The 102,550-nt window shown below is 75.2% G+C and carries 90 protein-coding genes and 3 riboswitches; of the genes, 40 read left to right on the top strand and 50 right to left on the bottom strand.

The genetic code is table 11. The annotated features are described in order from the left end of the window. Positions 1-93: 93 nt before the first annotated feature. Positions 94-1,173 (bottom strand): RNA ligase (ATP), encoded by a 1,080-nt coding sequence (locus tag ABZ249_RS26740; RefSeq protein ID WP_355268259.1) that lies wholly within the window; start codon positions 1,171-1,173, stop codon positions 94-96. A 193-nt stretch (positions 1,174-1,366) separates the two neighbouring features. Next, positions 1,367-1,579: riboswitch (cobalamin riboswitch) on the top strand. Between the two features lie 56 nt (positions 1,580-1,635). Here ABZ249_RS26740 and ABZ249_RS26735 point away from each other — a divergent pair. The 7 genes from ABZ249_RS26735 to ABZ249_RS26705 are packed head-to-tail and all read left to right on the top strand — an operon-like array spanning position 1,636 to position 11,232. After that, positions 1,636-2,673, top strand: a complete 1,038-nt coding sequence (locus tag ABZ249_RS26735) for an ABC transporter substrate-binding protein (protein WP_355268256.1) — start codon at positions 1,636-1,638, stop codon at positions 2,671-2,673. Beyond that, positions 2,670-3,686: an iron chelate uptake ABC transporter family permease subunit gene (locus ABZ249_RS26730; RefSeq protein WP_355268254.1), complete on the top strand. Its 1,017-nt coding sequence runs from the start codon at positions 2,670-2,672 to the stop codon at positions 3,684-3,686. The genes ABZ249_RS26735 and ABZ249_RS26730 overlap by 4 nt, the downstream gene beginning before the upstream one ends. Before the next feature lie 17 nt (positions 3,687-3,703). After that, positions 3,704-4,648 carry an ABC transporter ATP-binding protein gene (locus tag ABZ249_RS26725; protein ID WP_355268265.1) on the top strand — a complete coding sequence of 315 codons (945 nt, stop codon included), beginning with the start codon at positions 3,704-3,706 and terminating at the stop codon, positions 4,646-4,648. Further along, positions 4,645-8,235 (top strand): cobaltochelatase subunit CobN, encoded by a 3,591-nt coding sequence (gene cobN, locus ABZ249_RS26720; protein WP_355268251.1) that lies wholly within the window; start codon positions 4,645-4,647, stop codon positions 8,233-8,235. The genes ABZ249_RS26725 and cobN overlap by 4 nt, the downstream gene beginning before the upstream one ends. Continuing rightward, on the top strand, positions 8,232-8,954 hold the full coding sequence (gene cobF, locus ABZ249_RS26715) for a precorrin-6A synthase (deacetylating) (RefSeq protein WP_220560763.1): 723 nt from the start codon (positions 8,232-8,234) through the stop codon (positions 8,952-8,954). Before cobN ends, cobF begins: the two co-directional genes overlap by 4 nt. Beyond that, positions 8,951-10,516 carry a cobyric acid synthase gene (locus ABZ249_RS26710; protein WP_355268248.1) on the top strand — a complete coding sequence of 522 codons (1,566 nt, stop codon included), beginning with the start codon at positions 8,951-8,953 and terminating at the stop codon, positions 10,514-10,516. The genes cobF and ABZ249_RS26710 overlap by 4 nt, the downstream gene beginning before the upstream one ends. Then, positions 10,513-11,232, top strand: coding sequence for a cobalt-precorrin-6A reductase (locus ABZ249_RS26705; protein WP_355268245.1), 720 nt, complete (start codon positions 10,513-10,515; stop codon positions 11,230-11,232). Before ABZ249_RS26710 ends, ABZ249_RS26705 begins: the two co-directional genes overlap by 4 nt. A 61-nt stretch (positions 11,233-11,293) precedes the next feature. Here the strand turns inward: ABZ249_RS26705 and ABZ249_RS26700 are convergent, their stop codons facing one another. Genes ABZ249_RS26700 through ABZ249_RS26690 form a run of 3 tightly spaced genes read right to left on the bottom strand, consistent with a single transcriptional unit; the run spans position 11,294 to position 16,580 of the window. Beyond that, on the bottom strand, positions 11,294-13,843 hold the full coding sequence (locus tag ABZ249_RS26700) for a cobyrinate a,c-diamide synthase (protein ID WP_355268242.1): 2,550 nt from the start codon (positions 13,841-13,843) through the stop codon (positions 11,294-11,296). Next, on the bottom strand, positions 13,837-14,451 hold the full coding sequence (cobO, locus tag ABZ249_RS26695; RefSeq protein ID WP_355268239.1) for a cob(I)yrinic acid a,c-diamide adenosyltransferase: 615 nt from the start codon (positions 14,449-14,451) through the stop codon (positions 13,837-13,839). The genes ABZ249_RS26700 and cobO overlap by 7 nt, the downstream gene beginning before the upstream one ends. Further along, positions 14,451-16,580 carry a VWA domain-containing protein gene (locus ABZ249_RS26690; protein WP_355268236.1) on the bottom strand — a complete coding sequence of 710 codons (2,130 nt, stop codon included), beginning with the start codon at positions 16,578-16,580 and terminating at the stop codon, positions 14,451-14,453. Before ABZ249_RS26690 ends, cobO begins: the two co-directional genes overlap by 1 nt. 25 nt (positions 16,581-16,605) lie before the next feature. Beyond that, positions 16,606-16,744, bottom strand: a riboswitch (cobalamin riboswitch). A 52-nt stretch (positions 16,745-16,796) separates the two neighbouring features. Here ABZ249_RS26690 and cbiE point away from each other — a divergent pair. Beyond that, the gene (cbiE, locus tag ABZ249_RS26685) at positions 16,797-18,029 is read left to right on the top strand and encodes a precorrin-6y C5,15-methyltransferase (decarboxylating) subunit CbiE (RefSeq protein ID WP_355268233.1); all 1,233 of its coding nucleotides are present in this window, start codon (positions 16,797-16,799) and stop codon (positions 18,027-18,029) included. A 47-nt stretch (positions 18,030-18,076) separates the two neighbouring features. Here cbiE and cobM read toward each other — a convergent pair whose 3' ends face one another. From cobM to ABZ249_RS26665, 4 genes are read right to left on the bottom strand one after another with little or no spacing between them, the layout of a single operon-like run. Beyond that, the gene (gene cobM / locus ABZ249_RS26680) at positions 18,077-18,844 is read right to left on the bottom strand and encodes a precorrin-4 C(11)-methyltransferase (protein WP_355268230.1); all 768 of its coding nucleotides are present in this window, start codon (positions 18,842-18,844) and stop codon (positions 18,077-18,079) included. Next, the gene (locus tag ABZ249_RS26675; RefSeq protein WP_355268227.1) at positions 18,829-20,370 is read right to left on the bottom strand and encodes a precorrin-2 C(20)-methyltransferase; all 1,542 of its coding nucleotides are present in this window, start codon (positions 20,368-20,370) and stop codon (positions 18,829-18,831) included. Before ABZ249_RS26675 ends, cobM begins: the two co-directional genes overlap by 16 nt. Next, positions 20,367-21,032 carry a precorrin-8X methylmutase gene (locus ABZ249_RS26670; protein WP_355268224.1) on the bottom strand — a complete coding sequence of 222 codons (666 nt, stop codon included), beginning with the start codon at positions 21,030-21,032 and terminating at the stop codon, positions 20,367-20,369. Before ABZ249_RS26670 ends, ABZ249_RS26675 begins: the two co-directional genes overlap by 4 nt. Then, positions 21,029-21,904: a nitrite reductase gene (locus ABZ249_RS26665; RefSeq protein ID WP_355268221.1), complete on the bottom strand. Its 876-nt coding sequence runs from the start codon at positions 21,902-21,904 to the stop codon at positions 21,029-21,031. The genes ABZ249_RS26670 and ABZ249_RS26665 overlap by 4 nt, the downstream gene beginning before the upstream one ends. A 52-nt stretch (positions 21,905-21,956) precedes the next feature. Then, positions 21,957-22,165, bottom strand: a riboswitch (cobalamin riboswitch). Positions 22,166-22,303: 138 nt separating this feature from the next. On the opposite strand from ABZ249_RS26665, the gene ABZ249_RS26660 reads away from it, so the two are divergent. Continuing rightward, positions 22,304-23,140 (top strand): hypothetical protein, encoded by an 837-nt coding sequence (locus ABZ249_RS26660; protein WP_355268218.1) that lies wholly within the window; start codon positions 22,304-22,306, stop codon positions 23,138-23,140. 271 nt (positions 23,141-23,411) lie between these two features. After that, positions 23,412-24,371, top strand: coding sequence for an oxidoreductase (locus tag ABZ249_RS26655; protein WP_355268215.1), 960 nt, complete (start codon positions 23,412-23,414; stop codon positions 24,369-24,371). Here ABZ249_RS26655 and ABZ249_RS26650 read toward each other — a convergent pair. Both ABZ249_RS26650 and ABZ249_RS26645 read right to left on the bottom strand, forming a co-directional pair. Further along, positions 24,368-25,447: a hypothetical protein gene (locus ABZ249_RS26650; RefSeq protein ID WP_355268212.1), complete on the bottom strand. Its 1,080-nt coding sequence runs from the start codon at positions 25,445-25,447 to the stop codon at positions 24,368-24,370. The genes ABZ249_RS26655 and ABZ249_RS26650 overlap by 4 nt on opposite strands. A gap of 138 nt (positions 25,448-25,585) precedes the next feature. After that, complete coding sequence (locus ABZ249_RS26645; RefSeq protein WP_355268209.1) at positions 25,586-26,365, bottom strand: PepSY domain-containing protein; 780 nt, start codon at positions 26,363-26,365, stop codon at positions 25,586-25,588. Between the two features lie 123 nt (positions 26,366-26,488). Here ABZ249_RS26645 and ABZ249_RS26640 point away from each other — a divergent pair, with 123 nt between their 5' ends. Genes ABZ249_RS26640 through ABZ249_RS26630 form a run of 3 tightly spaced genes read left to right on the top strand, consistent with a single transcriptional unit; the run spans position 26,489 to position 28,997 of the window. Beyond that, complete coding sequence (locus ABZ249_RS26640; RefSeq protein ID WP_220560750.1) at positions 26,489-27,154, top strand: response regulator transcription factor; 666 nt, start codon at positions 26,489-26,491, stop codon at positions 27,152-27,154. Next, positions 27,151-28,524 carry a HAMP domain-containing sensor histidine kinase gene (locus ABZ249_RS26635; protein WP_355268206.1) on the top strand — a complete coding sequence of 458 codons (1,374 nt, stop codon included), beginning with the start codon at positions 27,151-27,153 and terminating at the stop codon, positions 28,522-28,524. Before ABZ249_RS26640 ends, ABZ249_RS26635 begins: the two co-directional genes overlap by 4 nt. A 47-nt stretch (positions 28,525-28,571) precedes the next feature. After that, positions 28,572-28,997, top strand: a complete 426-nt coding sequence (locus ABZ249_RS26630) for a GNAT family N-acetyltransferase (RefSeq protein ID WP_355268203.1) — start codon at positions 28,572-28,574, stop codon at positions 28,995-28,997. A gap of 21 nt (positions 28,998-29,018) precedes the next feature. On the opposite strand, the gene ABZ249_RS26625 is transcribed toward ABZ249_RS26630, so the two are convergent. The 5 genes from ABZ249_RS26625 to ABZ249_RS26605 all read right to left on the bottom strand — a co-directional run bounded on the left by ABZ249_RS26625 (position 29,019) and on the right by ABZ249_RS26605 (position 34,366). Beyond that, a complete protein-coding gene (locus tag ABZ249_RS26625) occupies positions 29,019-30,257 on the bottom strand; it encodes a DUF6596 domain-containing protein (protein WP_355268200.1) in 1,239 nt (412 codons plus the stop codon). Then, positions 30,248-30,655, bottom strand: a complete 408-nt coding sequence (locus ABZ249_RS26620) for a YciI family protein (protein ID WP_355268197.1) — start codon at positions 30,653-30,655, stop codon at positions 30,248-30,250. Before ABZ249_RS26620 ends, ABZ249_RS26625 begins: the two co-directional genes overlap by 10 nt. Before the next feature lie 133 nt (positions 30,656-30,788). Continuing rightward, positions 30,789-32,282: an aminopeptidase P family protein gene (locus tag ABZ249_RS26615; RefSeq protein WP_355268195.1), complete on the bottom strand. Its 1,494-nt coding sequence runs from the start codon at positions 32,280-32,282 to the stop codon at positions 30,789-30,791. Between the two features lie 220 nt (positions 32,283-32,502). Then, positions 32,503-33,030 carry a GNAT family N-acetyltransferase gene (locus ABZ249_RS26610; protein WP_355268192.1) on the bottom strand — a complete coding sequence of 176 codons (528 nt, stop codon included), beginning with the start codon at positions 33,028-33,030 and terminating at the stop codon, positions 32,503-32,505. A gap of 112 nt (positions 33,031-33,142) precedes the next feature. Beyond that, positions 33,143-34,366: an oxygenase MpaB family protein gene (locus tag ABZ249_RS26605; protein WP_355268189.1), complete on the bottom strand. Its 1,224-nt coding sequence runs from the start codon at positions 34,364-34,366 to the stop codon at positions 33,143-33,145. 61 nt (positions 34,367-34,427) lie between these two features. Here ABZ249_RS26605 and ABZ249_RS26600 point away from each other — a divergent pair, with 61 nt between their 5' ends. Further along, positions 34,428-35,114 (top strand): TetR/AcrR family transcriptional regulator, encoded by a 687-nt coding sequence (locus ABZ249_RS26600; RefSeq protein ID WP_355268186.1) that lies wholly within the window; start codon positions 34,428-34,430, stop codon positions 35,112-35,114. 13 nt (positions 35,115-35,127) lie between these two features. Here ABZ249_RS26600 and ABZ249_RS26595 read toward each other — a convergent pair whose 3' ends face one another. Further along, positions 35,128-36,066 (bottom strand): oxygenase MpaB family protein, encoded by a 939-nt coding sequence (locus ABZ249_RS26595; RefSeq protein WP_355268183.1) that lies wholly within the window; start codon positions 36,064-36,066, stop codon positions 35,128-35,130. A 246-nt stretch (positions 36,067-36,312) separates the two neighbouring features. Between ABZ249_RS26595 and ABZ249_RS26590 the strand changes: the two genes are divergently transcribed. Next, entirely contained in the window at positions 36,313-37,023 is a 711-nt protein-coding gene (locus ABZ249_RS26590; protein WP_355268180.1) for a nuclear transport factor 2 family protein, read from the top strand. Between the two features lie 151 nt (positions 37,024-37,174). On the opposite strand, the gene ABZ249_RS26585 is transcribed toward ABZ249_RS26590, so the two are convergent. Together ABZ249_RS26585 and ABZ249_RS26580 are read right to left on the bottom strand one after the other, a co-directional pair. Then, complete coding sequence (locus ABZ249_RS26585) at positions 37,175-37,855, bottom strand: response regulator transcription factor (RefSeq protein WP_255646521.1); 681 nt, start codon at positions 37,853-37,855, stop codon at positions 37,175-37,177. Then, entirely contained in the window at positions 37,825-39,216 is a 1,392-nt protein-coding gene (locus tag ABZ249_RS26580) for a sensor domain-containing protein (protein WP_355268177.1), read from the bottom strand. The genes ABZ249_RS26585 and ABZ249_RS26580 overlap by 31 nt, the downstream gene beginning before the upstream one ends. A gap of 157 nt (positions 39,217-39,373) precedes the next feature. On the opposite strand from ABZ249_RS26580, the gene purB reads away from it, so the two are divergent. Beyond that, positions 39,374-40,804, top strand: a complete 1,431-nt coding sequence (gene purB, locus ABZ249_RS26575) for an adenylosuccinate lyase (RefSeq protein WP_355268174.1) — start codon at positions 39,374-39,376, stop codon at positions 40,802-40,804. 145 nt (positions 40,805-40,949) lie between these two features. Beyond that, a complete protein-coding gene (locus tag ABZ249_RS26570; protein ID WP_355268171.1) occupies positions 40,950-41,126 on the top strand; it encodes a hypothetical protein in 177 nt (58 codons plus the stop codon). Between the two features lie 147 nt (positions 41,127-41,273). On the opposite strand, the gene ABZ249_RS26565 is transcribed toward ABZ249_RS26570, so the two are convergent. Further along, entirely contained in the window at positions 41,274-42,239 is a 966-nt protein-coding gene (locus ABZ249_RS26565; protein WP_355268168.1) for a threonine/serine dehydratase, read from the bottom strand. A 68-nt stretch (positions 42,240-42,307) separates the two neighbouring features. On the opposite strand from ABZ249_RS26565, the gene ABZ249_RS26560 reads away from it, so the two are divergent. Continuing rightward, a complete protein-coding gene (locus tag ABZ249_RS26560) occupies positions 42,308-42,904 on the top strand; it encodes a flavin reductase family protein (RefSeq protein ID WP_355268165.1) in 597 nt (198 codons plus the stop codon). 69 nt (positions 42,905-42,973) lie between these two features. Here ABZ249_RS26560 and ABZ249_RS26555 read toward each other — a convergent pair whose 3' ends face one another. The 3 genes from ABZ249_RS26555 to ABZ249_RS26545 all read right to left on the bottom strand — a co-directional run bounded on the left by ABZ249_RS26555 (position 42,974) and on the right by ABZ249_RS26545 (position 46,630). Next, positions 42,974-44,344, bottom strand: coding sequence for a cellulase family glycosylhydrolase (locus ABZ249_RS26555; protein ID WP_355268162.1), 1,371 nt, complete (start codon positions 44,342-44,344; stop codon positions 42,974-42,976). Between the two features lie 339 nt (positions 44,345-44,683). Continuing rightward, complete coding sequence (locus ABZ249_RS26550; protein ID WP_355268159.1) at positions 44,684-45,352, bottom strand: maleylpyruvate isomerase family mycothiol-dependent enzyme; 669 nt, start codon at positions 45,350-45,352, stop codon at positions 44,684-44,686. Positions 45,353-45,457: 105 nt separating this feature from the next. Beyond that, the gene (locus ABZ249_RS26545) at positions 45,458-46,630 is read right to left on the bottom strand and encodes an MFS transporter (protein ID WP_355268156.1); all 1,173 of its coding nucleotides are present in this window, start codon (positions 46,628-46,630) and stop codon (positions 45,458-45,460) included. 74 nt (positions 46,631-46,704) lie between these two features. Here ABZ249_RS26545 and ABZ249_RS26540 point away from each other — a divergent pair, with 74 nt between their 5' ends. Then, entirely contained in the window at positions 46,705-47,289 is a 585-nt protein-coding gene (locus ABZ249_RS26540) for a TetR/AcrR family transcriptional regulator (RefSeq protein ID WP_355268153.1), read from the top strand. 139 nt (positions 47,290-47,428) lie between these two features. Here the strand turns inward: ABZ249_RS26540 and ABZ249_RS26535 are convergent, their stop codons facing one another. Together ABZ249_RS26535 and ABZ249_RS26530 are read right to left on the bottom strand one after the other, a co-directional pair. Further along, positions 47,429-48,049: an FMN reductase gene (locus ABZ249_RS26535; protein WP_355268150.1), complete on the bottom strand. Its 621-nt coding sequence runs from the start codon at positions 48,047-48,049 to the stop codon at positions 47,429-47,431. After that, the gene (locus ABZ249_RS26530; RefSeq protein WP_355268147.1) at positions 48,046-49,158 is read right to left on the bottom strand and encodes an LLM class flavin-dependent oxidoreductase; all 1,113 of its coding nucleotides are present in this window, start codon (positions 49,156-49,158) and stop codon (positions 48,046-48,048) included. Before ABZ249_RS26530 ends, ABZ249_RS26535 begins: the two co-directional genes overlap by 4 nt. Before the next feature lie 276 nt (positions 49,159-49,434). Between ABZ249_RS26530 and ABZ249_RS26525 the strand changes: the two genes are divergently transcribed. Continuing rightward, a complete protein-coding gene (locus ABZ249_RS26525) occupies positions 49,435-49,623 on the top strand; it encodes a hypothetical protein (RefSeq protein ID WP_355268144.1) in 189 nt (62 codons plus the stop codon). Positions 49,624-49,758: 135 nt separating this feature from the next. Here ABZ249_RS26525 and ABZ249_RS26520 read toward each other — a convergent pair whose 3' ends face one another. Both ABZ249_RS26520 and ABZ249_RS26515 read right to left on the bottom strand, forming a co-directional pair. Further along, positions 49,759-50,475 (bottom strand): ABC transporter permease, encoded by a 717-nt coding sequence (locus ABZ249_RS26520; RefSeq protein WP_355268141.1) that lies wholly within the window; start codon positions 50,473-50,475, stop codon positions 49,759-49,761. A 56-nt stretch (positions 50,476-50,531) separates the two neighbouring features. After that, positions 50,532-51,422, bottom strand: a complete 891-nt coding sequence (locus ABZ249_RS26515; RefSeq protein ID WP_355268138.1) for an ABC transporter ATP-binding protein — start codon at positions 51,420-51,422, stop codon at positions 50,532-50,534. 299 nt (positions 51,423-51,721) lie between these two features. Between ABZ249_RS26515 and ABZ249_RS26510 the strand changes: the two genes are divergently transcribed. Further along, positions 51,722-53,032, top strand: coding sequence for a DUF4303 domain-containing protein (locus ABZ249_RS26510; RefSeq protein ID WP_355268135.1), 1,311 nt, complete (start codon positions 51,722-51,724; stop codon positions 53,030-53,032). On the opposite strand, the gene ABZ249_RS26505 is transcribed toward ABZ249_RS26510, so the two are convergent. The 3 genes from ABZ249_RS26505 to lhgO form a co-directional block, all read right to left on the bottom strand. Further along, the gene (locus ABZ249_RS26505) at positions 53,029-53,421 is read right to left on the bottom strand and encodes an ADP-ribosylation/crystallin J1 (RefSeq protein ID WP_355268262.1); all 393 of its coding nucleotides are present in this window, start codon (positions 53,419-53,421) and stop codon (positions 53,029-53,031) included. The two genes, ABZ249_RS26510 and ABZ249_RS26505, sit on opposite strands and share 4 nt — an antisense overlap. Before the next feature lie 456 nt (positions 53,422-53,877). Then, positions 53,878-56,142, bottom strand: coding sequence for a serine/threonine-protein kinase (locus ABZ249_RS26500; protein WP_355268132.1), 2,265 nt, complete (start codon positions 56,140-56,142; stop codon positions 53,878-53,880). Between the two features lie 85 nt (positions 56,143-56,227). After that, positions 56,228-57,433: an L-2-hydroxyglutarate oxidase gene (lhgO, locus tag ABZ249_RS26495; RefSeq protein ID WP_355268129.1), complete on the bottom strand. Its 1,206-nt coding sequence runs from the start codon at positions 57,431-57,433 to the stop codon at positions 56,228-56,230. A gap of 682 nt (positions 57,434-58,115) precedes the next feature. Between lhgO and ABZ249_RS26490 the strand changes: the two genes are divergently transcribed. Beyond that, positions 58,116-59,774: a catalase gene (locus ABZ249_RS26490; protein ID WP_355268126.1), complete on the top strand. Its 1,659-nt coding sequence runs from the start codon at positions 58,116-58,118 to the stop codon at positions 59,772-59,774. A gap of 184 nt (positions 59,775-59,958) precedes the next feature. Here ABZ249_RS26490 and ABZ249_RS26485 read toward each other — a convergent pair whose 3' ends face one another. The 11 genes from ABZ249_RS26485 to ABZ249_RS26435 form a co-directional block, all read right to left on the bottom strand. Then, positions 59,959-62,094, bottom strand: coding sequence for a LamG domain-containing protein (locus ABZ249_RS26485; RefSeq protein ID WP_355268123.1), 2,136 nt, complete (start codon positions 62,092-62,094; stop codon positions 59,959-59,961). Positions 62,095-62,282: 188 nt separating this feature from the next. Beyond that, positions 62,283-62,660 carry a hydroxyphenylacetyl-CoA thioesterase PaaI gene (paaI, locus tag ABZ249_RS26480; protein WP_220565721.1) on the bottom strand — a complete coding sequence of 126 codons (378 nt, stop codon included), beginning with the start codon at positions 62,658-62,660 and terminating at the stop codon, positions 62,283-62,285. A gap of 38 nt (positions 62,661-62,698) precedes the next feature. After that, positions 62,699-63,799, bottom strand: coding sequence for a 1,2-phenylacetyl-CoA epoxidase subunit PaaE (gene paaE / locus ABZ249_RS26475; protein ID WP_220560722.1), 1,101 nt, complete (start codon positions 63,797-63,799; stop codon positions 62,699-62,701). 2 nt (positions 63,800-63,801) lie between these two features. After that, positions 63,802-64,320: a 1,2-phenylacetyl-CoA epoxidase subunit PaaD gene (gene paaD, locus ABZ249_RS26470; protein WP_255646520.1), complete on the bottom strand. Its 519-nt coding sequence runs from the start codon at positions 64,318-64,320 to the stop codon at positions 63,802-63,804. Further along, positions 64,317-65,195, bottom strand: a complete 879-nt coding sequence (gene paaC / locus ABZ249_RS26465) for a 1,2-phenylacetyl-CoA epoxidase subunit PaaC (protein WP_220560720.1) — start codon at positions 65,193-65,195, stop codon at positions 64,317-64,319. Before paaC ends, paaD begins: the two co-directional genes overlap by 4 nt. A 40-nt stretch (positions 65,196-65,235) precedes the next feature. After that, entirely contained in the window at positions 65,236-65,553 is a 318-nt protein-coding gene (gene paaB, locus ABZ249_RS26460) for a 1,2-phenylacetyl-CoA epoxidase subunit PaaB (protein WP_220560719.1), read from the bottom strand. After that, entirely contained in the window at positions 65,550-66,542 is a 993-nt protein-coding gene (gene paaA / locus ABZ249_RS26455; RefSeq protein WP_355268117.1) for a 1,2-phenylacetyl-CoA epoxidase subunit PaaA, read from the bottom strand. The genes paaB and paaA overlap by 4 nt, the downstream gene beginning before the upstream one ends. Positions 66,543-67,020: 478 nt before the next feature. Next, positions 67,021-67,809, bottom strand: coding sequence for an enoyl-CoA hydratase-related protein (locus tag ABZ249_RS26450; RefSeq protein WP_355268114.1), 789 nt, complete (start codon positions 67,807-67,809; stop codon positions 67,021-67,023). 4 nt (positions 67,810-67,813) lie between these two features. Continuing rightward, positions 67,814-68,704, bottom strand: a complete 891-nt coding sequence (locus ABZ249_RS26445; RefSeq protein WP_355268111.1) for a 3-hydroxyacyl-CoA dehydrogenase family protein — start codon at positions 68,702-68,704, stop codon at positions 67,814-67,816. Continuing rightward, complete coding sequence (locus ABZ249_RS26440; RefSeq protein WP_355268108.1) at positions 68,701-69,456, bottom strand: enoyl-CoA hydratase/isomerase family protein; 756 nt, start codon at positions 69,454-69,456, stop codon at positions 68,701-68,703. Before ABZ249_RS26440 ends, ABZ249_RS26445 begins: the two co-directional genes overlap by 4 nt. Before the next feature lie 11 nt (positions 69,457-69,467). Further along, positions 69,468-70,703: a thiolase family protein gene (locus ABZ249_RS26435; RefSeq protein ID WP_355268105.1), complete on the bottom strand. Its 1,236-nt coding sequence runs from the start codon at positions 70,701-70,703 to the stop codon at positions 69,468-69,470. 248 nt (positions 70,704-70,951) lie between these two features. Between ABZ249_RS26435 and paaK the strand changes: the two genes are divergently transcribed. The 5 genes from paaK to ABZ249_RS26410 all read left to right on the top strand — a co-directional run bounded on the left by paaK (position 70,952) and on the right by ABZ249_RS26410 (position 75,648). After that, positions 70,952-72,313 (top strand): phenylacetate--CoA ligase PaaK, encoded by a 1,362-nt coding sequence (gene paaK, locus ABZ249_RS26430; RefSeq protein ID WP_220560714.1) that lies wholly within the window; start codon positions 70,952-70,954, stop codon positions 72,311-72,313. A 332-nt stretch (positions 72,314-72,645) separates the two neighbouring features. Further along, positions 72,646-73,119, top strand: a complete 474-nt coding sequence (locus ABZ249_RS26425; protein ID WP_355268101.1) for an Rrf2 family transcriptional regulator — start codon at positions 72,646-72,648, stop codon at positions 73,117-73,119. A 97-nt stretch (positions 73,120-73,216) separates the two neighbouring features. Continuing rightward, positions 73,217-74,470 (top strand): MFS transporter, encoded by a 1,254-nt coding sequence (locus tag ABZ249_RS26420; RefSeq protein ID WP_355268098.1) that lies wholly within the window; start codon positions 73,217-73,219, stop codon positions 74,468-74,470. A gap of 27 nt (positions 74,471-74,497) precedes the next feature. Beyond that, positions 74,498-74,896, top strand: coding sequence for a RidA family protein (locus ABZ249_RS26415; RefSeq protein ID WP_355268095.1), 399 nt, complete (start codon positions 74,498-74,500; stop codon positions 74,894-74,896). A 398-nt stretch (positions 74,897-75,294) separates the two neighbouring features. Then, on the top strand, positions 75,295-75,648 hold the full coding sequence (locus tag ABZ249_RS26410) for a hypothetical protein (RefSeq protein WP_355268092.1): 354 nt from the start codon (positions 75,295-75,297) through the stop codon (positions 75,646-75,648). Positions 75,649-75,715: 67 nt separating this feature from the next. Here the strand turns inward: ABZ249_RS26410 and ABZ249_RS26405 are convergent, their stop codons facing one another. From ABZ249_RS26405 to ABZ249_RS26395, 3 genes are all read right to left on the bottom strand, one after another. Next, positions 75,716-76,207: a hypothetical protein gene (locus ABZ249_RS26405; RefSeq protein ID WP_355268089.1), complete on the bottom strand. Its 492-nt coding sequence runs from the start codon at positions 76,205-76,207 to the stop codon at positions 75,716-75,718. 108 nt (positions 76,208-76,315) lie between these two features. Further along, a complete protein-coding gene (locus ABZ249_RS26400; RefSeq protein WP_355268086.1) occupies positions 76,316-76,438 on the bottom strand; it encodes a hypothetical protein in 123 nt (40 codons plus the stop codon). Positions 76,439-76,579: 141 nt separating this feature from the next. Continuing rightward, on the bottom strand, positions 76,580-77,014 hold the full coding sequence (locus tag ABZ249_RS26395) for a hypothetical protein (protein WP_355268083.1): 435 nt from the start codon (positions 77,012-77,014) through the stop codon (positions 76,580-76,582). 845 nt (positions 77,015-77,859) lie between these two features. Between ABZ249_RS26395 and ABZ249_RS26390 the strand changes: the two genes are divergently transcribed. Continuing rightward, complete coding sequence (locus tag ABZ249_RS26390; protein ID WP_355268080.1) at positions 77,860-79,071, top strand: hypothetical protein; 1,212 nt, start codon at positions 77,860-77,862, stop codon at positions 79,069-79,071. An 11-nt stretch (positions 79,072-79,082) separates the two neighbouring features. Here ABZ249_RS26390 and ABZ249_RS26385 read toward each other — a convergent pair whose 3' ends face one another. After that, a complete protein-coding gene (locus ABZ249_RS26385; protein WP_355268077.1) occupies positions 79,083-79,484 on the bottom strand; it encodes a hypothetical protein in 402 nt (133 codons plus the stop codon). Positions 79,485-79,488: 4 nt separating this feature from the next. Further along, entirely contained in the window at positions 79,489-80,769 is a 1,281-nt protein-coding gene (gene ilvA, locus ABZ249_RS26380; protein WP_355268074.1) for a threonine ammonia-lyase IlvA, read from the bottom strand. 302 nt (positions 80,770-81,071) lie between these two features. Between ilvA and ABZ249_RS26375 the strand changes: the two genes are divergently transcribed. The 4 genes from ABZ249_RS26375 (at position 81,072) to ABZ249_RS26360 (ending at position 85,277) form a co-directional block, all read left to right on the top strand. Beyond that, positions 81,072-82,532, top strand: a complete 1,461-nt coding sequence (locus ABZ249_RS26375) for an alanine/glycine:cation symporter family protein (protein WP_355268071.1) — start codon at positions 81,072-81,074, stop codon at positions 82,530-82,532. Positions 82,533-82,698: 166 nt separating this feature from the next. Continuing rightward, positions 82,699-83,433 (top strand): hypothetical protein, encoded by a 735-nt coding sequence (locus tag ABZ249_RS26370; protein ID WP_355268068.1) that lies wholly within the window; start codon positions 82,699-82,701, stop codon positions 83,431-83,433. A gap of 27 nt (positions 83,434-83,460) precedes the next feature. Beyond that, entirely contained in the window at positions 83,461-84,591 is a 1,131-nt protein-coding gene (locus ABZ249_RS26365; RefSeq protein WP_355268065.1) for a sensor histidine kinase, read from the top strand. Next, positions 84,588-85,277 (top strand): response regulator transcription factor, encoded by a 690-nt coding sequence (locus tag ABZ249_RS26360; protein ID WP_355268062.1) that lies wholly within the window; start codon positions 84,588-84,590, stop codon positions 85,275-85,277. The genes ABZ249_RS26365 and ABZ249_RS26360 overlap by 4 nt, the downstream gene beginning before the upstream one ends. Positions 85,278-85,336: 59 nt before the next feature. Here ABZ249_RS26360 and ABZ249_RS26355 read toward each other — a convergent pair whose 3' ends face one another. Beyond that, positions 85,337-86,605, bottom strand: coding sequence for a metallophosphoesterase family protein (locus ABZ249_RS26355; RefSeq protein WP_355268059.1), 1,269 nt, complete (start codon positions 86,603-86,605; stop codon positions 85,337-85,339). A gap of 271 nt (positions 86,606-86,876) precedes the next feature. Then, the gene (locus ABZ249_RS26350; protein WP_355268056.1) at positions 86,877-87,830 is read right to left on the bottom strand and encodes a WYL domain-containing protein; all 954 of its coding nucleotides are present in this window, start codon (positions 87,828-87,830) and stop codon (positions 86,877-86,879) included. Positions 87,831-87,892: 62 nt separating this feature from the next. On the opposite strand from ABZ249_RS26350, the gene ABZ249_RS26345 reads away from it, so the two are divergent. Then, positions 87,893-90,127 carry an ATP-binding cassette domain-containing protein gene (locus ABZ249_RS26345; RefSeq protein ID WP_355268053.1) on the top strand — a complete coding sequence of 745 codons (2,235 nt, stop codon included), beginning with the start codon at positions 87,893-87,895 and terminating at the stop codon, positions 90,125-90,127. On the opposite strand, the gene ABZ249_RS26340 is transcribed toward ABZ249_RS26345, so the two are convergent. Continuing rightward, positions 90,113-91,519 (bottom strand): serine hydrolase domain-containing protein, encoded by a 1,407-nt coding sequence (locus ABZ249_RS26340; protein ID WP_355268050.1) that lies wholly within the window; start codon positions 91,517-91,519, stop codon positions 90,113-90,115. The two genes, ABZ249_RS26345 and ABZ249_RS26340, sit on opposite strands and share 15 nt — an antisense overlap. 238 nt (positions 91,520-91,757) lie before the next feature. On the opposite strand from ABZ249_RS26340, the gene ABZ249_RS26335 reads away from it, so the two are divergent. The 4 genes from ABZ249_RS26335 to ABZ249_RS26320 are packed head-to-tail and all read left to right on the top strand — an operon-like array spanning position 91,758 to position 95,309. Next, positions 91,758-93,005 carry a class I SAM-dependent methyltransferase gene (locus tag ABZ249_RS26335; RefSeq protein WP_355268047.1) on the top strand — a complete coding sequence of 416 codons (1,248 nt, stop codon included), beginning with the start codon at positions 91,758-91,760 and terminating at the stop codon, positions 93,003-93,005. Positions 93,006-93,032: 27 nt separating this feature from the next. Continuing rightward, on the top strand, positions 93,033-93,776 hold the full coding sequence (locus ABZ249_RS26330) for a methyltransferase domain-containing protein (RefSeq protein ID WP_355268044.1): 744 nt from the start codon (positions 93,033-93,035) through the stop codon (positions 93,774-93,776). Between the two features lie 2 nt (positions 93,777-93,778). Then, positions 93,779-94,399 carry a dTDP-4-dehydrorhamnose 3,5-epimerase family protein gene (locus ABZ249_RS26325; protein WP_220560682.1) on the top strand — a complete coding sequence of 207 codons (621 nt, stop codon included), beginning with the start codon at positions 93,779-93,781 and terminating at the stop codon, positions 94,397-94,399. Next, positions 94,389-95,309, top strand: a complete 921-nt coding sequence (locus ABZ249_RS26320; RefSeq protein ID WP_355268041.1) for an NAD(P)-dependent oxidoreductase — start codon at positions 94,389-94,391, stop codon at positions 95,307-95,309. Before ABZ249_RS26325 ends, ABZ249_RS26320 begins: the two co-directional genes overlap by 11 nt. A gap of 15 nt (positions 95,310-95,324) precedes the next feature. On the opposite strand, the gene ABZ249_RS26315 is transcribed toward ABZ249_RS26320, so the two are convergent. After that, a complete protein-coding gene (locus ABZ249_RS26315; RefSeq protein ID WP_355268038.1) occupies positions 95,325-96,434 on the bottom strand; it encodes a DegT/DnrJ/EryC1/StrS family aminotransferase in 1,110 nt (369 codons plus the stop codon). 235 nt (positions 96,435-96,669) lie between these two features. Here ABZ249_RS26315 and rfbB point away from each other — a divergent pair, with 235 nt between their 5' ends. The 3 genes from rfbB (at position 96,670) to ABZ249_RS26300 (ending at position 101,326) form a co-directional block, all read left to right on the top strand. After that, positions 96,670-97,647, top strand: coding sequence for a dTDP-glucose 4,6-dehydratase (rfbB, locus tag ABZ249_RS26310; protein ID WP_355268035.1), 978 nt, complete (start codon positions 96,670-96,672; stop codon positions 97,645-97,647). 201 nt (positions 97,648-97,848) lie between these two features. Then, positions 97,849-98,412, top strand: a complete 564-nt coding sequence (locus ABZ249_RS26305; protein ID WP_355268032.1) for an NAD(P)H-dependent oxidoreductase — start codon at positions 97,849-97,851, stop codon at positions 98,410-98,412. Between the two features lie 613 nt (positions 98,413-99,025). After that, the gene (locus tag ABZ249_RS26300; protein WP_355268029.1) at positions 99,026-101,326 is read left to right on the top strand and encodes a LuxR C-terminal-related transcriptional regulator; all 2,301 of its coding nucleotides are present in this window, start codon (positions 99,026-99,028) and stop codon (positions 101,324-101,326) included. Between the two features lie 118 nt (positions 101,327-101,444). Here the strand turns inward: ABZ249_RS26300 and ABZ249_RS26295 are convergent, their stop codons facing one another. Beyond that, positions 101,445-102,404 (bottom strand): UbiA family prenyltransferase, encoded by a 960-nt coding sequence (locus ABZ249_RS26295; RefSeq protein ID WP_355268026.1) that lies wholly within the window; start codon positions 102,402-102,404, stop codon positions 101,445-101,447. Between the last annotated feature and the right edge of the window lie 146 nt (positions 102,405-102,550).

Raw genomic sequence — 102,550 nt, 5'->3', positions numbered from 1 at the left:
TTGGCGCGCGCCGCCCCCCCCCCCCCGCGGGGGGGGGGGCGGGGCCGGGGGGGGGGGGGGCCGGGGGGGGGGGCCCCCCCGGCGGCACGGCGGTCACTCGTACTCGGTGCCGCCCTTGCGCGTGAGGTAGGCGTCGGAGACGAACTTGGCGATCGCGCGGCCCGCGAGGACCGGCGAGTAGCGCTCGCGGGCGGGCCGGACCACCACGCCCTCGCGCATGTGGGCGGCGCGGCCGCTCCAGGTCTCGTCGCCCTGGGCCGCCTCGAACAGCGCGGCCTCGTCGTAGGGGCCGTTGTAGAGCTCGGGCACCGCGGGCAGGCCGACCTCGGCGAGCAGGCCCGGCAGGTCGGCGGCGTCGACCCAGGACACGGTGCCGTCGACGTCCAGGCGCACGTCGAAGACCGCGTACCCCGGCCGCTCGCTGCGCCCGTGCTCGCCGTAGCCCAGGTCCTGCACGCCGGCGCCGAACACCTCGCCGAACACGCCCACCCGGGCCGCGCCGAACTTCTCGGCGATCCGGCGGGCCGCATCGGGCACCCCGTGGGTCCTCACCGAGCGCCAGTACAGGTTGTCCTCGGCGAAGGCCAGCGCGAAGTTGCGCGACCCGTGCCCCTTGGAGGAGACGAACTCCTCGCCCGTCTCCGCGACCAGCGTGAACAGGCAGGCGGTGCCGTGGATCTTCTCCGTGGCCACCACCGGCTCGCCGGGGGTGAAGACGTCCGGGTAGCGCTTGGCGTTCTCCACCTCGATCCAGCGCAGCAGGTCCGGGGCGGCGACGACCTCCCCGCTCATGTGCACCGGGATCTCGGGCACCCACTTGGTGACGCCGAGCTCCGCGGCGAAGTCCGCGCCCTCCTCGTGGGCCGCCGCCAGGTCCCGGTCGGCCAGCGCCCGCGGGCTGCAGACGATGCCCTGGGAGATCTCGCCGCGCAGCCGGATCGCCTTGACCCGGTTGCGCCGGGAGCCCGCGAGCTTGCCGGTCAGGCCGAGCTCGTCGATGAGGCCGTCGGGCAGCAGGGCGTTCTCGGGGATGTAGACGGCCCAGTCACCGGTGCGGTAGGCGCCCTTGGCCACGACCGCGCGGAACAGGCCGACCTGGGCCAGTTCGAGCGCGTCGGCGTTGGGGTGGGGGTGGACGGTGAGCCTCTCCGCGGTGACCCGGAGGGTGGACATGGGGGTTCCTTTCCTGGTGAGGGGGCGCAGGGTCGTGCCGGGGCAGGGCAGGGGCCCGGGGGCGCGGGCGGCGGCGCCGGATCCCCGGCGTCCCGGCGCCGGGCTCCCGGGGTCCCGCCACTATGGCCGAGGCGCCGTCCGGGCGACAACGCCTTTTCCCGCCGGGACCGGCCGCGTACGCCCGGGGCGGCGTTGGTATCCTGCCCGGGCCAGTCGTACCACTCCGGTGGTCAGGGAATCCGGTGCGAATCCGGAACTGACGCGCAGCGGTGAGGGGGACGGGCGGGGTACTGCGCCACTGGGGCGGGACCGTGCGGGCCGGGAACGGCGGTGCGGACCGGCCTGGGAAGGCACTCCGTCCGGGTGAGCCCGAGTCCGAAGACCTGCTGGCCCCGCGCGCCGACACCGCGCGGGCGACCCATGCCAGGCTCCGCGTCCGAGCCCCGACATGCAAGGCATCCCATGCACCGCCGTACGCCCCTCGCGGGCCCCCTGCTGCTCGTCCCCGTCCTACTGCTCACCGCCTGCTCCCCCGGCCCGGGGGACGGGCGGGCCGAGGCCGGCTCCGCCCCGGCCGACGGGGCGTCCCTCGACAACTGCGGGCACGAGGTGCCCCTCGGCGCTCCCCCCGAGCGGGTGGTCTCCCTCAACCAGGGCACCACCGAGATCCTGTACTCCCTGGGGCTCCAGGACCGCGTGGTCGGCACCGCCACCTGGACCGACCCGATCATGGAGGGCCTGGAGGAGGCCGACGAGGGCGTCCCGCGCCTGGCGGAGAACAACCCCTCGTTCGAGCGCGTCCTGGAGGCCGAGCCCGACTTCGTCACGGCGTCCTTCGAGTCCACCCTGGGCACCGGCGGCGTCGCCACCCGGGAGCAGTTCGAGGAGCTGGGCGTGGGCACCTACGTCTCCCCCTCGGACTGCGCCGCGGGCAAGGACAACGACAGCGGCGGCGACGGGTCGCGCAGCGAACCGCTGACCCTGGACGTCGTCTACGGGGAGATCGGCGACCTGGCCCGGGTCTTCGGGGTCCCCGAGCGCGGCGAGGAGCTCGTCGCCGGCCTGGAGGGCCGGGTGGAGGCCGCCACCGCGGACCTGGACGCCTCCGGGGTGTCCCTCATGTACTGGTTCGCGAACTCCGAGTCCCCCTACCTGGCCGGGTGCTGCGGGGCCCCGGGCGCCATCACCCGGGCGGTCGGCGCGGAGAACGCCTTCGACGACACCCACGACGAGTGGCCCCAGATCAACTGGGAGACCGTCGCCGACCGCGACCCGGACGTCATCGTGCTGGGCGACCTGACCCGCGAGTCGCAGACCGCCGAGACCGCCGCCGCCAAGATCGACTTCCTGGAGGGGCACCCCGCCACGCGGAACCTCACCGCGGTGCGCGAGGAGCGCTACATCCTGCTGAGCGGCCAGGCCATGAACCCGTCGATCCGCACCGTCGAGGGTGTGGAGCAGGTCGCCGCCGGACTGCGGGAACTCGGGCTCGCGCAGTGAGGGGCGCGCGCCTCGCGCTGCTCGTCCCGCTGGGCCTGTCGGCGGTGGCCGTGTCGGTCGCCGCGGCGGTGACCGTCGGCCCGGCCGACATCACCGTGGCCGAGGTCGGGCGCTCCGTGCTCGCCCGGCTCGGCCACGGACAGAGCCCCCTGTCGGTGCTGCGCGACGGCATCGTGTGGAACCTGCGCATGCCCCGCGCCCTGCTGGCCGCGGTGTGCGGGGCCGGGCTGGCGCTGTGCGGGGCGGTCATGCAGTCGCTGCTGCGCAACCCCCTGGCGGACCCCTTCGTGCTGGGGGTGTCCTCCGGCGCCTCCACGGGGGCCGTGCTCGTGATCGTCCTGGGCTGGGGAGCCGGAGCGGTGTCGCTGTCGGCGGGGGCCTTCGCCGGGGCGGTGCTGTCCTTCGGGACGGTGGTGCTGCTGTCCCACACCCTCGGCGGCGGCATGGACCGCGTCGTCCTGTCCGGGGTCGCGGCGATGCAGCTCTTCTCGGCCCTGACCTCGTTCGTGGTGCTGACCTCGGCGGACGCCGAGACCACGCGCGGGGTGCTGTTCTGGCTGCTGGGCTCGCTCTCCGGCGCGGGGTGGTCCGACGTGGCCCTGTGCTCGCTGGTGCTGGCCGCCGTGCTGGCGGTCTGCCTGGCCAACACCGGCACCCTGGACGCCTTCGCCTTCGGGGAGGAGGCCGCCGCGCACCTGGGCGTGCGGGTGGCCCGGGCCCGCCTGGTGCTGCTGACCGTCACTGCGCTGCTCACGGCCGCGCTGGTCAGCGCCGCCGGGGCGATCGGGTTCGTGGGGCTGGTCCTCCCGCACGTCACCCGGATGCTCACCGGGGCCGGCCACGCCCGGCTGCTGCCGGTGGCCGCGCTGACCGGCGCCGTCTTCCTGGTGTGGGTGGACACGGCGGCGCGCACGCTGCTGGACCCGCGGGAGATCCCGGTGGGCGTGGTGACCTCGCTCATCGGCGTGCCGGCGTTCGTCGCCGTGCTGTACCGGACGAGGAGGGCGCTGTGACCGATCGCGGGACCACCCTGGCGGGAGCGCCCCCGCAGGCCGCGCCCCCGGAACGGGAGCGCGGGCTGCGGGCCGAGCGGGTGAGCCGCCCGGCGGGAGGGCGCCTGGTCGTGGACGGGGTCAGCCTGGCCCCGCGCCCCGGCGAGACGGTCGGGCTGCTGGGGCCGAACGGCTCGGGCAAGTCCACCCTGCTGCGGCTGCTGTCCGGTGTCCTGGCGCCCTCCTCCGGGGTCGTCGTCCTGGACGGCCGCCCGCTCGCCCGGACGCCCCGCAGGGCGGCGGCGCGGCGGGTGGCGGTCGTGGAGCAGCACGCGGAGGCGCGGACCGAGCTGACGGTCCGCGACGTGGTGGCGCTGGGGCGCATCCCCCACCGGCGCGCCTGGACGCCCGCGTCGGCCGCCGACGCCGCGGCGGTGGCGGCCGCGCTGGAGGCCACCGGGCTCGCCGGCCTGGCCGACCGGTCCTGGCAGACGCTGTCGGGCGGCGAGCGCCAGCGCGCCCAGATCGCCCGCGCCCTGGCCCAGGAGCCCGGGGAGCTGCTGCTGGACGAGCCGACCAACCACCTCGACATCCAGTACCAGCTGGACCTGATGGAGCTGGTCGTCGGCCTTCCGGTGACCACCGTGATCGCCATGCACGACCTGAACCTGGCCGCGATGTACTGCGACCGGCTGCTCGTGCTGCGCGGCGGCCGGGCGGTCGCCGGGGGGACGCCCGGCGAGGTGCTCACCCCCGCCCTCATCGGGGAGGTGTACGGGGTGCGCGCCGAGGTCGACGAGGGGCCCGGCCACCCGGTGGTCCGGTTCCTGCGCCGGACCCCGGCCCCTCCCCGGTCCCCGGACCGCCCCCTATCCCCGGGCGGCCCCCGGGACGCCGCCCCGCCCGAACGCCCTCCTTCCGCGAACACCGACGGTCCCGACGAACCACAGCCCACGACCCCCTGGGGAGGTATCCGGCCATGACGGTACGGATCGCACTGCTGTCCACCTCTGACACCGACCTGCTCTCCGCGCGGGGGAGCGGCGCCGCCTACACGTGGGCGAACCCGTCCCGCGCCTCCGACGACGAGCTCGCCGCGGCCGTGGAGGGCGCCGGCCTGGTCGTGGTGCGGCTGCTGGGCTCACCGCACGACCTGTGGCCGGGGCTGGCCGCCGTCCGGGAGCGGGGCGTCCCGCTGGTCGTGCTCGGCGGCGAGCAGCAGCCCAGCGCGGAGCTGATGGAGCACTCCACCGTGCCGATCGGGGCGGCCACCGACGCGCACCGCTACCTCGCCCAGGGCGGGCCCGCCAACCTGGCCCGGCTGCACGCCTTCCTGTCGGACACCGTCCTGCTGACCGGCGAGGGGTTCGAGCCTCCCCTGGAGATCCCGGCGTGGGGCTTCGCCGAGCGCGACCTCCCTGCCGGCCCCGGCCTGCCCCGGATCGGCATCCTGTACTACCGGGCCCACGAGGCGGGCGGCAACACGGCGTTCGCGCACGACCTGGCCGACGCGGTGGACGCCACCGGCCGGGCGGTGGGCGTGCCGGTGTTCGCCGGGTCGCTGCGCTCGGCGCCCGACGACCTGTACGAGGCGCTGGGCGCGTTCGACGCGCTGGTGGTGACCGTCCTGGCCGCGGGCGGCAGCACCCCCGCCACGGCGGGCGCGGGCGGGGACGACGAGGCCTGGGACGTGGAGCGCATGGCCGCCCTGGACGTCCCGGTCCTCCAGGGGCTGTGCCTGACGAGCCCGCGCGCCGCCTGGGAGGCGTCCGACGACGGCGTCACACCGCTGGACTCGGCGAGCCAGATCGCCATCCCCGAGTTCGACGGCCGCATCATCACCGTGCCGTTCTCCTTCAAGGAGATCGACCGGGACGGCCTGCCCCGCTACGTCGCCGACCCCGAGCGCTGCGCCCGCCTGGCCGGGATCGCGGTGGCGCACGCGCGGCTGCGGCACGTGCCGCCCGCCGAGAAGCGGATCGCGGTGGTGCTGTCGGCCTACCCCACCAAGCACGCCCGGATCGGCAACGCGGTCGGCCTGGACACGCCCCGGTCCCTGGTGCGCCTGCTGCGGCGGCTGCGCGAGGAGGGCTACGACCTCGGCGCTCCCGGGGACCTGCCCGGCCTGGACCTGCCCGACGAGGCGCGGGCGGGCGACGCGCTCGTCCACGCCCTGATCGCCGCGGGCGGCCAGGACGAGGAGTGGCTGACCTCCGGCCAGCTCACCGACGCCCACGTGCGCATCACCGCCCGGGAGTACGCCGAGTGGACCCGGGACCTGCCCGCGGAGCTGCGGGAGGCGGTGGCCGGGGCCTGGGGGCCCGCCCCGGGGAACCTCTACGTCAACGACGACGGCGAGATCGTGCTCGCCGCCCTGCGCGCGGGCAACGTCGTCGTCCTGGTACAGCCGCCGCGCGGGTTCGGCGAGAACCCCATCGCGATCTACCACGACCCGGAACTGCCGCCCAGCCACCACTACCTGGCCGCCTACCGGTGGCTGGAGCACGGGTTCGGCGCCCACGCGGTCGTCCACCTGGGCAAGCACGGCTCGCTGGAGTGGCTGCCGGGCAAGAACGCCGCCCTGTCGGCGGCCTGCGCCACCGACGCCGCCCTGGGCGACCTGCCGCTGGTCTACCCGTTCCTGGTCAACGACCCGGGCGAGGGGGCCCAGGCCAAGCGGCGCGCCCACGCCACGGTCGTGGACCACCTGATCCCGCCGATGGCGCGCGCGGAGACCTACGGCGACATCGCCCGCCTGGAGCAGCTGCTGGACGAGCACGCCAACATCGCCGCCATGGACCCGGCGAAGCTGCCCGCGGTCCGCGGCGAGATCTGGGCGCTGATGCGGGCCGCGGAGATGCACCGCGACCTGGGCCTGGCCGAGCGCCCCGGCGACGAGGAGTTCGACGACTTCCTGCTGCACGTCGACGGCTGGCTGTGCGAGATCAAGGACACCCGGATCCGCGACGGCCTCCACGTACTGGGCGCCGCCCCCGAGGGCGCGACACGGGTGGACCTGGTCCTGTCCGTGCTGCGCGCGGCCCAGGTGTGGGGCGGGGTGGGCGGGGCCGTGCCGGGGCTGCGCGCGGCGCTGGGCCTGAAGGAGGGCGCGCCGACCGCCGAGGTCGACGCGGTGGAGGCGGCCGCCCGCGCCCTGGTGGAGCGCATGGAGGCCGCGGGCTGGGACCCGGCCGCGGTGCCGGGCCTGCACGACGACGACCGGGTGCGCGCCGTGCTGGAGTTCGCCGCCGCGCAGGTCGTCCCGCGCCTGGCCCGCACCACCGACGAGATGGACCACGTCCTGCACGCCCTGGCGGGCGGGTTCGTCCCGGCGGGGCCGTCCGGGTCGCCCCTGCGGGGCCTGGTCAACGTCCTGCCGACCGGGCGCAACTTCTACACCGTGGACCCCCGCGCGGTGCCGTCGCGGCTCGCCTGGCAGACCGGCCAGGCCATGGCCGAGTCGCTGCTGCGCCGCCACCTGGAGGAGACGGGGACCTACCCGGAGTCGGTGGGCCTGTCGGTGTGGGGCACCTCGGCGATGCGCACGTCCGGCGACGACGTGGCCGAGGTGCTGGCCCTGCTGGGGGTGCGGCCCGAGTGGGACGAGGCGTCACGCCGGGTCGCGCGGCTGGACGTGGTGCCCGCGGAGGAGCTGGGGCGGCCGCGGATCGACGTCACGGTGCGCATCTCCGGCTTCTTCCGGGACGCCTTCCCGCACGTGGTCGCCATGATGGACGACGCCGTGGCGCTGGTGGCCGGGCTCGACGAGCCGGCCGAGCTCAACTTCGTGCGCGCGCACGCCCTGGCCGACCTGGAGTCGCACGGGAACCTGCGGCGGGCCACCACCCGCATCTTCGGCTCCGCGCCCGGCTCCTACGGGGCGGGCATCCTCCAGGTGGTGGAGTCGGGCAACTGGCGCGACGACCGCGACCTGGCCGAGGTGTACACCGCCTGGGGCGGTTTCGCCTACGGCCGCGGGCTCGACGGGGTCCCGGCCGCCGACGACATGCGCGCCAACTACCGGCGGATCAAGGTGGCGGCCAAGAACGTCGACAGCGCCGAGCACGACATCGCCGACTCCGACGACTACTTCCAGTACCACGGCGGCATGATCGCCACCGTGCGCGCGCTCACCGGGTCCGACCCCCGGGCGTACGTGGGCGACTCCACCTCGCCCGACGCGGTGCGCACCCGCACGCTGTCGGAGGAGACGGCCCGCGTGTTCCGGGCCCGGGTGGTGAACCCCCGCTGGATCGCCGCGATGCGGGGGCACGGCTACAAGGGCGCGTTCGAGCTGGCCGCCACGGTCGACTACCTCTTCGGGTTCGACGCCACGGCCGGGGTCGTCCACGACTGGATGTACGAGCGGCTCGCGGCGGAGTACGTGCTCGACGGGACCACGCAGGAGTTCCTGCGCGCGTCCAACCCGTGGGCGCTGCACGGCATCGTGGAGCGGTTGCACGAGGCGGCGCGGCGCGGCCTGTGGGCGGAGCCGGACCCCGCGACCCTCCAGGCGCTGACCGAGGTGTACCTGGAGGTCGAGGGCGACCTGGAGGAGCGGGCCGAGTGAGGGTGCGGATCCTGGGGATCGGTACGGGTCCCCGCCAGCTCACCGGGGAGGCGGCCGACGCCCTGCGGGGGTGCGACTACGCGGTCGCCGCCCGCAAGGGCGACGACGACGGGCTGCTGGCGCTGCGGCGGGCGGTCTGCGCGGCGTACGGCGTCCCGCTGGTGGAGGTGCCCGACCCCGTGCGGGACCGCGGCTCCGGGGACTACAAGGGGGCCGTGGCCGCCTGGCACGAGGCCCGGGTGCGCGCCTACGAGCGGGTGCTGGGCGAGCGCGGCGGGACGGCGGCGTTCCTGGTCTGGGGGGACCCCTCCCTGTACGACTCGACGCTGCGGATCGTGGAGGCCGTGGCCGCGCGGGGCGCCGTGCCGGTGGAGTACGACGTGCTGCCGGGGATCAGCGCCCCGCAGCTGCTCGCCGCGCGGCACCGGATCGTGCTGCACGGGGTGGGCGACCCGGTCCACGTCACCCCGGCCCGCCGCCTGGGGGAGGCGGTGGCCGCGGGCCACCGCGACATCGTCGTCATGCTGTCCGGGCGGCACGGGTTCGACGGCCTGGCGGACTGGTCCGTGTGGTGGGGTGCCAACCTGGGCACCGAGACCGAGGAACTGGTCGCGGGACGGGTCGGCGACGTGCTGCCCGAGATCGAGGAGGCCCGGCTGCGGGCCCGGGGGAAGGCGGGATGGGTCATGGACACCGCGCTGCTGCGGAGGCCGCGATGAGCACCGGGCCGAAGGCCACCGCTGAGGGCGGAAGTCCGGGGCGGCGCGAAGCGCCCGCGTCGGACGGTGGTGGGCGACGGGCGGGAGGACTTCTCGTCGCCGGGACCACCTCCGACGCGGGCAAGAGCGTGGTCACCACCGGCCTGTGCCGGGCCTTCGCGCGCCGCGGCGTGCGGGTCGCCCCGTACAAGGCGCAGAACATGTCCAACAACTCCATGGTCTGCCGGGGCCCGGACGGGCGGGCGGCAGAGATCGGCCGGGCGCAGTGGGTGCAGGCGCTGGCCGCGCGCGCCGAACCGGAGCCCGCGATGAACCCGGTGCTGCTCAAACCCGGCGGCGACCGGCGCAGCCACGTGGTGCTGATGGGCCATCCGGCGGGCGAGGTGTCCTCCGCGGACTGGGAGGCGGGCCGCCGCCACCTGGCCGAGGCGGCGCACGCCGCCTTCGACGACCTCGCGTCCAGGTACGACGTCGTCGTCGCCGAGGGCGCGGGCAGCCCCGCCGAGATCAACCTCCGGGCGGGCGACTACGTCAACATGGGGCTGGCCCGGCACGCGGACCTGCCCGCGGTGGTCGTGGGCGACATCGACCGGGGCGGGGTGTTCGCCGCCCTGTACGGCACGGTGGCGCTGCTGGAGCGGGCGGACCGCGACCTGGTCGCGGGTTTCGTCGTCAACAAGTTCCGGGGCGACCCCGCGCTCCTCGAACCGGGACTGGCGGACCTGGAGCGGCGCACGGGCCGGCGCGTCTACGGCGTCCTGCCGTGGGATCCCGGGCTGTGGCTGGACTCCGAGGACGCCCTGGACCTGGAGGGCCGACGCGCGGACGGGGACCGGGTGCGGCGGGTGGCGGTGGTGCGCCTGCCCCGCATCAGCAACTTCACCGACGTGGACGCGCTCGGCCTGGAGCCGGACCTGGACGTGGTGTTCGCGTCGGGTCCGCGCGACCTCTCCGACGCCGACCTGGTGGTGCTGCCCGGCACCCGCGCCACCCTGGCCGACCTGGCGTGGCTGCGCTCGCGGGGGCTGGACCGGGCCGTGGTCGAGCACGCCCGCCGGGGGCGGCCGGTGCTGGGGATCTGCGGCGGGTTCCAGATGCTGGGCACCACGGTGGCCGACCCCGACGGGGTGGAGGCGCCCGGAGGGGCGCGGGCGCCGGGGCTGGGCCTGCTGGACGTGCGCACCGACTTCACCGCGGACAAGACCCTGGGGCTGCCGTCCGGGGAGGCGTTCGGTGTGCCCGTGAGCGGCTACGAGATCCACCACGGCACGGTGACGCGCGGGCCGGGGGCCGAGGCGTTCCCGGGCGGGGCGCGCGCGGGGGCGGTGTTCGGCACCCTGTGGCACGGCGCCCTGGAGGGCGACGCGTTCCGGGAGGCGTTCCTGGCCGAGGCGCTCGGGCACGGGGCGTCCGGCGTCCGGTTCGCCCCGGCCCGGGAGCGGCGCCTGGACCTGCTGGCCGACCTGGTGGAGGAGCACCTGGACGTCGACGCCCTGCTGGAGCTGGCGCTCGAGGGCGCCCCGCCGGGACTGCCCGAACCGCACCCCGGGGGTGCGCGGTGAGGCTGCTCCTGCTGGGCGGCACCTCCGAGGCCCGCGAACTGGCCGCGCTCCTGGTGGCGGCCGGGGTGGACGTCACCTCGTCGCTGGCCGGGCGGGTGGCGCGGCCGCGCCTGCCGGAGGGCCGGGTCCGCATCGGCGGCTTCGGCGGGGTGGCCGGGCTGCGGGCGGCGCTCGCGGACTACGACGCGGTCGTGGACGCCACCCACCCCTTCGCCCTGGGCATGTCGGCGAACGCGGCCGCGGCCTGCACGGACCTGCCGCTGCTACGGCTGGAGAGGCCCGGGTGGGAACCGGAGCCGGGCTGGCACCACGCCGCCGACCACGGGGAGGCGGCCCGGACGGCCGCGCGGCTGGGCTCCCGGCCGTTCCTGACCGTGGGGCGCCAGGAGCTGGCGCGGTTCGTCCCGGCCCTGGGCGGGCTCCCGGTCCTGGCCCGGGTGGTGGACGCGCCGGATCAGGCGCCGCCCGCCCCCTGGCGGCTGGTGACCGGGCGGGGGCCGTACACGCTGGACGGCGAGCGCGGCCTCATGGCCGGACACGGGTCGGATGTGCTGGTCACCAAGAACTCGGGCGGGACCTACACCCGGCCCAAGCTGGAGGCCGCGCGCCTGCTGGGCGTCCCGGTCGTGGTGGTGCGGCGCCCGCCGGGGCCCGCGGGTGTGCCCGTGGTGCACGACGTGGCGTCGGCGTTCGCCTGGGTGCGCGGCCTGGGCTGAGCGGCCCCGACCGATTCCGCGCGCACCGGTCGGCGCGGGTCACCGGGCACCGTCCCGGGGCTCACGCCCGCGCGGACAGGGCGGGCGCCGACCGCTCCGCGACCGCCTCCAGAACGGCCAGGAACCTCGCGGTGGCCTCAGGCGGGCGTACGGCCACCCGCACCCAGGAGGCGTCCAGGCCGGGGAAGGTGTCGGCCCGCCGCACCGCGACACCGCCCGCGCGCAGGCGGGTGTGGACGCCCTCCCCGACCCGGACCAGCACGAACGGGGCGCGGGAGGGGACGGGCTCCAGCCCGGCCCGGCGCAGCCCGGCCTCCAGCGTGTCCCGCCACCCGTCCAGGGTGCGGGCGCGCTCGGCCGCCTCGGCCGCCGCCCGCGGGTCCGCCGTGCAGGCGACCATGGCCGCGACGGCGGGCGCGGACACCGACCAGGGCGTCTGCCCGCGGGCCAGCTCCCGGACCACCGCCGGGTCGCCGACGACGTACCCGGCGCGGATGCCGGGGATCGACCAGTGCTTGGTGAGGCTGCGCAGGACCACCACCCCCTCCAGCTCCTCCCCCGCCAGCGACTCCGGCTCGCCGGGGACGGCGTCCATGAACGCCTCGTCCACGGCCAGCAGGCGCCCGGGGCGGCGCAGGGCGCGCAGCACCCGGGCCGGGTGCAGGACCCCGGTGGGGTTGGTGGGGTTGCCCACCACCACGAGGTCGGCGTCCTCGGGGACGGCCTCGGGGCGGAGCGCGAAGCCGTCCCCGGCGGTGCACAGCACCGGGGTGACGCGGTGTCCGGCCTGTTCCAGCGCGGCGTGCGGCTCGGTGAACTGGGGGTGCACGACCACCGGCCGGCGCCAGGGCCGCAGCCGGGCCAGGAGCGTGAACGCCTCCGCGGCGCCGGCGGTGGGCAGGACGGCGTCGGGTCCGCGGCCGTGGTGGTGGGCGATCGCAGCGCGGGCGGGGCGGGGGTCGGGGTAGGCGGCGGCGTCGGCCAGGCTCGCGTGCAGGGCCCGGTCGAGCCAGGCGGGGCGCGGCCCCGCGTACACGTTGACGGCCAGGTCCAGCAGCCCGTCGCCGGTCTCGGCGTCGCCGTGGTGGCGCAGCGGGTCCGCGGGGAGCGCGCCGCCGGAAGGGCCGGGGGCGGCACCCGTGTGCGCACCATCGGGAAGGCCCGGGGTGGCGCCCGTACCCGCGACCGCCGCGGAGGCGGCACTCGTGTGCACCACGCCGCCCCTGTCGGCGGGCGGGCCCGGGGCGGCGGGAGCGGTGGCCGCGGGCGCGCCGGAGGCGGCGGCCTCGGCGAAGCGGGCGGCGAGCCGGGGGTGCCCGGCCCAGTGGACGTGCAGGTAGGACGCGTGCAGGGTGGGCGAGGCGAACCCCTCCGCGGCGCCCTCGATCTCCCAGGCGGGGCCGTCCGCCCCGGTCTCCGGGGTGACGCGGGTGCGGTGGAACTCGTGGCCGGTCACCCTCTCCCCCGCCCGGGCCAGCAGCGTGTCCCCCGGGGAGACCGCCTCCGGGTAGCGCAGTGTCAGGCGGTCGGTCATCCGGGCGTCGGCCCGCACCGCCCCGACCATGGGGCGCCCGTCCAGGGAACGGGCGAGGTAGAGCAGCCCCGCGCACTCGGCGACGGTGGGGACCCCGTCCCGCACCGCTTCGCCGAGTTCGGCGGCCAGGGAGCGGTTGGCGGCCAGGGAGCCCGCGTACACCTCGGGGAAGCCGCCGCCGAGGTAGATCCCGCGGGTCCCGGCGGGCAGCCCGGTGTCGGTGAGCGGGTCGAACGCCCGCACGTCGCACCCGGCCGCGCGCAGCAGCTCCTCCGTCTCCGGGTAGCGGAAGGTGAAGGCGCGCCCCTGGGCCACCGCCACCACCGGTCGGCGCCCGCCCGTGCGGGAGCCGACCGCGTCGGCCGGGTCCCAGGGCCGGGCGTCCAGGGCGGGGGCGGAGCGGGCCAGCTCCAGCACCGCGTCCAGGTCGACGTGGGCGGCGATGTGCTCGCCCAGGCGGGCCACCACCCGCTCCGACTCCGCCCGTTCGGCGGCCGGGACCAGGCCCAGGTGCCGGGAGGGGCGCGCGATCCGCTCGTCGTGGGGGACGGCGCCCAGCACCGGCAGGCGGGTGGAGCGGGTGATCTCCGCGGTGTTGCGCGCCGACCCGGCGCGGTTGAGGATCACGCCCACGACATCGACCGACGGGTCGTAGTCGGCCATGCCCGCCAGCAGGGCGCCCGCGGAGCGGGACATGCGGGACACGTCCACGACCAGGACCACGGGGGTCCGGGTGAGGGCCGCGACGTGCGCCGACGAGGAGAACCCGCCCGTTCCGATCCGCCCGTCGTGCAGCCCCATGACCCCCTCGACGACGGCGGCGTCCGCGCCGCGCGCCCCGTGCAGGAGCAGCGGCGCCACCCGGTCCTCCCCCACCAGGTGGGGGTCGAGGTTGCGGCCGGGGCGGCCGGTGGCCAGGGCGTGGTAGCCGGGGTCGATGTAGTCGGGGCCGACCTTGTGGCCGCTCACGGTGTGCCCGGCGGCGCGCAGCGCGGCCATGAGCCCGGTCGCGACCGTGGTCTTGCCCTGGCCCGTCATGGGGGCGGCGACCATGACCCGGGGCAGGGCCGTCACCATTCGATGCCCCGCTGCCCCTTGCGGCCCGCGTCCATGGGGTGTTTGACCTTGGCCATCTCGGTGACCAGGTCGGCGGCCTCCACCAGCCGGGGGTCGGCGCGCCTGCCGGTGACCACCACGTGCTGGCGCCCGGGGCGGTCGCGCAGGGTCGCCACGACGTCGTCGACGTCGACCCAGCCCCAGTTCAGGGGGTAGGTGAACTCGTCGAGGATGAGCAGGTCGTGGCGCTGGTCGGCGAGCCTGCGCTTGATCTCCGCCCAGCCCTCGGCCGCGTCCGCGGCGTGGTCCTCCGCGCTGCCGGGGCGGCGGCTCCAGGACCAGCCCGAGCCCATCTTGTGCCACTCCACGGGGCCGCCCTCGCCGGTCTCCTCGTGGAGCCGGCCCAGGCGTTCGAGCACGGTCTGCTCGCCGATGCGCCACTTCGCCGACTTCACGAACTGGAACACCCCGATCCGCCAGCCCTGGTTCCAGCCGCGCAGGGCGAGCCCGAACGCCGCGGTCGACTTGCCCTTTCCGTCGCCGGTGTGGACCGCGAGCACCGGCTGGTTGCGGCGCTGGCGCGTGGTGAGCCCGTCGTCGGGGACCACGAGCGGCTTTCCCTGCGGCATCAGGCGGCCCTCTCCCTCACCGCGCCGCCCAGGGCGGCGGCGCTGACCTCGGACACGGGGATGTGGTCGGCGCCCAGCCTTCGGGCGAGGCCGGCGGCCAGCCCCAGCCGCAGCGGACCGGACTCGCCGTCCACGACGACGGTGGTCACGCCCAGCGCGGCGACGTGGTCGGCGGCCGCCAGCGAACGGCCGACGGAGCCCGGGCCGGCGGTGGCCCGGCCGTCGGTCACCAGGACGAGCAGCGGGCGCTGGCGCGGGTCGCGCAGGCGTTCGCGCCGCAGGACCCGGGCGGCCTCCAGCAGGCCCTCGGCGAGGGGGGTGCGGCCTCCGGCGGGCAGCCCGTCCAGGCGGGCGGCGGCGGTGTCCACCGACCGGGTCGGCGGCAGCACCAGTTCGGCGCCCGTCCCCCGGAAGGTCACGAGGCCGACCTTGTCGCGGCGCCGGTAGGCGTCCAGGAGCAGGGACAGGATCGCGGTCTTGACCTCGCCCATGCGCTTGCGCGCCGCCATGGAGCCCGACGCGTCGACGCAGAACAGCACCAGGTTGCTCTCCTGGCCCTCACGCACCGCGACGCGCAGGTCGCGGGGCAGCAGGCCGATCCGGCCGCCGCCGTGCGGGCGGGAGGCCGCGGCCTTGACGGTCTCCACCAGGTGGAGCGAACCGCCCGGGCCCCGGCCCGGCGGCTGCGCCCCGATCCTGCGGCCCCGGGTGCCGACGGCGCGGCTGCGGCGGCCGTCGGCGCCCGCTCCCGCGCCGCGCACCGTGAGCGTGCGGGGGCGGTAGGGGGCGGCGGCCTTCGCGGTGACGGAGGGGGCGGCGCCGGCCGGGGTCCCGGGGGCTGCGTCGTCGGGGCCCGCGGGGGGCTGTGGAGCGGGGGCGTGCTCGGCGCTGCCGATCCCGTCGCCGTCCCCGGAGGGCCCGGCGTCGGGGGGCCCGGCCTCAGGGGACCCGGCCTCAGGGGACCCGGCGTCGGGGCTCCGGCCGTCCCCGGGGGCGTCCGGGGCCTGCGGGGCGTCGGCGTCCCCGGGGCCGCCGTCTTCGGCGGGGCCGTCCGCCCCGTCCGGCCCCGGCGGCCGCGGGGGGTCGGGCGGCGGGTCCCCGTCGCCGAGGACCCGGTCGAGGAGCTCCTCGTCCAGGCCCGGCGCGTCGAAGGGGTTGCGGCGCCGCCGGTGCGGCAGCGCGAGCAGGGCGGCGCGGCGGATGTCGGCCCGGGTGACGAAGGCCCGGCCCTCCCAGGCGGCGTGCGCCAGGGCCGTGCGCGCGGTGACGATGTCGGCGCGCAGGCCGTCGACCTCGAACGCCGCGCACACCTGCGCGATCTTCAGCAGCGCGGCCTCGGAGAGCCGGGCGCCCCGGACGGTGTCCCGGGCCGCGGCGATGCGCTCGGCGAGCGCCTTCTCCGCGGCCCCGTAGCGGTCGGCGAAGGCCGCGGCGTCGGAGTCGTAGGCCATGCGCCTGCGGACCACCTCGACGCGGGCGGCGGGGTCGGCAGGCGCGCGGACCTCGACGGTGAGCCCGAACCGGTCCAGGAGCTGCGGGCGCAGTTCGCCCTCCTCGGGGTTCATCGTGCCGATGAGCAGGAACCGGGCGGGGTGCTCCACGGAGAACCCGTCGCGCTCCACGGTCACCCGGCCGGTCGCGGCGGCGTCGAGGAGGAGGTCGACCAGGTGGTCGTGGAGCAGGTTGACCTCGTCCACGTAGAGGAGGCCCCGGTGGGCGCGGGCCAGCAGCCCTGGCTCGTAGGCGACCCTGCCGTGCGTGAGCGCCTGCTCCAGGTGCAGGGAGCCCAGCACCCGGTCCTCGGTGGCGCCCACGGGCAGCTCGACCAGGCGCACCGGGCGGCTCTCCACGGCCGTTCCGGGCGGGAACGGCCCGTCCGGGGACTCCTGCGCGGGGTCGGCGGGGTCGACGGAGAAGCGGTCGCCCGGGTGGACCTCGACCGGGGGCAGCAGGGGGGCGAGGGCGCGCACCGCCGTGGACTTGGCGGTGCCCTTCTCCCCGCGCACCAGGACGCCCCCGATCTCGGGGGAGACGCTGGCCAGGACCAGGGCCAGGCCCAGGTCGTCCAGCGGTTCGGTGTCGCAGCCGACGATCGCCGAAAAGGGGTAGTGCGATGGCCGCAATGGCATGTGAGGCTCCCGCTCGTTTCGCCATGGGTCTGAACGGGTGCGGGGCCGGTCTTCGGACTTGCCGGGTCCCCCTCCTCGGGGGCTCGGTTCACCGCAGCGGGCCTGTGCCGGAATCTCACCGGCTTCCCAGATTCTCCCCGACCGCCCTTCCCACCGTTTCCGAAGGTGGGGAGGCCGGGGCACCTCGCACCAGGGTTCGACGATAGCGTCCACCCCATGAGCACCGACACCCGCCCCACCCCCGTCCCCCGTGTCACCGTCGTCGGCGTCGGCGCCGACGGCTGGGCGGGGGTGCCCGAACGGTTGCGGAGCCTGGTGCTGGAGGCGGACACGCTGCTGGGCGGGCGCAGGCACCTGGCGATGGTGCCGGACCGGCGGGGGCAGCGCCGGGAGCCCTGGCCCTCCCCCCTGCGGGAGGGGCTGCCCGGGCTGCTCGCCTCCTGCCCCGGCCGGGGCGTGGTGGCCCTGGCCTCCGGCGACCCGCTCGTGTCGGGGGTGGCGGCCACGCTCATCGACCTGCTGGGCGCGGACGCGGTGCGGGTGGAGCCCGCCCTGTCCTCGGTCGCGCTGGCCCGGGCGCGGATGGGCTGGCCCGCGGAGCGGTGTGCGGTGGTGACCCTGGTCGGGCGCGACCCCCGGCTGCTGCTGCGCTGGCTGTCCCCCGGGGCACGGCTGCTGGTGCTCTCCTCGGACGCGGGCACCCCGGCCCTGGCGGCCGCCCTGCTGAGCGGCGCCGGGTACGGGGGCACCCGCATGACCGTGCTCGGGGACCTGGGCTCGGACGCCGAGTCGCGCTTGGAGGGCACCGCGGACGGGTGGCCCGGGGTGGACCCCGCGTCCGTGCCGGCGCTGCACGTCCTCGCCCTGGAGCTCGACGGGCCGCCCGGGTACGGGCTGGCCGCCGGGCTGCCCGACGACGCCTACGAGCACGACGGGCAGCTCACCAAGCGCGACCTGCGCGCCTGCGCCCTCGCCCGGCTGGCGCCCGCCCCGGGGCTGCACCTGTGGGACGTGGGCGCGGGCGCGGGGTCGGTGGGGATCGAGTGGATGCGCGCGCACCCGGAGTGCGCGGCGACGGCGGTGGAGGCCGACGCCGGCCGGGCCGCGCGGATCGGCCGCAACGCGGGGCGGCTCGGCGTGCCGGGGCTGCGGGTGGTCCACGGGCGCGCCCCGGAGGCGCTGGCGGGGCTGCCCGCGCCCGACGCGGTGTTCGTCGGCGGCGGCGCGACCCGGCCCGGTGTGCTCGGGGCGTGCCTGGAGGCGCTGCGGCCGGGCGGCCGCCTGGTGGTGCACGGGGTGACGCTGGAGACCGAGCGGCTGCTGGGCGAGGCCCACCGGGAGCACGGCGGCGAGCTGACCCGGATCGCCGTGGAGACCGCCGCGCCGATCGGCGGGTTCACCGGGTGGACGCCCGCGCGCACGGTCACCCAGTGGTCCTGGCGGGCCTGACCCTGCGGCGCGGCCCCCGCGGCCCCGGCGCCCCCGGGGGGCGCGGCCTATCCGCCGTCCGCCGGCCGGGGCCGGGCGGGGTCGTAGAGGAAGGACTCCCCGCCGCCCCGCGGGTCCAGGGCCCGTCCGACCAGGATGACCGCCGCCTGCCGGAACCCGGCCTCCTCGACCCGGTCGGCGATGTCGGCCACCGTCCCGCGCAGGACCGCCTCGCCCGGCTGGCTGGCCCGGTGGACGACGACCACCGGGCAGTCCGCCCCGTACTCGGGGGCGAGCTCCCCCATGAGCGCCCGCACCCGGGTGATCGCCAGGTGCAGGACCAGGGTGGCCCGGGTGGCGGCGAACGCGGCCAGGGTCTCGGTGTCCGGCATGGCCGTGGACCGCGCCCGGGTCCGGGTGAGGACCACCGACTGCGCGACCAGGGGCACGGTCAGCTCCCTCCCCGCCAGGGCCGCGGCGGCGGCGTAGGCGGGCACGCCCGGGGTGACGTCCCACGGCACCCCGTGCGCGTCGAGCCTGCGGGTCTGCTCGGCGAGCGCGGAGTACAGGGACGGGTCCCCCGAGGTCAGCCGCACGACGTCGGAGCCGGCCCGGTGGGCCCCGACCAGGCGTTCGGTGATGCGGTCCAGGTCCAGGCCCTGGGTGTCCACCAGCTCCGCCCCGGGCGCGCAGTGGGAGAGGACCCCGGGGTCCAGGTACGTCCCGGGGTAGAGCACCACGTCGGCCGCGCCGAGCATGCGCGTGGCGCGCACGGTGAGCAGGTCCGCCGCCCCGGGTCCGGCGCCCACGAAGTGCACGGTCACGGCTTCACCCACCGGGGGGTCCAGACGCGGCCCGACGGGGAGACCCGGGTCCCGGACGCCCCGACGATGAGCAGGCAGCGCATGTCGACCGCCGCGGGGTCGAGCCCGGCCAGGGTGGTCACCTCCAGCGACTCCCCGTCGCGGCCCACGTCCCGGCCCACCACGACCACCGTGTCGGGGTCGCGGTGCTCCAGCAGGACGCGGCGCGCGGTGGCGATCTGCTCGGTGCGCGAGCGCGAGGCGGGGTTGTACAGGGCCAGGGCCAGGTCGGCGTCGGCGACGGCGCGCAGCCGGTGCTCGACGACCTTCCAGGGTTTGAGGCGGTCCGAGAGGCTCATGACGGCGAAGTCGCCGCCGACGGGGGCGCCCGCGCGGGCGGCCACGGCCTGGACCGCGCTCACTCCGGGCACCACCCGGACGGACACGTCCCGGTACCGGGGGTCCTCGGCCGCCTCGAACACGGCGGTGGCCATGCCGAAGATCCCGGCGTCGCCGCCGGAGACCACGGCCACGCGCTCGCCCCGGGCCGCCAGGTCTAGGGCGTGCCGGGCGCGGTCGAGCTCGACGGTGTTGCCCGAGGCGTGGCGGATCAGCCCCGGGCGCTGGGGGACGCGGGCGACGTAGGGCCCGTAGCCGACCACGTGGTCCACCCCGGCCAGCGCCTCCCCGGCCTCGGGGGTGAGCCAGTGGCCGGGCCCGGGCCCCAGGCCGACGACCAGCAGCTCGGCCGCCGGGCGCGCGGGCCGGGGGGCCTCCCCCGGCGCGGCGGCGCTCCCGGGCGCTGTGGCGCCGTCGCGGGACCGGGTGCCGTTGCGGCTGTCGCCGGTGACCAGGACGAGGGAGAAGTAGGGGACCGTGTCGGGGTCGACCTCGGCCGCCGGCAGGCGGCGCCCGCCCTCCATGGAGGCGCGCTCCACGTACACGGCGTGGTCCAGCCGCCCCGCCGCCGCGAGGGCGCGGCGCACGGCGGGGAAGGTCCGGCCGAGCTTCATGACGACGGCCGCGTCGGTGTCGGCGAGGCGGCGGGCGAGTTCCGGTTCGGGCAGGGTGCCGGACAGGACGGTGAGCACGTCCGTCTGGCGGGCCAGGGGCGCGGCCGCGGTGGCGGCGGCCGCGGCGAAGGCCGGGACGCCGGGCACGATCCCGGTCTCGTACCGGTCGGCCAGGCGGTCGTGCATGTACATGTAGGAGCCGTAGAACAGCGGGTCGCCCTCGGAGAGCAGGACGACGTCGCGCCCCGCGTCGAGGTGGGCGGCCAGGCGCGCGGCGGACTCCTCGTAGAAGTCGGCCAGGGCGCCCTCGTAGCCGCCGGGGTGGTCGGCCGCGCCGGTGGTCACCGGGTAGACGAGCCGTTCCTGGACCGCCCCCGCCGGGATCAGGCCGGCGGCGATGCGGCGGGCGTTGGAGTCCTTGCCCGGGCCGCAGTGGTAGGCGACGACGTCGGCGGCCGAGATGAGCCGGGCGGCCTTGAGGGTCATCAGCTCAGGGTCGCCGGGGCCGACGCCCACGCCGTGGAACCTGCCGGTCCTGCCGGTCATTCCTCCTCCTTCGCGAGGGCGTTGAGGGCCGAGGCGGCCATCGCGGAGCCGCCGCGGCGGCCGCGGGCGAGCACGTAGGGGACGTCGATGCCGTGGCGGCCGGCGAACTCCTCCAGGGCCTGCTTGGACTCGGCGGCGCCGACGAAGCCGACCGGGCAGCCGACGATCGCCGCGGGGCGCGGGGCGCCGTCGACGAGCATCTCCAGCAGGTGGAAGAGCGCCGTGGGGGCGTTGCCGAAGGCGACCACGGCGCCCTCCAGCCGGGGCTCCCACAGGGAGACCGCGGCGGCGGAGCGGGTGGTGCCCCAGCGCCGGGCCAGGCCGGGGACCCGCTCGTCGCCCAGCAGGCACAGGACGTCGTTGTCGGCGGGCAGGCGGCCGCGGGTGACGCCGGTGGCGACCATGGTCGCGTCGCACAGGATCGGCGCGCCGGACCGCAGGGCCGCCCGGGCGGCGCCGACCAGGCCGGGGTGGACCACCAGGTCGGCGGCGAGGTCGACCTGCCCGGTGCCGTGGATCATCCGCACCGCGAGGCGCTCGGCGTCGGTGGGCAGGTGGCCCAGGGACGCCTCGGCGCGGATGGTGGCGAAGGAGTCCGTGTAGATCGCGGGCCCGTCGTCGATGTACTCGTAGTGCCGGTTCGGCCGGCGGGGGGCGGTCACCGCCGCGCCCCGGGGACGACGACGCCGCGCCAGGGCGTGACCACGAGGTCGCCGCCCGAGGCGAGGGCGTCGGCGGCCAGGGCGTCCGCGGCGGCCCGGTCCAGGCCCTCCTCCGGGACGGGGACGTAGTGCGCGCCGCCGGGCAGCGGCCCGTACGGCGGTGGCGGGGCGGGCGCGGGCAGGCGCGGGTCGGGGGGATGCGGCGCGCACAGCGCGGAGGGGAGCTCGGCCACGTGCCAGGGCGCGGAGGGGCCCTCGCCGCGCCGCTCCAGGAACAGGTCGGCCAGGCGCACGAGGGCGTCGGCGGCCCCGTCCAGCCGCACCGCCGGCCCGTGGCGGTCGCCGACGCGCAGTTGGGCGGTGGCCCCGTCGAGCGCGGTGAGGCCCAGGTCGCAGGGGCGTTCCACGAGGTCGCCGCGCCCGTCGTCGAGCACGAACAGGAAGCGGCCGGGCAGGGCGGCGCGGTGCGGGGCCGAGCACAGGGCCGCGTCCAGGGCGGCGGCGACGGGACGCAGGTCGGCGCGTCCCCCCGACAGCCCGGTGAGCGGCGAGGCCATCACGTTGCGGACCAGTTCGTGGGAGGGCGAGGGCAGCAGCCCCGTCTCCTCCAGCGCGCCGAGGACCGCCGGATCGAGGCGCCCGTCGCGGCCGGGCAGGGCGCGCACCTGGAGGTTGGCCCGCCCCGTCACGTGGACCCGGCCGGAGCCGAACTCCTCGGCGACGGCGGCCAGGGCGGCCAGGGACCGGGCCGGCAGGCGGCCGCCGACGAGTCGGAGCCGGACCAGCAGGCCGTCCGGGGCCTCCCAGGGCCGGAGTGCGCCGGGGCAGCGGTCGCGCCGGGTGCGGGGCGCGGGGGCGTCCGCGGGGAACATGCACGTCCTTCGGTTCGGGGCCCGTACGCGGGGCCCGCGGGTGACCCGGCGGCCCGTCACCGCCGGTGCCAGCAGGTCTTCGGACTCGGGGTCTTCCGGAGCGGAGCGCCTTCCCGGGGCGGTGCGCCCCAGTGGCCGTCCGGGACGCGGAGGTCCCGGCACATGCCCGCCCGTCACCCTCACCGCTGCGCGTCAGTCCCGGATTCGCACCGGGTTCCCTGCCCCACGAAGTGGAGTACGACTGGCCCGAAGAGCGTACAACGTCCGCTTCCGGCTCCGACCAGCGGTCTCGCCTTCTCGCCGCCACGGTCCGGCCCTCCGGCGCCGACGACGGGCCCGCTGGACCGGTACGGTGCGACCGCCGGGTTCTGCGGGGTGAACGGACGAAGGAGTCGCACGATGGCGGGACCGCACGCACTGGACGCCCTCCTGGCGGCGGCCGGGTCGCTCGGGATCACGGCCTCCGGCACGGAGACCGTCGTGGACCTCGCCGACGCGGGCGCGCGCGAGGAGCTGCGGGCGGTGATGGCGGTGCGCTCGCTGCCGGGGATGGTGTGCGCGTGCGCCGGGGAGGCGCGGCTCGACGTCCGGGGCCCGGACGGCCGGTCCCTGGCGGTGGTGGCGCTGCACCACGGTGTGACCCTGTCCTGGGAGGGGTGGGACGGCGACGCGCTGCTCGCCGACGGCCCCGGGCTCCTGGGCTGGCTCGACCGGCACGGGGTCCCGGAGCCGCTGCGCCTGTTCCGCGAGGCCGAGGCGCGCCGGGCCGCGGCTGCCCGGGAGCGGGACGACTGGGTCGCCGCGGTGCCCGGGGCTCTGCGCGGCCTGACGGAGCGGATGCTCCAGAGCACGGGAGGGTCCGAACTGCGGTCCGAGGCCGCCGGACTGCTGGCCAAGGCGGTCCCGGACCCGGTGGTCCGGGTGCAGGCGGTGCTGGCCTGGTACGCGGCGGGGAGCGGCCGTTACTCCGGGTACCCGGTCTACGAGGACCTGCCGGGAGCGATGCTCGGGGAGGTGCCGATCGGGGAGATCGCCGCCGCCCTGGAGGACCCCCGCGCCGGAGCCCGCCATGAGGCCGGGGCCGTGCGGCACCTGATCGGGTGGAGGTCCCGCAAGCGGATCCGGCGGGACATCGCCGCGCTGCCCGCCCCGCTGCGGGCCCGGCTGCTGGCGGCGGCCCGCACCTCGCCCGACCGGGCCACCCGGGTCCGGGCCGGGGAACGGCTCGGCGGCTGACCGGTTCCGGGCGCGGCCGTGATCGGCCACGGGGCTCCGGGTACGGGACGCCTGTGTACGGCCTCCCCAGGCCGCTCCCCGGCCGACCCCCGCCCCTCAGCCCGCACAGGAGGCGCACGCCCGTCACCGAGGCCGCCGAGCCGCTCCGTCCGCTCGAGGGGGGGCGCCCCCGGCATGCAACGGTACGCACGGAAATACTGCCGGAACGCCCTCGGCCGGGTCCGCGGCGCCGCTTGACCTGGAGCGCACTCCAGGAGGCAGCATCGCGGGCATGGAAACTCCCACTCCCCTGCACAGCGGGTTCGGACACGACTCGACGGCCGACGACGTGCTCGCCGACACCGACCTGGGCGGCCGGTTCGCCGTGGTCACCGGCGGGTACTCGGGCCTGGGCCTGGAGATGACCCGTTCCCTGGTCCGGGCCGGTGCCGAGGTGCTGGTGCCCGCGCGCCGCCCCGACCGGGCACGAGAGGCGCTCGCGGATCTCCCCCGGGTCTCGGTGGCGGCGCTCGACCTGACCGACCAGGCCGACGTCCGCCGCCTGGCCGGGGAGGTGCGCGCGGCCGGGCGGCCCGTCGACCTGGTCATCAACGCGGCGGGGATCATGCGGGGACCGCGCACGGCGGTGGGCCCGGGGTGGGAGGCCCACCTTGCGGTGCACCACCTGGGGCACTTCACGTTGACGGCGCTGCTGGCACCGGCCCTGGCGGAGGGTGCGCGGGTGGTGGGGCTGTCGTCGGCCGGGCACTTCCTGTCGGACATGCGCTGGGAGGACCCGCACTTCGCCCAGCCCGACGCGTACGACCAGTGGACCGCCTACGGCCAGTCCAAGACGGCGGTGTCCCTGGCCGCACTGCACCTGGACGGCCTGTTGGCGCCGCGCGGGGCGCACGCGTTCTCGGTGCACCCGGGCAGCATCCTCACCCCGCTGCAACGGGAGGTACCACTGCGAACCCGGCGCCGACTGGGGTGGGTGGTCGGGGAGGACGACCGGCCCGCCCCCGGGTTCAAGACCCCCGAACAGGGCGCGGCGACGGCGGTGTGGGCGGCGACTTCTCCGCTGCTGGAGGGGCACGGCGGGGCCTACTGCCAGGACTGCGACATCGCCGCGCCCGCGGACTCCGACGACATGCTCAGGGGCGGGGTCAAACCGTGGGTGCTGGACCGCGGGGCCGCGGAGCGGCTGTGGTGGTGGTCCGCTGGCGCCACCGGCGTCGGCGCCGTTCTCTAGGACCCGGGCGTGGGCGGCCGGGCCGTCCGGAGGCGGCGAAAGCCCAGGGCGAGCACCGCGAGCGAGCCGAGGAGGGCGACCGTGTTGTGGGTGTACTTGGCGGCCGCCGCCACGTCGCCGATGGGGCGGGCGAGGAAGGCCGTGAACACGTTGGCGAGCAGGGCGCCGCCCGCTGCGGCGAGCACGTGGCGGGGTCCCCAGCCCGCCCGGGCCGACCAGCGGGCCAGCAGCACGGCGAGGCCGCCCAGGACGGCCAGGTTGACCGCGAACCCCGGCCAGCCGATGAGGAACCAGGACGAGTCCGCGATCCGCCACGGCCCCTCCCCCAGGCCGACCGCCCGCAGCAGGTGCGCGACCGCCCCGGGCAGGCCCAGCGCCGCCAGGACGGTGCCGCCGACCGCCCACGGCGGGGGCGCGGGCCGCGGGTCGGGCCGGTCGGGCCCGCGCCACAGGAAGGCCGCGGCGCCCAGGGCGAGCGCCGCCGCGGCCGCGCCGACGGCCTGCCCGGCGGAGGGCACGAACCCCTCGGTCTCCACGGACCACCGCAGCACGAGCACGGCGGCGGCCGCGAACCCGGCCGCGACCACGGCCAGCCCGAACCACCCCAGCCACGGCCGGGCGGCCGTCCGGGGGGCGAGCGACTCGACGACCGCGATCGGTACGGTGACGCTCCAGACCGCGTGCCCCGCCGTGAAGACGAGCGCCAGGTTGGGGTTCACACCCGGGGCCGGCAGCAGGGAGGAGGAGAACATGTCCTCCCAGTACGGGATGTCGCGGTAGGACGGGTTGAACAGCGACAGGTCCACGAGCCCCGCCTGGACCACGCCGAAGGCGGCGCCCAGCAGCAGGACGGCCGGCCACCCGCGCCCGGTCCTGCGGGCGACCTCGCGGATGAGCACGGCGGCCCCGCCGTACAGGGGCGCGAAGAGGAACAGCCCGCCCAGGAGCTCCCGCGGGTCGCCGGTCGAGTCGTCGTAGCCGTAGAGGTACTCGGCGCAGACCGGGGCGAGCAGGAGCAGTCCCAGGACGGGCGGCAGGCGGAGAAGCGTGCCGGGCGGACGGGCGTTCTCGGTCATGGCATCGAGCCTGGCCGACGGCGCACCGGCCGGTCACTACGGCGGGCCCTACCCCCGGGGTGTCCCCGGGCCCACCCCCGGCCGTCCCGGCGGTGCCGTTCCCGCCGTCCCGTCGGCGGACGGGACGGCGGGGGCGGATCAGTCGTCCTCGCGGACGTCGACGACCTCGCCGGACAGGTCGACGATGACGTCGTACTCGCGGCCGTCGGCGCCGTGCACCTCGACGTCCCAGACCTGGTGGCCGTCCTCGTCGTCGCGGTCCGCGTCCACGGCGCGGGCGCCCTCGCCCACGGCCGCCTCGGCGGCGGCGGACACGGCGTCGCGGTCGGCCTCGCCCTCGGTGCCGGAGTTGTCCCAGGGGGCCGGGCCGCCGTCGGGGTCGCGCAGGTTGAGCCCGTTGACGGTGTAGACGTCGGCGTCCTCGCGCTCGCCGTCGTCGTCCTCCTCGTAGCGGACGCCCAGGGTGACCTCGGTGCCCTCCAGCCCGCGCAGCTCCTCCAGCAGCGGGGCGGCGGTGCCGTCGCCGTCGTAGTCCTCCACGACCGGGTCGGTCAGCAGCCATTCCTCGGGGCCGAAGTCGACGTCCACCCCGGCCACGCTCCAGTCGTCGTGGTCCTCGTCCCGGTCCTGGTCGTCGTCGGCGCGCAGCTCGCCGGTGAGCTGCTCCAGGCCCTCGACGGACCGGGTGGCCGAGGTGCCGCCGTCGCCGTCGGCGGGGGCGGCCGCCGGGGCGCCGCCGGAGGAGAAACCGGTCAGGCTGATCGGCTGGATCTGCTGCTCGGGGTCGTCGAGCAGCAGGTAGCCGCCGACCGCGCCGACGGCCAGCAGCCCGGCCGCGGAGGTGGCGAGGAGGATCGTGGTCCGCTTCTGCATCATGGTGTCCTTACCCGTGGAGGTCCCGTTCACTGACTCCAGCATGGGACGGCGGGATGATGGGGACATGAGTGCAACCTGAAGACCTTCTTCATGTTGCGCTCAGGAACGGCTCAGTGCCCCCTGGGAGGCTGGGCCACGACAGGCGGGGGAAAGGGGCGCGGGGGCGTGGCGATTCTGGTGGTGGAGGACGAGGAGGGCATCGTCTCCTTCGTGCGGCGCGGGCTGGAGAGCGCCGGGCACCGGGTGCTGGTCGCCTCCGACGGCATCGACGGGCTGACGATGGCCCTGTCCCCCGACGTCGAGCTGGTGGTGCTGGACCTGGGCCTGCCGGGCATCCCGGGCGAGGAGGTGCTGCGCCGGCTGCGGAGCCGCCGCCCCTCGGTTCCGGTGATCGTGCTGACCGCCAAGGACGCCGTGAGCGACCGGGTCGCGAACCTGGACGCCGGGGCCGACGACTACATGGTCAAGCCCTTCAGCGTGAGCGAGCTGCTGGCCCGGGTCCGGGCCCGGCTGCGCACCGGTGGCCAGGAGCGCGCGGACGTGCTGGCCGCCGGGGGGATCGTGCTGGACCTGGGGGCGCGCACCGCGTCGGTGGACGGGGCCACCGTCACCCTGTCGGCGCGCGAGTTCGGCCTGCTGGAGGTGCTGGTGCGCCACCCGGGGCAGGTGTTCTCCCAGCCCCAGCTGCTGGACCGGGTGTGGGGCTACGACTTCGACGGGGCGTCGAACGTAGTGGAGGTGTACGTCAGCCAGCTGCGCCGCAAGCTCGGCGCGGAGCGGATCGTGACGGTGCGCGGGGTCGGCTACCGGCTGGACGGCGGTGACCGGTGAACCTCACCGCCCGGGTGGTGCTCCGGGCCCTGCTGGTGATGGCGCTGGTGATCGGCGGGGTGGCCCTGCTCACCTACGAGCTGGTGCGGGTGTCGGGCCGGGCCGACGTGGACCGGCTGCTCCAGGAGGAGGCGGCGCTGGTGGGCGAGGCGCTGGGGAACCGGCTGCCCGAGGCCGCCGGGATCGACGGGGTGGTATCGGGTCCGGAGGCGCAGCGGGCGGCGCGGCAGGCGCTGGCGACGCGGCCGAGCGGGGCCCGGCACGTGACGCTGGTGTCCGCGGGCGGGGTCCGGCTGCAGAGCACCGGGGGGCCGGGACCGGTGGCGACGCTGCTGAGCGGCCCCGGGGCGCCGCCGGTGGAACCGGGCTCCCTGCGCACGGTGGACAGCGGCGTCGGGCCGCTGCGGGTGATGGACACCGCCGTGGTGGACGGGGACGGCGCGCAGGTGGCGGTGGTGACGGTGGCGGCGCCGCTGGAGCCGTCGCGGGACGCGGCCGGCGCGGTGCTGGCGAGCGTCGGCGCGGCGGGCGCGGTGGGCCTGGCCGGGGGCGGGCTGCTGCTGTGGGCGGTGGTGCGGCGCACGCTGCGGCCGGTGCGGGAGGTGTCGGCGGCGGCCAAGGAGGTCTCCCCCGCCGACCTGGCGGCACGGGTGCCCGTTCCCGGCACCCGGGACGAGATCGGCGAGCTGGCCGGGGAGATCAACCGCATGCTGGACCGGATCGAGGGGGCCGAGGCCGACCGGCGGCGCTACCTGTCGGTGATCTCGCACGAGGTGCGCACCCCGCTGGCGGTCGCCGAGGGGCACCTGGAGCTGCTGGGCGGCCCGGAGGCGCAGATCGTGCGCGCCGAGCTGGTGCGGCTGCGCCGGGTGCTGGAGGACCTGATGGCGGTGGCGCGCGGCGGCGACGAGATCGACGCCGCCCGGGAGCCGGTGTTCCTGCCCGACCTGTTCGACGAGGTGCGCTCGCGCGCGCGGGCGCTGCCCGCGCGGGGGGCGGTCACCGTGTCCGAGCCGCCGCCGGAGGTGCTGCTGGGCGACCAGGCCCGGTTGGAGCAGTGCCTGGCCAACCTGATCGGGAACGCGGTGGACCACACCCCGGAGGGGACCCGGGTGGAGGTGTCCGCGCACGGCACCGGCGACGGGGTGGCGCTGGTGGTGGCCGACGACGGCCCGGGCATCGACCCGGACGTGCTGCCGCGGGTGTTCGAGCCGTTCGTGACCACGCGCGCGGGCGGGGGCGGGCGGATCGCCGGGCTGGGCCTGGCCGTGGTGCGCTCGCTGGTGGCGGCCCAGGGCGGCCGGGTGGACCTGGACAGCGGCCCGTCGGGCACGTCCGTGACCATCACCCTGCCGCGCGCCACCGCCTGATCCGTGCCAGACTCCCCCTTTTCGGAGGAAGAACGGGAGGGCGGTCCGTGGCCGGGGTGGAGGTGCGCGCCTGCGCGGCGCCGGAGCTGGCGCGCGACGAGGTGCTGGAGCTGTACGGGTCGGTGGGCTGGAACGCCTACACCCGCGATCCGGAGGGGCTGGTGCGGGCCCTGGCCGGGTCCCACCGGGTGGTGGCGGCCCGCAGGGACGGCCGGCTGGTGGGGCTGGCCCGGTCGGTCTCCGACGGGGCGACCGTCGTGTACCTCCAGGACGTGCTGGTGGCCCCCGGAGAGCAGCGCGGCGGCCTGGGGCGGCGGCTGCTGGAGGAGTTGTTCGCCGGGTACCCCGGCGTCCGGCAGCGGGTGCTGCTCACCGACGACGAGGACCGGCAGCGGGCGTTCTACGAGGCCCTCGGGTTCACGGAGGCGCACGACCACAGCCCGCCGCTGCGGGCGTTCGTGCGGTTCGGCTGAGGGGCGCCCTCACCGGGCGGGTCAGCCCGACCGAGCGCGCTCCTCCTCCAGGCGGGAGCGGGCACCGGGGTCCGTGGTGAGCGAGACCGCCCTGTCGTAGGCGGCGCGGGCCGGGCCGGTGCGGCCCAGGGCCCGCAGCAGGTGGGCGCGCACCGCCCAGGCGGGGGCGAAGCGCGCGGCCCGCGCGCCCCAGGGCGCCGTCTCCTCCTCCAGCAGGGCCAGGCCCGCGGCGGGTCCGTCGGTCTCGGCGGTGACGGCGGCCAGCGCGGTCGCCGACCCCAGGGTGGGGGCCAGCCGGTGCAGGTGCCGGTACAGCTCGCGCAGGTGCTCCCAGGCGACCGTGCCGGTGTCGGCGCGGGCGCAGTGCACCGCCTGGGCGGCGGCCTCCAGCTGGAAGCGGCCGACGGCGCCCAGGCCGTGGGCGGCGCGCAGGTGGGCGCGGCCGCGTTCGATGAGCGCGCGGTCCCAGCGGCCGGTGTCCTGTTCGGCCGGGGGGACCGGGCGGCCCCGTCCGTCCAGGCGGGCGGGGGCGCGGGCCGCCGCCAGGGCGATGAGCGCGGCCAGGCCGTGGGCCTCGGCGCTGTCGGGGACCAGCCGCGCGAGGACCTCGGCCAGGTCCAGGGCCTCGGCGGTCAGGCCGGTGCGGGGTTCGGTGCCGCCGATCTCCCAGTCGACGGCGTGGGCGCCGTAGACCGCCTCAAGGACGTGGTCCAGCCGTTCGGGCAGGGCGTCCCGGTCGGGGATGCGGAAGGGCACGCCCGCCTCCTTGATCCGCTTCTTGGCCCGGGTGAGCCGGGCGGCCAGGGTGGGCGCGGGCAGGGCGAACGCGGGGGCGATGCGGGCGACCGTCAGGCCCAGGACGGTGTTGAGCATGAGCGGGGTGCGCACGGCGGGGTCGACCGCCGGGTGGGCGCACACCAGCATCAGTTCCAGGCGGCGGTCGCCGACGGCGTCCACGTCGGGTGTGGCGTCGGCGGCCGGGGCGTGCCGGTCCGGGTCCAGCGGCACCCCGGTGCGCACGGCGGCCGACCGCCAGTGGTCGCGGAGCCGGTTGCGGGCCACCGTGAACAGCCAGGCGTCGGGGTCGGCGGGAACGCCGTCGCGCGGCCAGGCTGTGAGGGCGCGCTCGTAGGCGTCGGCGAGGGCGTCCTCGGCGGCGGGCAGGTCTCCGGTGGGCGCGGCCAGCAGGGCGAGCAGGCGCCCGTGGGAGGTGCGGGCCGCGCGGGCGGCCCGCACCGCGGGACCGGCGGTCAGGTCCATGCGCCGTCGATGTAGGAGGTGGCGGCGGGTCGGACCTCCAGGACCCCGTACTGGGCGCCCGGGCACTTCTCGGCCCAGGCCAGGGCGGCGTCCAGGTCGGGCACGTCGATGACGAACACCCCGGCCAGTGCCTCCTTGGTGTCGGCGAAGGGGCCGTCCTGGACGCGCAGCCCGCCCTCGCGGCGGGTGAGCGTGGTGGTGACGCGCGGGGTCGCCAGGACCTCGGCGGCGACCAGCACGCCGGCGGCCTCCAGGGCCCGGCCGTAGGCGCCGAAGGCCTCCTGCACGGCCTCGACGGCCCCCTGCGGGATCTCGCCCTCGGCGGGTTCGGCGTTGTGCAGCAGCAGCGCGTAGCGCATGGCGGGTTCCTCTTCCTCGTCGTCGTTCCACGTGACCACCCGGGAGGGCGGTTCGCAAGGGTGACGATCGACGGGCCGGGGATTCGACAGCCGTCCGCGGGAATCGTCGGAAAAAAGATCCGGGCCGCCCGCGCCGGGGGACGGCGCGGGCGGCCCGGGGGCGGACCGGGGGTCAGGAGCGCGGCAGGCGCTCGGCCAGCCAGGCCTCGACCTCGGCGGAGGAGCGCGGCAGCGCGGCCGACAGGACGGCGCGCCCGTCCTCGGTGACCAGGACGTCGTCCTCGATGCGCACGCCGATGCCGCGCAGCTCCTCGGGGACGGTCAGGTCGTCGGCCTGGAAGTACAGGCCGGGCTCGACGGTGAGGACCATGCCGGGCTTCAGGTCGCCGTACAGGTGGACCTCCTGGCGGGAGACCGCGCAGTCGTGCACGTCCAGGCCGAGCATGTGGCCGGTGCCGTGCAGGGTGTAACGGCGCTGGAGCCCCAGCTCCAGGACGCGGTCCACCGGGCCCTCCAGCAGGCCCCACTCGATCAGGCCCTCGGCCAGCACCCGCTGGGCGGCCTGGTGGAAGGCGATGAACGGGGCGCCGGGGGCGACGGCCGCGATGCCGGCCTCCTGGGCGGCGTACACCAGGTCGTACACCTTGCGCTGGGTGTCGGTGAAGGTGCCCGAGACCGGCATGGTGCGGGTGACGTCGGCGGTGTACAGGGTGGTGGTCTCCACACCGGCGTCCAGCAGCAGCAGGTCGCCGTCGCGGACGGGGCCGTCGTTGCGGGTCCAGTGCAGGGTGGTGGCGTTGGCGCCGGAGGCGGCGATGGTGCCGTAGCCGACGTCGTTGCCCTCCACGCGGGCGCGCAGGAAGAACGTGCCCTCGATGAACCGCTCGGAGGTGTCCTTGGCCTGCGGCAGGGTCTTGGCGACGTCCTCGAAGCCGCGGGCGGTGGCGTCGACGGCCAGCTGGAGCTGGGCGATCTCCCACTCGTCCTTGACCAGGCGGTGGTCGGCCAGGGTGACGGCGAGCTCCTCGTCCAGGGAGGCCGACTTGGCGCGGGCCTCCTCGTCGGTGTCGGCGCGCACCCCGTCGATGACGGCGTCGAGCTCGGCGTCGTGGCCGCGGACGATGCGCACGGCGGTGTCGGTGGCGGCCAGGACGCCGGTGAGCGTGGTGACGTCGGCGGTGGGCACGCCGAACAGGTCGGCGGCCTCGGCCAGGCTGTTGCGGCGGCCGGTCCACAGCTCGCCGTAGCCGCCGAGCCAGAACTCGCCGTTCTCGCGGTTGGAGCGCGGCTTGAGGTAGAGGACGGCGTCGTGGCCGCCGTCGGCGCGCGGGGTCAGGACCAGGCAGCCGCCGTCGGAGGTGTCGCCGGTGAGGTAGGCGTAGTCGCTGGCGGCGCGGAAGGGGTACTCGGTGTCGTTGGAGCGGGTGAGCAGCTGTCCGGCGGGGACGACGAGCCGCTCTCCGGGGAAGGCGGCGCTGAGCGCGGCGCGGCGGCGGGCGGTGTGCCCGGCCTGCTCGATGGGCTCCAGGTCGCGGCGCTCGGTGTCGGCCCACCCGGTGGTCATCCACGCGGCGAGCTCGTCGGAGACCGACTGCGCCTGGCCGTTCTTGCGTGGCGTGAACACGAAGGTGCCCATGTCGGCTCCGGGGCGCTGCTGCTCGCTCACGTCGTGACTCTCCTCGTCGTGCGTCGGTGTGGGGCCGCCGCCGCGGGTGGGCGGCCGGACGGCTCGCCGGCGGCGGTCTCGGCGCCCATCGTACGGCGGCGGGCGGCGCCGTGGCCGTCGCGCGGACATAGCGAACCCCATAACGCCCGAGCACACCCCGTTATGCCCCTGTGACCGCGATCGGCGCAGGTGGGGACGGGTGCTCCGGACCCGGCCGGGTTCAGAGCCCGTGCACGAAGGGGATGGCCTTCGGATAGGGCAGGTCGGCGATGGTCGCGGGGTCCGTCCACCGGTAGCCGATGCGCTCGTACAGGGCGACCGCCTCGGGCTGGTTGGGGCCGGTGAACAGGATGACGTCGCGGTAGCCCAGGGCGCGGGCGGCGTCCTCCAGGGCGGTCATGACCCGGCGGCCCAGGCCGCGCCGCCGGTGCCGGGCGGAGGTCCAGATGCGCTTGAACTCGGCGGTGCCGGGGCGCTCGCCGCCGCCCGGGGCGTAGGGGCGCAGCGCTCCCCCGGCGACGACCTCGCCGTCCAGTTCGGCGAGCACGATCCGGCCGTGGGGCGCGGCGAACTCCGAGACCGGGTAGCGGGACAGCTCGCTCGCGGCGCCCTCGGCGCCGTAGCGCTCGGTGTACTCCTCCAGCAGGCCGTCGAGCAGGCCCTGGACCCGGGGGTCGTCGTGGTGGACGGTGAGCATGCGCACGTCCGCGGCCTCGGCCGTTCCCGCCGTCGTCCCGTCCTGTGCCATGGCCCCTCCCCCGTGCGAAAGGGCGCCCGTGGACGCCCGCCGGGAATGCTACCGGCGCCCGGAGCGCCCCGCCACGCGGCGAATGTCACCCCCGGGCGGCGGGGCCTGCGCCTCAGGGGCGCTCCTCTCCGGTGCGGTGCTCGGCGGGGACGGGCCGGTCGGGGTCGCCCCCGCGGGCGTGGGTGGCGGGGCGGGCCGTCCGGGCCAGGTGGGCGCGGGTGGCGGCGACGTTGCGGGCGCGGACCGCGCCGAGCCGCCGGGGGTCGCGGAGCAGGCGCCGCCCGCGCACGCGGTTGAGGGCCGCGGCGGCGTCCAGGACGGCGCCGGCGACGGCCGCGCGGGGCAGGCCGAGCGCGTCGGCGCGGGCGTCTCCGTGGAAGCGGCGCGCGAGGGCGTACAGGGCGGGCAGGCCGACCGCGCCGGGGATCGAGGCGACCTCGTGCAGTGTGGCCGCGGTCGAGCGCAGGGTGGCCTCGGCCAGGGCCGCGGAGTCCGGGCCCGGCGGTCCGGTGACCGCCTGGAGGAGGTCGTCGGCCTCGCGGGCGCTCGCCTGGTCGCGGACGCCGTCGAGGAGGCGGGGGTCGATGCCGAGCAGGTGGGCGACGTGGTGCCAGTACCGGTACTGGTCGGCCCGGTCCGCGGCGGACGAGTGGTAGCCCATGGCGTCCAGGGCGTTGTGGGAGGTGAGGGTGAAGTCCATCCAGGTGCGGACCAGGTCGACCTGGTTGATCGGCACGCCCAGCGCGGCCTCGTCGTACCCGCGGCGGCGGGCCATGGCGCGCATGTGGGCGTGCAGCACCCGCACCTGGAGGGTGGCGGTGTAGCCCGCCTCCCCCGGGCGCAGGGAGCCGGGCAGCAGCGCGGTGAGGTACCAGCGGCCGGTGTCCTCCAACCTGCGGGGGACGGCGTCGAGGAGGCGTCCGCTCAGCTTGAGGACCTCGGCGATGGAGGGGGACTCGTAGGTCCTGACGAGGGAGCCGGCGGTCAGGGCGATGATGCGCGCGGCCTGGGGCGCGTCGAAGGCGGAGAGCGAGGCCCGGTCCAGGAGCGCGTCGTCGGCGCCGTCGGGCGGGGTCTCGGTGTCGGCGAGCAGGGCGGCGACGGCCGGGGGCGGGTCGGCGAGGGAGGCCAGGCCGCGGGTGATGCCCTCCTGGAGGGCGACGCGGACACGGCGGCCGCCCGCGGCGATCTCGTCGGCGACGGCGTCGGCGAGGGGGTCGCCGGTGGTCAGGGCCAGGTGGGCGAGGTCGGCGCGCCCTGCGCCGAAGCGGGCGGCGACCCGGTCCCGGGAGCCGCGCCCGACGGGCCAGGGAGTGGTGGCTGTGGACTCGTGCACGGGGTCCTCCTGCGGGACGCGACAAGGTCTGACACCTGTCAGATTAAATAGAATCTGACAGGTGTCAAGCGAGGAGGTCGGCATGGGCGCGCACACCGTCAGGGGGCCCGGGCGGCCGGGCCGGGGCGGCCCGGCGGCGCCGGACGAGGACACCGTCCTGCAACGCGGCCTGGAGGCGTTCGCCGAGCTCGGCTACGACGGGGCCTCGGCCCGGGAGCTGGCCCGCCGACTGGGGGTCAGCCACAACTTCATCAACGACCGCTACGGCTCCAAGGCCGCCTTCTGGCGCGCGGTCGTGGACCGGGTCCTGGCCGCGCAGAAGGACCGGCTGACCGCACTGGTGGAGCAGCACACCGGTGACGACGAGGCGGTGCTGCGCGCCGTCATCGGCCACTTCTACCGCTCGGTCGTGGACACCCCGATGCTCGGCCGGGTGCTGACCGACGAGTTCCGCCGCGAGGGCGAGCGGCTCGACCACCTGCACCGCGACTACATCGCGCCGGTCCTGGCCGCGGTGATGCCCTCCGTGGAGCGGCTCGCCGCCCAGGGGCGGATCCGGCCGCTGCCGACGGACCTGCTCTACTTCGCGGTCATCGGACCGGCCACGGGCTTCACGCAGTTCCCGCTGGCCGACCGGCTCGCCGGGCGCGGCGGGCGCACCCCGCGGGAGCGCCGGGACGACGCCGGGAGGCTGGCCGAGGCCGTCCTCGACGGGCTCATCGACCGGGTGCCGCCCGCGCGGGGGTGAGCGGCGCGCCGGGTCAGGGCCCGGCGGGGACCCGCGGCGCGGGGAGGGCGGCCGGGTCGGGGGCGCGGAAGCGGGTGCGCGAGCGCAGCGCCCGGAACCCGTTCTCCACCCGGTAGCCCGCCGCCAGCAGGCGCTCGCGCGCCTCCTCGGCGCTGCGCACGGTCGCCTCGTCGAAGATGAGGTTGTAGTAGCGCTCCGGCACCCGGTTGAGCCCGGCGCGCAGCGCGCGCAGGGCCGCGGTGGCCGCGGCCTCCCCGCCCGGGACCTCGGGCAGGACCCCGTACTCGCGGCGCGCCCAGGCGGGCAGGGTGGCGTAGGACAGGGCCCCGACCGGGAACCACAGGGGCCGCAGCGGGGCCAGCGCGGACAGGTGCTCGGGCACCGCGGGCCACAGCAGGAACCGGACCGCCTGCCGGGCCTCGGGGGTGGCCCGCAGCACGGGGCGGACCGCGGCCAGGTAGCGGCGCATGTCCGCGGCCGAGCGCGGGACGTCGTCCCGGGACAGGCCCACGTAGGCGGCGGTGGCGGACTGCTCGTCGAAGTAGCGGTCGTACTCGGCGGGGGTGAGGGGCACCCCGGCGCGCACCGCGGTCTCCAGGTAGGACGTCACCTCGGCACAGTGCACCCACACCAGCAGGTCGTGCTCGTCGACGCGGTGGCGGCGGCCGGTGGCGGGGTCGGTGAACGACAGCGCCCGGTGGACCCGGCGGATGTGCGCGCCCAGCCGGTCGGCCTCCTCCGGGGAGCCGTAGGTGGTGACGGCGACGAAGTGGGCGGTGCGCAGCAGCCGCCCTGTGGGATCGCTGCGGAAGTCCGAGCGCTGCCACACGCCCTGCATCGCCACCGGGTGCAGGGCCTGGAGCATGAGGGCGCGCACCCCCGCCACCCACATGGCGCGGTCCAGGTGGACCGCCCAGGTGACGCTCTCGGGTGCGGCGACGGTCGGTCTCATCGGCTCTCCTCCAGGGCTGCGCGGGGGCTTCGCGTTCTGGGCCGGGGCCCGGGGCCGCCTGTGGGACCACGATACGTCCGGCCCCGCGGGACGCCTCGGCGGCCCGACCCCTGCGGCCCTTGCCGAGAAAGCACCGATTCTTGGCACGCGCGGGGCCGGGGCCGGGCGCAACCTGGCAGTGGGACGCCCCGGGCCCGCCCCTCGGCCGCGCCCCTTCCTTCCCTCCGTTCCCATGTGGAGTGAGACATGTCCACCCAGAACGACGCCCGCTTCGACGTCGAGGCCTACCGCCGCGCCATCGAGGAGACGGACGCCGACACCATGATCGCGATGTTCCGGGACGACGCCGACCTGGAGATGTTCGACAAGCGGACGCCGCCGGGGTCCCCCGCGGTCCTGCACGGCAAGGACGCCATCGAGCCGGTCGTGCGCGAGCTGTGCGGCCGGGAGATGACGCACGAGGTCCTCACGGTGGCCGTGGACGGGGACCACGTCGCCTACACCGAGCGGTGCGTCTACCCCGACGGCGGCATGGTCATGAGCAACACCATGCTGGACCTGAGCGACGGCGCCATCGCCCACCAGACCACCGTGCAGGCGTGGGACGAGGAGGCGCACGACCGGATCGAGACGGGCGGCTTCGAGTCCCCCGACGAGCGCCAGGCGTTCGACCACGGGCACGCGGAGACCGTGCGGCTGGGCGGGCACAACGTCACCCGCCTCACGTTCGAGCCGGGGTGGCGCTGGTCGGAGCACAGGCGCGAGGAGGCGGGCACGGACCTGTGCATGCTCGCCCACAGCATCCTGGTCCTGTCCGGCACCCTGCGGGTGCGCATGGAGGACGGCACCGAGGCCGAGGCCTCCACCGGCCGGCTCGCGTACATCCCGCCCGGCCACGACGCCTGGGTGGTCGGCGACGAGACCGTCATGGCGGTCGACTGGACCGGGAACGACTGACCCGGTCGCGGGTCCGCCACGCCGGGCGGACCCGCGCCCTGCCCGCGGACGCGGACCGCCCGCCCGCGGAGCCGTGCAGCGGAACCGTCAGCCCCGGCCCCTGCGCCGAACGCGGGCCGCCCGCGGGGCCGTGGGCCCGCCCGGCGGCCGGTCAGTTGCCGCGCAGGTAGGCCAGCACGGCCTGGACGCGGCGGTGCACGTCCTCGTCGGGCGGCAGGTCGAGCTTGGCGAGGATGTTGCCCACGTGCTTGCCGACGGCGGCGTCGCTGACCACCAGGCGGCGGGCGATCGCCCCGTTGGAGTGGCCCTCGGCCATCAGCGCCAGCACCTCGCGCTCGCGCGGGGTGAGGCGCTCCAGCGGGTCGGAGCGGCGGCGCAGCAGCTGGCGGACCACCTCGGGGTCGACGAAGGTCGCGCCCTCCACCACGCGGCGCAGCACCGTCGCGAACTCGCGCACGTCGCCCACCCGCTGCTTGAGCAGGTAGCCCACGCCGCGCCCCGCCCCGGAGTCGAGCAGGTCGGAGGCGTAGCTGAGCTCGACGTACTGGCTGAGCGCCACCACCGCCAGATCGGAGTGGCGGCGGCGCAGCTCGACGGCGGCGCGCAGCCCCTCGTCGGTGAAGTCCGGGGGCATGCGGATGTCGGTGACGACCAGTCCGGGGCGGTGCTCGTCCACGGCCCTGAGCAGGGCGTCGCCGTCACCGACGGCGGCCACCACGGGGAACCCGAAGCGCTCCAGCACGCCCACCAGGCCCTCCCGCAGCAGCACGCCGTCCTCGGCGAGCACGGTGGGGACGGGCGTCACCTCGGATCCGTCCGGTCGATCGTGCACGGCAGCTCCACTCGGATGCGGGTCGGACCCCCCTGGGGGCTGGTCAGGTCCATTGTGCCGCCCATGACCGCGACCCGGTCGCGCATCCCGGTCAGGCCGCTGCCGCGCGCCGGGTCGGCGCCGCCGGGCCCGTAGTCGGTGACCTCCACCACCAGGGCGTCGCCGTGGGCGGCGGGGACCAGGGAGGCGTGCACGGTGGCGGCGTTGGCCTCGGTGTGCTTGTAGACGTTGGTGAGCGCCTCGGCGACCACGAAGTAGGCGGTGCCCTCCACGTGGGAGGGGAGCCGGCGCGGCAGCTCCGCCTGGACGGTGACCGGGACGGGCGAGTGGTCGGCGAGTTCGGCCAGGGCGGCGGGCAGGCCGCGGTCGGTGAGGACGCGCGGGTGGATGCCGCGGACGAGTTCGCGCAGCTCGGTGATGAGCTCGTCGGCCTTGCGCTGGGCGGCGGCCAGGCGGCGGTCGGCCTCCGAGCCCTCCTCGACGTCCAGCCGGGCCATGCCCAGGTCCATGTTCAGGGCCACCAGGCGCTGCTGCGCCCCGTCGTGCAGGTCGCGTTCGATGCGGCGCCGCTCGTACTCGAAGGCGTCGACGAGGCGGGCCCGGGAGTGGGTGACCTCGGTGAGCTCGGCGCGCAGCTCCTCCTTGGGCGGGCCGACCAGCAGGGCGCGGGCCAGGACCCCGTGGCCGTAGGAGGTGACGCCGCTCAGGTAGACGGCGGCCAGGAGGGCGACCGGGGAGAGCAGGGTCAGCGGCAGCGCCTCCTCGACGGTGGTGGCGGTGACGAAGCCCAGGCTCACCTGGGAGCCCGGGGCGTCCCCGACCAGGACCGGTCCCGCCAACAGGACGACGGCGAAGGTCAGCAGCATGCCCATCACCGTGAAGAGCGAGAAGGCGATGACCATGAGCAGGAAGAGGTAGGCGACCTCGCGCCAGGTGGCGGCCTCGGTGTAGCGGGTCTTGATCCAGCCCCACAGCCCGGGCGGGGGGACGCGGTGGCCGCTGTCGGCGAGGCCGGGCGAGACCAGGCGCAGCCTGCGGCGCTCCACCGCCCCCAGCGGCATCCCGACCAGCGGGCCGAAGAACGCGACCGTGGCCAGGCCGCTCAGGGTCCCCGAGACCAGCAGGAACGCCCGGTCCCCCGAGCCCGGGGGCGCGTCGAACAGGGCGATGACGACGAGCAGCCAGGGCCCGTACAGGGGGAAGGCGACGGCCATGGCGGCGATCCCGATCACCATGGTGGTGGCGGTGTAGGTGATCGCCCTCAGCGACCATCGGGAGACGGGGAATCCCGGTCGGGCCATCGCCCGGAGGAGGTCGGCGGGTGCGCCCGGGGTGCGCTGCCGTACGGTGCCTGTGGTCATGCCTCCACGGTAGGAAGCCGGGGGCGCCCGGGGAATCCGCCGGGCCACCGGGTCGGGGGTAGTGCCGCCCCTACCCCGGCGGCCGTCCCCGCGGCGCGGTCCGCAAGGCCTCGCCTGGTCGCGGGCGTGCCTGCTCAGGACGGTAGGGTGGACGAACGTGAGCGCGAAACCCGTTATCCCCGATGTCCTGGCCGCCCGGTACGCCTCGGCCGAGCTGACCCGGCTGTGGTCCCCGGAGTACAAGGTGGTCGCCGAGCGGCGGCTGTGGCTGGCCGTCCTGCGGGCGCAGGCGCGTCTGGGCGTGGACGTCCCCGACGGCGTGGTGGCCGACTACGAGAAGGTCCTGGAGCAGGTGGACCTGGAGTCCATCGCCGCCCGTGAGCGGGTCACCCGCCACGACGTCAAGGCGCGGATCGAGGAGTTCAACGCCCTGGCCGGGCACGAGCACGTGCACAAGGGCATGACCTCGCGCGACCTCACCGAGAACGTCGAGCAGCTGCAGATCCGCGACAGCCTGCTGCTCGTACGCGACCGCACGGTGGCGCTGCTGGCGCGCCTGGGCCGCCTGTCCGCCGAGTACGGGACGACGGTGATGGCCGGGAGGTCGCACAACGTGGCGGCGCAGGCCACCACGCTGGGCAAGCGGTTCGCGTCGATCGCCGACGAGGTGCTGGTGGCGCTCGGGCGGCTGGAGGACCTGATCGGCCGCTACCCGCTGCGCGGCATCAAGGGCCCGGTGGGCACCGCCCAGGACATGCTGGACCTGCTGGGCGGGGACCGGGCCGCGCTGGCGCAGCTGGAGGACGAGGTGGCCGCCCACCTGGGGTTCGCCCACCGGTTCACGAGCGTGGGCCAGGTGTACCCGCGGTCGCTGGACTTCGACGTGCTGACGGCGCTGGTGCAGCTGGCGGCGGGCCCGTCGTCGCTGGCCAAGACGATCCGGCTGATGGCCGGGCACGAGCTGGTCACCGAGGGCTTCGCCGAGGGCCAGGTGGGCTCCTCCGCGATGCCGCACAAGATGAACACGCGCTCCTGCGAGCGGGTCAACGGCCTGACGGTGGTCCTGCGCGGGTACGCGTCGATGGCCGGCGAGCTGGCCGGCGACCAGTGGAACGAGGGCGACGTGTCGTGCTCGGTGGTGCGCCGGGTGGCGCTGCCGGACGCGTTCTTCGCCTTCGACGGCCTGGTCGAGACGATGCTGACGGTGCTCGACGAGTTCGGCGCCTTCCCCGCGGTGATCTCGGCGGAGCTGGACCGGTACCTGCCGTTCCTGGCGACCACCAAGATGCTGATGGCCGCGGTGCGCGAGGGCGTGGGCCGGGAGACGGCGCACGAGCTGATCAAGGAGCACGCCGTGGGCTCGGCGCTGGCGATGCGCCGGGAGGGCACGGGCAACCGGCTGCTGGAGCGGTTGGGCGGGGACGAGCGGTTCCCGCTGGACCGGGCGGCCCTGGACGCGCTGCTCGCGGACCGGATCACGTTCACGGGCGCGGCGGCCGACCAGGTCGGCGCGGTGGTGGAGCGGATCGACACGCTCGTGGCGCTGCACCCGGAGGCCGCGGCGTACACGCCGGGGTCCATCCTCTAGTCGCCGTCCGCGAGGGGCCGGGGCCGCGCGGCCCCGGCCCTTCGCGCGTGCGGTATGGCACAGTTCACCCCCGCGAACACTGGGTTCGGAAGTTAACGCCTATTACGGTTGTGGGGTCGGCGTTCCGCACCCCCTGGAGGCCCCGTTGACCGACCCCGACTCCTTCGGCACCGCCCTGTGGACCCTGCTGCTGATCACCGGGATCGCCCTGGCCTTCGGCGCGGCCGCCCTCGGTGACATGGCGCTGCGCCGCCGCGAGGACCGCGAGGAGCGGGCCCGCCGCGAGGCCGCCGACCGGGAGCGCTCCGGCACCTCCGTCTGACAACAATCCCCGGGCCGCCTTCCGCCCCGGGCTTCGCGCACCGTGGAGCCTCCCGTGCCGGTCTCATGGGGCCGGGCCGCACCGCCGGGATCTCGCGGCTTCGGCGCCCCCTCCCTCCTTTCGCCCGCGTTCCGCCCCCCTCCCGGATCAGCGGTGCTCGGCGATGAGCCGGGCGAACAGGTCCGGGTCGACGTTGCCGCCGGAGACCACCGCGACCGTGGCCTCCGGTCTGCCCGGCTCCGCGGCCACCCGGCCGGCCAGGACCGCCGCCGCGGCCAGCGCCCCGCTGGGCTCGGCCACCACCCGCGCCCCCAGGGCCAGGTGCGCGACCGCGCGGGCGATCTCGTCCTCGGTGACGGTGACGATCGCGTCCAGCCGCCGGCGCAGGTGCTCGAAGGTGAGGTCGGACAGGCACACCCGCACCCCGTCGGCCATGGTGCGGTGGGTGCGCGCGGGCTCCCAGGGGACCCGCAGGCCCCGCTCCAGGCTCTCGGCGGCGTCGGCGGCCAGCTCGGGCTCGACCCCGACGACCCGTATCCGGCGCGGGTGGACGGTCCGCGCCGCCGTGGCCACCCCCGAGGCCAGCCCGCCCCCGCCGACCGGGACGACGATCGTGGTCACCTCCGGCGACTGCTCCAGGATCTCCAGGCCCACCGTGCCCTGGCCGGCGATGACGGCCGGGTCGTCGAACGGCGGGACCAGCGCCAGCAGCTCGGCGCGCGCCGTCTCCTCGGCGACCTCGGCCCGCCGCTCCGGTGGGACGAGGACCACCCGGGCCCCGCGGTCCCGCATCCGCTCCACCTTGACCTCGGGAGCGTTGTCGGGGACGACCACCGTGCAGGGGACGCCCAGCCGGGCGGCGGCGTAGGCCAGGGCCTGGCCGTGGTTGCCGGAGGAGTGGGTGATGACGCCGCGGGCGCGCTGGGCGGGGGTGAGCAGGGCGACGGCGTTGGTGGCGCCGCGCAGCTTGAAGGCCCCGGTGGGCTGGAGGCTCTCGGGTTTGACGAGGAACGGCGGCCCCTGGGCGGGTCCGGCGGTCAGGGGGGTGCGCACGACCGAGCCCTGGAGGCGGGCGGCCGCGGCGCGGATGTCGTCTGCTGAGACCAGTTCCATGACCCCGGTATGCCCCCTGGCCCCGCCGCCCTCACGGGGCGGCCTCCCCCTGTGGATAATCGGTGGTGATGCGTACCGAATGGACTCCCCAGGACCTGCCCGGCCGGGCCTTCTACCGGATGATCACCGCGGTGGTGGTCCCGCGGCCGATCGCCTGGGTCTCCACCACCTCCGCCGACGGCGTGGACAACCTCGCGCCGCACTCCTTCTTCACCATCGCCTGCGCCGATCCGGCGATCGTGCAGTTCACCTCCACCGGCCGCAAGGACTCCCTGCGCAACGCGGAGGCCACCGGCGAGTTCGTGGTGAACCTGGCCCCCGAGCCGCTGTGGAAGGAGGTGAACGCCTCCGGGACCGCCTACCCGCCCGAGGTGGACGAGTTCGAGGCGCTGGGGATCGCGCGCGAGGAGAGCGCGGCCGTGCGCCCGCCCCGGGTGGCGGCCTCCCCGGTGGCGCTGGAGTGCACGCTGCACTCGACGGTGGGTTTCGGCACCTCCACGGTGGTGTTCGGCCGGGTGGTGCACGTGGCGGTGGACGACGGCGTGCTGGGCCGGGACGGCCTGCCGGAGGTGGAGCGGCTGCGCCCGCTGGCCCGCCTGGGCCGCAACGAGTGGTCCACCCTGGGCGAGGTGCGCGCGGTCGACCGCCTCCCCTACACCCCTTGACCCGCCCCTTCCCCGAGGTCCCCGGCCGCGCGGACCCGGCGGTCCGCGCGGCCGGGGACGGAACGTGCGTCAGGATCGGCAGGTCAGGGCCGGGACCCGCGGGCTCCCCTCACTGGAACCGGTGAAGCCGAAGGTGGTCGACCGCCCCGAGGCGAGTGTGCCGTTGTAGGAGGCGTTCACGGCGGTGACGTCCGGACCGTCGGAGGTCACCTCGGCGTTCCACGCGTGGACGACGTGCTGCCCGGGGGCATGGGTCCAGCTCACGGTCCAGCCGGTCAGGTCCTCGGCGGCGGTGACGGTCACGTCGGCCCGGAACCCGCCCGACCATTCCTGGACGACCGTGTAGACGGCCTCGCAGCCGTCGCCGCCCGGGCCCTCGGTGGGCTCCTCGGTCGGCTCCTCCGTGGGCTCCCCGCCACCGTAGACGGGCGCCTCGACGGAGGTCTCGGCGATGCCGTCGGGCCCGTGGAAGATCCGCTCGCCCCAGGGGGTGAGCCGCTCGGGGTCGAAGCCCTCGACCATGTCGAGGTACTCCACTCCCCCGCCGTTGCCGCTCCACGACCAGCCGAGGTACCCCAGGCCCAGGCGCCGGGTGTGCTCCAGGATGGCGTCCTCGTCGGGGTTCCCGTCGCTGTGGTCGTGGCCGAACTCGCCGACGATCAGCGGCAGCCCCGCGTTCGCGAAGTGCTCCAGGTAGGAGACCACGGTGGACTCCTGGGCGTAGACCCCGTACATGTGGATCGAGAAGAGCGTGTTGGCGTGCGGGTCGGAGGCGAAGACCGACGCGGCGCCGTCGCGCATGGTGTGCGACCAGTCCTGGCCCCAGTTGGGCGCGTCCGCGACCAGGGTGTGGTGGAACCCCGCGTCCCGCAGCCGGCCGATCGCCGCCGAGGTGTCGGACGCCCAGTTCGCCACGGTCGCCTGGTCGTTGCCGTAGGGCTCGTTGCCGATGTTGACGAGGACGAAGTCCTCCTCGCCGTGCAGGGCGTCCTGGACGCGCAGCCAGTAGTCGACGGCCTGGTCGAGGGTGGCGGCCCCGGACTGCTCGCCGTAGCCGGTGGTGTCGTGCACCTCCAGCACGCAGATCAGGCGGTTGGCCTTGCAGTCGTCGACGACGGCGGCCACGTCGGCGACGCCGTTCTCCGTCCACCGGTCGCCGCTGCTGAGCACGACGCGGACGGTGTTGGCGCCCAGCTCCTTGATGTCGGCGAGGGACCCGGTCTCCTGCGGGTACCAGGTGTGGGCGTGGTTGACGCCCCGCATCACGAAGTCGTTGCCGGCCGCGTCGACGAGGCGGCCGTTCTCGATCCGGAAGCCGGTGTCGGCCTGCGCGGAGGCGGTGAGGTGCGCCCCGGAGGGCGCGGGGGGCGAGGCCCACGCGAAGGCGAGGGCTGCGATCCCGGTCAGGGCCACGAGGGCCGTGAGCAGACGTCGGACCATGGGGGGTTCTCCTCAAGGACGGAGGACAACGTTGTCTTGTTGTGGCGGGGCCTCCCGGACAGCAGGAGGACCCGGGATGCGCCACCGTGAGACAACGTTGTCATCTCGTGCGGAAGGATCAGCGGACGGACAGGGGGTGCCGGCGGTGACCGGCACCGGCGCCGCCGCCCGGGCGCGGCGGGGGCCGCGCCCGTTCCGGCCGTGGGGGCACTCTCCGTGAGGGAGCGCTCCCATGGCCGATGGGGAGAAATTAACACCGCCGCCGTCGCCCCGCAATGGAGGGGAAACCGGTACTTCGCGGGACCGGGTACGGCGGACCGCCCCGGCCCGGCGCGCGGATCAGACGGTGAGGGGCTCGCGGGTGGCGGGCAGCAGGGACAGGGCGGGCAGGACCGGCGCGGGGTCGCCGGTCCAGTCCATGGCGGCGATCTGATCGGGGGTGCGCCGCCCCATGAGGGCGCGGTAGAGCTCGAAGGCCGTGCCCCGCCAGTGCGGGCCGCCGCCCGCGCCCAGGGTCCAGGAGCGGTCGGCGTCGGTGGCGGTGACGGTCAGGCCGGGCGCCTGCTCGGGCCAGGCGCGGCCCAGCCCGGAGAGGGCGAAGTCGAGCAGGGCGTCGGCGTGCTCGGTGACGGGGTCCAGGCCCAGCGCGCCGTGGATGTCGTTCTCGTGGGTCCAGACGTCCACCACGGGCAGGCGATAGCGCATGCGGTTCTGCGTACCGAGCAGCTCCAGCAGGGCGGGGGTGCCCGCGCGCCACTCGTCGCAGACCTCCGCGATGCCGCGGCCCTCCCGCTCCGCGACCTGGCGGGCGGTGACCTCGTCGGAAGCGGGCGGGGTGACGGTTCCGGCGACCACGTCGGCGCACAGTCCGGCCAGGTGCGCGTAGGTCTGGTGGACGGTCCAGTCGGGGCAGGCGGGGACGGTGGTGTCCAGAGCGGCGGCGTCGAGGCCGCCGGCCAGGGCGATCAGACGCTCCTGGGACTGGCTGTAGATGCGCACGGGATCCATGCGGGCCACCTTACCGAACACCGTTCGGAAACCCCGGCCCGGGTGGCCCACCGGCCCCGTCCCCCGGGTATCCGTCCTTTCCCCGCGGGCCGGCTCCGGGTCCGGTCAGGGGTGCGGGAGGGGGCGGGGGCGGCGGGCGAGGGGGACCGCGGCCAGGCCCAGCGCCGCGGCGAGGGCCGCGGCGGCCGGGACCAGGCCGGGGCCGAGCGCGACGGCGGCACCGCCCAGCACGGCGCCCAGGGCGGCGCCGACGTGCACCGACGAGCTGTGCACGGCCAGCGCCCGGCCGGCGGTCCGCGTGCCGACGCGGGCGACCATGAGCGTCTGGAGCGCCGGCGGCACCGCCCAGGCGGCGGCCGACCAGGGCACGAGCAGGAGCGCCACCACCGCGACCGGCACCGGGCGCAGCCACCACAGCAGGGCGAACGCGACCATCGCCGCGCCGAACACCGCGCCCGCCCCGGCGAAGGCGCGGCCCGGCCCGACACGGTCCGCGAGCGTCCCCGAGACGCGGGTGCCCACCAGTCCGCCGACCCCCGCGGCGACCAGCAGCGCGCCCAGGGCGGCGGGCCCCACACCCGCGAGGCCGGCCAGGAACACCGCGAGGTAGGTCTGGAAGGCGATGTTGCCCGCGACGGTGAGCACGGTGGCGGCCAGGACGGCGGCGACGGCGCGGGAGGCGAGCGGGCGGAGCAGGTCCACCGGTCCGCGCCGCTCCCCCACCGGTCCGGAGGCGGGCACGGTGGCGGCCGAGGCGGCCAGGGCGGCGGCGCCCAGCAGCCCGCCCAGCACGAAGGCGGCCTGCCACCCGAAGAGGCCGCCGGCCCAGGCGCCCAGCGGGACGCCGAGCAGGACCGCCCCGGTCAGCCCGGTCATCACGGTGGCCAGGTGGCGGCCGCGCCGCTCGGGCGGGGCCTGGGCGGCGGTCAGGGCGAGGGCGCAGGGCAGGGCCACGGCGGCGGACAGGGCCGCCAGCAGGCGCAGCGCCAGCAGCGGGCCGAGCCCTTCGGTGAGCGGCACGGCGAGGTTGGCCGCGGTGAAGACCGCCAGGGAGCACGTGAGCACGGCCCGGGGCGGGACCCGTGCCAGCAGGAGCGCCCACAGCGGTGCCGTGAGCGCGTAGCCCAGGGAGTAGAGGGTGACGAGCTGGCCGGCGGCGGACGGGGGGACGGCCAGGTCCGCGGCGAGCCCGGGCAGGACGCCGATGACCACGAAGTCGTCGGTCTGGACCGCGAAGGCGGTGAGGGTGAGGGCGGGGAGCCACCGGGGTGAGCGCATGCGATTAGGGTAACAACTGTTTCCTTAATAGGTGTGCGAACGTGGGGCGAAGGAAGAAGAGGTGATCGCGCCCCATGCCCCGAACCGCCGACCCCGAGCGCCGCCGCGAGGTCCTGGACGCCGTCATCGCCGAACTGGCCCGCATCGGCGCCGCCGACTTCTCGCTGCGCGACCTCGCCCACGGCCTGGGGCAGAGCACCCGGGTCCTCACCCACCACTTCTCCGGCAAGGAGGCCCTGCTCGTCGCGGTGCTGGAGCGGCTGGACGAGGTGCAGCACGCGGCGCTGCGCGCCACCCCCGGCTGGGACGACCCGGGGGTCCCGGTGGGCGACATCGTCCGCGACACCTGGCGGCGCACCCTGGCGGAGCCGGAGATCGCCGTGACCCGGCTCATCCGGGAGATCGAGGGGCTCGCCGCCGCCGGCCGGCTGCCCGTGGAGGTGCCGGGCTTCGTGCGCGGCCGGGCCGCGTTCGTCGCCTCCTGCCTGTCCCTGCGGGGGCTGCCCGCCGCCGAGGCCCTGCGGACCGCGACCCTGCTCAACGCGGCCTTCTCCGGACTGGAGACCGACCTGCTGACCACCGGGGACCGCGACCGCGCCGAGGCCGCGCTGGAGGACCTGTGCGCCTGGGTGGACGCCCGGACCACGCCCCGCGGCTAGTCCCCGTCCGGCAGCGGCGGCGGGATCCGGTCCCACGCCCGGTCGGGCAGCAGCCACAGCCCGTCGCCCACGTCCTCTCCCAGCGACGCAGTGCGGCCCCGGCCGGGGGTTCCCGGTCGGGGCCGCGCGGACGGGCGGGTCAGGTGCCCAGGCCGGACATCAGGTCGGCGAAGGCGACCGGCTCGTCGTAGGGGTCCTCCTCGCGCCGCTCGTGGACGGCGGCCAGCCGGGCGAGCTGGCGGCCGGCCCGCTCGATGCGCTCGTTGAGCTCGCGGGCGCCCTCGTCGCCCGCGCCCCAGTCCTCCGAGGCCGCGTAGACACCGGTCGGGACGACCAGCGCCCGGGCGTAGGTGAACATCGGCCGCAGGGCGTGCTCCAGGACCAGCGAGTGGCGCGGGCTGCCGCCGGTGGCGCCGACGAGCACCGGGACCGAGTCCAGCGCCCCCTGCTCGACCACGTCGAAGAACGACTTGAACAGTCCGCTGTAGGAGGCGTTGAACACCGGGGTCACCGCGATGATCCCGTCGGCCCCGGCCACGTCGGACAGCACGCCGGGCAGGTCGCCGGTGGGCACCTGGGTGACCATGGCGTTCATGACGTCGTGGGCGAGTTCGCGCAGTTCCACCGTGCGCACCTGCGCCTGGATCCCCTCGTCCCCCAGGGCGCGCTCGGTGGCGGCGGTGAGCCGGTCGGCGAGCAGCCGGGAGGACGACGGGGTGCTCAGCCCCGCCGAGACGGTGACGATGCGGCGGACGGTCATGCCCGGGCCTCCGTGTTCTCCTCGTTGCGGTCCTCGGCCCGCCGGGCGGCGAGCATCGAGGCGTGGGTGGGCGCGTCGGGTACGTGCGCGGGCCGGCCGGCGGCGAACTCCTTGCGCAGCACCGGCACGACCTCCTCGCCCAGCAGGTCCAGCTGCTCCAGGACGGTCTTGAGCGGCAGGCCCGCGTGGTCCATGAGGAAGAGCTGGCGCTGGTAGTCGCCGAACATCTCGCGGAAGGTCAGGGTGCGGTCGATGACCTGCTGCGGGCTGCCGACGGTCAGCGGCGTCTCCCGGGTGAACTCCTCCAGGGAGGGCCCGCCGCCGTAGACGGGCGCGTGGTCGAAGTAGGGCCGGAACTCCTTGACCGCGTCCTGGGAGTTCTTGCGCATGAACACCTGCCCGCCCAGGCCGACGATGGCCTGCTCGGCCTTGCCGTGGCCGTAGTGCTCGTAGCGGCGGCGGTACAGCGCGATGAGCTTCTTGGTGTGGGTGGCCGGCCAGAAGATGTTGTTGTGGAAGAAGCCGTCACCGTAGTAGGCGGCCTGTTCGGCGATCTCCGGGCTGCGGATGGAGCCGTGCCACACGAACGGCGGGATGCCGTCGAGCGGGCGCGGGGTGGCGGTGAAGCCCTGCAGCGGAGTACGGAACTTCCCCTCCCAGTTCACGACGTCCTCGCGCCAGAGGCGGTGCAGCAGGTTGTAGTGCTCCAGGGCCATGGGGATGCCCTCGCGGATGTCGTAGCCGAACCAGGGGTAGACCGGGCCGGTGTTGCCGCGGCCCATCATCAGGTCCACCCGGCCGTCGGCGATGTGCTGGAGGAAGGCGTAGTCCTCGGCGATCTTCACCGGGTCGTTGGTGGTGATGAGGGTGGTCGCGGTGGACAGGACGATCCGTTCCGTCCGCGCGGCGATGTAGCCGAGCATGGTGGTCGGCGAGGACGGCACGAACGGCGGGTTGTGGTGCTCACCGGTCGCGAAGACGTCGAGCCCGACCTCCTCGGCCTTGAGCGCGATCTCGATGATGGCCTTGATGCGCTCGTGCTCCGTCGGCGTCCGGCCGGTGGTGGGGTCGGTGGTCACGTCGCCGACCGAGAAGATTCCGAACTGCATGGCCCGCTCCTGAACTAGCTTTCCAAGAAGTAGTTTCCTGCGAAACTATCACGTTCGAACGGTGGACACACCCCCCGTATTCCCCGCCGGCGCCTCCGCGGCCGGACGCTGTTCATCCACAGGCACGCTCCGTATCCGCAGAATGTCATCCGGACCTGCTATCCCTGGTAAAGCCGACACCATCCCGGTCACCCGGAGTCATGGTCGGCCGGACACGAGGACGTCGAACGCACCGGAAGGAGAAGGGCGCCCCCTCGACCCCGCGCCCGAAACCACATGTCCGTCACCCTCGATCCCCGGCGGCTTCCCCACCACCGACCCGACGACCACGAGCGCGCCGACGCCGCGCACGCCGACGGCCCCCGCCAGCCGGTGGTCCTGGCCGACGCGCTGGCCGATGTCGTCACCGCGCTGAGCAGCCTGGACCCCGACCTGGCCCCCAGGCCGCGCCTCGGCGAGGCCTGACCCCCGACACAGCGACGGCCGTATCGACGGCGTCGATACGGCCGTGCGGCGGTACCCCAGGCGTCCCCCGGCGCCGCGCCGCCCTCCCGTGCGCCCTGGAACCGGGCGGCACGGCCGGCGGCCGGGGCCCCGCCGTCAGCGGCGGGGCTCCCAGCGGAAGACCCTGAAGGCCAGGGCCACGGCGACGACCACCCAGGCCAGGGTCGGGGCCAGCAGGAGCAGGGAGTCCGCGAGCGGGACGCCGCCGTTCCAGGCGCCGACGACCAGTTCCGTGGCCGCGCCGCCGGGCAGCAGCCGCTTGAGCGGCGCCAGCTCCTCCGCCCCGGTGAACCCCACCCAGCCGGAGACCGCCAGCACGCCGATCAGGACGGGCAGCGTGGTCACCTGGGCGTGCTCGGGCGAGTTGGTCACCCCGGCGGTGGCCAGCGCCAGGCCGATCATCATGACGACCGCCGCCAGCACGGCCGCCACCAGCAGCAGGGGCCGCTCCGGCGGGGCGGCGACCACCGACAGCACGGTCAGGACCACGGCCGCCTGCGCGACCGTGAAGGCGGTCACCGGCAGCAGCAGCCCGGTGAGGATGCGGGCGTCGTCCACCGCGGTGGAGCGCAGCCGCTTGAGGTAGAGGTTCTGGCGGCGGGAGGCGAGCGTGGTCACCGCGGTGGTGTAGAGCCCCATCGTCACCACGAGGAACACCAGGATCGCGGCGACGCCGCCGAGGTCGAGGAACGGTATGCGGTCCTGCAGGTACATGTAGAACGCGCTGGCCGCCGCGGGCATGACGAGCATGGTGACCAGCACCAGCCGGTTCCGGAAGATCTGGATCAGCTCACCCTGAGCGATCGCGAGCATGGCGGGTCCTTTGTCTGGAAGGTTCGGGAGGGGTTCGTCGGGCGCCGCGCCGGCCGCTACTCGGCACCCATGGCGCGGAAGACGTCGTCCAGCCGGGTCGGCCCGGCCTGGAGGTCGCGCAACTCGACCGCGTGGTCCCGCGCCCAGTCCAGGAGGACGTGCAGCTCCTTCTGCAGGGCGGGGGTCTCGACGAGGAACGCCCCGTCCTCCCCGCGGACGGCGGGCAGGGGCGGCACCGGGGCGGAGGGCGGCAGGGAGAAGCGGACGGTCGCGGGCAGCGTCCGGGTGAGCTCGGAGACGGTCCCCTCGCGGCGCAGCGTGCCCTGGTGCATGAGCCCGATGCGGTCGGCGCGCTGCTGGGCCTCCTCCAGGTAGTGCGTGGTGAGCACGACGGTGGCGCCGTCCTCGCGCAGCCGGTCCACGGCGTCCCACAGGGCGTCCCTGGAGCGGATGTCCAGGCCGGTGGTGGGCTCGTCGAGGAAGACCAGCTCGGGTCCCCCGTAGACGGCGGTGGCGAAGTCGAGCCTGCGCTTCTCGCCGCCGGAGAGCTGGGACACCCGGGTGCCGGCCCTGTGGGAGAGGTCGACCAGGCCGAGCAGCCGCTCCACGCGGTCCGTGCGCCGGGAGAGCGTCCCGAACAGCCGGACCGACTCCCGGACCGTGAGGTCCGGTGAGAAGCCGCTCTCCTGGAGCATGATGCCCGTCCGGGGGCGGACGCCGCCGCGGTCGCGCGGGTCCCGGCCGAAGACGCGGACGGTGCCGGAGGTGGCGGCGCGGTGGCCCTCGACGGCCTCCAGGGTCGAGGTCTTGCCCGCCCCGTTGGTGCCGAGCAGGGCGTAGAGCTCCCCGCGCCGCACCTGGAAGGACAGGTCCTTGACGGCGTGGAAGTCGCCGTACTTCATGTTCAGGCTCTGGACGTCGATGACTGCCGTGGTGGAAGTGGACATGGCCCCATTACAGTCGGCGGCGCGCCCGCCCGGCAGTCCCGCCGTGTCACCACCCGGCCGTGACGTTCTCGCAGGTGAACGCATGACGTGGTGTCACTTCACACGCCCGCGGCGCCCGCGGTACACGTGCCGCCGTGCGCGGCCGCGTCCGCCGTTCTCCCCCGTGGCCCGTGTCCCGGGGCGGCCGGCGGCCCCTCTCCGGCACGGGTCTTCGGCCGCGCCGACGCGGGTGCGGGCGGTCCCCGTCCCCGTCTCCCGCTAGCCTGTCCCCCGCTACCGAACCGTGGAAAGGGGCGCCGGTGACCGATCCGAACGCCGTCAGCGCGTACGTCCTGCTGCGCGAGCGTCCGCCCGCCGCCGTGCTGGCGGCCCTGCACCGCGTCCTGGGCCTGGGCGTGTCCGAGGTGGCCCGGCGCGCCCTGTCGGGTGAGCCGCTGCTGCGGGTCGAGCTGTTCGGCGACGACCACGCCGAGGCGGCCCGCCGCCTGCGCACCGTGCTCGACCTGGTCGCGCCCCACCGCCACGAGGTGCACGAGTGCGTCGGCGGCGCCTCTCCCGGACCGGAGAACCGGACCGACGCGGCGGCCCTGCTCGCCGCCCTGGCCGCGGCCCCGGAGCCGCCCGCCCCGGTGCGCCCGGCACCCGATCCGGAGCTGACCCGCGTGATCGCCGAGGCGACCCGCGCCGCCGTCGCCGACCTGCGGGCGCGCCACCCCGAGCACTTCCACGCCTTCGCGCTCCTGACGACGGGCGAGGCGCTCCCGCCGTACCTGGCGGCGGGTTCGGCCGAGGGCGCGGCGCGCACCGGGGCCCACCCCTGGAGCCTGCCCGACGGCCCGTACGCCGTGTGGGGCTACGAGGAGCACTTCGGGGAGGTGGTGCGGGCGTTCGGGGCCCGCGGCGACCTGTTCGACCTCCCCGGCGAGCGGGACCGCCTCGCCGAGTACGCGACCCGGCTCGCGTCCATGGAGGAGGCGCTGCGCCGGTTGGACGCCGAGGGGTTCTTCGGTAGGGGCGCCGACCGCCTCGGCGTCCTGCTGCTGGCCGGGACCATGCCCCCGGACGAGGAGGACGCCGGCGCCGTCCGGCGGCTCAACCCGGCGGGGCCGCTGCGGGACTCGTGGCTGCGCGAGGAGTCCGACGACCCCGGCCTCCCGGTGGACGAGGGGGCCCGCGCCGAGCTCGCCGGCCACCGGGGCGGGCTCGCCCCGGCGCCCAACCCCTCGGTGGCCGACCTGTGGCGCACCACGCCCGGCCTGCACCTGGCGGACGGGACGGCGGTCTACGGCCCGCACACCCTGGCCGAGCGCAACGCCGCCTTCGAGGTCGCCCGCCACGCCCCCGGGTGGGTGCTCGTCGGTGACGACGGCGGCGGCCGCGGGCTCCTCATGCGGGAGGCCGGCCCGGACTTCGACCCGGCCACGGGGCGGGAGTCGGCGGAGGTGGTGCTGCTGGACCTGGGCGCGCTGTGCCCCGGGGTCGCGGACGAGGGGGAGTTCCTCACCGACGACCTCGTGGGGTGGCTGTCCCACCGGGAGCCCGCGGCCCGGGACGGCCGCGCGGGCGGCGCCCCGGGCCGCGGCGAGGGGCCGGTTCAGGGGCCGGCCTAGGGGGCGGTGCCGTCCCCGTCGTGGCGCAGGCCCTCGGGGTGTTCGGGCAGGAACGACAGCACCAGTCGGATCGGCCCCACCAGGTGGGCGTTGAACTCCTCCAGCTCCTCGGCCGGCACCCACAGCTCCAGGATCGTGCGCCCGCCCGCCTGCCGCACCGGGTAGCGGGCGGCGAAGTCCGCGTCCACGTCGAAGCGGGTCACGTACCCCGCCCCGGACCGGGGCAGGTTCCACTCGCGGGCGATGCGGGCGGCGTAGTCCTCGTTGAGGACGGGGTAGAAGATCGGCTGGTCCGGCAGGCGCGGCGGCCACTCCCGCCACCCCGACGCGCGCACCAGGTCCAGCTCCTCCGGCCCCGTCGGACGCCACAACGTCATGACCCCGGCCACACCGATCATCCCCCTCGTCGTCGGCACGGGGCGTTCGCACCCCGCGCGACCGGCAGCTTAGGGATTCCGTGGCCGGGTCCGCACCCGGTTTTTACCGGACGGGGTGAAAATCCCCGGGACCACGGGGAACACCCAAGCTGTACGAAGCGTTCTCACAGGTGAAGCGCCCCGAACCCCGGACCTCGAAACCCCGCAGACCCCGATCCCGCAACCCGCCGCCGAGGTCCCGAAGGCGCCGCACCACACATCACAGACCATGCGCGAACGTGCGCGTCGTGTCGGCAATGGGGGTTTCCGACACGAATTGATCGCCACGTTCGCCTTCCCAGCGGCCGGACCGCACTCAGTGCTTCTGGCCGCGCCCGCCGGGCCCGTGTTGGGGGACACGGGCCCGGCCTGTGTCCGGGGTCCGCCGCCACCGCGCGGCGGGCCCCGGCCTCTTCCCGTCCGGGCCGGTCAGGGCCGCTCGTGGTAGTCGATCAGGGTCCGCGGCCCGAACTCCACCGTGGTGAAGGGCCCGTCCTCGGCGACCGCCGAGGCCGAGTGGCAGGGGGACAGGTACCAGGTGCGCCCCTCGATCGTCCCGCCCAGGTCGCGGCGGAAGATCGCACAGGCCATCTCGCCGTCGACGAGCCAGGTGCCGCCGCCGCTCCCGCTGTAGCCGGCCAGGTACTCGAACCGGTCGGGGAAGGCCTCCTCCGGGGTGGTGCCGGGGTCGGTCATCGCCTCCGCGACCTCCATCGCGTAGTCGCAGTCCACCTCCCAGCCGCTGGCCTGGACGTCCCACTCCCGGTCGAACGCGGTCACGGTCCCGCACACCGGCGCGTGGACCGCGGCCCAGCCGGCCCCGTCCCCGGCGGACGCGGTCCGCGGGTCCTCCACCTCGACCGCCTCCCCGGTGGAGGTGAAGTCGACCCGCACCTCCCAGGAGCCGGTGGTGTACTCGGCCCGCACCGGGGCGCCGTCGGCGCCGACCTCCACCCGGGCGGTCGCCTCCTCCTCGGTGTGGACGCCCCCGGCCAGGACGCCGAGCACGGTCGGCCCCGTGTACACGGTCCCCCCTCCGTCCCGGGCGGCCTCCCCCGAGTCGGCCAGGGCGCGCAGCGGGGCGGTCGCCAGGCCGGTGAGGGAATCGGCGGTCACACTCGCGTCGACCGGCACGGGGGCGGCCGAATCGTGCCAGATATCACCGGAGAACCCCTCCTCCCAGGGGGCGTACACGTACAGCCCGCCGCGGTGGGCGGCCACGGCGGTGGTCCCCTCGCCCATGGCGGCGCCCCGGACGAGGAAGGTCCGCTCCTCCGCCGAGTAGAGGTACTCCTCCACGACCGTCTCGCCCCCGCCGACCGCCGTGCGCTCGACGCGGGCGGTGAAGCCCTCCCCCGTCTCCAGGACCTGCGCGGCGGCGAGCACCGCCTCGGCGGGGTCGTCGGCGACCCGCTCGTAGACCAGGTAGCCGCCGCCGGCCAGGCTCCCGGCGAGGAGGACCCCCGCACCGGCCGTCGCCGCCTTGGACCCGGCCACGGCGGCCAGTACGCCGCCGCCCTTGACCGTGGCCGCGCTCGTGACGGTGCCCGTGGCGGCCGTGCTCGTTCCGGCGGCGCCCGCCGCCGTGCCGCCCGCCGCGGTGCCGCCGGTGGCGGCCGCGCCGCCGCCCGCGGTCGCGGACCCGCCGCCGGAGAGCAGGGCGGTGCCGGCCAGTCCGGCCGCCGAGGCGAGGCCGACCGCGCCCGCCCACAGCCGCGGGTCGTGCCCGGCGGCGTCGACGCCCAGCCAGTGGGCGTCCAGCAGCGCCCGCAGGGTCCGGGCGGCGGGCACCCGGCCGCTCGCGTCGGTCAGGCCGAACTCCCCGGGTTCGGGCAGCAGCGCGCGCATGACCTGCACGGCGCGCGGGCGCGCCGCCGGGTCCACCGACAGCGCCGCCTCCACCAGGGGCCGGAGGGTGTCGGGGACCCCGTCGATGTCGTACTCCCCGGCCTCGACCCGGGCCCGCAGCTCCTGCGGGGTCCCGCCGCCGAACGGGTCGCGGCCGGTGGCGGCCAGCGCCACCAGGCCGCCCCAGGCGAACACGTCGGCGGCCGGGGCCGCGGCGGCCCCCGCGTAGCGCTCGGGCGCCACCCAGCCGGGGGTGCCGTAGGAGGCGGCGCGGTCGGTGGACCGGTCGGCGCCGATCTCGGTGGCGATGCCGAAGTCGACGATCCTGGGTCCGGTCGGGGACAGCACCACGTTCCCGGGCTTGATGTCGCGGTGGGCGATCCCGGCGGCGTGCAGGCCGGCCAGGCCCTCGGCGGTGCCGACCGCGAACGCCCGCAGCATCTCCCCCTCCAGCGGGCCGAACGCGCGCACATGGGCGCGCAGGTCGCGTCCGGGGATGTACTCGAAGGCCAGCCAGGGCACCCGGGCGGCGACGTCGGCGGCGTACAGCGCGGCGGTGCCGATGCCGCGGGCCCGGCCCAGCATCTCCACCTCGCGCGCGAACGCCTCCCGGTAGCGGCGCCTGCGGGCGTGGCGGGCGTGCACGGTCTTGACGGCGACGCACCGCCCGTCGGGGCCCACTCCCCCGTAGACGGCGCCCATGCCGCCCGCGCCGATGCGGCCGGCCAGGCGGTAGGGCCCCAGGGCGCGGGGGTCGTCGGCGGTCAGGGGCGCAAGGCCCGGAGGCGGCCCCAGAGGAGCGGTGGGGGCGGGGGCGGGCGGCTCGGGGGTGGTGGGGGTGCTCATCGGGCCCTCCCTGATCGGTGTCGCCTCCGGGGGATTCCCGGTTCCGCACCGTGTGACGCCCGTCCCGGCCCGGGTGTTCTCCGCCTCAGCCCCCGGGGCCGCCTTCGAGGGTGTCGGCGATGTGCTCGGCGATGGCCATGCAGGACGTGGCCGCGGGAGAGGGCGCGTTGCGCACGGCGGTGACCGGCCCGACCCGGTGGATGCGGAAGTCGTCCACCAGCGAGCCGTCGCGGTCCAGGGCCTGGGCGCGCACACCCGAGCCGCCGCGCACGACGTCGGCCGGCCCGATGTCGGGGACGTACCGCCGGGCGGCCCGCATGTAGGCGCGTTTGGAGAACGACCCGTACACCTCCGCGGCCCCGGTGCGCCAGTGGCGCAGCCCCATGGCCCAGAAACCCGGCCAGGTGAGGGTGTCGCGCAGGTCGGCGAGGCGGATGTCGGAGTGGCGGTAGCCCTCGCGGGCCAGCGCCAGGACCGCGTTCGGGCCGACCTCGACCTCCCCGGAGACCCGGCGGGTGAAATGCACCCCCAGGAAGGGATAGCGGGGGTCGGGCACGGGGTACACCAGCCCGCGCACCAGGTGCGCCTTGGCCGGGCGCACCAGCATGTACTCCCCGCGGAACGGCACGATGCGGGGCCCGTCCCCGTCCCCGGCGGCCCGGGCCACCCGGTCGCCGTGCAGGCCCGCGCACACGACCAGCCCGTCCAGGCGCAGGTCCTCGCCCCCGGCGGTGACGCGCACCCCGTCCCCGGCGGGGACGGCGGCGGTGACCGGGGCCCGGAACCGGACCTCGCCCCCGGCCGCGGCGATGTCCTCGGCGAAGGCGCGGGCGATGCGGGTGTAGTCGGTGATGGCGGTGCGCGGGGAGTGCAGGGCGGCCAGGCCGGCGGCGTGCGGCTCGATCTCGCGGATCCCCTCGGGCCCGAGGCGGCGCAGCCCCGGGACGGCGTTGCGGCCGGCCCGGGCGTGCAGGGCGTCCAGCCGGTCCACCTCCCGCGGCGTGAGCGCGACCACGAGCTTGCCGCACTCCTCGTACGGCAGTCCCCGCTCCGCGCAGTACTCCCGCAGCAGGTCCCGGCCGCGCGTGCACAGCCGGGCCTTGAGGCCGCCGGGCTCGTAGTAGATGCCCGCGTGCACCACCCCGGAGTTGTGCCCTGTCTGGTGCGCCGCCACCCGGTCCTCCTTCTCGAAGACCACGACACGGGTCCCCGGTCGGCGCAGGACCAGTTCACGGGCCGTGGCGAGCCCGACGATCCCGGCGCCGACGACGCCGATGCTCCGGTCGGCCATGGTGGACGCGTCCTCCCGTCGTCAGCCGTGCGCGCCCGGCGCGGGCGCGCCCCCGACGTTACCGCGCGTGGTCGAGGAGGCGACATCCGCGAATGTGACCTGGACATCTTTCAGGAATCGTGCTAGCCGGGAACATCCGACCGCCATGGCACGTTCTCTCAGGTGAACGCGGACGGAACCCGCCCCACGGGTCCGGAGCGTGACAACGAGACCATGTGCGAACGTGAGCGCTCGTGCCGGCAATGGGGGTTTCCGGCACGTACCCGACCGCCGCGTTCGCCTTCCCAGCGGCCGGACCGCATCCCGTGCATCCCGGCCGCACCCGCTGGGCCCATGTTGGGGGACATGGGCCCGGCCTGTGCCCGGGAGCGCGCCGTCCCCACCCGACGGCGCCCCCGGGCACCCCCATGTCCGGACCCCTTCTCCGAACGCGCCGCCCCGCGCCGGCGCCCCCGAGCGCCGTGCCCGCGCCGACGCCCCGGCCGCCCGGGCCCTCACCGGCTTCTTCTCCGGTGCTCCCCCGCGTTGACACCTCCCGGCCGCCCTGCGGCCGAAGGGCCGGGGCCGGGGGCGGGGCCGGTAAAAATCTGTCACTTTCCCGTGGCTCGGGGGTGTCCGTCGGCCGCCACGGGGCAGTGTGGGCGGGGGAACGGATCACGACGAGCGTCGGGGGACCACTCGCATGACGGACGTATCCAGCCGGGGACCGCAGCCGGGAGACGACCGGGAGGTGCTCACCAACCGCCAGGGGCACCCCGTCTACGACAACCAGAACCAGAGGACGGTCGGCGAGCGGGGGCCCGCGACCCTGGAGAACTACCAGTTCCTGGAGAAGATCAGCCACTTCGACCGGGAGCGCATCCCCGAGCGGGTGGTGCACGCCCGGGGCGCCACCGCCTTCGGCTACTTCGAGTCCTACGGGACCTGGGGCGACGAGCCGATCGAGCGGTACACGCGCGCCAAGCTCTTCCAGGGCAAGGGCAAGCGCACCGACATCGCCCTGCGCTTCTCCACGGTCATCGGCGGACGGGACTCCTCCGAGTGCGCCCGCGACCCGCGCGGGTTCGCGGTCAAGTTCTACACCGAGGACGGCAACTGGGACCTGGTGGGCAACAACCTCGCGGTGTTCTTCATCCGCGACGCCATCAAGTTCCCCGACGTCATCCACGCGCTCAAGCCGGACCCGGTGACGTTCCGGCAGGAGCCCAACCGCATCTTCGACTTCATGTCCCAGACCCCCGAGTGCATGCACATGCTGGTCAACCTGTTCAGCCCGCGCGGCATCCCGGCGGACTACCGGCACCAGCAGGGCTTCGGCGTCAACACCTACAAATGGGTCAACGCCGCGGGTGAGACCGTCCTGGTCAAGTACACCTGGATGCCCAAGCAGGGCGTGCGCAGCATGACCGAGGCCGACGCCGCGAACATCCAGGCGACCGAGACCGGGCACGCGACCAAGGACCTGCACGAGGCCATCGACCGGGGCGACTACCCGGAGTGGGAGCTGCTCGTGCAGATGATGAGCGACGACGAGCACCCCGAACTCGACTTCGACCCCCTGGACGACACCAAGACCTGGCCGGAGCAGGACTTCCCGCCCAAACCGGTGGGGCGGATCGTGCTCGACCGCAACGTGTCGAACAACTTCGCCGAGAACGAGCAGATCTCCTTCGGCACCGGCGTGCTGGTGGACGGCCTGGACTTCTCCGACGACAAGATGCTGGTCGGCCGCACCTTCTCCTACAGCGACACCCAGCGCTACCGGGTGGGCCCCAACTACCTGCAGCTGCCGGTGAACCGGGCCAAGAACGCGAACGTGCGCACCAACCAGCGCGACGGCCTGATGACCTACGAGCAGGACACGGGCGGGGAGAACCCGCACGTCAACTACGAGCCGTCCATCACCGGCGGCCTGCGCGAGGGGAAGTACCCCACGCACGACGAGCAGGGCCCGGAGATCCGGGGCCGGGTCACCCGCAAGCGCATCGCGCGCACCAACGACTACCGGCAGGCCGGTCAGCGCTACCTGCTGATGGAGCAGTGGGAGCGCGACGACCTCGTGCACAACTTCTCGACGCTGCTCTCCCAGTGCGACCGGGCCGTCCAGGAGCGCATGGTGTGGCACTTCCTGCTGGTGGAGGACGACCTGGGGCTGCGCGTGGGCAAGAGGCTGGGCATCAGCCCCGAGGACGTGTCCCACCTGGCGCCGCTGGAGAGCCAGAGCCTCACGGAGGAGGACCTCCGGCGCCTGTCGAAACTCGGCTCCAACGGCCCCCGCGACGTCTCCGGCCTGACCATGACCCACTGCGTCCCCAACGAGCGCCACGTCGTCGAACGCTGAGACGGCCGTACCGGACGGAGCCGTGCGCGCGGGCCGCGCCCGGCTCCGTCCCGTGGCGACGGGATTCGGACGGAGCGCCGCTCCCGCCTGCGACGGATCCACCGCCTCCGCTCCCGGCGGCGCACACCCCGGACACGGAAGGGGCGGCGGGCCCCGCCCGCCGCCCCTCCGGACCCGTCACCGGTCAGACGGGCGGGTATCCCATCGAGATCCTGCCGACCTCGTCACCGAGAACCACCCCTTGGTGGACCTGGGCGAGGCCGATGCCCCCCGTCCAGTGGCGCTCAACGCCCTCCGCCCCGGTACCGGCGCCGATGAGGACCGGCCCGTCCGCGTTCCAGGAGCCCTGACGCTCCACGGAACCCTGGAAAACCCTGTCGACGTAGAGAGCCAACGTCCCGTCCACGTGGTCGTACGTGCCGGTGAGATGGACCCACTGGGCGGAGCTCGCGAGGGAATCCGAGGAGACGCGGGAGACCGTGGCGCCGGAGGCGTCCTGCGCGGCGGTCTCGAAGAACCACTTCTCATCGGAGGCGTCGTACCCGAGGGCGAAACCGTCGGTGTGCCCACCGCTCTGGGAGAGGAACACGGCGTCCCGCCCGGTGTCGTCCAGACGCACCCAGGCGGAGGCGGTGAACCCGGTATCGGTGCGCACCGCAGGCCCTTCCGTGCTCAAGTACGCGGACCCGTCGAGCCGGGCGGTGGTCTCCCACGTTCCCTGGTTCATCTCGCCGTTCCACACCGTGGCCGGGTCTCCGTGCAGCGTGGCGTCGAGCCCGTGGTCGGAGCCGTCGTCCGCGGTCGGGCCCTGTGTCTCGTTCAGGCGCCACACGCCCTCCGGAACGACCGGGCGGGTCGCCCACTCCCAGATCTCGGAGCGACCGGAGAACGTGGCCGGCGTGTCCTCCGTGTAGAGCGTCCGGTCCCACACGGTGACGTGGTCGACGGCACCGGGCCAGTTCGACGCCTCCGGCCCGTACCCCGCGCCGAGGACGAACGCGCCTTCGGTGGTCCAGGGCGCATCGTGCTCGGCGACTCCCTGGCGGGCGCCGTCCACGTACAGGCTCAGCTCACCGGTTTCCGCATCGTGCATACCGGTGACCTGGGTCCAGGCCCCGGAGCGCACCGAGGCGGTGGACAGGATCCGGGTCTCCGCGGCAGCCGGATCGTCACCATTCGGCACGGCGAAGTACCACGCCTCCTCGTCGGCGTCATAGCCCAGCCGGAAACCGCTGACGTGCTCACCGTCCTGGGAGAGGGCGACGGCGTCGCGGCCGGTGTCGTCCAGGCGCAGCCATGCGGAGACCGTGAAGGTGCCGCCGGTGTCCACGACGGAGGCCTGTGTGCGCAGGGCGCCGCCCGCGGTGGAGGCCGCCGTGCCCTCCAGCCGGTAGTCGTAGCCCCACTCCTGGACGCCCGCCCTGCCCCGGGTCCAGTCGATGCCCCCGGCGGCCTCGGCGGTGCGCGTCGGGTCCATGGCGTCCGCGGCCGTGTCCCCGGCCCCCTCGTCCAGGGTGAAATGGGCGACGGGATCGGCCGGCGGTGCGACGAGGAATCTGTACACCGCCTTGCACTCCGAGGAGTTGCCGTAGGCGTCCACGCTCCTGGCGGAGATCGTGCGCGGACCGTCCTGCCGGGGAACGATGGTCACCGTCACGGAGCCCCCCGGGGTGTCGGGCTCCGCGAGGGTACTACAGGTTCGATCGTCCAGGCTGTAGTAGTAGGCGACCGCGGTGTCCACGCCGTTGCCGTCGAAGGTGAACTCGCCGGGGCGCCCGGGAGCCCCGTGGAAGCGGTTGTCCGAAGGATAGTCCTCGGAGGTCACCGTAGGCGGTGAGGCGGGCTTGGCCGTGCTGATCTCGATCCAGCAGCGTTCGGACCACTCCCCCGCGGCCTGGGGGTCGTGGGCGCGGGCGCGGTAACCGATGAGGACCTTCTCAGGGAGGTCCCGTGCCGTGACCGAGCGGGATTGGGGACCGGCGCTCGGGCCCTGTGCGATGTACGCGGACTCCGAACGGCCCAAGGCCTCCTCGGAGCCTTCCAGCGCCCACTCGAACTCGGCCTTGATCTGCTGGGAGACCCCGGTCGCGGCGGGGTCGGGGTCTGAGAACCGACCGCTCAGGGTGAGCTCGGTGCTGTTGAGAAGGGTGGGGTTCGCCTTGTCGGTGGAGCAGGCCTCTCCCCTGGCTGTGAGGGTCGCGGTGTCGGGCCGGTCGGGGGGACGGTTCTCGTCCGCGAGCGCGGGGGTCGGCCCGAGCAGGGACGAGACCAGGGCGATGGCGGCCGCGGCCGCCGTCGAACGGGTCAGGGAACGACGCATCAGGGGGATCACCCGTCTACCCGGCCCTCGTGGGGGCCGGGGGAGGAAACAGGTCGCAAATCATAGGAAACCTACAAATAAGCGAAAGTCGACCACAATACTCCTGGGCTCCCCGCGGTCGTTCTGGCCACTTGCGGTCACGCGTCGGGGCCGCCCGGGGACTTCCCCGGGCGGCCCCGACGCGTGTGTCAGCCCCTGGCGGGCAGGGTGCGGCTGCGGCCGCGGAACTCGGCGACGACCTCCTCGCCGCGGCGTACGGTGACGTCGTAGACGCCGCTGCGCCCGAACACCGTCCGCTCCTCGGCCGTGGCCACCAGCAGGTCGCCCTCGTGGGCCGGGGCCACGAACGTGACGTCGGCGCCCGAGGCCACGGTGACCCCGCGCCCGTCCACGTTGCAGGCGCACGCGAACGCCGTGTCGGCCAGCGTGAACACGAACCCGCCGTGGGCGATCCCGTGCCCGTTGACCATGAGCGGCCCCACGGTCATCTCCACCACCGCGATCCCCAGGTCGGCGCGCACCAGGCGCATCCCCAGGTTCTTGGAGGCCCGGTCGGCCTCGAACATCTCCCAGGCGGCCCCGTTGCGCACCGCGCCCTCCCCGCTCACGAGTCGAAGTCCACGGTCACGGCGTCGGTCTCGGGCAGCGCCTGGCAGGACAGCGCGTACCCGGCCGCCACCTCGGCCTCGTCCAGGGCGTAGTTGCGCAGCATGCGCACCTCGCCGTCGCAGACCTTGACACGGCAGGTGCCGCACACGCCGCCCTTGCAGGCGAAGGGCAGGTCGGGCCGGTACCGCTGGGCGGCGTCCAGCACCGGCACCCCGCGCGGCAGGGTCAGCGTGGTGGTGCGCCCGTCGAGGATGACGGTGACCTCGCTGGCCGGGCCCTCCACCTCCGGGTCCTCGTGGCGGGCCTGGGGCGGCGGCTCGGCGCCCTCGACGAAGAACAGCTCCTGGTGGACCCGCTCGGCGGACACCCCCCGCTCGGCCAGCACCCGGCGGGCGTCGGTGACCATCCCGAAGGGGCCGCACAGCCACCAGTGGTCGGCGGCGTCGGCCGCGACGATGGTGTCCAGCAGCGCCTCCAGCTTGGCGCCGTCCAGGCGGCCGGTGAACAGCTCGGCCTCGCGCGGCTCGCGGGACAGTACGTGCACCAGCTCGAAGCGGTGCCCGAACGCGTCCTTGAGGTCGGCCAGCTCGTCGGCGAACATCACCGTGTCGCTGCGCCGGTTGCCGTACAGCAGGGTGACGTGGGAGCCGGTGCGGCGCAGCAGCGACGCGGCCATCGACAGCATCGGGGTGATGCCCGACCCGGCGGCGATCATCACGTGCCTGGCGGCGGTGGACAGATCCGGGCAGAACCGGCCGGTGGGCACGCCCACCTCGACCTCGTCGCCGGGGCGCACCTCCTCCACCAGCCAGGTGGAGAACAGCCCGCCCGCGACCAGGCGCACGCCCACCCGGGGCGCGTCGCCCGCGGGCGCGCAGATGGAGTAGCTGCGCCGCTCCTCCACCCCGTCGACCTCCCGGCGCAGCGTCAGCGACTGCCCCGGGGCGAACGCGAACTCCTCGGCCAGGTGGTCGGGCACGTCGAAGCTGACGGCGACGGCGTCGTCGCACAGCTTCTCGACGGCGGCCACGCGCAGCCGGTGGAACACCGACCCGCGGCGCGGGGCCGCGGGGGCGTCGGTGACGGGTGTGGTCACGGTCAGATCTCCTTGACGTGCTCGAACGGTTCGAGGCAGGACCGGCAGCGGTGCAGCGACTTGCAGGAGGTCGCCCCGAACCGGGACAGCTCCTCGGTGTCGGCCGACCGGCACAGCGGGCAGCGCGGGGCGGTCCGGGTGGGCAGCAGGGTCAGCGGGACGGGCCCGGCGGCCCGCCGGGGGGCGGCCCCCGGCGGGGAGATGCCGTGCTCGGCGAGCTTGCGCCGCCCCTCGTCGGTGATCCAGTCGGTGGTCCAGGCCGGGGACAGCTCGGTGCGCACCTCGACGGCCCCGAACCCGGCGGCGCGCACCGCCCGGTCCACGTCCACCCGCATCTCGGCCAGGGCCGGGCAGCCGGAGTAGGTGGGGGTGATCCACACCTGCACGGTGCCCTCCCCGTCGATCTCGACCCGGCGCAGGATGCCCAGGTCGGCGAGGGTGAGCATGGGCAGCTCGGGGTCGGTGACGGCGGCGGCCGCGGCGCGGGCGCGCTCGACGTCCCGGACCGGTGCGGCGGTCACCACGTCGCCTCCGGGTGCTCGCGGGCCACCTTCTGGAGCTCGTCCAGCAGGGGGGCGAGCTCGGCGGTGTGGCGGCCCTCGCGCCCGGCCACCGCGGCCTCGGGGAAGGGGCCGGGGGCGGGCAGGGTGGCCTCGGTGAGGACCGAGGTCAGGACGGCGTGGACCTCGTCGCGGACGGTGACGGGGTCCACGGCCGCGTTCAGGCCCGCCAGGCGGGTCTCGACGGGGTGGGCGGCGAACAGCTCGCCGGTGAGCGGCCACACGTCGGCGACGGCCTCGGCCAGGCGCTCGTGCGAGTAGTCGGTGCCGTCGCCCAGGCGCAGCGCCCAGGACACCGCGTACTCGCGGTGGTAGGCCAGCTCGTTGACCCCCTTGGCCGCGATGGCGGCGACCACCGGGTCTGCGCTGTCGGCCAGCCGGGTGAACAGGGCCAGCCGGTGGCTGGAGAGCACCAGCAGGGTGACGACGGCGCGGGCGAAGTCGCCGCGGGGCGCCTCGGCCAGGTGCACGTTGCGGAACTCGTGCGGGGCGCGGCGGTAGGCGAAGGCGTCCTCGTCGCGGCCGGTGCCGTCGGCCTGGCCGGCGCGGGCCAGCAGCAGGCGCGCCTGGCCGAGCAGGTCCAGGGCGATGTTGGCCAGCGCCACCTCCTCCTCCAGCTCGGGCGCGTCGGTCACCCAGTGGATCAGCCGCTGGGCCTGGACCAGCGCGTCGTCGCCGAGCATCTGGCAGTACAGGGCCAGGTCGGCGCCGTCCACCCCCGCGGGGAGGGTGGTGTCGACGCCCGCGAGGGCGTCGGTGAAGCCGGTGCCGAAGGCCCAGCGGGCGTCGCCCTGGTGCTCTTCGACCAGGCCGGTGAAAATGTTGTCGCCACTCATGTGTTCTGTTCCTCGAAGCCTCGTCGTCCCGGGTCGCCGCCTAGATGTGCGGGACGTCCTCGGGGATGGGGTAGAAGGTCGGGTGGCGGTAGACCTTGTCTCCGCTGGGCGCGAAGAAGGGGTCCTTCTCGTCGGGGCTGGACGCGGTGATGTCCTCGGCGCGGACCACCCAGATGCTGACGCCCTCGTTGCGGCGGGTGTACAGGTTGCGGGCGTTGTGCAGCGCCATGGTGTCGTCGGGGGCGTGCAGCGAGCCGACGTGGACGTGGTTGAGGCCGCGCTTGCCGCGGACGAAGACCTCGTACAGCGGCCATTCCGGGCGGGCCGCGCCGGAGGTCGCGGTGGTGTCGTTGCTCATGCCGTGGCCTCCTGGAGGTTCTCGGTGTTGCGGGCCCCGGCCGCCTGCTTGGCGGCGTAGGCGGTGGCGGCCTCGCGGACCCAGCCGCCCTTCTCGTGGGCGGCCCGGCGGCGGGCGATGCGCTCGGCGTTCTTGGGGCCGGCGCCGGAGACGACCTGCTTGAACTCGACCCAGTCGGGCTCGCCGAAGTCGTAGTGGCCGCGGTCGGCGTTCCAGGCCAACTCGGGGTCGGGCAGGGTGACGCCCAGCTTCTCCGCCTGGGGGACGGTCATGTCGACGAACTTCTGGCGCAGGTCGTCGTTGGTGTCGCGCTTGATCCGCCAGGCCATGGACTGCGCGGTGTTGGGCGAGTCGGCGTCGGGCGGGCCGAACATCATCAGGGACGGCCACCACCAGCGGTCGACGGCGTCCTGGACCATCCGGCGCTGTCCCTCGGTGCCCTCCATCATGCGCATGAGCAGCTCGTAGCCCTGCCGCTGGTGGAAGGACTCCTCCTTGCAGATGCGCACCATGGCCCGGGCGTAGGGGCCGAAGGAGCTGCGGCACAGGGGCACCTGGTTGCAGATCGCGGCGCCGTCCACCAGCCAGCCGATGACGCCGACGTCGGCGAAGGTCGTCGAGGGGTAGTTGAAGATCGAGGAGTACTTCTGGCGGCCCTCGATGAGGCGCGTGGTGAGGTCGGCGCGGTCGACGCCGAGGGTCTCGGCGGCGGCGTACAGGTACAGGCCGTGGCCCGCCTCGTCCTGGACCTTGGCCAGGAGGATGGCCTTGCGGCGCAGGCTGGGCGCGGAGGCGATCCAGTCGCCCTCCGGCTGCATGCCGATGATCTCCGAGTGGGCGTGCTGGGAGACCTGGCGCACGAGGGTCCTGCGGTAGGCCTCGGGCATCCAGTCGCGCGGCTCGATGCGCTGGTCCGCGGCGATCTTCGCGTCGAAGTCCGCCTGGAGCGCGTCGTCGGCGCCGGGGGGCGCCTCCTGCGTCACGGTCATTGATCCATCCCCATTCATAACCGAACGTTCGGTCAGTAATTAGTATCCACGCATCCGGCCGCGCGGGTCAAGTCCGGGCGCGGGCGGGTCCTGCCTCGGACGGGCCGGCCAACGGGCGCGCTCCGGCCCCGGCGGAACGCCGTGGCGGCCACGGCAGGACGGCGCGCCGGTCAACGGGACACCGCGCGGACCCCGGCGGCCGGTGCCACCGGGGCCGACGCGGCCGCGGGGACCGGCGTGGTCACCGGGCCCATAGGCCGCCGGGTCCACGGGACCGCCAGGGCCCACGCGGTCGCCGGGGCCCACACGGCCACCGGACCCATCGGGGCCACCGGGACCCACACGGTCACCGGGACCCACGCGGTCAGGGGAACCGGCGGGGCCACAGCGCCACAAGGCCACCGGGACGCCCGGGGCCGATACGGCCACCGGGACCCACGGGGCCGGCCGGCGGCGCGGGCCGCCGGCCGGCCGCGGGTCAGCGACCGGTGAAGGTCGGCGTGCGCTTGTTCACGAAGGCGTCGACGGCCCCGGCGTGGTCGGCGGTCTCCCCGAGCTGCTGCTGGAGGTCGGCCTCCTCCTCCAGCAGCTCGGCCAGCGGGCGCCCGCCCTCGGCCGCGGAGCGCACCTCGCGCTTGGCGGCGACGAACGCCGCGGTCGGTCCGGCCGCCAGCATCGCGGCCAGCTCGCGGGCGCGCTTCTCCCAGGCGTCGTCGTCGACGACCTCGGTGACCAGGCCCAGCTCCAGCGCCCGGTCCGCGCCGAACAGGGTGCCCAGCAGCATGAGCTCCATGGCCCGCGCCTGGCCCAGCGAGGCGACCAGCCGGGAGGCGAGGCCCGAGTCGGAGGCCAGGCCGATGCCGGTGAACGCGGTGCCGAACTTGGCCCGGCGGGCCGCCACCCGCACGTCCCCGGCCAGGGCGAAGCCCATCCCGGCGCCCACGCAGGCGCCGCCGATGCCCACCACCACCGGCACCTGGATCGACTCCAGGGCCAGCACGATCGGGTTGTAGTGCTCGCGGACGGTGTTCAGGGCCCCGCCGGCGCCCTCCTGGAGGGTGCGCGCGTGCTCGGCCAGGTCCTGGCCCACGCAGAACGCCTTGTCCGACCCCAGCAGCAGCACCGCGCGGGCGGTGGTGGAGGCGGCGGCCCCGCGCAGCGCGGCCAGCAGCTCCTCCTTCACCTCCCGGGTCAGCGCGGGCCGGTTCAGCCGCACCACGGCCAGCCCGTCGGATTCGGAGAACTCCGCCGCCCTCTGTTCGCTCAACGCCCTACTCTCCCTTGTTCCAGGTGTGGAAGCCCTGTCCGGTCTTCTTGCCGAGCTTCCCCTCCGCGACCATACGCCGCAGCAGCTCCGGCGGGGAGAAGCGGTCGCCCAACTCGGCGGCGAGGTACTCGGCGATGGCCAGGCGCACGTCCAGGCCGACCAGGTCGGTGAGCCTGAGCGGGCCCATCGGGTGGCGGTAGCCCAGCTCCATGGCGGTGTCGATGTCGGCCGGGGAGGCGACCTCCTCCTCGACCATGCGGATGGCCTCCAGGCCGAGCATGACGCCCAGGCGGCTGGTGGCGAACCCGGGGGCGTCGCGGACGACGATCTCGGTCTTGCCCAGGGCGGCCACCCAGCCGCGCACCGCGGCGGTGACCGCCGGGTCGGTGTCGGGGGCGGTGACGATCTCCACCAGCTTGGAGGCGGGCACCGGGTTGAAGAAGTGGGTGCCCAGGAACCGGCGCGGGTGCTTCAGGGCTGCGGCCAGCTCGGTGACCGACAGGGAGCTGGTGTTGGAGGCCAGCACGGCCTCCTCCCCCACTGCGGCCTCGGCGGCGGTGAGGACGGCGATCTTCAGCTCGGGCCTCTCGGGCACGGCCTCGACCACCAGGCCGGTCCCGGCGGGGATGTCGGCGGCGTCGGTGGCGGTGGACAGCCGGTCCAGGTACGCGTCGGGCTCCCCGTCCAGCTTGCCGCGCGCGGCGGAGGCGGCCAGGCCGGAGGCGACCCGGTCGCGGCCCGCCCCGGCGGCCTCGGCGGTGGCCTCGACCAGGGTCACCGAGGCGCCCGCGGTGAGGAACTGCTGGACGATCCCGGCTCCCATGGTGCCGCCGCCGATGACGGCGACCAGGGCGGGGACGGCGGTGTCCGGGGTTGCGGTGCTGCCGGAGGTCAACGCTTCTTCCTCTCCAGGAACCGGGTCATCCGGTCGTGCTTGTCGGCGGTCTCGAACAGCACCGCCTGGGTCAGGTCGTCGGCCAGCGGGTGGGGCCCGTCGGCGTCCAGCACCATCTTGGTCATGCGCAGGGCCAGGGCCGAGGAGGCGGCCATGCGGTCGATGAGGGCGTGGGCGCGCTCGCGCAGCTCCTCGGCGGGCACGATCTCGGCGACCAGGCCGTGCCGCAGCGCCGCCTCGGCGTCCAGGCGGAACCCGCCCAGCAGCACCTGCTTGGCCACCGAGGCGCCCACCAGCTCCCTGAGCCGCCAGCAGGCGCCCGCCCCGGCGATGATGCCCAGGCCCGGCTCGGGCTGGGCGAACACGGCGGTGGGGGTGGCGATGCGGATGTCGCAGGCGTAGGACAGCTCGGCGCCGCCGCCCAGCGCCCAGCCGTCCACGGCCGCCACGGTGGGGGCCGGCAGTCGGTGCAGGCGCTCGAACAGGCGGCTGTTGATCCCGGCCAGCGCCTGCTCGCGGCCGCGCTCGCGCAGCTCGGAGATGTCGGCGCCGCCCGCGAACACGGTGCCGTGCCCGGTGAGCAGCAGCGGGCGCGGGTCGGCCTCGACGCGCGCGCACACCTCGTGCAGCTCGGCGATCATCGCCGCGTTGATGGCGTTGCGGGCCTGGGGCCGGTGCAGCTCCACCACGACCCGGTCCTCGCGCCACTCCACCCGCAGGGTCTCGAAGTCGGTCTTGTCCGCTTCGGTCATGACGTGCCCCCTCAGACCCGCTCGACCAGGAGCGCGGCGCCCTGGCCCACGCCCACGCACAGGGTGGCCAGGCCCCGGTCGGTGCCCTCGCGCTCCATGCGGTTGAGGAGGGTGACCAGGATGCGGGCGCCGGAGCTGCCCAGCGGGTGGCCCAGGGCGATGGCGCCGCCGTCGGCGTTGACGCGTTCGGCGTCCAGCTTGAGCTGCCGGATGACGCCCAGGGACTGGGCGGCGAAGGCCTCGTTGAGCTCGACCGAGCCGACCTGGTCCAGGGTCCAGCCCGCGCGGGCCAGCGCCTTCTGTGTGGCGGGCACCGGGCCCAGGCCCATGATCTGCGGGGGGACCCCGGCCGAGGCGGAGGCCACCACGCGGGCGCGCGGGGTGAGGCCGTGGCGCTCGACGGCGGCGGAGGAGGCCAGCACGAGGGCGGAGGCGCCGTCGGACAGGGAGGAGGAGTTGCCCGCGGTGACGATGCCGCCCTTGCGGAACACCGGGCGCAGCTTGGCGAGGGTGGCCTCGTCGGTGTCGGGGCGGGGGCCCTCGTCCGCGGTGACCTCGTGGGTGGCGCCCTTGCGGCCGGTGACCGTGACGGGGACGATCTCCCGGTCGAACCGGCCCGCCGCGGCGGCGGCGACCGCCTTGCGGTGGCTGCCCAGGGCGAAGGCGTCGGACTCCTCGCGGGTGATGCCCTCCAGGACGGCGACCTCCTCGGCGGTCTCGCCCATGGACAGGGTGTAGCGCAGGTCGCCGGGGGCCGCGTCGGCGGGGGCGTCGGCGTCGTGGGCGGCGAAGCGCGGGTTGGTGAAGCGCCACCCCAGGGAGGTGTCGGCGACCTCGCCGGGCTTGGCCCAGGGGGTGCCGGGCTTGGCCATCACCCAGGGGGCGCGGGTCATGGACTCCACACCTCCGGCGACGACCACGTCGGCCTCGCCCGCGCGGATGGCCTGGGCGGCGGAGGAGACGGCGGTCAGGCCGCTGGCGCACAGGCGGTTGACGGTGTAGCCGGGGACGCTGGGGTCCAGCCCGGCCAGCAGGGCGGCCATGCGGGCGACGTTGCGGTTGTCCTCACCGGCCTGGTTGGCGGCGCCCAGGATCACCTCGTCGATCGCGTCCCCGGGGACGCCGGCGCGGCGGACCGCCTCGGCGATGGCCGTGGCGGCCAGATCGTCGGGGCGGACCGCGGCGAGGGCGCCGCCGTACCGACCCTGCGGGGTGCGGACCCCGTCGACCACATAGACGTCGCTCACGAACGGCCTCCCATGAAGGTTGACGGTGGCCTGCGCCACCGTCGACAGTGAACTGATCGACAGGTCTCCTTGACACAGGTCTCGGAGACTGACTTAATGCATTAGTAACCGAACGTTCGGTCAGTAAGCAAGTCGGCCCGCCCCGTAGCGGGCCGGCACCCACCTCGAACGCGCGGCGCACTCGTCGCACCACCCTCCCGGGCTCCGGCCCGGCGGCCCACCGCGCACTCGCACACGGAGAGTCTCATATGGCGAGCCACGACACCATCCGGCGGTCGACCGGTGTCACCGGTACCACCCCGCGTCTCGGGGAGGCACCCTCCCCCGAGATCCTGGACCCGGCCGAGCGCATGAGTGTCGACGAGCTGCGGGCGCTCCAGCTCGAACGGCTCAAGTGGACCCTGGAGCACGCCTACACCAACGTGCCGCTGTACCGGAAGAAGTTCGACGAGGCGGGCGTGACCCCCGCGGACCTGCGGGAGCTGTCCGACCTGCGGCACTTCCCGCACACCACCAAGGCCGACCTGCGGGACAACTACCCGTTCGGCATGTTCGCCGTCCCGCAGGAGAAGGTGGCCCGCGTCCACGCCTCCAGCGGCACCACCGGCAAGCCGACCGTGGTGGGCTACACCCGCGAGGACATCGACACCTGGGCGACCGTGGTGGCCCGCTCCATCCGCGCCGCGGGCGGGCGCCCGGGGCACAAGGTGCACGTCTCGTACGGGTACGGGCTGTTCACGGGCGGCCTGGGCGCGCACTACGGCGCCGAGAAGCTCGGCTGCACGGTGATCCCGGCCTCGGGCGGGCAGACCGCCAAGCAGGTGCAGCTGATCCAGGACTTCCGGCCCGAGATCATCATGGTCACCCCGAGCTACATGCTGACGCTCATGGACGAGTTCGAGCGCCAGGGCATCGACCCGCGCAGTACGTCCCTGAGGATCGGCATCTTCGGCGCCGAGCCGTGGACCGAGAAGATGCGCTCGGAGATCGAGGAGCGGTTCGACATCCACGCCGTGGACATCTACGGGCTGTCGGAGGTCATGGGCCCGGGCGTGGCCAACGAGTGCGTGGAGACCAAGGACGGGCTGCACATCTGGGAGGACCACTTCTACCCGGAGGTGCTCGACCCCGTCACACAGGACGTGCTGCCCGACGGCGAGAACGGCGAGCTGGTGTTCACCTCGCTCACCAAGCAGGCCATGCCGGTCATCCGGTACCGCACCCGCGACCTGACCACGCTGCGCCCGGGCACCGCCCGGCCGATGCGGCGGATGGACAAGGTGACGGGGCGCAGCGACGACATGATCATCCTGCGCGGGGTGAACGTGTTCCCGACCCAGATCGAGGAGATCGTGCTGGGCCTGGACGGGCTGGCTCCGCACTTCCAGCTGGTGCTCACCAAGGAGGGCCGCCTGGACCGCATGGCGGTGCGGATCGAGGCGGCGCCGGACTGCGCGGCCGACCGGCGCGCGGCGCTGGCCCGGGAGATCACCGCGACCGTGAAGGACCGGGTCGGGGTGAGCGTGACGGTGGACGTGGTGGACCCGGAGCAGATCGAGCGGTCGGTGGGCAAGTTCCGCCGGATCATCGACAACCGGCCCAAGGAGTAGTCCCGGGGGCCTGAGGGCTCTACGGCGCTCGAGGGGCCTGAGGGGCCCGGGGCTCTCGGGGCCCGAGCGGCCTGGGGGCCGGGGTGTCCGAGGGGCCCGGGCAGCCTGGGGGCCGGGGTGTCCGAGGGGCCCGGGGCCCGTGTCGGCCCCGTCCCCATCCGTGCGGCGAGAGCGGCCGCGGCGGGTGGGGGCGGGGCCGTCCGCCTGCACGGGGCGGTGGACGACGGGCACCGGCGCGGGGCGGCGGGCGCCCGTCGGGCACGAGGGGCGGGTGCCGTCTCCGGGACCCGGGTGTTGCCACGACCTATTCAGGATATATAACATCCGGGATCATGAAGATGAGCGAGGGAGTCGAGTGGGCGCTGCACACCTGCGTCAACCTCTCCTGGACCGACCCGGGTGAGGCGGTCCCCGCCGCGCGGCTGGCGGAGGTCTTCGCCCTGCCCACGGCCTACCTGGCCAAGCACCTCCAGGCGCTGGCCCGGGCGGGCATCCTCATCTCCACGACGGGGCCGCGCGGCGGCTTCCGGCTCGCCCGCGATCCGGGCGACATCACGCTGCTGGACGTCGTCACCGCGATCGAGGGCCCCGAGGACGCGTTCCGCTGCCGTCAGATCCTCAAGGACGGGCCGGGCGGCCGGCCCGACGTCGACTACCGGCGGACGTGCGCGGTCTCCCAGGCCATGCGCAGGGCGGAACTCGCCTGGCGCGCGGAGCTGGCCGGGCAGACCGTCGCCGACATCCGCCGCACCGTCGAACAGCGGGACCCGGCGGCGGCTCCGGCCACCCGCGAGGCGCTCCGCTAGCGGCGAACGGCCCCCGCCACCCCCTTCACGACGGAGGACTCACCGTGCACCAATTATCGATATCAAATATCCGGGAACTCTTTGATCGGAGGCCGCGATGAGCCGGCGGGTCACCGCACCGGGGGCCGGGGCCGCCGCGACCGCCACCCGGACGGCGCCGGGCGGGGCCCGGGGGTGGTCCGCCGTGGCGGCCGTGGCCCTGGGCATCTTCGCGCTGATGACGACCGAGCTGCTGCCCGTCGGGCTGCTCACCCCGATGGCCGCGGACCTGGGCGTGGAGGAGGCCCGGGCGGGACTGGCGGTCACCGTGCCGGGCATCGTCGCGGCGGCGGCCGCGCCGCTCACCGCGACCGCCGCGGGCCGGATCGACCGGCGGCTCGTCCTGGCCGGGCTGCTGGCCCTGCTGGCCGCGGGGAACCTGGTCACCGCCGTGGGGCAGGACCTGGCCGCCGTACTGGCCGCGCGGGTCGCGATCGGCGCGGCGATCGGCGGGTTCTGGGCCGTCGCCGGGGGGCTGGCGCCGCGGCTGGTCCCGGCCCGCCGGGTGGGCGCGGCCACGGCGGTGGTCTTCAGCGGGGTCTCGGCCGCCTCGGTGGTCGGGGTGCCGCTGGGGACGCTGCTGGCCGAGGCGTACGGGTGGCGGCCGCTGTTCGGGGCGGCGGGGCTGCTGGGGGTCGTGGCCCTGGCGGGGGTGCTCGCCCTCGTGCCCCCGCTGCCCGTCGAGCGGTCGCTGCGGCCGGCCGACCTGGGCGGCCTGCTCCGGAGCGGCGGCGGGGTGCGGATCGGGGTGGTGCTGACGCTGCTGCTGGTGGCCGGGCACTTCACGGCCTACACCTTCGTCCGCCCGCTGCTGCACGGACAGGCGGGCATGGACGCCGCGGCGGTCGGCTGGACGCTGCTGCTGTTCGGGACGGCGGGGCTGGCCGGGAACCTCCTGGCGGGGGTGCTGGTCGGCCGGAGCGTCCGCGGGGTGCTGGGAGGCATCGCCGGGGCGCTCGCGCTGACCGTGCTCCTGCTCTCGGCGGTCGGCGGACCGTGGTCGGGGGCGCTCGCGGTCGGCCTGTGGGGGCTGGCGTACGGGGGCGTGTCGGTCGGCCTCCAGACCTGGATGCTGCGGGCCGCGCCGGAGCGGGCCGAGGGCGCGACCTCGCTGTTCGTGGCGGCCTTCAACGCCGCGATCGCCCTGGGGGCGCTGGGCGGCGGGCTGGCGCTGGACGCGGCGGGATCGAACGGGGCGCTCCTCCTGGCGGGAGCGCTGCTGGTGGCGGCGCTGGTCCTGGTGGCCGTCCCGCTCCCCCGCGCGGCGCCGCCGCGCGACCGACCCGCCGACGAGAACGACGACGAGCTGTAAGAGACGAACGAGAGAGAAGAGAGAACCATGGGCCACACCGTCCTCAACCCCGCCGCCCTGCACGACCCGACCGGTTTCGGCTACAGCCACGTGGCGCGCACGGAGGAGTTCGTGTTCGTCGCGGGGCAGTACGCCTCCGACGCGGAGGGAGGGGTCGCCTCCGACGGTTTCGCCGAGCAGGTGGAGCGGTCCTTCGCGAACCTGGAGACCGCCCTGGAGGCCGCCGGGGTCGCGCCGCGCGACGTGGTGCGGCTCGGCACCTACGTGGTGGGGCTCGACCTCGACCGCCTGGGCGTGCTCACCGCGCGCATCGCGCGGACCTGGGGCGACCGCCCGCCCACGCAGACGCTGCTCGGTGTGGCCGGGCTGGCGCTGCCGGGGATGCTCTTCGAGGTGGACGCGGTCGCCGTGCGCGCCCGGAGCTGAGGCCGCGCCCGGTACGCGGGGCGGGGCGGCGGCCGTACCGTCCCGCCGGGCTCCCGGGACGGCGTGCGCCGGGTGGGTGTCGTTGGCCGGTGGGGCTGCGCTTCCCACCCGGGCGCACGGTGGTGGAAGCCTGTCAGGCTCCGGCCGGGAACGCACATCCGGGGTGGGTGAATGCGGGACGTACCCCCGTGACCGGCGGCTTTCCGTCTCTGCCCGCAGGGAGATCGAGGCGGTCGACCGTTCCCAGCGAACGCCCGGTCAGGTTCCGGTGGATCCCTTGCCGGCACCGTGAAGCGCCCATGGCCCCCGGTCCGGATCGCCCCGGGGTACACGGGTGCACGGTGTCGGCGCCGAGGTAGGGTGCCGCGCATCGGCCACGGTGTGAGAGGTGCGGTTCCTTGTTCGACGTCACGGCTTTGAGCGACCGGGAGTTCCTGGCGCTGGTGGGGAAGCGACCCGGCATGTACACCGGAAGGACCTCCTTCGAGCTGGCGGTCGCCTTCCTCCACGGGTACGAGAGCCACGCGCGACGTGGCGGGAGATCCGTACTGGACGGGTTCGACGCGTGGATCGAGGCGCAGGGGACCCCGCGCGGCGCCACCGGCTGGTGGGGCCAGGCGCGCAGGATCGCCTTCCCCGACGAGGAACGCCTCAGGGACCTGACTCGCGAAGAGGAGGAACACGCCCTCGCCACGCTGTTCCGGCTCCTGGACGGGTTCCTCGCCGCGAAGGAGGAGGACGAACGCGGGTGAGGACGCCCTGCCCACGTGCTCCGTACAGGCCGTCCGGGCAGGAGGTCCCGCGCTGCGCGACGGCCTTTCAGGACGGGTCCGAACGCAGCCCCAACGCGCTGTGCCGGATGAGTCCGGCGGGCGCATCGGCGGAGCCGGACCTCCGGCGTGTCAGCTCCACCAGCTTCGTACGGAGGTCACGGGCCGGTTCTCCCAGCACGATGGCGCTGATGACCAGCTCCAGCATCAGCTGGTCGTGATCGTCGTCCGCACCCCCGTAGCGCTCGGGGTCGCGTTCCACCACGGCACGGGAAATACGTCGGCCACCGCCGTCGACCGGAGTGAAGGTCGCTGCGAAAATCCCGTGTCCGGTCCAGCTCCGGTGCAGGAAGACGACATCGCCCTCCGCGAAGACGTCCCATCTCTCATCCATGTCACGCGATGCGTACCCGCGCCGGATTCGCTCCCAGTCTTCGTCCGACCAGATACGTCGGGGCAGCCGAGGCATCGGCCGGGGGTCGGAAATCGGCTCGATACGACCGGAGAACGTGGATCGGGTCACGCGTTCGTCAGCGGACATGCGGCCACCCTATCGGGGGGCTGAAAGCCCTTCCCGTCGGACCGTGGAGTGCGCGGCCGGAAGTTCGGCGCGCTCCATCGGCTCGGACGCACACCGTGTCCGTGCCTCTCACACGTCCCGAAAGCGCAGATCCGTGATCGTGGCCGGGTCGGTGCAGTGGCGGGCGTACACCTTCGTGGTGTTCTCCTCCGTCGGCTCGGCCTCGGCGTACCCGAGCAGCACCACGCGCACGACCTCCTGCCGACTGTCGGCTCCGCCCTCCGGGTACGCCGGGGCCCGGTCTTCGAAGAACCGGGCCCGGTCGGCGGAGAGATCGCTCCGCGAAGCCCGGCACGATCAGCCGTGGCACATCGGGACCACGCGGACCAGGGGTCAGGGAGAGAAGACGAGCCCGATCAGGTAGTAGCTCACGAAGACGGTCCCGATGACGACGGGAAGAGCAAGCAGATTCAGGTGCGGGGAGCGACAGGGCTCACCGGGATCACCCTTGGAAGTACGCCTGCCCTTCCCGAACCCGTAGAAGTCGTTGATGAGGCGCTCGGCACGGGCTGCGGACCGGCTGCCGAACAGCGTTGCCCACAGGGAGCCCTCGAAGGCCGCGGAGGGCAATGACCTCCCGTCCGACAGCTCCAGGGACAGTTGACCGTCCGCCACCGCCACCCCCTGGACGAGGCCGATGGGGACGACGGTGCGCGTCACGTAGTCGTACAGGACGATGTGACCCTCGTGCAGTTCCAGTCTGCGCCAGAAGCCGATCTTGAGGTTCAGCCAGAGCGCAGAACCGATGATCGCGGAGACGAACAGCAAGCCACCCGGGTCCTCACGAAACTCACCGGCCATACTCCCCAACGCGAGCACTCCCCACAGCAAGAGGCAGACCACCGTGAGTCCCGCCCGCTGCGCGCGATTGCCGATGACCACCCGGCCCTCTCCTTCGCCTTCTCCGCACTCCCCGCGCATGACGGATATAAGACTCGCAATGGAACATTTCGGGCCAACCCCGGGAGGTTCACGGAACCGTCTCGGTCCGGGAAGAGGCCCGGAGACCGTAGTGCCGGCATGCCAGGACAAAGTCCGGCGCAGCGGTCGTGTGCGAGACACTCCCCTTGTTCGACATCACGGCTTCGGGCGGGCGGACGTGAGCGACGACGTCCTTTCGGTGATCCCGACCGACCCGTACTGGCGGCCGGGGAGGGAGGCGGCGGGCCGGGCCGCCGCCCTCGCGGACTCGCTGTGCCCGGTCGACGACCTCGGACGGGAGATCGACGTGCGGTGGACGGACTCCACCGTGTTCGTCGGCTGCGGACAGAACCTGGAACGGATCGGCTGCCCCGTCTGCGGGGCCTCGGTGGACACCGAGTGGTGGCGTGACCTCATGGACGAGCGCTACGAGGAGGACTTCGCGGTGCTCGCTGTGCGAATGCCCTGCCGCGGGGCCGAGACCGGTGTCGACGCCCTGGACTGCGACCGGCCCTGCGGGTTCGCGAGCTTCGAGATCGTGCTCTGGAACCCCGAACGGGGCGACTGCGCCGCCGACGGGCTCGCCCGGGTGGGGCGGGTTCCGGGCATCCGGTACGGACGGTTCGGGCGCACATCCGACCGGTGGTTCCCGGTACGGTCGGCTTGTCACCCCGCCTCAGGACAGGACCCCCATGCCCGCCTCCTCCCCCGCGCCCGGCTCCGGCCGGGTGGACGTGCGCAAAGACCAGGTGCAGTACTGGATCGGCAGCTGGATCGGTTTCGGCCTGATCCTGCTGTTGCCCGTGGGGCTCGGCGTCGGTGCCCGTTACGCCGCGTACGTCAGGGGCAACGTCGAGGACCCGTCCGGCGACCTGGTGGTGTTCGGGGTCCTGGGCGCCCTGCTGCTCGTCCCGCTCCTGGCGCTGGTGCTGACCGGCCCGCGCCACCTGGCGGAGCAGGGCGTGGAGGTCGGCGACCGGGGCATCGGCCTCGTGCGCGAACGCCGGTCGTGGGCGCGCGGCGGCACGGTGTTCGTCCCCTGGCGGGACGTGCACCTGGTCACCCGGAGCGTGAGCAAGGGCTCCGTCCCCGGGCGCACCCTGGAGATCCACCTGAAGCGGGGGGACGGGGTGTCCGAGCCCGTGGTGCGGTGGGCGACGCTCGTCCCCGCCGGGAGGAACTGGAAGGGGACGACGGCCTCGCGGCCCCGGATCGTCGTCACCCTGGGCGATGACCTGCTGAGCCGCATCGAGAAGGAGATCGGGGTGTGGCGCCCCGCCGGGGCGGGGCGGGCCCGGCCGGCGGCGCCGGAGTCGGCGGCCGCCGCGGAGCCCGTACCGGAGGCGGCGGCCCCCGGGCCCGCCGGGGCCGGCGTGCTGCGGGTGGACATGCGGTGGCAGCAGGCCGCCGGCTGGCTGGTCACGACCGTGGTCTGCGTCTACTTCGCGCTCGGGCTGGCCGTGCTGACCGTGGTCTCGGCGGTGAACGGGGAGTACGGGGGCGCGGGCGTGATGCTGTTCCTCACGGTCTTCTTCGCGCTGGTCAGCCGCCCGCTGTTGCGGAGAACCCCGCGCTACACGACCGTGCAGGGCGTCGAACTGGATGCGGAGGGCATCACCCTGGTGCAGGAGCCGAAGGGTTCGTTCGCGGGTGTGCGCGCCCGCATCCCCTGGTCGGAGGTGCGCAGCGTGGGCCAGGACGTGGGGACCGACCACCGGACTTCGGGCCGGAAGCCGCAGTTCTCCGTCGACGTGGTGACCCGCGAGCCCCTGTACGGCGTCGACCTGCCGCACTGGGTCGGGCTGGAGGGCGAGAAGATGCGGATCAAGCCGAATCAGGCCCGGCACGGCGAGCTCGTCCGCGCGTTCCGCGCCGTCCGCCCCGACCTCCTCCCCGGCGGCTGAGCGCACGACTATCAGCGAACGGCGGTGGACAGACCCGCCGCGGCCAGGAGGGCGGCGATGAGGGCGACCTCGGGGTGGGTGCCCTCCCAACCCGGGCCGCGCAGCGCGGCGGCGGCCCGTACGGCCTCGGCGAGGGGCAGGCCGAACACGTCGCGGAAGGCCTTGGGGACCGCGCCGCTCCGGGTCTGCGGATCGGTCAGGACGAGGCGGTGCGTGCCGTGGCGGGCGACGATCGCCTCGCGGACCCGTGCCGGGGCCGGGCCCCTGCCACGGTCGCAGACCTGACCGCAGGCACAGAGCCATTCGAGTGTCCAGTGCAGGCGGCCGTCCTCGACGGACCGACCCGCCCAACCGGTGCGGGCTCCGCCGCAGGCCGTGCACGGTTCGGTCGGCTCTGCGGCGCGGTCGTGCACGGGGTCAGACCAGGAAACCGAAGAGGGGGCTGTCCGGGCGGACCCGTTCGATGCGGTGCGGGGCGGCCTCCATGCGCTTGAGCATGGGTTCCAGGTCCTCCGGCGCCCCCAGCTCCACGCCCACCAGGGCGGGGCCGGTCTCGCGGTTGTTGCGCTTGACGTACTCGAACCGGGTGATGTCGTCGTCCGGCCCCAGGATGTCGTCGAGGAAGCGGCGCAGCGCGCCCGGCTCCTGGGGGAAGTCCACCAGGAAGTAGTGCTTGCGCCCCTCGTGGACCAGCGCCCGCTCGACGATCTCGGCGTACCGGCTCACGTCGTTGTTCCCGCCGGAGAGCACGCACACGACCGTCGCGCCCTCGGGGAGGTCGACGTCCAGGTCCAGCGCGGCGGAGGCGAGCGCGCCCGCGGGTTCGCTGATGATGCCGTCGGTCTGGTACAGGTCGAGCATCTCCCGGCAGATGCGCCCCTCGGGCACGGCGACCAGGTGCGGCGGGCGCTCGGCCGCCACCGCGTGGGTGATGCGGCCGACCCGGCGCACGGCGGCGCCGTCCACGAACGGGTCGAGGTGGTCCAGGTCCACCGGCCGCCCCGCGCGCAGGGCGGCCGCCATGCTCGCGGCCCCCTCCGGCTCGGCGCCGATCACCCGGACCCGCGGGTGGTGCCCGCGCAGCCAGGTGAGCGTCCCCGCCAGGAGTCCGCCGCCGCCCACCGGCACCACGACGGCGTCGGGGGCCCGGCCGAGCTGTTCCACGGCCTCCTTGACCACGGTGCCCTGCCCGGCGATGGTGCGCGGGTCGTCGAAGGCGGGCAGCAGGGTCATCCCCAGCACCTCGGCGTCGGCCCGGGCGGCCGCCGCGGCGTCGTCGTAGGTGTCCCCGGCGACGATGACGCTCACGCTCCCCCCGCCCAGCGCGGTCACCCGCTCGCGCTTCTGGCGCGGGGTGGTCCTGGGCAGGTGGATGCGCGCCCGGATGCCCAGGGAGGCGCACGCGAACGCCACCCCCTGGGCGTGGTTGCCCGCGCTCGCGCAAACCACGCCCAGCTCCCGGCGGGCGGGGTCGAGCGAGCGCACGAAGTTGAGGGCGCCGCGCCCCTTGTAGGAGCGGACGGCGTTGAGGTCCTCGCGTTTGAGCCGCACGTCCAGGCCGTAGCGCGCGGAGAGGCGCTCGTTGCGCTGGAGCGGGGTGGGCGCGATGACGTCGGCGAGGCGGGCGGCCGCCTCCTCCACCTGCGCCGCGGTCACCCGCGCGGGCGCCGCGTCCCCGTACCGGTCGTTGTCGTTCACCGTGGTCCTCGTCGTCGCGGGCGTGGGGCCCGGCTCCGCCGGGGGGCGGGGCTCCGGAACCGTCCGCTCCGACCGTACAGCGTCCCATGGGCGTTCGGGTGGCACTCGTGCCCCACGGGACACAGGGGCACCCGGGTCCGGCGGCGCGCACAGGTCCCGATGCCACCACGGTCGGGCAACGATTACGTGACAGGAGGTGTCTCGACGGTCGCTCCGTGTTTGATGCGGACGAATCAGGCGAAAAAGGCCCTTCGTACTGACCTCCTCTGTCCTCCTCTGTGGAAACGGTGATCCTCTCTCCCATGCAAGGGCTGACCGACGCCATCGGCGCCTTCAACAACGACCTCTTCTGGCCCCTGGTCATCGTGGTGCTGGTCGCCGCGAGCCTGTACTTCACCGTCCGCCTGGGGCTGGTGCAGCTGCGCCTGCTGCCCGACATGTTCCGCGCGCTGGGCGGCTCCACACGGACGGACGGCGACGGCAGGCGCTCCATCTCGTCCTTCCAGGCGTTCGCGGTGTCCGCCGCGGCCCGGGTCGGCACCGGCAACGTCGCGGGCGTCGCGACCGCCATCTCCCTGGGCGGCCCCGGCGCCGTGGTGTGGATGTGGATGATGGCGCTCCTGGTCGGCGCGGCCAGCTTCGTGGAGTCCACGCTGGCCCAGCTGTGGAAGGTGCCCTACCAGGGCGGTTTCCGGGGAGGCCCCGCCTACTACATGCAGTACGGGCTCGGCAGGCGCTGGCTTGGCGTGGTCTTCGCGATCACCATCACGGTGACCTTCGGCTTCGTCTTCAACGCCGTGCAGGCCAACACCATCTCCACGACCCTGGCCGGGTCCGCCGCGGAACTGGGCGCGGACACCGGCGCCATGCCGTGGCTGCCCGCAGCCATCGGGCTGGGCCTGGTGGCGCTGACCGCCGCGGTGATCTTCGGCGGCATCCGGCGCATCGCCCACGTCGCCCAGCTGCTGGTGCCGTTCATGGCCCTCGCCTACCTGCTGCTGGGTGTGGCGGTCGTCCTGATGAACATCGAGAAGGTCCCCGGCGTCCTGGCGCTCATGTTCACCCACGCGTTCGGGCTGCGCGAGATCGCCGCCGCCGGGCTGGGCACGGCGATCATCCAGGGCGTGCGCCGCGGGATGTTCTCCAACGAGGCCGGGCTGGGGTCGGCGCCCAACGCGGGCGCGACGGCGAGTGTCAGCCACCCGGTCAAGCAGGGGCTGGTGCAGACTCTGGGCGTCTACTTCGACACCCTCGTCGTCTGCTCGGTCACCGCCTTCATCATCCTGGTGTCCGACCCGGCCTACGGCGAGGACCTGGGGGCCACGATGACCCAGGACGCCCTGGGCGCGAACCTGGGCGCCTGGGCGGTGCACGCCCTCACCATCATCATCTTCCTGCTGGCCTTCACCTCGGTGCTGGGCAACTACTACTACGGCGAGTCCAACGTCGGCTTCCTCAACCCGAGCGAGAAGCTGCTGACCGCGTACAAGTGGGTGTTCCTGGTGGCGACCTTCCTGGGCTCCATCGGCTCGATCCAGCTGGTGTGGACGCTGTCCGACACGACCATGGGCTTCATGGCGCTGGTCAACCTGGCGGCGGTCGTCCCGCTGGCGGGGGTCGCGCTGAAACTGCTCAAGGACTACACGGACCAGCGCAGGCAGGGCCTGGACCCGGTCTTCACCGCGGACCGGCTGCCGGACCTGCCCAACGTGCTCTGCTGGGGCTCCGCCGAGCCCGAGAAGGCGGAGCGGACGCAGGCCTGACACCGGCGGGCCGTTCCGGCGGGGCGGCCGGGGCGGCCCGCCCGGTCCCCGACAGGGGCGGGCCTCCCGGAGCGGCTCCGGCGCCCCGGGTCATGCCACGGTAGGACGGCCAGGACCGGTCCCCGGTCCGACGCCCCGGCGCCGTCCGCCCGGCAGGGTCGTGCACATGACCTCTCCCCGAACACCCGTGTCCGTTCCGGCCCTCCACCTCCCCGTCCGGTGGGTCGGCGGTGTGTGCGCGGTCCTCGCGCCCCTGCTCCTGGCGGCCGGCATGCTGGTGCGCCTCCCCGCGGCGTTCACCCCCGCGGCGCAGCTCACCGCCTACGGGCACCATCCCGTCACCATGACCGTCTCGCACGCCCTCACCGGGGCCGCGCTCCTGCTGCTGTGGCCCGCCGCGGCGGTGCTCGCGGCGCGCGTCGCCGAACGCGCCCCCGCCTGGGGCCTGTGGGGCGGGCTGGCGGTCGTGTCCGGGCTGGTCGCCCGGGTCTTCCACGCCGGGGCGGACCACATGGCCTTCCGGTCGGCCGAGGCGCTCGGGGCCGCCGCCACCGCCCGGGTCGTCTCCGAGACCTACGGTGCCTTCCACGTGTTCTCGACGCTGAACGCGGTCATCCCGGCCGGTTGGGTGATCCTCGCGTTCGGCGCGCTGCGCGCCCGGGTCCTGGGGCCGGTCCGCGCCCTGGCCCTGGCCGCGACCGCGGCGCTGCCGCTGGGCGTGCTGAAGGGCACCGCGCCGCTGTCGCTGGTCGCCGTGGCCGGGCTCGCGATCGCGCTGGTGCCCACCGGAGTGGAACTGCTGCGCGCCCGGCCCAGGCCGCGGCCGGCCGCGGTCCTGGGGTGGGGAGCGGTGGCCCTGGCGGCGCTGGCGGCGCTGACGGCCCTGGGCCGGCTGGGCTGAGCACACCGGTATCGGTACCTTTACGCCATGGATTCCCGCGATGTCCGTCGCCCCCGTGTCCAGGACCTGGTGGCGGCGGTCGCCGCGACCGCGGTCTACACGGGCTTCGCGTACCTGCCCGGGACCGACGGGCAGCCCGCCTACCCCGGCCCGCCCTGGCTCGCCGTCGCCATCGCCCTCGGGGTCGGCGCGCCGCTCGTGTTCCGCCGCCGGTGGCCCCTGGCGGCGTTGGGCGTGATCCTGGCCGCCCTCACCGCAGCCACCCTCCTGGACCTCACCCGGGAGCCCTATCTGGCGGCCGCGCTGGCCGCCCACACCGCGGGGTCCGCGCCGCCCTCCCGGCGTTCGGCGCCCGCGCTCGCCGCCGCGCTGGCGGTGGCCTGCGGCGGGGTGTACGCCGGTCAGGCGCTGGTCACCCCCTCCGGTGACCGGGCGGAGGCGGTCGGCCTGGCCCTGCTGGTGGCGGCGGCCGTCGGCGGCGCGTGGGCGCTGGGGGCCGCCGTCCGCGTCCGGAAGGAGCAGGAGGGCCGGTGGGAACGGCACCTGGCGGAGCGGGCGGCGGCCGAGGAGCGGCTGCGGATCGCCCGTGACATGCACGACGCCGTCTCGCACACCCTGGGCCTGATCACGGTGCGCGCGGGTGTGGCCGCCCACGTGCCCGAGGCCGACCCGCGAGCCGCGCTCCGGGACATCGAGGAGATCGGCCGGTCCGCGCTGACGGACGTGCGCCGCACCCTCGGGGCGCTGCGGGAGGGCGGACCGCTCTCCCCCGCCGACGGGGACCTGCGGGAGGCGATCGGGGACGCGGAACGCGCCGGGGTCGCCGTGGAGTCGTCGGTCGGCGGCCTGGACGCCCTGTCCGACGCCCCCCGGGCGCTGGTGCACCGGATCGTGCGGGAGGCCCTGGCCAACGCGGTCAAGCACGCCGCCCCGACCCGGTGCCGGGTCACCGTGGCGGTCGGGGACGGCACGGTCGCCGTCGACGTCGTGGACGAGGGGCCGGCGGGGTGGCGGCGGCCCCGCCTCCCGGGCGGGCACGGGCTGGCGGGCCTGCGCGAACGGGTGCTGCTGTACGGCGGCGAGCTCTCGGCGGCGCCGCGCCCGGGCGGCGGGTTCGCGGTCTCCGCGCGCCTGCCGGTCGCGGAGGAGGGGCGGTGACGGGTCCCGGCGTCCGGGTGCTGGTCGCGGAGGACCAGGCGATGCTCCGGGGCAGCCTCCGGTTCCTGATCGACCACACCCCGGGGATGGCCGCCGCGGGCGAGGCCGCCACCGGGGCGGAGGCGGTGGAGGAGGCGCGGCGCCTGCTGCCGGACGTCGTCCTGATGGACATCCGCATGCCGGTCCTGGACGGCATCGAGGCCACCCGCCGGATCTGCGCGGACCCCCGGACGTCCGGGGTCCGCGTGCTCGTCCTCACCACCTTCGACCTGGACGAGTACGTCTACGCGGCGCTGCACGCGGGGGCGGCGGGCTTCCTGCTCAAGGACACCCCGCCCGCGAAGATGATCGAGGCCGTCGGCGTCGTGGCCTCCGGGGAGTCGCTGCTGTCGCCCTCGGTCACCCGCCGGCTGATCGCCGCCTTCGTCCGCGGCCCCGGGGCCGGGCGCCCGTCCGCCCTGCCGGGGAGTGTCACGGAGCGGGAGACGGAGGTGCTGCGGCTGGTCGCCTCGGGGTTCTCGAACGCTGAGCTGGCCGAGCACCTGCACCTGAGCATGGCCACGGTCAAGACCCACATCGGCAGGCTGCTGGCCAAGCTCCACGCCCGGGACCGGGCCCAGCTGGTGATCGCCGCCTACGAGTCCGGGCTGGTGGGCGCCGGGCGCGCGGAGCGGCCCCGCGCCTAGGGCGGAGCCCCTGCCGGGAGGGCCGCGGCGCCCCCGGGGGCCGGGGGCGCCGCTCCCGGTCAGAGCGTGTCGGTGACGCGCTTGCCGTCGCTCTTGTCGATGGTGAAGGCGTCCACCACCGTGCCGTCGGCGGTGCGCGCGGTGTAGACCAGCCGGTCGCCGTCGACCTCCACGGCCTGGAAGGTCGGGGTGTCGGCGATCTGGACGCGGGCCTCGGCGCCGTTGGAGGTCCAGTTGCCGTCGGAGACGTCGTACATCTTGGTGCCGGTCACCGCGACGGTGTAGACGGTCCCGGTCTGCACGGCCGGGTCGTCGGTGCGGTTGGCGGTGAGGTTGCCGCGGGCGTAGGAGTGGTCGTGGCCCTGGAGGACCAGGTCGACGCCGTGCTCCTCCAGGGTGTCCAGCCAGGCGTCGCGCAGCGGCCGGTTGTCGCGGCTGGGGCTGTTGGAGAAGACGGGGTGGTGGAAGGTGACCACCGTCCACTCGTGGGGGTTGGACTCCAGGGTCTCCTCCAGCCACCGCTGCTGGGTGTCCAGCCAGGAGCGGGTGCTCAGCGGGGCGGCGTTGCGGTAGTTGGAGTTCAGGACGACGAACCGCACGCCCTGGTAGTCCGTGTGGTAGACGGTCTCGGGCAGGTGGCGGCCGCCGGTGGGGCCGTTGCCCGCACCGGGGAACTGGGCGGTCCAGTAGCGGCTCAGGGACAGCAGCGAGTACTCGTGGTTGCCGGGGGCGGTGATGTGGTTCATGGTGCCCGCGGCCTCGGGGCCGATGGCGTCGAACCACTCGGTCCACTCCGACTCGCTGTCGGCCGTGTTGATGAGGTCGCCGGCGTGGACGGCCAGTTCGGCGTCGGGCTCGGCGGCCAGGGCGGCCCGCACCATGGTGGCGCCGCCGGTGGAGATGCCGTTCTGGATGTCGCCGAAGTACAGGAACGTGAAGGGGTCGGCGCCGGAGGAGGCCGTGGTGAAGACCCGCCAGGGGCTGAAGGAGGTCCCGTCGCCGACGCGGTACCGGTAGTCGGTGCCGGGGGTCAGGCCGGTGGCGGTGGCGGCGTGGAAGGTGCCGTTGACCGAGGCGGTGTCGGCGCCCTCGACGGTGTCGACCCGGTCGGGGTCGGCGGCCGGGGCGATCTGGAGCACCGGGTCGCCGGAGCCGTCCGAGCGCCAGGTGAGGGTCTGCGAGGTGGCGGGGTCGGCGGTGGGGGTGAGGATCACGCGCTCGGGGTCGGTGGCCGCGGTCGCGGCGGGGGCGGTGGCGGCGACCGCGGTCAGGGCCAGGAGGGTCGAGCCGAACAGGGCGAAGGCGCGGCGGGCGGCGAGGGGGGACACGGGGGGTGCCTTTCTGCCGGGGAACGCTGACGCAGCGACGGTAGCCGCCCGGGGGCAACGCGGTGTGAACGGTCGGGGACCATCAGTCGCGGCCCGGTGAACGCCGTACGTGCGCACTGTTACCGCCCCTGCGCAGGGGGTCGGCGCTGTGCCCTGGGGCCGGGAGCGGCCGCCTCCGGGTCCGCCGCCCCGCACCCGATCCGGTGGACACAGCGCCCGGGGGTGGGCGGCGCCCACCCGGGCCCGGAACGGCACCGCCGACGGCCGGGGCCTAGCCCTGTTCCGCCAGGCGGGCGCCGAAGGCCCGCAGGGCCGCCCGCGCCTCCGGCGGCCCGTGCACGGTGACGTCGGCGTCCAGGAACGCCAGGGGCGTGAGCAGCCACTCCCAGGTGTCGGCCATGACCGCCACCCGGGTCCGCTCCCCCGCCAGGGCCTCGACCTCGGCGTCGTGCTCGGCGAAGGCGTCGGCGACCGCCGCAGCGGGCGCGGCCACGGTGAGGACGACCCGTGTGCGCTCCCGGTCCAGGCCGCGCCGGAGGTACTCCGCGGCGGTGTCGGCGGGCAGCGGCCGGGGCGTGAAGGCGTCGTGCGTCGTCCGCAGGCCGGCCATGCGGTCCGTGCGGAACACCCGCCAGTCCTCGCGGCCGGTGTCCCAGGCCAGCAGGTACCACCGGCCCCGGTGGTGGACCTGCCGGTGGGGCTCGACCCGCCGCGAGGACTCCCGCCCGGTGCGCCCCCGGTAGTCGAAGGCGACGGTCCGCCGGTCCCGGATCGCGTCGGCCAGGGCGGCCAGGCTCCCGGCCGCGGTGCCCGGCCCGGGCGGCGTCGTGCTCTCCAGGCTCTCCCGGAGGCGGGCCGCCCGGTGCCGCAGCCGCGCGGGCAGGTACTGGTCGACCTTGCCGTAGGCGCGGGTGGCGGCCTCCTCCACGCTCCCGCCCTCGGCCGCGCCGCCCGCCGCCAGGGCGGCCAGCGCCAGCAGGGTCGCGGTCGCCTCGTCGTCGTCGAACACCAGCGGGGGCACGGAGGAGCCCGCGACCAGCCGGTAGTGGCCGCCGGGCCCGGGCCGGGTGCTCACCGGGTAGCCGTAGCCGCGCAGGCGGTCCACGTCGCGGCGCAGCGTCCGGGGGCTGACGCCCAGCCGCGCGGCCAGTTCCTCCCCGGTGAACGAGCGCCCGGACTGGAGTGTGGTGAGCAGGGCGAGGGTGCGCCCGGTGACGTCCGCCATGGGTCCAGTCTCGCCGATATCGCGGCCGGATTCCGGCCACATCTGCTCGTAGCGTCGCCGGTATGGAGACCAACGCGGTGATCCGCCTGCGCGGAGTGCGGACCAACAACCTCAAGTCCATCGACCTCGACATCCCGTGCGGACGCCTGGTGGTGTTCGCGGGCGTGTCGGGTTCGGGCAAGTCGTCGCTGGTGTTCGGCACGGTCGCGGCCGAGGCCGGGCACCGGCTCAACGAGACCTTCCCCCCGTTCGCCCGGGAGCGGCTGCCCAAGTGGAGCCGCCCCGACGCCGACCTCGTCGAGGGGCTCACCCCCGTGGTGGTGGTCGGGCAGCGCCGGCTGGGCGGCAACGCCCGCTCCACCGTCGGCACCGCCACCGGGGTCTGGGCGTACCTGCGGCTGCTGTTCTCCCGGATCGGCACCCCGCACGTGGGCGAGGCCTCCCGGTTCTCGTTCAACGACCCGGCGGGGATGTGCCCGGCCTGCTCGGGGCTGGGCGAGACCGTGGTGAGCGCCGTCGACCGGTTCCTGGACCTCGACCTGTCGCTGGCTCAGGGGGCGATCCGGGTGCCGGGGTTCGGCGACGGCCGCCACTGGTACGAGCGCTACGCCGACATCGGCTCCTTCACCGCCGACACCCCGCTGCGCGAGTGGACGCCCGAGGAGCGCCGCGCCCTGCTGTACGGCGGCGAGCACGCGGCGCGGCTGGGCACCCGGCCCGCCCGCGAGTACGAGGGGATCGTGGAGCGGTTCGAGCGCATCCACCTGCGCTCCGGCGGGGAGGCCTCCGAGCGCAAGCGCGAGGTGACGGCCCGGTTCACCCGCGCGGCGCCCTGCCCGGAGTGCGGGGGCGACCGCCTGAACGCGGCGGCCCGCGCCGCCACGGTCCGCGGCCGCACCCTGGGCGGGCTCGCCCGCACCGAGATCGCCGACCTGGCCGCCTGGGTGCGGGAGGTGGACGACCCCGCCGTGGCCCCGGTGGTGGCCGGGCTGGAGGCGCGCCTGCGGGCCCTGGTCGGGATCGGGCTGGGGTACCTGCACCCGGGCCGGGGCACCGCGAGCCTGTCCGGCGGCGAGTCCCAGCGGATCACGACCGTCCGGTACCTGGCCGGGGGCCTGGTGGGGATGACCTACATCTTCGACGAGCCCACCACGGGCCTGCACCCGCGCGACGTCGCGTCGATGACGGAGCTGCTGCTCCGGCTGCGCGACCTGGGCAACACGGTCCTGGTGGTCGAGCACGACCCGGCCGTCATGGCGATCGCCGACGAGGTCGTCGAGATCGGCCCGGGGGCCGGGGCCGACGGGGGCCGGGTGGTCCACCAGGGGACCTTCGGCGCGCTGCGGTCCGCGGGCACGGCCACCGCCGCGGCCCTGGCCGCCCGGGCGCCGGTCCGGGCCGTGCCCCGCCCGGCCACCGGGGCGCTCACGGTGCGCGGCGCCCGCCGCAACAACCTCAAGGACGTCACCGTGGACGTGCCCACCGGGGTGCTCACCGTCCTGACCGGCGTCGCCGGCTCGGGCAAGTCCAGCCTGGCGGCGGAGCTGGTCGAGGGGCACGGGGCGGTGGTGCTCGACCAGCGGCCGGTGACCGCCCACCGGCGCTCCACCCCCGTCACCTACACCGGGATCGCCGCGCCGCTGCGCGCGCTGTTCGCCGAGCGCAGCGGGCTGCCCGCGAGCCGGTTCAGCGCCAACTCCGAGGGCGCCTGCCCCGAGTGCCGGGGGCTGGGCACGGTCCGCGTGGACCTGGCGTTCCTGGAGGCCGAGGAGGTCCTGTGCCCGGTCTGCGAGGGCCGGCGCTTCACCGAGGAGGTGCTGCGCCACCGGGTGGCGGGGCTGACCATCGCCGACATCGACGCCCTCACGGTCGCCGAGGCCCTCGCCCTGCTGCCCGACGAGGCGATCCGGACGGCGCTGCGCCGCCTGGACCGGGTGGGGCTGGGCCACCTGCGGCTGGGACGGCCGCTGACGAGCCTGTCCGGCGGCGAGTGCCAGCGCCTCAAGATCGCCCGGGAGCTGCGCGACGCCGCCGGCCCGACCCTGTACGTCCTGGACGAGCCCACCACCGGGCTGCACCCGGGCGACGTCGCCGTGCTGCTCGGGGTGCTGGACCGGCTGGTCGAGCGGGGGCACACCGTGGTCGTCGTCGAGCACGACGTGGACGTCATGCGCCACGCCGACCACCTCATCGACCTGGGGCCGGGGCCGGGCGAACGCGGCGGGCGGGTCCTCTACCAGGGACCGCCCGCCGGGATCGTCGGCACGGCGACCGCCGAGGCCCTACACGGCGGGTGAGTCCACCCGGGGCAGGGCGCGGCCGTTGCGGTGGGCGTACTCCTGCCCCGTCTCCAGCCGGTAGAAGGTCACCGGCGACCAGGTCACGGCGTCCTCGGGGCGGGTGGCGTACACACCGGGGGCGACCGCCGCCATGGGGTGCTCCTGGACGGGGTCGGGCCGCAGCTCGGCCAGCGGGCCCAGGGCGGTGCTGCGCAGTACCGGGCCGTCCGCGCCCGCCAGCACCTCCAGGCGCCCGGCGGCGCCCTCGTACACGCCCAGGTGCGGGGTGACGTCGTGGTGCGGCGGGTCGGCGGGCGGTTCCAGGGCGCCGGGGACGCGCACCCCGGCCAGGGCCTCGAACACCTCCCGGTACAGGTCCTGGTAGAGGTCGCGGGTGCGGCCGCCGTTGGTGAGCAGGGCGACGGCCAGGCCCGCCCCGGGCAGCAGACGCAGGAACGCGGACTGGCCGATGGTGTTGCCGTCGTGGCCGATGGCGCGGTGCCCGTCCCAGTCGTAGCGGATCCAGCCCAGCCCCCAGGAGTCGCCGAGGGTGTAGGGGTCGGGCAGGCCCACCTGCGGCTCGGCCATGGCGCGGACGGTGTCCCGCGACAGCAGGCGGGTCCCGTCGGCCGTGGTGCCGCCGCGCAGGTGGAGGGCGGCGAAGGCCAGCACGTCGCCGACGTCGGCGGTGACGCCCCCGGCCGGTCCGATGGCCCGGGGCAGCCCCCACTGCGTGGTCCGCACCGGGTCGGGCAGGCCCTCGACGTGGCCGGTCGCGGGGTCGTTCAGCAGGGCGTGCTCGGGCAGGGTGCCGGTGCGCTCCAGGCCCAGCGGCGCGAAGAGGCGGTCGCGCATCGCCTCGTCCCACACCTGCCCGGTGAGGCGTTCGATGATCCGGCCCAGCAGCACGAACCCGGAGTTGCAGTAGGAGAAGGTGGCGCCCAGGGGGTGGACGCGGAGGGCGTCGGCGAGCGGTGCGACGTAGCGCTCGATCGCGTCGTCGCCGCGGCCGGTGTCGGTGAACAGGTCGCCGTCGATACCGCTGGTGTGGGTGAGCAGGTGGCGGACGGTGACCCCGGCGGTGGTGGCGCCGGCGGAGGGGACGAGCTCGGGCAGGACCTCCGCGACGGGGGTGTCCAGGGCCAGCAGGCCCTCCTCGACCAGGCCCATGACGACGGTGGCCGTCCAGACCTTGGAAACCGAGCCGATCTGGAAGGCGGACCTGGGGGTGACGGGGTGGCCGGTGTCGGTGTCCAGGACGCCGTGCGCCACCGCGGCGGTCTCCTGCCCCCCGTCGGGGGACAGGCGCAGGATGCCGAGCTGGGCGCCGGGGACGCCGTGCCGTCCGGCGAGGTCGGACAGCCGGGCGGCCCAGTGGCCGGGGTCGAGGGGGGTGGGTTCGTCGGGCAAGGTGCTCCCCTGTCGGTCGTGGCCGGTGGGTCCCGGTACCGGGACCCACCGGCCACCCTAGAACGTGCCCCGCGCTCCGGTCCGGGGACCCCGCACGGCCCGCCGACCTGACACGCGCCGGGACCGCCCGTGGCCGATCCGCCGCCCGGCGGGCATGCTCGGGCCAGATCGCTCCGGCCCCGGCGGCCCGGACCCGGGGTCCGGGCCGCCGGGGCGACACCGCTCAGGAGGAGACCCCATGGCCGCGCCCGCGCAGTCCCCGCCCGCCACGACCCGGTGCCGCGTCTGCGGCGGGTCCGTCGAACGCTTCCTCGACCTGGGCCGGCAGCCGCTCTCGGACGTCTTCCGCTCGCCGCAGGACGACACCGAGGAGTTCTTCTACCGGCTGCACGTGGGGCAGTGCGGCTCCTGCTCCATGGTGCAGCTCATGGAGGAGGTCCCCCGCGAGCGCATGTTCCACGCCGACTACCCGTACTTCTCCAGCGGCTCCTCCGTCATGCGCGAGCACTTCGCCGGCACGGCGCGGGGCTTCCTGGAGACGGAGCTGACCGGGAACGACCCGCTCATCGTCGAGATCGGCTCGAACGACGGGGTCATGCTCTCCACCGTGCGCGACGCGGGCGTCCGCCACGTCGGGTTCGAGCCGTCGGGGAGCGTGGCCGCGGTGGCGCGCGGCGCCGGGATCCGGGTGCGGGAGGAGTTCTTCGAGGCCACCACGGCGGAGGCGCTGCGGCTGGAGGAGGGCCCCGCGGACGTCATCTTCGCCGCGAACACGTTCTGCCACATCCCCTACATCGACTCCGTCCTCAAGGGCGTGGACGCCCTGCTGGGGCCGGACGGCGTCTTCGTGTTCGAGGACCCCTACTTCGGCGACATCGTGTCCCGGACCTCGTTCGACCAGATCTACGACGAGCACTTCTTCCTGTTCTCGGCGACGTCGGTGCGCGCGATGGTGGCCCGCCACGGCCTGGAGCTGGTCGACGTGCGGCGGCTGCCCGTCCACGGCGGCGAGGTGCGCTACACCATCGCCCGCGCGGGCGCGCGGCCGGTCTCGGACGCGGTGACCGCGCTGATCGCCGAAGAGGAGGAGCGGGGGCTGCACTCCCCCGACACCCTGCGGGCCTTCGCCGGGTCGGTGGCCTCGGTCAGGAACGGCCTGATCGCCCTCCTCGAGCGGATCGTCGCGGAGGGCGGGACGGTGGACGCCTACGGCGCCACGGCCAAGAGCGCGACCGTCGTCAACTACGCCGGGCTGGGCCCCGGCCTCATCCGCCGGGTCTACGACAGCACCCCGGCCAAGCAGGGCATGCTCACCCCCGGGGCGCACATCCCCGTGGTACCGCCCGCCGCCCTGCGCGAGGACCCTCCCGGACACCTGCTGCTCTTCGCCTGGAACCACGCCGAGGAGATCATGGAGAAGGAGCGGTGGTTCCGCGAGCAGGGAGGCCGCTGGGTCCTCTACGTCCCCGAACCGCACACGGTCTGACCCGGCGCAGCCGACGAGGAGTCCGCCATGAACAGCCCCTCCGCACCGCTCTCGGGGATCTACCGGTCCTCGGCCGACCTGTACGAGGCCATCTACAGCCGCCGGGGCAAGGACTACGCCCGCGAGGCCGGGCAGATCGCCGCGCTGGTGCGCGAGCGCCGGCCCGGGGCGGCGTCGCTGCTCGACGTCGCCTGCGGGACCGGCTCGCACCTGGAGCACCTGAGCGCGCACTTCGAGCACGTCGAGGGGATCGACCTGGCCCCCGACATGGTGCGGGTGGCCCGCGCCAAACTCGCCGACGTCCCCGTCCACATCGGCGACATGCGCGATTTCCGCATCGACGGCCGGTTCGACGTGATCACCTGCATGTTCAGCTCCATCGGCTACGCCGGCGGCGAGCGCGGGCTCGTCGAGGCGCTCGACACCTTCGCGCGGCACCTGGCGCCGGGCGGGGTGATCGTCCTGGAGCCGTGGTACTTCCCCGAGACCGCCCTGGACCGCCACGTCGTGGGCGACGTGATGACGGTCGGGGACCGGACCATCGCCCGGGTCTCGCACGCGGTCAGGGAAGAGGGGGCGCACCGGATGCGCGTCCACTACGTGGTCGCCGATCCCGCGGAGGGCATCCGGGCCTTCGAGGACGAGCACGTGCTGGCGATCATCGAGCGCGGGATCTACGAGAAGGCGTTCGCGGCGGTGGGCTGCGACGTGGACTACGTCGAGACGGAGGGCCCCGGCCTGTTCGTCGCGACCTCGCGACGGAACGGGTGAGGATGCGCGCGCGTCAGCTGTCGATCCCGGGGGCGCTGGTGTTCACGGCCCCGGTGTACTCCGACCCCCGCGGCACGTTCACCTCACCGTTCCTGGCCTCGGCCTTCGCCGAGGCCGCGGGGCACCCCCTGTTCGCCCCGGCGCAGATCAGCCACAGCCGGTCGCGCCGCGGCGTGGTCCGCGGGGTGCACTACACCGCCACCCCGCCGGGCATGGCCAAGCTCGTGCACTGCCCCCAGGGCCGGGCCCTGGACTTCATCGTCGACCTGCGCACCGGCTCGCCGGCGTTCGGGCGGTGGGAGAGCGTCGAACTGGACCCCGCCTCGGGGAGGTCGGCCTACCTGCCGGTGGGTGTGGGCCACCTCTTCGTCGCCCTGGAGGACGACACCGTGATGTCGTACTTCCTCTCCCGGGAGTACGTCGCGGAGAACGAGCGGGCCGTCGCCCCCTTCGACCCCGACCTGGGGCTGGAGATCCCGCCGGGGCACACGCAGATCTCCGAGCGCGACCGGGTGGCCCCGTCCCTGGGCGAGGCCGCGCGGCTGGGGGCCCTGCCCGACTACCGGGAGTGCCTCGTCCTCGAACAGTCCCTCCACGCCGGGGAGGGCGGCCGTGTCCGGTGAGCGGGTCGCGGTGATCGGCGCGACCGGCTGGGTGGGGCGGCACGTGTGCGCCGCCCTGGCCGCGCACGGCCACGGGGTCGTGGCGCTGGCGCGGTCGCCGGCCGCGCACCTGTCCGGGTACCCGTTCCACCCCGTGGACCTGACGTCCGTGCGGCCCGGGGCGCTCGCCGGGCTGCTGCGCTCGGAGCGGGTGACGGCGGTGGTGAACGCGACCGACGCGGCCAACGCCAGGGACGGGTGGCACCGGCCCGACGCGGTCGTGCACGAGGCGAACACCACGGCGGCGCTGACCCTGGTGCGGGCCGTTCGGGAGCTGGCGGACCCGCCCCGGCTGGTGCACCTGGGGACCCTGCACGAGTACGGCGAACAGCAGTGGGGCGGGCGGGTCCGCGAGGAGGACCCGGCCCGCCCCCGCGGCGCCTACGCGCGCAGCAGGCTGATCGCGAGCGAGACGGTGCTGGCCTCGGCGGGCCCGGGGGTCCCGGACCCGGCGGTGCTGCGGCTGGCGAACGTGTGCGGGCCGCACCCCTCCCCCGCCTCCTTCCCCGGCCTGCTCCAGCGGTCGTTCCGCCGCGCCCTGGCGGGCGAGCGGCCGTCGCTGCGGATCGCGGGGGACCACCGCGACTACGTCGACGTCCGGGACGTCGCCCGCGCGGTGGTGCGCGCCTGTGAGCGCGGCGGGGGCCTGGTCAACATCGGCGGGGGCCGCGCCGTCGCGGTCAAGGACATGGTCGCCCGCATGGTGGAGGTGTCCGGGGTGCCCGCGGACGCCGTCGAGCAGACGCCGGGGGACGTGGGCGGGTTCGGCGGCGGATGGTCCCTGGCCGACGTGTCCGCCGCCGAACGCCTGCTGGACTGGCGCCCCCGGATCCCCGTGGAGCGCTCCCTCCACGACATGTGGCACGCCTGAGCGCTCCGGCCCCGGTCAGATCCGGGCCAGGACCTCCCTCAGTGCGCCGATGACCTTGTCCTGGGCGCCCTCCGACAGCGACGGGTACATGGGCAGCGAGAAGATCTCCCGGGCCAGCCGCTCGGTCACCGGCAGGTCGCCCTCGGAGTAGCCCAGGTGCGCGAACCCGCTCATGGTGTGCACCGGCCAGGGGTAGCTGATGTTGAGGTGGATGTCGTGTTCGCGCAGCGCCTCGATGATCGCGTCGCGGCGCGGGTGGCGCACCACGTGCACGTAGTACACGTGGTCGTTGCCGGGGGCGGTCCGGGGCAGGATCAGGTCGGTGTCGGCCAGGGCCTCGGCGTAGCGGCGCGCCACCCGGCGCCGCCCCTCGATGTAGGAGTCCAGGCGGGCGAGCTTGCCGCGCAGGATCTCGGCGTGCACCTCGTCCAGCCGGCTGTTGTGGGCCGGGGTGGCCACCGTGTAGTAGCGCTCCTCCATGCCGTAGAAGCGCAGGCGGCGCAGGTTCGCGTCGACCCCGGCGTCGGGGGTCAGGACGGCGCCGCCGTCGCCGTAGGCGCCCAGGACCTTGGTGGGGTAGAAGGAGAAGGCGGCCGCGTGGCCCATGGTGCCCGCGATCCTGCCGTGGTGCCGGGCGCCGTGCGCCTGCGCGCAGTCCTCGACGACGGCCAGGCCGTGCTCCTCGGCCAGCCGCAGCAGCGGCTCCATGTCGACGCACTGGCCGTACAGGTGCACCGGCAGGAGCGCCCGGGTCCGGGGCGTGATGGCGGCGGCGACCTGCTTCACGTCCATGAGGAAGTCCTCCTCCCGGACGTCGACGAACACCGGGGTGGCGCCCGTGGAGTGGATGGCGACCACGGTGGGCGCCGCGGTGTTGGAAACGGTCACGACCTCGTCGCCGGGGCCCACTCCGAGGGCCTCCAGTGCGAGGACGAGCGCGTTGGTGCCGTTGTCCACTCCCACGCAGTGCGCAGTCCCGTGGTAGCCCGCGAACTCCCGCTCGAATCCGCGGACGCTCTCGCCCAGGACCAGCTGCCCGGAACGGAAGACCCTGTCGACCGCGGCCAGGATCTCTTCCCGTTCGGCTTCGTACTCTTCCACGTAGTCCCACACCCGCATGGCCATGACCACTCTTTCCCGTGTGAAATTCGACGAACCGAGGCTCGCAGGAAAGGATATGCGTGTCAATGGCGTCGATCCATTTTTTTCAACCTGACAAACCAGCGCGCAAATCCTTGCCGCATTGGCTTTCACGACCATTATTTTCAGGTGATCGGAGGTTTCAATACGATCAGCGCCGCCCTCTGTGAATGAAACCTTCGCGACCGCCGGTCGAACACGGGGCGAGCACGGAGGCACCATGAGGATTCTGGTGACCGGGGCCGCGGGATTCATCGGCGCGCATTTCGTGCGTTCCGTCCTGGAGGACCTGCTGCCCGGGACCGAGGGGGCGCGGGTGACGGCGGTCGACCTGCTCACCTACGCCGGGGACCGCCGGCGGCTGCCCGAGGAGTCGTCCCGCCTGTCGTTCGTCCGGGCCGACATCACCGACGCGGCCCGGATGGACGGGCTCGTCCCGGGCCACGACGCGGTGGTGAACTTCGCGGCGGAGAGCCACGTCGACCGATCCATCGCGGCGGCCGAGGCGTTCGTGCGGACCAACGTGCTCGGGACCCACGTCCTGCTCGACGCGGCGCGGCGCGCCGGCGGGGTCCGCTTCCTCCAGGTCTCCACCGACGAGGTGTACGGCTCGATCGAGACGGGCTCCTGGGACGAGTCCTGCCCGGTGGCCCCCAACTCGCCCTACGCGGCCTCCAAGGCCGCGGCCGACCTGCTCGTGCAGTCCTTCGTGCGCACGCACGGACTGGACGCCCGCATCACCCGCTGCTCCAACAACTACGGGCCGTTCCAGCACCCGGAGAAGCTGGTGCCGCGGTTCACGACCTCCCTGATCGGGGGCGGGCGGGTGCCGCTCTACGGCGACGGCCTCAACGTGCGCGAGTGGCTGCACGTGGACGACCACTGCCGGGCCCTGGGCCTGGTCCTGGCCAAGGGAGAGCCGGGCCGCGTCTACAACATCGGCGGCAGCGGGCGCACCAACCTCGACGTGACCCGGCGGCTCCTGGAGCTGCTCGGCGCCCCGGAGTCGGCCGTGGACCGCGTGGCCGACCGGGCCGGGCACGACCGCCGCTACTCCGTGGACGACACCCGGATCCGCACCGAGCTGGGATACGCGCCCCGCGTGCCCTTCGACGAGGGGCTCGCGTCCACCGTGGCCTGGTACACGGAGAACCCCGACTGGTGGGGGCCGCTGCGCGGGGACTCCGCGGCCGGATGAACGGCGCGGCCCCCGGCCGGCCGAACGGGCGTCCCCCGCGGACGCCCTTCCTGCGGTTACGGCGGTTCGGGCCGGACCGGAACACGATCACAACCATTCCGGAGCCCCCGGGGGGCACAGTGGTCCGCAACCCTGCACCCCGGGCCGAACGGCCGGACCGCCAGAGAGGACCGTTGCACGGTGGAGAACGAGCGTACACGTGTGGCAGTGATCATCGGGAGCATCCGCAAGGACCGCTTCTGCGCGACCCCTGCCGCGTGGGTGGCGGAGCGCGCCCGCGCGCACGGCGACATCGACGTGGATCTCATCGACCTCGCCGAGGCGGACCTCCCGGTGGTCCTGCCCGGGGACGACGGGGAGCAGGCGCCCGACCAGGTCCGGGCGCTGGGCGAGCGCCTGGCGGCGGCGGACGCCTTCATCGTGGTGACACCGGTCTACAACCGCGGCTACCCCGCGTCGCTGAAGAACGCCATCGACTGGTTCTTCCAGGAGTGGGTCGCCAAGCCCGTCGGCTTCGTCAGCTACGGGGGCGTGGGCGGCGGCCTGCACGCGGTGGAGCAGCTGCGCCCGGTCTTCAGCGAGGTCCACGCCGCCACCATCCGGAACACGCTCAGCTTCCCGAACTTCTGGGACCGCTTCGACGCGGAGGGGCGGCCGGTGGAGGTGGAGGAGACGGAGATCGCCGCCAAGGCCTTCCTCGACCAGCTGATGTGGTGGTCCGACGTGCTGCGCGAGGGCCGCCGGAAGCGGCCGTACACCACCTAGAAGGGCCCGCGCGGGAAATCCGGGGGAATTCGCCGGCCCGGGCACCGTCCCCGGCGCCGGACGCCTTTCGGTGCGGGCGGGCGTTCACAGAGGGCCGGGGGAAATCCCGGGAAACGAACACGGAATGGGGTCCCGATCGGGACCCGGCGGGCGCCGGCGCCGGATCGGCTCATCCGGGCGGACATCCGGCCCGGCGCCGGCGCCCGCTATTCCGAGATGCGGACAAATGAATTATCCCGGAGCCCGGCCGACGGGGAAATGGAGAACCTTGGCACAGAACCGTCCTTACCGCTATGCTCGGTGACCGGGTGTACTCGAGAGTACACAGAACACGACACCCGACACCGGCCCGCAGCCCGGGGATTCCCGTACAACGGGGGCCGCCGCCCGCAGAGCACGAGACGACCACCCCCCTGACCCCGGCGCAGTGCGCAATGCACATCACCGATCGGACCACGGCACCGGAAGACGATTGAGCATGTCGCATTCATTGCCGCGCACCATGGGTTATGTAACCGCCCCGTACCGTACATCCTGGAACCATTTCTCCACCCCTCTCATCGGCCGCGAGGCGGAACTCGACCGGTTGGGGAAGTGGCTTTCGGACCCCGCAGTGCGCATTCTGACCATCACCGGCCCCGTGGGCGTGGGCAAGAGCCGGCTGGCCGCCGCGGCCCTGGAGAAGGTCGCGGAGACCTTCACGGCCGGGACGAAGATCATCGAACTCGACGTGGTGTGCCCGGAGATCGGAGGACTCAACTACGGCAAGTCCGCGGACGTCCCCCTGGAGGAGGTCGAGTCAGCCCTGGTCGACGTCCTCCCCTCCCCGGTGGCCGGGGCGCCGCCGACGGGAGAGGGGAGGTCGCTGCTGATCCTCGACGGATGCGAGCAGATCCTCCCCCAGCTCCGGGAGGCCCTCCCTCCCCTGCTCGCCGCCCGCCCGGGGACGACCGTCCTGGTCACCGGGCCGACGCCCATCGGGGCCTACGGGGAGGCCGTCCTGCGCCTGGCGCCGTTGCCCACCCCGGAGGCGGGCAACGGGGAGGAGTGGACCGACTCCCGGTCCCTGCCCTCCGTCCGGCTGTTCCTGCGGCGGGTCCAGGCGATCCGCCCGATATTCGAGTTCACCCCCGAGAACCACGAGGCGGTGATGCTCCTGTGCCAGAGGACCGACGGCCTGCCCCTGGCCATCGAGCTCGCCGCGGCGCGGATGAAGTTCTGCTCCGCGCGCGAGGTCCTGGACGGCCTGGAGGAGGACCTGGGGACCCTCTCCGGCGAGCACGGGGAGACCCTCTCCCGGCACACCGGTGTACAGGAGGCCATCGCCTGGGCCCTGCGCCAGATCACACCGCAGGAGCGGGCGCTTCTCGAACACCTCGCGGTCTTCCACTCCAAGGTCGACGTCCCGGCGGCCGTCGCCATCTCCGGCACCGGCGCGGACGAGACGGAGAAGCACCTGGCGCGCCTGGTGAACGTCAGCCTCCTCGACGCGGTCGAGGAGTCCGACGGCCAGATCGTCTTCCGCCTCCTGGGCCTGACCCGGCAGTTCCTCCTGGAGAGCATGCGCGCCGAGGGCCGGCTGGACGGCGCGCGCCGCGCCCACGCCGCGTACTTCGCGCGGTGGGCGCTCTTCCTGTGCGACCCGGCCACGCGCTGGAACCGCCCGCGCCGTTCCCAGGGGGTGTACCGCCGCCAGGCGGACCTCCTGGCGGCCATGGAGTTCCTGCTGGAGGAGGACCCCCTCACCGCCACCGACCTGGCCACCACCCTGGGGCTGTACGGGCACCAGGACATGGTCCGGGTCGCGGCCGTCCTGCGCGACGCGCTGCGGGAGGGCCTGCTCCCGGAGCGGCGGGCCCGGGAGGCCCGTTCGGCCCTGGGCCGGCTGTCGGTCCTCCTGGGGCGGTACGAGGAGGCGGAGGAGCTGCTGACCGCCGCCCGCCGCGAGCACGGCGCCTCCGGGAACGTCGTCGCCATGGCCGTCGACACCCGCTGGGCCGGGGTCCTCGCGCTCCAGCGCAGCTCCCCGCGCGAGGCCGAGGCCCTGCTCCGGGAGGCCGACGCCCACCTGTCGAGGTCCGGGGCCGAGGACGAGCGGTCGGGCGTGCTGCGCGACCTGGCCGAGGCCCTGATCGCGCGGGGGGAGCACCGGGCGGCCCGCAAGACCGCGGAGGCGTCCTTCTACATGGCCGAGCGGGTGGGCCACAAGGTCGGCGCGGCGGTGGCCGAGGCCGTCTTCTCCACCGCGATGCTCTGCGGGGGCCGCCCCGAGGACGAGCAGGAGGCCGAGGAGTGCCTCGAGTCCTCGATCCGCTGCCTGGCCGGGTGGAACTGCCTGCCCGCGCTGATCCCCGCGCTGGAGCGTGTGGCGGTGCTGCGCGCGTGGACCGCGCGCGGGCAGCGCGAGCCGCTGCGCCAGGCCGTGCTCATCGCCTCGGCGATGGCCGCCCGGCGCGCGGAGACCGGCTACGCCTCCCTGGCACCGCTGGCCGGAGAGGTGGAGCGGTCGTTGGACCAGGCCCGGAGCGCCCTCGGGGAACGGGCGTTCATGGAGTGCTGGTCCACCGGTCAGGGTCTGGACGTCAGGACGGTGGTGGCCGAGGCGCTCACACCGCTCCACACCACCGACGCCCCGGCCGCGGACACCGGCCCGGCACAGCCCGCGGGCATCACCGGGACCCCGCTGACCGCGCGGGAGCTCCAGGTGGCCGAACTGGTGGCGCAGGGCGACACCAACCACCGGATCGCCAACCGGCTGGGGATCTCCAAATGGACCGCGATCAACCATCTGCGCAACGTCATGCGCAAGCTGGAGATGTCCTCCCGGGCCGAGGTGGCCGGCTGGTTCGAGAAGACCCGGCGCGAGCACGGGATCGCGGCGGGCGGCAGGCCGGGCCACGGCTCCAGGGAGTGACGGGGGGACGGGCGGCCGCCCATGGGAGTGGGTGCTCCCCGCGGGGGAGCACCGGCCGTCCGCGTTCCCCGGGCGGCGGGCCCCCTTCCCCTCGGGGGGAGGGGGCCCGCCGCCCGCATTACAGGACGGCTTCGAGCACGTTGAACAGCAGCAGGCAGGCCACCACCGTCCGGAAGGCCCAGATGCCCCGGCTCCGCGCGACCAGCGGGTCGCCGGTGCGCAGGAACCCGGCGTACTGGCGCACCCGCAGGACCACGAAGGGCGCCAGGACGAGGAGGAAGGTCCAGGGCAGGGCGCCCACGGCCACCGGGACCACGATCACCGCGATGTTCACGCAGGTCAGCACGGCCAGGAACACCTTGTTCCCGGACTCGGAGGTGAGCACCGCGACGGTGCGGCGGCCCGCCTCGGCGTCGCCGCGCACGTCGTTGGTGTTGGAGTAGCCGGCGATCAGGAGCTGCCCGAAGCCGAACAGCAGGCCCTGGACCAGCACCATCAGGGGGAGCTGCCCGGTCACCAGCCCGTAGGGGGCGATCAGGAACGCCGCGGCGGAGAACAGGAGCACCGCCTCGCCGAGCCCGTAGTAGCTGAACTTCAGCCCCCAGGAGTACTGCACGCTCAGGAACGCCAGCAGGGCCATGGTGACGATCACCCACGGCTCGCCGGGGGCGTACAGCAGCGCGGCCGCCCACCACAGCACCCCCCAGACCAGGCCCGCGATGCCGAAGGCGCGCGCGTCGCGGACGGTGATCTCACCGGTGAGGAGGGGCTTGCGGGACAGGGGCCGGAGCTGGCCGCTGGGAGTCTCCACGTAGTTCGCGGTGTCGCTGCCGTCCTGCGCCCCGGTGACGTCGTCCAGGGTCATGACGGCCGCCAGCACGCCGAGCATCCCCAGGGCGAAGAACAGCAGCGCGAGGGGGGTGGTGCCGGACACGAGCGCGGCGGGTCCGAGCAGGGTGGCGACGATGACGAGCGCGAGGAGGAAGTCGATGACGAACTTGTACTTGACGAGCCGCGCGTAGCGGCCGACGGCGTGGAGGGGACCGCGCGCGGTCCGGGGAGGGGAGGTCGTGGACATGGGTCCTCCTGGACGTGTCGGGGAAAGGGGGGACGGGGGCTTTCAGCCCGTGACGGCGACGGTGGGCTCGCCGGGCTCGACCCCGGCCTCGCCCATCTCCTCGGCGATCCGCATGGCCTCCTCGATCAGCGTCTCCACGATCTTGG

It is taken from the genome of Nocardiopsis sp. NPDC006139, from assembly GCF_040614155.1.
Taxonomy (GTDB): Bacteria; Actinomycetota; Actinomycetes; order Streptosporangiales; family Streptosporangiaceae; genus Nocardiopsis; species Nocardiopsis changdeensis.
The sequence above is the reverse complement of the archived record's forward strand: the minus strand, read 5'-3'. Positions and strand labels throughout refer to the sequence as shown.

Excerpts from the sequence above, each read along its gene's own strand:
- ABZ249_RS26740 (WP_355268259.1), bottom strand. The coding sequence starts at position 1,173 with ATGTCCACCCTCCGGGTCACCGCGGAGAGGCTCACCGTCCACCCCCAC.
- ABZ249_RS26735 (WP_355268256.1), top strand. The coding sequence starts at position 1,636 with ATGCACCGCCGTACGCCCCTCGCGGGCCCCCTGCTGCTCGTCCCCGTC.
- cobN (WP_355268251.1), top strand. The coding sequence starts at position 4,645 with ATGACGGTACGGATCGCACTGCTGTCCACCTCTGACACCGACCTGCTC.
- ABZ249_RS26710 (WP_355268248.1), top strand. The coding sequence starts at position 8,951 with ATGAGCACCGGGCCGAAGGCCACCGCTGAGGGCGGAAGTCCGGGGCGG.
- ABZ249_RS26700 (WP_355268242.1), bottom strand. The coding sequence starts at position 13,843 with ATGGTGACGGCCCTGCCCCGGGTCATGGTCGCCGCCCCCATGACGGGC.
- cobO (WP_355268239.1), bottom strand. The coding sequence starts at position 14,451 with ATGCCGCAGGGAAAGCCGCTCGTGGTCCCCGACGACGGGCTCACCACG.
- ABZ249_RS26690 (WP_355268236.1), bottom strand. The coding sequence starts at position 16,580 with ATGCCATTGCGGCCATCGCACTACCCCTTTTCGGCGATCGTCGGCTGC.
- cbiE (WP_355268233.1), top strand. The coding sequence starts at position 16,797 with ATGAGCACCGACACCCGCCCCACCCCCGTCCCCCGTGTCACCGTCGTC.
- ABZ249_RS26675 (WP_355268227.1), bottom strand. The coding sequence starts at position 20,370 with ATGACCGGCAGGACCGGCAGGTTCCACGGCGTGGGCGTCGGCCCCGGC.
- ABZ249_RS26665 (WP_355268221.1), bottom strand. The coding sequence starts at position 21,904 with ATGTTCCCCGCGGACGCCCCCGCGCCCCGCACCCGGCGCGACCGCTGC.
- ABZ249_RS26660 (WP_355268218.1), top strand. The coding sequence starts at position 22,304 with ATGGCGGGACCGCACGCACTGGACGCCCTCCTGGCGGCGGCCGGGTCG.
- ABZ249_RS26655 (WP_355268215.1), top strand. The coding sequence starts at position 23,412 with ATGGAAACTCCCACTCCCCTGCACAGCGGGTTCGGACACGACTCGACG.
- ABZ249_RS26650 (WP_355268212.1), bottom strand. The coding sequence starts at position 25,447 with ATGACCGAGAACGCCCGTCCGCCCGGCACGCTTCTCCGCCTGCCGCCC.
- ABZ249_RS26645 (WP_355268209.1), bottom strand. The coding sequence starts at position 26,365 with ATGCTGGAGTCAGTGAACGGGACCTCCACGGGTAAGGACACCATGATG.
- ABZ249_RS26625 (WP_355268200.1), bottom strand. The coding sequence starts at position 30,257 with ATGGACCTGACCGCCGGTCCCGCGGTGCGGGCCGCCCGCGCGGCCCGC.
- ABZ249_RS26610 (WP_355268192.1), bottom strand. The coding sequence starts at position 33,030 with ATGGCACAGGACGGGACGACGGCGGGAACGGCCGAGGCCGCGGACGTG.
- ABZ249_RS26595 (WP_355268183.1), bottom strand. The coding sequence starts at position 36,066 with ATGAGACCGACCGTCGCCGCACCCGAGAGCGTCACCTGGGCGGTCCAC.
- ABZ249_RS26590 (WP_355268180.1), top strand. The coding sequence starts at position 36,313 with ATGTCCACCCAGAACGACGCCCGCTTCGACGTCGAGGCCTACCGCCGC.
- ABZ249_RS26580 (WP_355268177.1), bottom strand. The coding sequence starts at position 39,216 with ATGACCACAGGCACCGTACGGCAGCGCACCCCGGGCGCACCCGCCGAC.
- ABZ249_RS26565 (WP_355268168.1), bottom strand. The coding sequence starts at position 42,239 with ATGGAACTGGTCTCAGCAGACGACATCCGCGCCGCGGCCGCCCGCCTC.
- ABZ249_RS26560 (WP_355268165.1), top strand. The coding sequence starts at position 42,308 with ATGCGTACCGAATGGACTCCCCAGGACCTGCCCGGCCGGGCCTTCTAC.
- ABZ249_RS26555 (WP_355268162.1), bottom strand. The coding sequence starts at position 44,344 with ATGGTCCGACGTCTGCTCACGGCCCTCGTGGCCCTGACCGGGATCGCA.
- ABZ249_RS26550 (WP_355268159.1), bottom strand. The coding sequence starts at position 45,352 with ATGGATCCCGTGCGCATCTACAGCCAGTCCCAGGAGCGTCTGATCGCC.
- ABZ249_RS26545 (WP_355268156.1), bottom strand. The coding sequence starts at position 46,630 with ATGCGCTCACCCCGGTGGCTCCCCGCCCTCACCCTCACCGCCTTCGCG.
- ABZ249_RS26540 (WP_355268153.1), top strand. The coding sequence starts at position 46,705 with ATGCCCCGAACCGCCGACCCCGAGCGCCGCCGCGAGGTCCTGGACGCC.
- ABZ249_RS26535 (WP_355268150.1), bottom strand. The coding sequence starts at position 48,049 with ATGACCGTCCGCCGCATCGTCACCGTCTCGGCGGGGCTGAGCACCCCG.
- ABZ249_RS26530 (WP_355268147.1), bottom strand. The coding sequence starts at position 49,158 with ATGCAGTTCGGAATCTTCTCGGTCGGCGACGTGACCACCGACCCCACC.
- ABZ249_RS26525 (WP_355268144.1), top strand. The coding sequence starts at position 49,435 with ATGTCCGTCACCCTCGATCCCCGGCGGCTTCCCCACCACCGACCCGAC.
- ABZ249_RS26520 (WP_355268141.1), bottom strand. The coding sequence starts at position 50,475 with ATGCTCGCGATCGCTCAGGGTGAGCTGATCCAGATCTTCCGGAACCGG.
- ABZ249_RS26515 (WP_355268138.1), bottom strand. The coding sequence starts at position 51,422 with ATGTCCACTTCCACCACGGCAGTCATCGACGTCCAGAGCCTGAACATG.
- ABZ249_RS26500 (WP_355268132.1), bottom strand. The coding sequence starts at position 56,142 with ATGAGCACCCCCACCACCCCCGAGCCGCCCGCCCCCGCCCCCACCGCT.
- lhgO (WP_355268129.1), bottom strand. The coding sequence starts at position 57,433 with ATGGCCGACCGGAGCATCGGCGTCGTCGGCGCCGGGATCGTCGGGCTC.
- ABZ249_RS26490 (WP_355268126.1), top strand. The coding sequence starts at position 58,116 with ATGACGGACGTATCCAGCCGGGGACCGCAGCCGGGAGACGACCGGGAG.
- ABZ249_RS26485 (WP_355268123.1), bottom strand. The coding sequence starts at position 62,094 with ATGCGTCGTTCCCTGACCCGTTCGACGGCGGCCGCGGCCGCCATCGCC.
- paaI (WP_220565721.1), bottom strand. The coding sequence starts at position 62,660 with ATGTTCGAGGCCGACCGGGCCTCCAAGAACCTGGGGATGCGCCTGGTG.
- paaC (WP_220560720.1), bottom strand. The coding sequence starts at position 65,195 with ATGAGTGGCGACAACATTTTCACCGGCCTGGTCGAAGAGCACCAGGGC.
- paaB (WP_220560719.1), bottom strand. The coding sequence starts at position 65,553 with ATGAGCAACGACACCACCGCGACCTCCGGCGCGGCCCGCCCGGAATGG.
- paaA (WP_355268117.1), bottom strand. The coding sequence starts at position 66,542 with ATGACCGTGACGCAGGAGGCGCCCCCCGGCGCCGACGACGCGCTCCAG.
- ABZ249_RS26440 (WP_355268108.1), bottom strand. The coding sequence starts at position 69,456 with ATGACCGAAGCGGACAAGACCGACTTCGAGACCCTGCGGGTGGAGTGG.
- paaK (WP_220560714.1), top strand. The coding sequence starts at position 70,952 with ATGGCGAGCCACGACACCATCCGGCGGTCGACCGGTGTCACCGGTACC.
- ABZ249_RS26425 (WP_355268101.1), top strand. The coding sequence starts at position 72,646 with ATGAAGATGAGCGAGGGAGTCGAGTGGGCGCTGCACACCTGCGTCAAC.
- ABZ249_RS26420 (WP_355268098.1), top strand. The coding sequence starts at position 73,217 with ATGAGCCGGCGGGTCACCGCACCGGGGGCCGGGGCCGCCGCGACCGCC.
- ABZ249_RS26415 (WP_355268095.1), top strand. The coding sequence starts at position 74,498 with ATGGGCCACACCGTCCTCAACCCCGCCGCCCTGCACGACCCGACCGGT.
- ABZ249_RS26405 (WP_355268089.1), bottom strand. The coding sequence starts at position 76,207 with ATGTCCGCTGACGAACGCGTGACCCGATCCACGTTCTCCGGTCGTATC.
- ABZ249_RS26390 (WP_355268080.1), top strand. The coding sequence starts at position 77,860 with ATGCCCGCCTCCTCCCCCGCGCCCGGCTCCGGCCGGGTGGACGTGCGC.
- ABZ249_RS26375 (WP_355268071.1), top strand. The coding sequence starts at position 81,072 with ATGCAAGGGCTGACCGACGCCATCGGCGCCTTCAACAACGACCTCTTC.
- ABZ249_RS26370 (WP_355268068.1), top strand. The coding sequence starts at position 82,699 with ATGACCTCTCCCCGAACACCCGTGTCCGTTCCGGCCCTCCACCTCCCC.
- ABZ249_RS26365 (WP_355268065.1), top strand. The coding sequence starts at position 83,461 with ATGGATTCCCGCGATGTCCGTCGCCCCCGTGTCCAGGACCTGGTGGCG.
- ABZ249_RS26350 (WP_355268056.1), bottom strand. The coding sequence starts at position 87,830 with ATGGCGGACGTCACCGGGCGCACCCTCGCCCTGCTCACCACACTCCAG.
- ABZ249_RS26345 (WP_355268053.1), top strand. The coding sequence starts at position 87,893 with ATGGAGACCAACGCGGTGATCCGCCTGCGCGGAGTGCGGACCAACAAC.
- ABZ249_RS26335 (WP_355268047.1), top strand. The coding sequence starts at position 91,758 with ATGGCCGCGCCCGCGCAGTCCCCGCCCGCCACGACCCGGTGCCGCGTC.
- ABZ249_RS26330 (WP_355268044.1), top strand. The coding sequence starts at position 93,033 with ATGAACAGCCCCTCCGCACCGCTCTCGGGGATCTACCGGTCCTCGGCC.
- ABZ249_RS26325 (WP_220560682.1), top strand. The coding sequence starts at position 93,779 with ATGCGCGCGCGTCAGCTGTCGATCCCGGGGGCGCTGGTGTTCACGGCC.
- ABZ249_RS26315 (WP_355268038.1), bottom strand. The coding sequence starts at position 96,434 with ATGGCCATGCGGGTGTGGGACTACGTGGAAGAGTACGAAGCCGAACGG.
- rfbB (WP_355268035.1), top strand. The coding sequence starts at position 96,670 with ATGAGGATTCTGGTGACCGGGGCCGCGGGATTCATCGGCGCGCATTTC.
- ABZ249_RS26295 (WP_355268026.1), bottom strand. The coding sequence starts at position 102,404 with ATGTCCACGACCTCCCCTCCCCGGACCGCGCGCGGTCCCCTCCACGCC.